The organism is Kitasatospora sp. NBC_00315, from assembly GCF_041435095.1.
Classification (GTDB): domain Bacteria; phylum Actinomycetota; class Actinomycetes; order Streptomycetales; family Streptomycetaceae; genus Kitasatospora.
Window position 1 is genome coordinate 1,834,259 of sequence record NZ_CP108025.1, and the last position, 115,343, is coordinate 1,949,601.

Consider the following 115,343-nt stretch of genomic DNA (forward strand, 5'->3'; position numbering starts at 1 on the left):
GCTGGTGGTGTACCTGTTCGGCACGCCGGGCCAGGAGCGCTTCTGGTTCATGTGGAACGACCTGGTCAACGGCGCGCTCGGCGGGATCGTCATCGTCGACACCCGCCGGGTGGAGAGCAGCTTCGCGTCCATCGACTTCTTCGAGAGCCGGGGCATCCCCTTCGTGGTCGCGATCAACTGCTTCCACGGCCGCAACACCCGTACGGCGGAGGAGATCAGGGGCGCGCTGGACCTCGACCCGCAGGTCCCGATGCTGCTCGGCGACGTCCGCGAGCGGGCGTTCGGCCGCGATCTGCTGCTCGCGCTGGTCGACCACCTGATGACCCTGCCCGCCCCGCTGGCCGCACCGGTCGGCTGACCCGCCCCGCGTCCTCCCCCCGGCCGACCCACCACCTTTTTGGAGACCTCCGTCATGTCCTCACCCCTGCGCGTCCTGATCCACGGCGGCGGCATCGGCGGCCTGACCCTGGCCACCGCGCTGGCCCGGCGCGGCCACCAGGTCGACGTCGCCGAGCTCCGCGAGGAGCTGGACGCCCTCGGCGTCGGCATCATCCAGCCCTCGAACGCGCTGCACGTGATGCGCGAGATCGGCGTACTGGCCGAGTGCCTGGAGGCGGGCTTCGAGTGGGAGGTGCTGACCATCTGCGACCCCGCCGGCGCCCCCCTCGCCAAGATCCCGCAGCCTCGGATGGCCGACGCCCCCTCGAACAACGGCATCCCCCGCCCGGCGCTGGCCAAGGTGCTCGGCCGGGCCGCCGCCGAGGCGGGCGCGAAGATCCGCTTCGGCACCACCGTCACCGCTCTCACCGACGACGGCGAGGGTGTCGACGTCACCCTCTCCGACGGCACCGAGGGCCGCTGGGACCTGGTGGTCGGCTTCGACGGCATCGGCTCCCCGCTGCGCCGGCGGCTGTACGGCGACCGCTTCGAGCCGCAGTACACCGGCTTCGCCAACTGGCGGGTGACGGTGCCGCGCCAGGCCGAGGTGCAGGGCGTGGTGATGAGCGCGGGCAACCGCAACGCCAAGGCGCTGCTGACCCCGATCACCGACGACCTGATGTACCTGGGAACGGTGTTCGCCGAGGCCGAGGACTTCCGCCCGGACCCGGCGCGCGCCCACGAGCAGCTCGCCGAGCGGCTCACCGCGTTCTCCGGCCCGGTCGCCGAGGCGCTCACCCACGTCACGGACCCGGCCGCGGTGGTCTACTCGCGGATCTCCCAGGTCACCGTCGAGGACGCCTGGCACGTCGGCCGGGTGGTGCTGGCCGGCGACGCCGCGCACGCCAGCACCCCGCACCTGGCCCAGGGCGCGGCGATGGCCGTGGAGGACGCCCTGGTGCTGGCCGAGAGCCTGGACGCGGCGCTGGCGGCCGGGGAGGGCGTGGACGCGGCCCTGGACGCCTGGGAGGCCCGCCGCCGTCCCCGGGCGATGTGGGTGCAGAGCCTGTCCCGGGCCATCCTGAAGCAGGAGACCGGCAGCCCGACCACCCCCGAGGAGGACGAGCTGCTGAAGGTCGGCATCCCGGGCGCGGCGCACTTCCTCGTACGCCCGTACTGATTCCGACCTGTTCGACCTGGTGGGGCCCCGTCGCCTGACGGGGCCCCATTTTTGTCTGCTGATATGACTGTTTCGGTTACCGGATACGCCGCCGGGACCCCGGGTAATGCTGAGCCGAACGGATGACACGGCATCAGAAACGGCACTCAATGAACCAGCCCGACACGGCACCCGAAGGCACCGGGGCCGCCAGGCCGCAGCCCTTCCAGCTCCCCGACTTCTACCTCCCGCACCCCGCCCGGCTGAACCCGCACGTCGAGTCCGCCCGCACCCACACCCGGGCCTGGGCACGCTCGATGGGCATGCTGGAGGGCTCCGGCGTCTGGGAGGAGGAGGACCTCGAGGCCCACGACTACGCCCTGTTGTGCGCCTACACCCACCCCGACTGCGACGCCGCCGAACTCGCCCTGGTGACGGACTGGTACGTGTGGGTGTTCTTCTTCGACGACCACTTCCTGGAGATCTTCAAACGGACCCAGGACCGGGCCGGCGGCAAGGCCTATCTGGACCGGCTGCCGGCCTTCATGCCGCTGGATCCCGGGGCCGTGGTCCCGGCGCCGACCAACCCGGTGGAGGCCGGCCTGGCGGATCTCTGGGCGCGTACCGTGCCCGGCATGTCCGAGGACTGGCGGGCCCGTTTCGCGGAGAGCACCGAGCACCTGCTCAACGAGTCGCTCTGGGAGCTCTCGAACATCAACGCCGGCCGGACGCCCAACCCGGTCGAGTACATCGAGATGCGCCGCAAGGTCGGCGGCGCGCCCTGGTCGGCGGGCCTGATCGAACACGCGGTGGGGGCCGAGGTGCCGGCCGTGATCGCGGCGTCGAGGCCGATGAGGGTGCTCAAGGACACCTTCTCGGACGGCGTCCACCTGCGCAACGACCTGTTCTCCTACCAGCGGGAGACCGAGGAGGAGGGCGAGCGCAGCAACGGCGTGCTGGTGCTGGAGACCTTCCTCGGCATCGGCACCCAGGAGGCCGCCGACGCCGTCAACGACCTGCTGACCTCACGCCTGCACCAGTTCGAGAACACCGTGCTGACCGAACTCGCGCCGCTGTTCGCCGAGTACCGCCTCGACCCGCACGCGTGCGCGCAGGTGCTGGCCTACGTCAAGGGCCTGCAGGACTGGCAGTCCGGCGGGCACGAGTGGCACATGCGCTCCAGCCGCTACATGAACGGCGGCGGCGAGGGTGCCTCGCCAGCCACCTGGTCGCCGTTCGGCGCCGGGGCGCTCGGCATGTCGGCGGCGGATCTCTCCCGGCTCGGCGCGCTGGTCGGCCCGGCCCGCGCGCGCAGCTTCAGCCACGTCCCCCACCGGCCGGTCGGGCCCTCGCTGCTGCCCGAGTTCGAGATGCCGTTCGCGCTGCGACTCAGTCCGCACCTGGACGCCTCGCGCCGCAACACCGTCGCCTGGTGCCGCGACATGGGCATGCTCGGGCCGCAGCCCGGCGTACCCGGCTCGCACGTCTGGGACGAGAAGCGGGCCGCCGACATCGACCTCCCGCTCTGCTCGGCCGGCATCCACCCGGACGCCTCGCTCGCGGAACTCGACCTGACCTCGGGCTGGCTGGCCTGGGGCACCTACGGCGACGACTACTACCCGGTGGTGTTCGGCCGCACCCGGGACCTGGCCGGGGCCAAGGCCTGCAACGAGCGGCTCTCGCTGTTCATGCCGCTGGACGGCGCCACCGCGCCCGTCCCCGTGAACGCGCTGGAACGCGGCCTGGCGGACCTCTGGACGCGGACGGCCGGCCCGATGGCGCACGACGCCCGGCGCGGCTTCCGCACCGCGGTGGACGACATGATCGAGAGCTGGCTCTGGGAGCTGGCCAACCAGGCGCAGAACCGGATCCCGGACCCGGTGGACTACCTGGAGATGCGCCGGATGACCTTCGGTTCGGACCTGACGATGAGTCTGTGCCGGATCGGCCACGGCCGGCAGGTCCCGCCGGAGGTCTACCGCAGCGGGCCGATGCGGTCGCTGGAGAACTCGGCGGCGGACTACGCCTGCCTGATCAACGACCTGTTCTCGTACCAGAAGGAGATCGAGTACGAGGGCGAGGTGCACAACGCCGTCCTGGTGGTGCAGAACTTCTTCGACTGCGACTACCCGACCGCCGTCGCCGTGGTCGACGACCTGATGAAGTCCAGGATGCGGCAGTTCCAGCATGTGGTCGCCCACGAACTGCCGGTCCTGTACGACGACTTCGACCTGAGCCCGGAGGCCAGGAGGGTACTCGACGGTTACGTGCAGGAACTGCGGGACTGGATGTCCGGCATTCTCAACTGGCACCGGAACTGCTTCCGCTACCAGGAAGAGGCACTGAGCCACGGGGGCCTGCCGCAGCACGGCGACCCGGGGGCGCTCGTGCCGACCGGGCCGAGCGGTCTGGGCACCTCAGCCGCCCGGTTCGCCGCGCTGGCGGGCCGGTTGGGGTAGCCGGCGGGGGGCCGCCGGGGTGGGCGGCGCGGGCCGCGGGCGGGCGGCGGGGCCGGTCGGATCGTCCGACCGGCCCCGCCGCACGCCCGGCAGCGGGAGGCCGGTCCGGTGAACGTGCCCCTACTGTTCACCACGTGACACCACATTGGTATGACAGATGGGTTATGTGTATACATCTCGCTATCCTGACCGCCCATTGACGGAGAATCACCGTGTCCTCTCCCCCCGCCGTCGCGCCTGCCGTCCCCACCGCGTCGGCCGCCCCCGCGGCCCCCCCTGCGTCCAGGTTCCAGGCTCCGGTGCTGATGGCCGGCAGCTGCCTGCCGATCCTCGGAGCGGTGCTGATCGCGCCGGTCCTGCCCAAGATGCAGGACCACTTCGCCTCGACCGCCGGCGCGGACGCGCTCGTCCCGATGGCCCTGACCATCCCGGCGCTCGCGCTGGCCCTGCTGGCCCCCTTCGCGGGCATGCTGGTCGACCGGCTCGGCCGCAAGCGGCTGCTGGTCGGCGCCTCCCTCGTGTACGCGCCGATCGGCACGGCGCCGCTGTGGCTCGACTCGCTGGGCTCGATCGTCGCCGCCCGCGCGCTGCTGGGTGTGGTCGAAGCGGTCATCATGACCTGCTGCACCACCCTGATCGGCGACTACTACGACGGCAAGCAGCGGGAGCGCTACCTCGCCCTGCAGGCCGTCTGCAGCGCCCTGTCCGCCACCGCCTTCTTCGCCGTCGGCGGGGCGATCGGCTCGGCCGGCTGGCGCGCGCCGTTCTGGGCCTACGCGGTCAGCCTGCTGCTGGCGCCGCTGATGGCCGCCGTCCTGGTCGTGCCCCGCCGTACCGAACCGCAGGGCGCCGAGGCGGCCGAGGCCGGCCGGCCATTCCCCTGGCGCCGGCTGGCCGCGCCCTGCGCGCTCACCTTCTTCGGCGCGGTCGTCTTCTACACCGTGCCCGTGGAGATGTCCTACCTGCTGGACGACATCGGGGTGAAGGCGACCGCCACGATCGGCATCGCGAGCGCGACGGCCAGCGTGGCCACCGTGATCGGCGCATTCACCTTCACCCGGCTGGCCGACCGGGCCGAGCGGCTGCTGCCCGCCGTGCTGACGCTGTGCGCGGCCGGCTTCACCGTGATGTGGCTCGCCGACGGCACCGTGCTCCTGGTGGTGGGCGCCGTGGTCAACTGCCTCGGCGGCGGCATGCTGCTGCCGACCCTGCTGACCCGGGCGATGGCCCTGCTGGACTTCGCCGACCGGGGCCGCGGCACCGGTCTCTGGAACGCCGCCTTCTTCTTCGGCGAGTTCGTCTGCCCCCTGATCCTGCTCGGCGTCTCGCACGCGGTGGGCGGCCTGGCGGGCGCGGTCGGCCTGCTCGGCGCGGCCACCCTGGTACTGGCCGCCGTACTGCGGTTCACCCGGCGCCCGGCGGCGGCGCTGCCGTCCGCCTGACCTCCCCCGAGGGCCGGCCGGGCTCCCGCACGGATCCCGGCCGGCCCGCGCCGCCCCCGGCACGCCCTCGGGCGATCGCGCCGCCCAGCACCGAGGATGGGGGGAGGCCATGAGGAGGCACCTGTGGAGCAGGGGAACAGCGGGCCGGCCGGCGGCCGGATCGACGTGCGCAGCGCGGTGGCCGCCACCGTCCTGCTGCTGGTCGCGGCCAACGTCCTCAACAACCGGATCGCGCCCTCGGCCTACCTGATCACGGCGCCGGTGACGGCCGCGCTGCTGCTGCTCCTGCTGCGCCTGGCCGGTGGTACCTGGGCCGACGCCGGGCTGGACCGGGCCGGCTGGGGGCGCGGCGCGCGGTGGGCCGCCGTCCTGATCGCCCTGGTGGCGGCGGTCTACCTGGCGGGAGCCCTGTTCCCGCCGACCCGGGGCCTGTTCGCCGACCGCCGGACGCAGGGCGACGGCGCGGGCACCGTCGCCTTCGAGGTGCTGGTGAGGCTGCCGCTCGGCACCGTGCTGCTGGAGGAGCTGGCCTTCCGGGGCGTGCTGTACGGGCTGCTGTGGAAGGGCTGGGGCGTCAAGGTCGCCACGATCGGCTCCTCGGTCCTCTTCGGGCTCTGGCACGTGCTGCCCTCGCTGCACCTGGGCGAGGACAAGCCCGCGCTGGGCTCACTGTTCGGGCACTCCGTCGTGGGGGTGGTCGTGGTGGAGGCCGGCACCGTCCTGTTCACCGGCCTGGCCGGAGTGCTCTTCTGCGAGCTGCGCCGGCGCAGCGGCAGCCTGCTGGCCCCGGCCGGACTGCACTGGGCGACCAACGCGCTGGGGATCGTGACGGCCTTCGCCCTGCGCTCGCTGACCTGAGCCCGGCGGGCGGGCGGGAGGTGCCGGCCGGGGCCCGGTCCGGGCGCCGGGGCGGGACCCGGGCCGGTCAGCGCGCCATCAGTTCCGCCAGCCGCGTGGTGTCGGCGGCCGTCCAGCCCGGCGGCGCGGCGATCGCGGCCCAGGCGTCGGTGGGCAGCGTCCCGTACCGGTGGCCGAAGCCGGCCGGCACGTCGTTGGCTCCGGCCAGGTCGCAGGCGACCTGCCAGAAGGTGACGACGGGGTACCAGCGCATCGCCGGGGAGACGTCCGCGGCGCGCGGGTCGTCGAGCCACTCCGGTCTGCTCAGGAGCATGCCGGGGCTCCACCAGACGATCGGGTCCGAGCCGTTCTGCAGGTAGACGACCCGGGTGCCGTCCCAGGGCTGCGCCGGGAGCTCCAGGTCGGCCGGCACCTGGGCGAAGCGCACCGAACGGCCATTCTCGAAGACCGGGCGCCAGACCGGGCTGCCCTGCTGCCGGTCGTCGGTGACCCGGCGCCAGATCGGGTTGTCGAAGGTCGGGCCGACCAGCAGGGCGCCTTCGGTCTCGGCCGCCAACCGGTCGAGCCGCCCGTCGAAGGCCTTCTCGGTGGCGAACGACCCCAGGCTCTCCCCGTAGACCACCAGGCGCGGGCGGTCTCCGGCGGGGAGCGTCGCCCACTTGGCGTGCACCGCGTCGAACAGGGCCCGGCCGGCGTCGGTGGCCTCGTCCTCGGTCAGCACCGAGACCCAGCTCGGCAGGTAGGAGTACTGGATGGCCACCATCGCGCTGTCCCCGGCGTACATGTACTCCAGCGGCGTGCTGGCCTGCGCGTTGATCCAGCCGCTGCCGGTGGTGGCCATCACGGCGAGGATGCTGCGGCGGAAGCCTCCGGTGCGCTCCAGCTCGGCGACGGCCAGGTCGGCCCGCCCCTGCAGGGTGTCGGCCGACCGCAGTCCGACGTAGACCCGGACCGGGTCCTGGGCCTGGCGGCCGGCGAACGCGGACAGTTCGGCCTCGGTCGCGGCGGTGCCGACGAAGTCCCGGCCCTTGGAGCCGAGGCTCTCCCAGGACTCCAGCGAGGCGGGGCTGCCCGAGAGCGTGGGCAGCTGCGGCCGGACGATCCCGGCGGTGGTGCCCTGGTCGGTGAGCGAGGCGGCGCGCTCGACCACGTCCAGCACCCCGGAGAGCAGGAAGCCCTGGACGAAGCCGACCACCAGGAAGGCCACCACCGCGACGCCCGCGCCGAGCGCGAGGCGCGCCGGGACCACCCGCCCCAGCGCGCGCCCGACCACCCGGGTGGCGAGCCGCAGCACCCGGGCCACCAGCACGATCAGCGCGCCGGTCAGCAGCGCGGCCAGGGGCACCAGCGACCACCGCCACCAGGAGATCTCCGGGGGCAGCGACACGGCCCGCCGGACCTCCCCCTGCCAGCGCACGCTCCAGGCGGTCACCGCCACCACGAGCACCGCGCCGACCACCGCGAGCACCGCCCAGGCCGTCCGGCGGACCCGGGGCCCCGGCCGGGCCCCGAGCCTGCGGGCGATCGCGGCGACCAGGGCCCCGGCCCCGTACCCGATCGCGGCCGTCACCCCCGCCTCGACACCCTGCAGCCACCAGGAGCGGGGCAGCATGGAGGGGGTGAGGGACAGGTAGTAGAAGAGGACCGCGCCGGCCACCGCACCCCACCCGGGCCGGCCCCTGACCACCGGGCGGTCGCCGGTGTGCTCGCCGAGCCGAGTGCCGAACCGTGACCACGCCCGCACGTCCCGCTCCTCTTCCGTCCGGCTGCCCCGCTCTTCGACAATCGACCTATGTTCCGCCTGACGCCCCGTTGATCCGGGTTCATCGGGTGTGCGGCGATTTCGTGTCCTGCGGCGGCACGGCCGTTCGTGTCCTGCGGCGGCACGGGCGGCGGCCACCGGATCGGCGGTCCGGGGCTCACGCCGAAGTCGAGGCCGTCGACAGCCGGTTCGTCGGGAGGGGTGATCCGGAGCAGGCGCTCCGATGCCCTACTCACAAGTAAGTTTACTACTCGGTAAGTTCGGGGCCGGGTTGGATACCCTTGCACGATGGATCCGCAGACCGGCCGCAAGCGGCTACCCCGCAAGGTCCGCGAACAGCAGATGCTCGACGCCGCCGTGCAGGTGTTCTCCCGGCGCGGCTTCCACGCCGCCTCGATGGACGAGGTCGCCGAGCACGCCCGGGTGTCCAAGCCCCTGCTGTACCTGTACCTGGGCTCCAAGGAGGAGATCTTCTCCGCGTGCATCGCCCGGGAGGCCGACCGCCTGGTCAACGCCATCGGCGCGGCCACGCCGGCCGACGGTGGTGACCCGGCCGAGCAGCTCTGGGACGGGTTGACCGCCTTCCTCACCCACGTCGCGGAGAACCGCGCCGGCTGGGTGGTCCTCTACCGGCAGGCCCGCAGCCGGAGCGACTCGCTCGCCGCCCAGGTCGCCCGGGCCAGGGCGGAGATCGTCGACACCGTCACCGGACTCGTCCGCCAGGCCATGGAGCCGTCCGGGCGCGGCATCGCCGGCGGCGACTACGCCGCGCTGCGCAGGGAGTCCGCGGCCGTCGCGCACGCGCTGGTCGGCGCCGCCGACGCGCTGGCCGAGTGGGCGCTCGCGGTGCCCGGCGAGCAGCCTCGGGCCACCGCCCGCCGACTGATGGACCTGGTCTGGATCGGCCTGGAGCGGCGGGCCAAGGGTGAGGGCTTCCACCCGCCCGGTGAGCCGGAGGGCGGCGAATCGGTCGCCGACCGGCTCCGGGCGAACCCCTGAGCGGACCGCGGAGCGCAGCAGCGGGCCGGCCGGGACCGGTCCCCACCTGGGTGGGGCCCGGTCCCGGCCGACGGACCGGAGCGGTCAGCGGTGGCTCTGGAACTGCACCACCTGCTGGTAGGTCGGCCGGTTCTGCCAGGTCGTCTTGGCGTCCGTGACCCCGCCCAGCGGACGCTGGATGATGGTGTCGGCGCACCACTGGTCACCCGCCGAGCAGTCCGCGTCGCCCGGGTAGACCTGGGCCGGGGTCTGCGCGGCGGCCTGGCCGAGGCTGGTCAGCACGGCCTGGCGGCAGGCGGCCGGGTCGCCGCCGCCGCAGAACGGACGAGCCAGCGGGCCGGCCACGTGCTCGCCGAGAACGGCCCGCAGATCCTTGTCGACATAGCTCCACCAGCCGTACTGGAACGCCGAGCCCTTGTGCGGCACGGACTCGTTGGCGGAGACCGCGCCACCGGCGACCGGCCCGGTCTGGCCGCCCGACGGGGATTCGTTGATCTGCAGCGCGCCGGTCAGCGCGGCGAACAGCCCGTCGCCCATGCCGGGTCGGAACTCGGCCTGGGCGAGCAGGGGCCACCAGGCGTCCAGGATCCGGATCGCGTCCGCGTCGGCGTAGGTGTGGCTGCCCGCCGAGGTCTCCCGGCGCCGGTCGCCCGCCGCCTGCCAGGACGTCAGCTTCTGGACGGCCGCGGCCTGCGCCGGATCGGTGACCGGCGCGCCCCCGATCACCCGGAGCAGCTCCGGCAGCACGTCCTCGGCCCGCAGGTCGGCCACCGCCGCGCCCTCCATCGCCTGCACCAGGGCGACCCGGCCGACCTTGGCGCCACTGCCGACCAGGGCCTTCACCCGGTCGTCCAGCAGATCGCCCCGGTGCACCGAGCCGTTCCCGAAGCCGGCCGGCGCGACACCGCCGGCCTGCTTGTTGTTCCAGGAGATGTAGTAGTCCTGGTCGACCGACTGCGGATGCTCGGCCGGCGGCGTGTAGCGGGCCGTGTTGGCCGCCGGGTCGAAGCCCTGCCACTCGTAGGCCGGCTGGGCGAGCACCGGCAGGCCCGGGTCGACCCCGTCGGCGCGTACGGGGTTGCTGCCGGAGTTGTAGTACGCGGTGTGGGCGGAGTCGGCGTAGAACCAGTTGAAGGTGTAGTTGATGTTCTGCGCGGCCTGCTGGAAGCTCGCCGGATCGTGCACCGCGCCGGGGTCGTTGAGCATCTGGAAGCCGACGATGGAGTCCGCCTCGTGCCGGTAGGTGGAGCGCAGCGAGGTGAACGCGACGGGCCTGCCGCCGACCGTGCCGCGGGCCGACACCAGCCCGTACGCGGTCCGGTTCATCACCAGGGTGTAGGAGCCGGCGGCGGTGGCGTCGGCGGTGGTCGGGGACCACGAGTTCTTCCGCTCCAGGCGCTCCATCGGCGTGCAGGCGCCGTGCAGCAGGTAGGCGTCGGCCGCGAGGGTGACGGGCGAGCCGTCGGGGGTGCACAGCGGTACGGCGTAGGTGTCGGTGATGTCCTGGCCGGCCGAGGTGGCGCTCCACGCGTAGTCCTGGCCGCGGCCGAGCTCGACGTAGAAGCTGAGCCCGGCGAAGGCGGCCCCCCGGGCACTGATGCCGGGGCCCTGGATCTCCTCCAGCATCAGCAGCTGGGGGGCGAAGTAGCCGGTCTGCGGTCCGAAGACGGCGACCGGGTGCCCGTCGTCGGTGTACCTGCCGGACACCACGAGGGCGTTGGACATACCGTGCCTGGCGGTCAGCAGGTTGCCCGGCAGGACGCCCGGGGACGCGGTGGGCGCCACCGAGGCGCCGGTGCCGGTGGCGTCCTCGATCATCGGCTCGGGGACGACCGAGCCGGCGTCCGGGATCGCGGCGCCCTGCGGGTTCGCGGGCGGCTGGGCGTACGGGAAGCGCTGTCCGTCGTGCAGGGTCTGCACCGCCTCGGGGTCGTCGGCCTCGCGCAGCGAGGACCACAGGGCGTCACCGGCGGCCGTGCCGTAGCGCGCCTCCGCGGCCGACCTGACCTGGGCGGAGGCGAGTTCACCGCCGCCGCCCGAACCGAACAGGGCGCCGATCACGGCGGCCAGCGCGACCAGGTCGGTGAGCTCGAAGTGGTCGATGCCGCCCGCGTTGGTGAACCAGTCGATGTGGCCGGTGAGATCGTACTCACCGGGGAACGTACGGGCCTGGTAGACCTTGTCGATGTAGGTGTTGATGCCGTCCAGGTAGGCCCCCGCGTCGGCCAGCGCCTGCTGCGCCCTGGGGCCGGTGCCGAAGGCGCCGTCGATCTGCTGCTGGAGCTCTGCCTCGGTGTACGGCGCGGCCTGCCAGAAACTCTGCTCCAGCTGACGGTTGGCGGCGGCTCCGCCCGCGAACCCGGAGAGTTGGCCCCGGCCGACGTGGCGGAACAGGTCCATCACCCAGAGCCGGTCCTGGGCGGCGGCGTACCCGGCGCCGTACTCGGTGCCGTAGCGGGTGGTGCCGGTGATGTGCGGGACGCCGGTGGCCTTGTCGCGGACGATGGTGACGTCCGGCCGGGGGCTGGTGCTGCTGGCCACCTGGGCGGCCGGCACGCCGAAGGAGGAGTCGTTGAAGAAGCTCCCCAGCTGGGCCGTGGTCAGGCCCGGGTAGGCCTGGGCGAGGGCGGCGTACGGGCCGAGCTGGTCGTCGGTGTGGGCGGGGCGGGTACCGAAGGCGCGGTTGCCGAGGATGTCCGCCAGGGTGGCGTTGCCGTTCTCGCCGGGCGGCAGGATGTCGTTGCAGCGGCCGCCGCAGTAGTCGGGCGCCGGGGCCGCGGCGGCGCCGGCCGTGGGGGCCGGGGCGGCGAGCGCGACGACCGTGGCGGCGACCGCCAGGAGGGCGGCGGCGCGCAGCCGCAGGCGGGCGGCCCGCGCGCGGGGCGGGGTCGGGCGGGGCGGGGTCGGGCGGGGCTCGGTCGGGTGGGTTGTCCTCGGCTGCATTCCTGCTCCTCGCGGCGCACTTCAGGACGGTTCGGCGGCGCCTTCGCGCTCGGGACGGGGCGTCCCGTGCGGGCGCCCGTCGGCGAGCCCCGGGCGGGCCTCCATGGGAGTGGGGCCCATGGAGGCCCGGGTGGGGGCGGGTGGGGGTCGGGTGAGTGCCGGGTGGGGTGGGTGAGGGTGGCCCGGGCCGGGAGCGGCCCGGACCCTGAGCGGTCAGCCGGTCAGGTTGGCCCAGCAGTCGGCCTCGCCGACGTGCGCCGGGTCCAGCGCGTGCCGGACCTCGTGCAGCACGACCGGGTCGACGGCCATCAGCACGTGGTCCGGGCTGTTCGCCGCACAGAGGTCCTGCACCAGCACGTTGTGCACGTCGGGACCGGTCAGTTCCTGGGTCCGATAGGGCGTCACCACCTCGTCGTAGCGGGTGATGATGTTCGTGTAGGAGACTCCGGGCATGGTGTCGCCGCCCGCGTCGAGCCGGGTCAGGACGTCCGAACCGACGACCTGGTCCGTGCAGGCGGGGCAGGCCGATCCGATGATGTCCAGCGCGCCGGGGATCGACCGGGCCAGCACGGCCAGACCGTCGAGGGTGGTGCCGTGGCTGCTCGGCGCGATGCCCACCAGGGTGTGCACCTTGGCCGCGCCGCCGTCGAACTTCAGGTAGTAGCGCGGCAGCAGACCACCGCCCTGGCTGTGGCCGACCAGGTCGGCCTTTCCCGCGGCGGTGGCGGCCAGCACCCCGTCCACGAAGGTGGCGAGCTGTCGGGCCGAGTCCGGAACGGGCCCGATCGCCCGCAGGATCGGAACGCCGGGCTGCTCACCGTACGTCAGGGCGAACACGCAGTACCCGTCGGCCTTCAGCGCGGGGGCGATGGTCAGCCAGTTGACCGAGCCGTCGGCGAAGGTCCCGTGCACCAGCACGACCGGCCGGGGGTGGGCCGGACTCGGCTTGCAGTTCCAGTCGTTGGCGCCGGGGACGAGAGGGGCGGCGAGCGCCTTGGCGGCGGTCACCGGATCGGTCCCGGCCGAGACGGCGGCGGCGGGGGCGACGGCGCCGTGGGCGGGGACGGCTCCGACCAGGGCGCCGGCGAGCAGGGTGCAGCCGGCGAGCAGCCGGGCGAGGGGGCGCCCGGAGCCGGATCCGACGGAGCCGGGTCTGCGGGAGGGGTGGCGTGCGGTTCTGGGCATGACTGTCCTTCGGGTGGGGGATCGAGGCATGCATGCACTCCGAGGCGGAAAAGCGCCTACGCATCGGTAAGTTACCCAGGAGTCAGAACCTTGGCCAGACTTCGCGCACGGCTTTTGCCGCGTCCATCTCAAGTCCGCGAGGGCCGGCCCGACCCGCCGGGCCGGACCCGCCCTTCCGCTCCGGCGTGCCCGGACGAAAGGATGAGCACCGGGTGGGAACGCTCCCATCCGGAGGTGGACCGCACCGGCAGCCCCTGCCCACCGAAGGAGAGAACCCGATGACCACGCACCTCACCAGCGCGATCACCACCGCGATCACCACCGAGGGCCCCGTCGCCGTCCGCGGCGCGCTCGACCTGGAGCGCACCCCGGACGGGTTGCAGCCGCACCGGCTGCCCCCCGCCGCCCGCGCGCAGTTCCCCGACGAGTACATCGGCATGGTCGAGGCCCAGCCCTGCGGCGTCCGGCTCGCGTTCCGCACCGCGTCGGCCACCGTGGAGCTGGAGGCCCGTCCGACCAGGATCGTCTGGTCGGACGGCTCGCGGGGCCCCGACGGCGTCTACGACCTGCTCGTCGACGGCCGGCCGGTGCGGCGCGCCGGCGTCGTCGGCGGCGGGGACGTCATGGCGGTGGACGCGGACGGCCGCACGCGGACCACCCCCGGGCCGGCCGGCCGGGCGCGCTTCACCGGCCTCGGCGAGGCGATGAAGGACGTCGAGATCTGGCTGCCGCACGCCGAGCGCACCGAGCTGATCGCCCTGCACACCGATGCGCCCGTGCACTCCCCCGCACCCGCCGCCGGCCCGGTCTGGCTGCACCACGGCAGCTCGATCAGCCACTGCACCGAGGCGGACGGCCCCACCGACACCTGGCCGGCCGTCGCCGCCGCCCGAACCGGCGTCCAGCTGGTCAATCTGGGACTGGGTGGCAACGCCCTGCTCGACCCGTTCACCGCCCGCGCCATCCGGGACACCCCGGCCGACCTGATCAGCCTCAAGCTGGGCATCAACCTGGTCAACACCGACGCGTTCCGGCTGCGGGCCTTCGGGCCGGCCGTGCACGGCTTCCTGGACACCGTCCGGGACGGCCACCCGGACACCCCGCTGCTGGTGGTCTCCCCCATCCTCTGCCCGGCCGTGGAGGACTCCCCCGGCCCCACCGTCGCCGACCCGGACTCCCCCACCCTGCGGTTCGTCACCCTCGGCACCCCCGCCGACCTCGCGACCGGCCGGCTCAGCCTCAACGTGATCCGCCGGGAGCTGTCCGCCATCGTGGCGAGCCGCGCGCGGCACGACCGCCACCTGCACTACCTGGACGGCCGCGAGCTCTACGGGCTCCGGGACTTCGCCGAGCTGCCGCTGCCGGACGGCCTGCACCCCGACACGGCGGGCTACCGCCTGATGGGCGAACGCTTCGCGAGCCTCGCCTTCGGCCCCGGTCGCGCGTTCGCGCGGACGCCCGCCCCGGCCCGCTGAGGTGCGGGGCCGCGCCCCCGGAGGGCTCGCCCCGCGGGCGGCGCGGCGTCCGGCAGCGGCCCGGTCAGTGCGGCCGCACCTCGGCGCCGCAGCGCGGGCACCGCGTGGGCGGCGCGGCGTCCAGCACCGCGTCGCAGTCCGGGCAGAGCCGGTTCAGCCAGCAGGGCGCCTCGCCGCCCCCGGTGTCCGGCGCTCGCCCGGTCGCGTCCTCGCCCTCGTCCGTCATGACGTCACCCTACGGTCGGGCGGTGGCCCGGCGCAGCCGCCCCGGCCGGCGGTGCCGGCCGGGCCCGGCCCGGCTCCGCTCGGGGCCCGCTGCGCTCCCGTCGCGACCCCGTCGCGACCCCGTTCCGGCCCGGGTGTCGCCGGGAGCGGTGGGCGCGCGCGGCCCGGAGTACCGTGGAACGAACCGAGGGTCACACGCACCGGCGGCCGGACCGGCGGGCGCCCTCGGCCGGTGGGCCGGTCGGCCGGGTCGCCGGTGGCGGATCTCCGGGAGCGGAGGCGGGCAGGCATGGTCATCGGTCGCGAGGCCCCCTACCGGCCGCGCCGCCCGCTCGACGACCGGCGGCCCCGGATCGGGCGGCGCAGGACGGACGGTCGCGATGCACGTGCGGGACGACGCGCAGGAGAGCCCGATCGGAGCGGTCGGGCGGGTCACCGTCTCCATCCCGCCGGACGGGCCCGGCGAGGTGCTGCTGCCGCTGCGCGGCGGGAGCGAGTCCTTCGCCGCGTGGTCCGAGCAGCCGATTCCCCGCCACGCGCAGGTCATGGTGGTCGAGCGCACGTCGGCGCGGTCCGTCGTCGTGGTGCCCTTCCCCTCCCCGTAGTCCCCGGTACCGAGGCCGCCGTCGACCGGCGTCCGTCGAGGAGGCCGTGATGTTGTTCTGGCACGTTCCGGCGCCGAACGAGGCGCTGTTGATCTCAGGGTCCAAGCGGCAGGCGCAGGACACCCAGTTCCGGATCGTCACCGGTCACGGCAGTTTCGTGATGCCGGTCAAGCAGAAGGCCCGGATGCTCTCGCTGGCGCTGCGCGAGGCCGAGATCACCGAGGACTGCGTGACCCAGCAGGGCATCCGTCTCAACGTCCGCGCCGTGACGGTGTTCAAGGTGGGCGACGACTCGGTGTCGATCGCCAACGCGGCCCGTCGCTTCCTGGCCGAGCAGGAGAAGATGGAGGAGCTGGTGGGCCGCATCTTCGCCGGACACCTGCGCTCCATCATCGGCGGCCTGACCGTCGAGCAGATCATCCGGGAGCGCGACCGGGTCGCCCAGGAGGTGAAGGAGGGCAGCCACAGCGAGATGGAGAAGCTCGGCATCGTGGTCGACGCCCTGCAGATCCAGGAGATCGGGGACACCACCGGCTACATCGACAACCTCGCGGCCCCGCACGCCGCCGCGGTGGCCAGCCGGGCCCGGATCGCGCAGGCGAAGGCCGACCAGGAGGCGACCGAGCGGGAGCAGGAGGCGGCCGCCCTCAAGGCCCAGTACGAGCGGGACACCGCGATCAAGCGGGCCGGGTTCGTCGCCGAGACCGAGCAGGCCAACGCCCGGTCCGCGCAGGCCGGGCCGCTCGCGGAGGCCCGGGCCTCCCAGGAGGTCGTCGAGCAGCAGACCTCCCTGGCGCAGCGGCACGCCGATCTGGCGGCGCGGCGGCTGGAGGCCGAGATCCGGCGGCCGGCCGACGCCGAGGCGTACCGTCAGCGCACCCTGGCGGAGGCGGCCCGGGACCGGGTGCGGTTCGAGGCGGACGCCGCCGCGTACGCGGAGCGGACGACCGCCGAGGCGTGGGCGGTCGCCGCGACCGCGCGGGCGGGGGCCCTGCGGGGCGGCAACCAGGAACTGATCGCGGCCAACCGGGTGATCGAGAACCTCCCGTCGCTGGTCGACGCGGCCGCCCGGGGCCTGTCCGGCTCGAACCTGACGGTGCTCAACGGCACCGAGGGCGTGAACCAGCTGGCGGCCGGCCTGGTCGGTCAGGGCATGGCCGTTCTCGACGCCGTCAGGAAGTCGACCGGTCAGCAGTCGACCGGTCAGCAGCGGAAGGCCACCGCGCCCAACGGCGACCACACGATCCGGCACACCTTCCGACCCGTCCACGGCGGCTGAGCGCCCCGGCGGGTCGGCGCGCGGCCGTCCCGCCCCGGCACGCGGCCGCCCTGCCCCGTCCCGCCCCGGCACGCGACCGCCCTGCCTCAGCGCACGGTCAGCGTGCCGTGCATGTAGGTGTGGATGCTGCAGATGTAGGGGTAGTCGCCCGGCTGCGTCGGTGCGGTGACCGTGGCCGTGCCGCCGGCCGCGATCACGCCGGTGTCGAAGGAGTTGTCCTCGGCGGTGAGGGTGTGCGAGCTGTTGTCGGTGTTGTTCACGGTGACCGTCGCCCCGGGGGCCACCGTGATCGCGACCGGCTTGAATGCGAAGTCCTTGATCGTCACGGTGAGGGAGTCGCCGGCCACGGGCGAGGACTCGGTGGCCGTGGCCGAGCCGGAGGGAGCGGCGGTGGAGGCGCTCGCCGAGGCCGAGGCGGATGCGGAGGCAGAGGCAGAGGCCGTCGCGGGCGCCGGCGTGCTGGGGCTGCTCGGGCTGCTGGAGCAACCCGCGAGGGCCAGCAGCAGGGAGCAGGCGGCGACCGCCGGGGCGATCCGCCGGTGGCGGTGGGTGGTACGCGGCATGGTGGTCGTCCGGCCTTTCCGGTCCCGCCCGCCGGTGGCCGGGCGCAGGCGCCCAGCCTCTCGCGCGGGTGCCGACCCGCCCGGGAGCCCACACCCGGCCGGGCCCCGGCTCACCCGTGCGGGCGAGCCGCTGCGCTCCCGTACGACCGTACGGCCCCGGCCGCCCGCCGACGGCGCCGTCAGGGGCCCGAGTGCTCCGGCAGCGGCTGCTCGGACCAGATGGTCTTGCCCTCCCGCTGGTAGCGGGTGCCCCAGTCGGTGCTGAGCTGCATGACGATGAACAGCCCCCGGCCGCCCTCGTCGGTGCTGCGGGCCTGCCGCAGGTGCGGCGCGGTGTTGGTGTGGTCGGAGACCTCGCAGATCAGTGTGCGGTCACGGATCATGCGCAGCTGGACGGTGCCCCTGCCGTAGCGGATCGCGTTGGTGACCAGTTCGCTGACGATGATCTGGGTGCTGTAGTCCAGGTCGTCCAGGCCCCAGGCGGCCAGCTGGCGTCCGGCCATCCGGCGCGCGTCGGCGACCACGGCGAGGTCGGCCGGGAAGGTCCAGACGGCGACGTTCTCCTCGGCCAGGTGGTGGGTTCGGGCGAGCAGCAGGACGGCGTCGTCCCCTGGGCGTTCCGGCACCAGGGCGTAGACGGCGGCGTCGCAGAGCTCCTGGAGACTGCGGCCCGGCTGCGCGAGCAGGTGGTGCAGGCGGTCGAGGTGGGCGTCGCTGTCCCGGCCCCGGCCGTTGACCAGGCCGTCGGTGTACAGCGCGAGAATGGTGCCCTCGGGCAGTTCGGCGGTCGCGCTCTGGTAGCCGGCGTCGCCGACCCCGAGGTGCGGCCCGGCCGGCACCTCGAACGGCAGGATCTCCCCGTCGGGGTCGATCATCAGGGGCTGCGGGTGGCCGGCCCGGGCGCTGGTCAGACGACGGGAGACCGGGTCGTAGACCAGGACCAGGCAGGAGGCCAGGAACTCCGAGGCGGAGACGGCCGCGCCGGGCGCGGAGGCCGCCAGCGCGTTGTCCACGGCGAGGCGCTTGGCGGTCTCGTCCAGGCGCTCCAGCAGTTCGTCGGGCGGCAGGTCGAGCGAGGCCAGGGTGCGGACCGAGGTCCGGAGCTGGCCCATGGTCGCGGCGGCCTCGACGCCGCGACCGGCGAGATCCCCGACGACCAGCGCCACCCGGGCCCCGGACAGCGGGATCACGTCGTACCAGTCGCTGCCGGCCCCGCCCGGTATGTACAGGTGGGCGGCGTCGACGGCGGAGACCGAGGGGGGCTGGCGGGGCAGCAGGTAGCGCTGCAGGGCGGTGGCCACCGTCCGCTCACGGGCGTAGCTGCGGGCCTTGTCGATACTCAGCGCGGTGCGGTCCGCGAGCCGCTCGGCGAGGTCGAGGTCGGCCTCGTCGAAGGGTTCGGCCCGCGCGTTGCGGTAGTGCACCGTCAGGCCGAGCACCGCGTCGTGCACCGCCATCGGGACGACCATCAGGGAGTGCACCCCGTAGCTGCGCAGCAGCGCGCCGAAGGCCGGGTTGGCGGCGAGCCAGGGTTCGTCCTCGCGCAGCGCGGTGATCAGGCGCGGGCGGATGTCGGCCAGGCTCTGGGAGAACGGGGTGGAGTAGCCGAAGGTGTTCAGCCGGCCGACGTAGACGGGCAGTTCCCCGCCGCTTCGGGTGCGGTACGCGGCGCGGCGCAGCGGGTGGTCCGGGGAGACGCCGCCGTGGTGCTCGGGGCCGGCCCGCCAGGTCTCGTCGAGGACGTCCACGGTGGAGGCGTCGGCGAAGCGCGGGACGGTGACGTCGACCAGCTCCTGGGCGGTGGCGGCGATGTCCAGGGTGGAGCCGATGGTCTGCTGCGCCGTGTGCAGGATGGCCAGCCGGTCGGCGGAGGCGGCCTGCTCGGTGATGTCCTCGACGGAGACGGCGACCGCCCGGGAACGGCCGGCCTGCGTGCCGGTGCCGGCCTCCAGCCGGTACAGCGTGAGGGTGAGCACGACGACCGGGCCGTCGTCCCGGCGTTCATCCGTACGGGGCCCGACGCCGCCCCGGATCATCCGGTTCGTCACCCGGGCGCCGGTGGCCAGGACCTCCGCGGCCAGCTCGGTGATCTCGTCGGCGGGGAACCCGGGCGCGACGTCGGCCAGCCGGCGGCCGAGGGCGTCCTGCCCCGGCAGGCAGTGCAGGGCCGCGGCCGACCGGTTCAGGGTGATCACCCGCATGTCGGCGTCGAGGACGTACCAGGCGCGCGGGGCCGCGCCGAACAGTTCCTGCAGGAGGGCGGTGTGGTCGGCGCCCGGATCCGAGTCCCGCACCGTGGTACCTCCGGGGTCGTCGTCCGTGATCCCTCCCCACGATCGCAGAGCGGGCCGCGACGGCAAGTCATGCGTCCCGGGCGTGTCGGCGTCCGAGGCGGGCCGGGCGGGTGCGGTGACGGGGCGGTGAGGATACCGGTGGCGGGCGGGCGCAGGGGCCGGGCGTGGGCGGGGACGGCCGGCAGCGGTCGGCGCGGCCCGCGGACGAGGGCCGGACGGGGCTCACTCGTTCGGCCCATCGGACGGCCGTCCCGCACGCGGTCGCGGCGGCGGTGTGAAAACCCCGAGACCTCCTTCTCCTGAGCGGCGGTCAGTTCGCGAGCGACTGCCCCGGGGAAGCGGAGCGGAGCCGGACCTGTGGCGGGTTCGTCCTCACCTCGGTGACCACCCCGCTCCGGGGCGGCCGACGACATCGCGCACCCGGTCGCCCGGGCGGCCGGCGGCGGTGGCGTGCTGCTGCTCGGCGCCCCCTGTCAGCGCGGTGCTCGGACGGTGCGTCAGCAGCACGGCCACCGCCATGACCGTGGCGCCGATCGCCGTCTCGGCGGCGCACGACGCCGGGATCTCCGGGCGGCCGGTGCCGATGTGCGTGGCGGCGGACCGTCCTCCGAGCGGCGGGCGGGCCCGGTCAGCCGTCCCGGACCGGGCGGCCCGGCGCACCCGTCACGGTGACCCGGTGGCCCGCCGCGGACAGCCGGCCCAGGGCGGAGCGCAGCATCGCCTCGGCGACGGGGTCGATCGCGGTGACCCGGGAGAGGTCGAGCAGCAGCGGGCCGGCCGGGCCGGCGGCTCGCCGCGCCAGCGCGAACAGCACGCGTTCGGCCGCCGTGAAGTCGAGCGCGCCCTGCGCCGCCACCACCGCGTCCTGTCCGGCGGCCAGGAGGGTCGGCGCTCCCCGGGCGGGGCGGCGCATCAGGTGCAGGCCGAAGCGCTCGGACAGCTCGCGCAGCGCCGCCGCGCCCCGGACCGGGTTGCCGGTGGCGTCCAGCGGCGGGCTCCAGCAGGCCACGCCGAACCGGGCCGGGCTGACCGCGATCAGCCCGCCGGACACCCCGCTCTTGGCGGGCAGTCCGACCCGCAGCAGCCACTCGCCGGAGGCGTCGTACATACCGCAGGTCGCCATCACCGACAGGACCTGCACGGCGACCGGCTCGTCCACCACCCGCTCACCGGTCACCGGGTTCACCCCGCCGTTGCCCAGCGTCGCCGCCATCACGGCGAGGTCGGCCGCCGTCGCCCGCACGGCGCACTGGCGGAAGTAGAGGTCGGTGACGGCGAGCGGGTCGCAGGCCAGGGAGCCGGCGCCGCGCATCAGGTAGGCCAGCGCCCGGTTGCGGTCGCCGGTGGCCGCCTCGGAGGCGTAGACGGCCTCGTCCACGTCCAGCCGGCGGCCGGCGAAGGCGCTGAGGCGGGCGAGGACGCGCTCGAAGCGCTCGGCGGGCGTCGCGCCCGGCAGCAGCGCGGTGGCCGCGATCGCCCCCGCGTTGACCATCGCGTTCGACGGCCTGCCGGTGCCCTCCTCCAGGCTGATCGCGTTGAAGGCCTCGCCGCTCGGCTCCGCGCCCACCCAGCGGCTGACCTCGTCCAGGCCCAGTTCGGCGAGGGCCAGGGCGTAGACGAACGGCTTGGAGACCGACTGCAGGGTGAACGGCTCGCTCGCCTCCCCCGCCTCGTAGCGGTGCCCGTCCATGCTGACCAGGGCCAGGCCGAAACCGGCCCGGTCGGCCCGGGCCAGTTCGGGGATGTACGCGGCGACCTCGCCCTCGTCCAGGGTGCGCAGCCGCCGGTACAGATCGGCCAGCGCGGCGGTCACCGCGTCGGGAGCGGGGTCGGCGGCGGGGTCGGGGCCACGGTCGGAGTCGGCGGCGGGGTCGGGGTCGGCGGCGGCCACCTGTCAGGGCGTCACGATCGGGAAGGGCACCGTCAGACACCGGAGCACCCGGCCGGCCAGGAGGACGACCCGCCGGGGGCGCCCGGCTGCCGGAGTCCTCGCAGCCGCTCCGGCAGGGGGTGGGCAGGTCGTCATCGCGCTCCTCGGCACGCCGGCGGGTCCGCGCGGCCGGCACGGATCACGGACCACGGACCACGGACCACGGACCACGGACCACGGACCACGGCAAACCTACCGAAGTACCAATGATTCGGCATGCGGAGCAGCCGGTGCCCCGGACGGTCGTCCCGGGCACCGGCTCCGCCCCGGCCGCCACGGCGGCGAGGCCCCCACTGCCCCCCGCCCCCGCTCCGGCGAGGCCGCGGCGCCCCGACGCCACGGCTCCTCCGCCCCGGCCGCTACAGCGGTGGCTCCTCGCGGACGACCGCCGAGCATCCCGCCGGGACGTCCAGGCCGCCGCCCGGCACCGGGCGCCCGGTCAGCAGATCGTGGCCGGACAGCGCGAGGTGCACGTCCCGGTCGGTGTTGTTGATGACGAACAGCCAGCTGCGGCCGTCCGCCGAGCGGCGTCGCACCGCCTCCACACCGGGCGGCAGGCCCGGCAGCTCCGGGCTCACGCCGCTCTCCTCCAGGATCCGGTCGATCAGGGCGCGGTACGCCGCGTCGTCCAGCTTCGTCGAGACGTACCAGCCGGTGCCCTCGCCGAAGGCGTGGCGGGTGACGGCGGGCCGGCCGGCCAGCGGGCCCTCGGCGTACGTGGTCACGGTCTCGGCGCCCTCGGTGCGCAGGTCCTCGCTCCAGAGCGTCCCGGTGGAGCCGTCGGACAGGGCGAGGGCGGCGCCGGCCGCGAGCGGGCGGTGCTCCTCGCCACGGATGCCCAGGACCTCCCTGAACGCGCCGGGGTGTCCGCCGAGGCGGACGTGGTGGTGCTGGTCGACCACACCGCTGAAGTACTGCACCAGCAGTGTGCCCCCTCCCTCGACGTACCGGCGCAGTGCGGCGGCGCCCTCGTCGGAGACCAGGTAGAGGCTGGGGGCCAGGACCAGCCGGTAGCGGGAGAGATCGGCCTCCGGGTGGGCGAAGTCGGTGGTGATCCCGGCGTCCCAGAGCGCGCGGTGGGCGCGCTTGAGGGTGCCCGGGTAGTCGAGCTCGGAGGACGGCAGACCGTCGGTGTCCAGCGCCCACCAGGCGTCGGCGTCGTGCAGGACGGCCGCCTCGGCGGTGACCGTGGAGCCGGCGATCTCGTCCAGCGCGGCGACGGCCTCGCCGGTGGCGACGGTCTCCCGGAAGATCCGGGTGTCGGGGCCGGCGTGCGGGACCATCGCGGAGTGCCAGAGCTCGGCCCCGGCCCGGGACTGGCGCCACTGGAAGAACAGCGCGCCGTCCGAGCCGCGCGCGATGTGGGCCAGCGAGCTGCGCAGGATCCGGCCGGGCTCCTTGGGGAGCACCCGGTCCCCGAGGTAGACGGTGTTGGTGCCCTGCTCGATCAGCAGCCAGGGCTTTCCGCCGCCGAAGGAGCGGGCGCGGTCGGCGCCGAACGCGGTGTCGGCGTCGCCGTCCAGGCCCGGGGCGTCCATGTAGTGGTCGATGCCGACGAAGTCGACCTCGCGTCCGAAGGCCCAGAGGTCGAGCGTCTGGTAGCCGGGCAGCATCAGGTTGGTGGTGACCGGCACCGCGGGCGGGATGTGGCGGCGCACGGCGTCGCGCTGCTCGCGGTAGGCCGCCAGCGCCTCGTCGGACCAGAACCGGCGGAAGTCCAGGGTGTGGCCGGGGTTGTGGTGCCACTGGGTGGCGCGCGGAGGCGTGATCTGCTCCCAGGCGCCGTAGCGCTGGCTCCAGAAGGCCGTGCCCCAGGCGTGGTTGAGCGCGTCAAGGGTGCCGTACCGGGCGCGCAGCCAGACCCGGAAGGCGGCCGCGGACTGTTCGCAGTGGCAGACGGTGGCGTACTCGTTGTGGATGTGCCACATCACGACGGCGGGGTGCTCGCCGTAGCGCTCGGCGAGCGCCTCGGCGATCCGGGCCGCCGCCCGGCGGTAGGCCGGGGCGGCGAGGCAGTAGGTGTCGCGGCTGCCGTGGGTGAGCCGGGTGCCGTCGGGGGTGACCGGCATGGCCTCGGGGTGGGCGAGGGTGAACCAGGGCGGCGGTGAGGCGGTCGGGGTCGCCAGGTCGACCCGGACGCCGTTGGAGTGCAGCCGCTCCAGGTGGGCATCGAGCCACCCGAACTCGTAGCGCCCCTCCTCGGGTTCGAGCAGCGCCCAGGAGAAGACGCCGACCGTGACGAGGTTGACGCCGGCCCGCCGCATCAGCTCGTCGTCCTCCTTCCAGGTCTGCTCGTCCCACTGCTCGGGGTTGTAGTCCCCGCCGAAGGCCATGCCGGTCAAGGGCATCTGTTCGTCCCTCAGTCTCGGATCGGGAGGTCGGCGCCGTCGCGCAGGAAGAGCGGGATCCGCTCCAGCGGGGCGTCCACCCGAACGCTCCGACCGCCGGGGTGGCGCTCCCCCGTCCAGGCGTCCGTCCACTCGGCGCCGGCCGGCAGGTGGACCGTGCGCTCGCGGGCACCGGCCTCGGTGACCGGGGCGACCAGCAGGTCCGGGCCGAGCAGGAAGGCGTCCTCCACCCGCCAGGCGGCCGGGTCGGCCGGGAACTCCACGAACAGCGGGCGCATCGGCGGCAGGCCCTGCTCGGCCGCCGCCTCCATCTGCCGCATGACGTACGGCCGCAGCCGCTCGCGCAGGTGCAGGTAGCCGGAGAGGATGCCGTACGCCTCCTCGCCGTAGGACCACACCTCGTTGGCCAGTCCGGTCATCGCCGGCTCCAACTTCTGGTCCGGGCCGCGGAATCCGTGCAGTCGGAACAGCGGGCAGAACGCGCCGTACTGGAACCAGCGGATCAGCACCTCGCGGTAGGCCGGGTCGTCCGGGTCGCCGCCGTGGAAGCCGCCGATGTCGGTGGTCCACCAGGGGATGCCGGAGACGGCGACGTTCAGGCCGGCCTTGATCTGGGCCCGCAGGCTGGCGAAGTCGGTGCCGATGTCGCCCGACCACAGCGCGGCGCCGTAGCGCTGGGCGCCCGCCCAGGACGAGCGGTTGAGTGTGACGATCTCGCTCTCGCCCGCGGCGACCATGCCGTCGTGGATCATCCGGGCGTTCTCGCGCGGGTAGAGGTTGCCGACCTCCAGACCCGGGCCGGCGTGGTAGCGCAGGTTCGCCGGGTAGCCGGGCTTGAGCTCGGGCTCGCAGGCGTCCAGCCAGAAGACCTTGATGCCGAGGTCGTGGTAGTTGCGCCTGATCCGCTCCCAGACGAACGAGCGGGCGTCCGCGTTGGTGGCGTCGTAGAAGGCGACCTGGGCGGAGTAGGCGTTCAGGCCCTTGTCCGGCCAGTCGGCGTGCGCGACCGGGCCGTACTCGGTGTTGATGAGGAGGCCCTCGTTGAGCAGCTCGTGGTAGTTCTCGCTGAGCGGGCTGACCGAGGGCCAGACCGAGACCATCAACTTGATCCCGAGCTCTTCGAGTTCGGCGTTCATCGCGGCCGGGTCGGGCCACTCGGCCGGATCGAACTTCCAGTCGCCGAGGTGCGTCCAGTGGAAGAAGTCGCTGACGATCACGGAGAGCGGCAGGCCGCGCCGGCGGTACTCCCGGGCCACCTCCAGCAGCTCGGCCTGGGTGCGGTAGCGCAGTTTGCACTGCCAGAACCCGGAGGCCCACCACGGCAGGACCGGGCTGTGGCCGGTGGCGTCGGCGTAGTTGCGCAGCACCGCGGCGGGCTCGCCGGCCGTCACCCAGTAGTCCAACTGCCGTGCGCTGTCCGCGACCCAGCGCGTGCCTGTCGCGGCGAGCTCGACCCGGCCGATGGCCGGGGAGTTCCACAGCAGACCGTAGCCGCGGTCGGAGAGCAGGAAGGGGATGGTCACCTCGCCGTTGCGCTGGACCAGGTCGATCACGGCGCCCTTCTGGTCGAGCATGCCGTGGGTGTGCTGGCCGAGGCCGTACATCCGCTCGCCGTCGTAGCTGCGGAAGCGCTGCTCCAGCCGGTGGTAGCCGTTCCCGGTGGCGGTGTACAGGCGCGGGCCGGGCCACCAGAAGTGGTGCGGCTCCTCGGCCAGCAGCTCGGCGCCGTCGGCGGTGCGCAGGAAGGCGATCCGCCCTGCGGCGGGGTGCAGTTGGGGGTCACTCGCATCGGGCGCGTTGCCGTCGATCCGGACCGTGATCGCGCCGTTGACCAGCGTGGCGGTGTTGCCCTCGATCTTGACGACGGCGCCGGAGGGGCCCGGTCGGTCCAGCAGGGCGCCGGGCAGATCCTCGATCAGCGGGCCACCGGGAGTGGCCCGGACCCGGACCGCGTCGCGGCCCCAGGGCTCCACCCGCAGGGTCTCGCCCCTGGCGCGCCACTCGAGGGCGCCGCCGAGGTCATGGATGTGGTTGGGCATGGCTGTTCTCCACGTCTGCGGGGGTCTGCGGGGAAGGGAAGTGGGGCGGGCGCGACGGCACCGGGCCGGAGCTCTCCCGTACGGTCAGCACCGGTGTGAGCAGGGTGACCTCGGGGGTGGAGCCGCCGTCGATGCGGCCCAGCACGAGTTCGACGGCCCGCCGGCCCAGGTCCTCGGCCGGGCCGGTGACGGCCGTCAGGCGCGGGGAGTTCTGTTCGGCGAGCTGCTCGGGGCAGAGCGCGACGACCGAGACGTCCTCGGGCACGATCCGCCCCGAGGTGCGCAGCAGGCTGAGCAGCGGGCCGATGGCGCCCTCGTTCTGGACCACGAAGCCGGTGGTGGCCGGGCGGTCGTCGAGGATCCGGCCGAGGACGCCCGCGGTGCTCTCGAAGGTGCCCTCGCACGGGCGGTGCAGGGTGCGCAGGCCGCGCTCGCGGGCCCGCTCCCGGAAGCCCGTGAGGGTGCGCTCGGCGTAGCCGGCGTGCCGCTGGTAGACCTGCGGCGCGTAGCCGATGAAGGCGACCTCGCGGTGGCCGAGGTCGGCGAGGTGGTCGGCGCACAGGGCGCCGGCGGCGGCGAAGTCGTGGTCGACGCAGGACAGCCCGGCGGTGTCGGCAGGCAGGCCGATCAGCGCGGCGTGGCTGCCGAGTTCGCGCAGCACGGGGATCCGCTCGTCGTCCAGCTCGACGTCCATCAGGATCACGCCGTCGGCGAGCCCGCTGGCGGCGACCCGGCGTACGCCGTCCGGCCCCTCGTCGTTGGTGATGAGCAGGACGTCGTACCCGTGGCTCCGGGCGGTCATCGTCACCGAGATCGCGATCTCCATCATGATGGGGACGTAGACGTCGGTGCGCAGCGGGACCACCAGCGCGATGATGTGCGAGCGCTTGCCCGCCAGCGCGCGGGCACCGGCGTTGGGGTGGTAGCCCAGGTCGCTGATGGCCCGCTCGACCCGGCGGCGGGTGGGCTCCGAGATGCTGCGCTTGCCACTGAGGACGTAACTCACCGTGCTCGGGGACACGCCTGCGTGCTGGGCCACTTCGGCGAGTGTCACCATTGGATCGGTATCCCCCTGCTGCGTTCTGCTGCGTTGTTCGGACGGGTGGTACGGGCGGCGGGTGGTACGGGCGGGCTGCCGGCGCGGCCCAGCCTAGGGCTTGGGTGTCAGCCCTTGACCGCGCCGGTGAGCACGCCCTTGGCGAAGTGCTTCTGGACGAACGGGAAGGCGATCACGACCGGCACGAGGGTCAGGACCACCACGGCCATCTGCAGGGAGAGCGGGGCCGTCGCGGTCGCGGCGTTGCCGAAGCCGGCGTTGACCTGGCCCGGCATGTTCGTCCCGAGGTTGACGTACTGGTAGAGCACGTACTGCAGGGGCCACTTCTGGCTGCTGGTCGGCATGTAGAGCATGACGTTGAAGAAGGAGTTCCAGTAGCCGACGGCGTAGAACAGGGTGATCACCGCGGTGACCGCCCGGGAGGTCGGCAGGACCACCGACCAGAGGATGCGCCACTCGCCCGCGCCGTCCATCCGGGCCGCGTCGATCAGTTCGGACGCGGTGCTGCCGTAGAACGAGCGCAGCACCAGGATGTTGAAGACGCTGACGGCACTGGGCAGGATCAGCGCCCAGTACTGGTCGAAGCCGCCGAGTCCGGTGACCACCAGGTAGGAGGGGATCAGGCCGCCGCTGACGAACATGGTGACCACCAGGATCATCAGCAGCGTGCGGTGGCCGAGCGAGCGGGGGCGGGAGAGGCCGTAGGCGCAGAGGATCGAGACGAGCATCGAGAAGGCGGTGCCCACGATCGTGATCGCCAGGCTGACGAACATCGCGCGGGCGACCGGGCCGTCGTCGAGCATGGCGCGGTAGGCGTTCAGGGTCAGCCCGTGCGGGACGATCACCAGGCCGCCGGCCCGGTTGATCGAGCCCTGGGTGGAGAAGCTGGTGATCACCACGCACCAGAGCGGCCCGAGGATCAGGAGCACGATGCCGCCCAGCGTCAGGCCCTTCACCCCCTGCCCGACGGCGGTGGGCTGCTCCTCCCAGACCGGGCGGGAGGAGGCGCGCCGGCGCCGGGTCGTCGTGATGGCGTCGCTCATTTGCGGTACAACCCGTCCTCGCCGAAGAAGTGCGCCAGCTTGTTCGCCCCGTAGATCAGGGCCAGCGAGATGACGCTCTTGAAGATGCCGGCCGCGGCGCCGTAACCGTAGTTGTTGGTACCGATGCCGTAGTAGTAGGAGAAGGTGTCCAGCACTTCGGACGCGTCGTGTCCCACCGCGTAGCGCTGGATGAGCAGTTGCTCGAACCCGACGTTCAGGATGTTGCCCAGGCGCAGCACCAGCATCAGGACGATCACGCCGCGCAGGCCCGGCATCGTGATGTGCCACATCCGCCGCCAGCGGCCGGCGCCGTCCATCGCGGCGGCCTCGTAGAGGTTCTCGTCGATGGCGGCGAGCGCCGCCAGGAAGACGATGATCCCCCAGCCGGCGTCCTTCCAGATCACCTGGGAGGTGACCAGCAGCTTGAACACCGAAGGGTCGGTCATGATGTTCCAGGGCGTCATGGCGTGCTGGCGCAGGAACTGGTTGAGCAGGCCGGCGCCGCCGATCATCTGCTGGAACAGCGTGATGACCAGGACCCAGGAGAAGAAGTGCGGGACCAGCGTCACCGACTGGACGAAGCTGCGCAGCCTTGGGCTGAGCACCGAGTTGAGCAGCAGCGCCAGCATGATGGGCACCGGGAAGAAGAGCACGAGCTGGACGCCCGCCAGCGACAGCGTGTTGCGCAGCGACTCCCAGAACAGCGGGTCGCCGAACAGCTGGTTGAAGTTGTCCAGCCCGATCCACTGGCTGTTGAACACACCGACGATGGGGTCGTAGTACTCGAAGGCGGTGATCGTGCCGAACAGCGGCAGGTAGTTGAAGACCAGCAACAGGACGACGACCGGGACGGTCATCAGGAGCAGCGAGCGGTCCCGGCGCAGCCGGATCCGCCAACTCAGCTTTCCTGGACGCGACTCGCTCGCATCCGGCGTCCGGTGCTTCTCCGGGACGTCGACGGGTGCCGCTTGCTCGCGGCCGGGCACATCGGCGCCGTTCGTGGTGACTGCCGCCACGACCACCGCACCTCCTAGGTTCGCTACGGGCTGGGAGTGGTGGGGCTACTGACCGGAGCCGTGCTTGTCGTAGACCTCGCTCTGGTACCAGGCGGTGAGCTCGTCGCCGCCGCTGTGCTTCCAGGAGGCCAGCGCGGTCTGGTAGTCGGAGACGCTCTTCAGGCCGTGGTAGACGTCCTTGATGGTGTCCTCGAGCGCCTGGGCGCCGGAGGCGGTGCTGAAGCGCTGCGGCACGGTGACGTTCATGTTCCAGAACACCGGCTTGTAGGCGAACTGGACGGCGGCGGTGTTCCAGGAGCAGATGTCCTTGGTCACCTGGTCGAAGCCGGGATTGCTGACCACGCCGGGGCTGGTGGCGAGGAACGGGTAGGTCTGCGGCTGGACGTTCTTCTGGCCGTCCGGCGTGAAGGTGGGGGTGCCGTTCACCCGGGTGTGGTCGGTGCCCTCGACGCCGTAGTTGATCAGCGTGTACTCGGCCGAACCCCACGGTGCGGCAAGGTAGTTGGCTATCGAGAGCAGCTCCTTGATCTGCTCCGGCCTGAGCCGGGAGTTCAGGTAGCTGACCATGCTGGTGGACGGGCCGAGGAAGATGCTCGGCTTGGAGGTGCCGTCCGCCGAGAAGAGCGGGAGCGCGCCGCGCCGGTAGCTCGGGTTCGCCGCCTGCCCGGCCTGGGCGTCGGCCAGGTTCCAGGCGCCGGTGCCGTCACCGGTGACCAGGACCTTGCCGGCGTAGAAGCGGGCCTTGGCGTCGTTGTTGTTGCCGGCCAGCGCGTCCGGGTGGATGTAGCCCGCCTTGGCGAGCTTCCAGGCCCAGTTGAGGGCCTCCAGGAACTCCGGCTGGTCGTACTTGTGGATCAGCTTGCCGTCCTTGGCGGTGAACAGCTGGGCGATGCCGAACGGCTGCGCCAGGTACGTCCAGAGGTCGTCGAAGGCCCAGACGCCGGCGCTCTCGCTGGTCAGCTCCTTGCCCAGGTTCATCAGGTCGTCGGCGGACTTGACGCTGTCCGCGGCGATGCCCTTGGCCTCGAAGACGTCCCGGCGGTGGTAGAACATGCCGGCGAAGGCGGTGCCGGAGGAGAAGGACGGGATGCCGTAGAGCTTGTCGCCCCAGACCCCGGCCTGCCAGGCGCCGGTGGGCAGTGCGGCCAGGTTCGGGTAGTCCTTCACCTTGTCGCCGGCCAGGTACGGCGTGAGGTCGGCCAGCTGCGTGCCGGCCAGCTCACCCACGTTGAAGAGCTGGTTCCACCAGGTGGGGAGCTGGATCCAGTCGGGGAGCTTCTTGGCGGCCGCCATGGTGGGGATCGAGGTGTTGTACGTGGTGCCGTTGGCCGGCTGCATGGTGAGCGTCGCGCCGAGGGCTGCGTTGACCGCCTTGTAGAAGGCGTTGTCGGCCGACGGGATGGTCCCCCACAGCGGCGTCACCGTGGTGTAGGTGCCACCGGAGCCGGGCGTCTTGCCGACGGTCCTGACCGGGCTCGCCGGGTAGGTGAGGAAGCCCGGGTCGCTGGTCCCGCCACCGGGGCCGGCGACCGAGGGGATGTCCGCCTTCACCGCCGTGTCGGCGACGAAGGTCGGCAGGGATCCGGCGAGGCCGGTCTTGCTGTTGGTGCCGCTCTTCGCGGCTCCGCCGCTGCCACAGGCGCTGAGCAGCGGCGCCATGGCGGCTGCGCCGGCGACGGTGACGGCGGTTCTGAGGAGGGTTCTGCGGCTCATCTGGGTGCTCATGTCGGTGCGGCCCTTCATCGTTGAGGATCCGGTTCGTCGAATCGCTTCGATGTTGCGGCGACACTAGCGGCGCCCCGGACGTTCGACAAGGGGATGAACAAATCATTTCCGGGAGATCACGAGCGGTCGGCGTGACCCTGCGGATTCTCACAAAGCCCCTGTTGACAGGGGGAGATGAGCCCGACGTACGCTCACCCGGTTGACACCCGCCACCCGCCGTGCCACTTTCGAAGCGTTTCAACACCGCGCCGCCCCGGGGACGCCGTCCGAGCGCCCGGCGGAACCCATCCGGCGCCACCCCCACACTCTCCGCACGCCACTCCCGAGGGGTTTCCCAGGTGACGACCACCGCTGTGCCCGCAGAGCCGTCCATCGAGCGGCTCCCGTTCCGCGACCCCACGCTGGCGCTGCGCGAGCGCGTCGCGGACCTGCTCGCCCGGCTCACCCCGGCCGAGCGGATCGCCATGCTGCACCAGTACTCCCCCGCGATCCCCCGCCTCGGCCTCGGGGCCTTCCGCACCGGTACCGAGGCCCTGCACGGCGTCGGCTGGCTGGGCGCGGCCACCGTCTTCCCGCAGGCCGTCGGGCTGGGCGCCACCTGGGACGAGGAACTGACGCACGAGATCGCCACCGCCACCGGAACCGAGCTGCGGGCCTTCCACCACCACCGCTCCCCCGCCGCCGGCGAGGGCCGGATCAGCCTGCAGGCCTGGGCCCCCGTGGTGAACCTGCTGCGCGACCCCCGCTGGGGCCGCAACGAGGAGGGCTACGCCGAGGACCCGCTGCTCACCGCCCGCCTCGCCGACAGCTTCTGCCGGGGCCTGGCGGGCGAGGACCCGGACCACCTGCGCACCGCGCCGATCCTCAAGCACTTCCTCGCCTACAACAACGAGGACGAACGCTGCGAGACCTCCTCCGGGCTGCGCCCGCGCGTGCTGCACGAGTACGACCTCGCGGCCTTCCGGACCGCCATCGCCTCCGGCTCGGCGACCGGCGTGATGCCGGCGTACAACCTGGTCAACGGCCGTCCCTGCCACGTCAGTCCGCTGATCGAGGCCGAACTGCGCCGCTGGGCCGCGCCGACCGGCCACGAGCTGTTCGTCTGCAGCGACGCCGAGGCGCCCTCCAACCTGGTCGACCCCGAGCACTACTTCGACGACCACGCCGAGTCGCACGCCGCCGCCCTGAAGGCCGGCGTCGACAGCTTCACCGACCACGCCGACGACCCGAGCACCACGGTCTCGCGGCTCACCGAGGCGCTGGAGCGCGGCCTGGTCGACCAGGCCGACGTCGACCGCGCGGTCGCCCGGCAGCTGTCGATCCGGCTGCGCCTGGGCGAGTTCGACCCGGCCGGCGACCCCTACGCCGGCACCGGCTGGGAGGTCGTCGACTCCGCCGCGCACCGCGCACTGGCGCTGCGGGCCGCCACCGAGTCGGTCGTCCTGCTGAAGAACGACCGCGGCGTGCTGCCGCTGGCCCCCGCCGAGGGCCGGCGGATCGCGGTCATCGGCCCGCTCGCCGACACCCTGTTCGAGGACTGGTACAGCGGCACCATGCCCTACCGGGTCACCGTGGCCGCCGGGCTCGGCGCCGCGCTGGGCGACCGCGGCGGGGAGGTGGTCTGCACCGAGGGCGTGGACCGGATCACGCTGCGGTCCGCCTCCACCGGCGGACTGCTCGCCGTTCCGGCCGGGGACCCGACCGGGCCGATCACGGTCCGCGCCGAGGACGGGCCCGGGGACGAGGCCCGCTTCGACCTGTTCGACTGGGGCAACGGCGTGCTGACCCTGCGCAGCGCCGCGTCCCGCCGCTACGTCACGCTCAAGGACGAGGGCCTCGGCCTGGCCGCCGACCAGGTGCAGCCCAACGGCTGGGACGTGCACGAGACCTTCCGGTTGGAGGTCGGGCCGGACGGCACCGAACTGCTGCGCAACGTGTACAACGGCCGCTACGCCGTGGTCGACCCCGCCACCGGCCTGGTCACCCTCTCCGCCGCCGAGCCGGACGGCGCCGAGCGCTGGACCAGAACCGTCGTCCGTGACGGCGCCGCCGAAGCGCTGGCCGCCGTAGGCGCGGCCGACACCGCCGTCGTCGTGCTCGGCAACGACCCGCACATCAACGGCCGCGAGACCCAGGACCGCACCGACCTGCACCTGCCGCCCGCCCAGGAGGCGCTGCTGCGCGCCGTCGCCGCCGCCTGCCCCGACACGGCCCTGGTGGTGATGAGCAGCTACCCGTACGCCGTCGACTGGGCGGACGAGCACCTCCCGGCCGTGCTGTGGACCTCGCACGGCGGCCAGGAGACCGGCCGGGCACTGGCCGCCGTCCTGCTCGGCGACGCGGATCCCTCGGGCCGGCTGCCGCAGACCTGGTACCGGGCGGACGACCCGCTGCCGGCGCGCCTGGACTACGACGTCATCCAGGCCGGCTGGACGTACCAGTACCACCGGGCCGCCCCGCTCTACCCGTTCGGGCACGGCCTGTCGTACACCTCGTTCGCGTACAGCGGCCTCACGGTCGCCGCGCGGGGCGACTCGATCGCCTGCTCCGTCGAGCTCCGCAACACCGGGGAGCGCGCCGGGACGGAGACCGTGCAGCTCTACACCCGTGCGCTGGACGCCCGCTACGAGGCCCCGCTGCTGAAGCTGGCGGCGTACCGCAAGGTGCGGCTCGCGGCCGGCGAGAGCAGGCGGGTGGACTTCACCGTGCCCCGCTCCGCGCTGGAGCACTGGGACGTCAACGAGGGCGGCTTCACCGTCGACCCCGGCGCGTACGAGATCCTGGTGGGCCGCTCGGCCGGGGCGGTCGAGCTGTCGGCGCCGTTCGTCGTCAAGGGGGACGCGCCGGGGCCGCGCCGGGTGGCCGGCGCCGCCGTCCGGGCCGTCGACTTCGACGACCACACCGGCGTCACGCTGGTCGACGTCACCCGCCAGGACGGCGACGCCGTCGCCGCCGTGCCGGGGGCACCGCTCAGCGCGGTGCTGTTCCGGGCGACCGAACTGCCCGCCGGGCCGCTGTCCCTGAGCGCCGAGGTCTCCCGTACGGAGGCCGGCGAGGCCGTCCTGGAGCTGCGTGCGGACGACCCGGCGGCGGGCCCGCTGCTGGCGAGCTTGTCCGTCCCCGCCACCGGCGGACGCTACGCCTGGACGACGGTGACCGGCCCGGTGACCGAGGCCGGCGCGGGCGTGCGGGACCTGCACCTGGTGCTCCGCGGCGAGCTGCGGCTCGCCTCGTTCACCCTGAGCCCCATCGAGGCCTGACCGTCGCGGTGGCGCCCCGGCCGGCAGCTCCGAACGCTGCCGGCCGGGGCTTCGTCATGCCGTCCGCCGCGCGATCAGGGCACGGTCCTCGGCCGGCAGCGCGTCGGCGACCGACAACCTGGGCAGCAGGTCCGGTTCGAGCGTCAGCGCCCGGAAGACCAGTGCGACCGAGACGTCGTGCGCGGGCCGCTGCACCACCGACACCGGGTCACCGGCCCGGATCTCCCCGGGTTCGACCACCCGCAGGTAGGCGCCGGGCCGGGCGTCCCGCGTGAACCGCCGGATCCAGCCGTCCCGCTCCAGCCAACCCTGGAAGGTGCCGCACGGGATCCGGGGACAGGACACCTCCAGGACGACGTCCGCGCCGATCCGCCAACGCTCGCCGATCAGCGCGCCGTTGACGTCCAGGCCGGCCGTCGTGAGGTTCTCACCGAACACGCCGTTGGGCAGCTCGCGGCCCAACTCCGGCTCCCAGTAGTCGAGATCCTCCCGGGCGTAGGCGTAGAGCGCCTGGTCGGGGCCGCCGTGGTGCTTGACGTCGTAGACGCGGTCACCGGCCAGGCCGACCGCGCCCGTCCCCTTGGGCCCGGGCGCCGAGACGGCTACCGGGCCGTCCACCGGGCGTTTGTCGATTCCGGTCGCCGCGAGGCCCTTCCAGGGGTTGGGCAGGGGCCTGCCGACGTTCACCGAGAGCAGCTGCATGCCGTCGACGCTACGACGGCACGCGGCGCCGGGCGACCGCTTTTCCGGCGCCCGGTCAGCGGGCGGCGCCGCCTGCCCCGAATCCGAGCACCAGGTCGAGCAGGCGGCCCGGCTGCTCGATCTGGGGCAGGTGGCCGCACTCGGCGACCGGTTCGAAGCGGCCGTCGGCGAAGGCCTCCGCGAAGGCCCGCCCGTACGCCGGACCGGCCACGCCGTCGCTGAGCCCCCAGACCACCAGGGCGGGAACGGCGACCCTGGCCAGGCGGCGCCGCAGCTTGGGATCCCGCATCCCCCGGTCGCGGCCGTAGACCGCCAGCGCCCGGAAGTTGGCCGCGATCGCGGCCCGCTGCTCCGGGCCGAGGGTGGTGGGGTCGACGGCGTGGGCGCCGGGGTCGTGGAAACTGAGCGCCGACAGCTCGGCGGGCGTCAGAGCGAAGACGTCGGCCACGCTCTCGCCGGGTACCTGGATGCCGATCGCGTTGACGAGGACCACTCCGCCGATCCGGCCGGTGTCGCGCACCGCCATCTCCGAGGCGATCCAGCCGCCCATGGAGGAGCCGATGACCAGGACGTCGTGCAGATCGAGGCGCTCCAGCAGTTCGAGGTAGGTCAGCGCGAGGTCGTCGACGCTGTCGAACCAGTCGGGCCGGGCCGTACCCCCGAAGCCGGGATGGGTCGGGGTGATGACGTCCGCGTACCGCGCGAGGGTCCCGGCGAAGGCCGCGACCGTGCGCGGGCCGCCGCCACCGTGCAGGAGGAGTACGGGGCGTCCGCTGCCGCGCCGCTCGAACGTCACGCTCAGCCCGTCGGCGAAGCTCGCCACGTCGGTGCCCGGACCGGCGGGCGGTGCGCCCGGCCCGGACCGGGCCGTGGCCGGTCGGATCGCGCCGGTGGTGCTGGTGGTGCTGGTGGTGCTGGTACTGGCACTGGTGCCGGACATGGGAGAACCGTTCCGTCGTCGGGTGACCGTCGCCGACAACCTATACAAGGATGTTTATATAAACAAGCGTGGATAGTGGCTATGATGATCCCCATGTCCGTCGACCTCGAACAACTCGGCCTGGCCGTCAAGCGCCTCCAGCACCGGCACCACCGGGCGCTGGAGACCCGCCTCGCGCAGATCGGCTCCACACTCGCGCAGTGGGACGCCCTGCGGGCGATCGAGCGGCAGCCGGACTCCTCCACCCACCGGCTCGCCCAGCTGACCTTCCAGAGTGACCAGTCCTTCGGCGCGCTGGCCAACCGCATGCTGTCGCGGGGGCTGATCGAGCGCCTGACCGGCCCGGGGCGCGCCGTACGCCACCGCCTGACCCCGGACGGCGAGGAGATGCTGCGCGCCGGCTACGTCGTGGTCGGCGAACTGCTCGACCAGGCCTTCGCGCCGCTCGGCCCGGCCGAACGGGACACCCTGCACGCGCTGTTGCTGCGCCTGCTGGACGGTCCGGACCTGCTGGCCGCCGACCGGCCGTGACGCCGCCGGCGGCCCGCCCGGCTCAGCCGAAGAGCACCTCCCGCGACTCCCCCGCCACCAGGTCGACGCTCCGCCCTTCACCCCGGCAGTGCACCTCGACGCGCTGGTCGACGGCGGAGCGCAGCAGCGCCCGGACGGTGCCCGGCCCGAGGTCCCAGACCAGCTCCTCGACGGTGATCCGGCCCTGGCAGGTGACCCCGCGCACGGCGCCCCGGCCGAGTTCGGCGGGGAGCGCGGGCAGCAGGTCGATCCGGCCGGGGCGGGCGTCGACCAGCAGTTCCAGGATCAGCCCGGGCAGCGTGATCGCGGCGTCCGCGTTGTAGATCTCCAGCGCCGGGTTGTGCGAGCTCATCAGCGAGCGGTGCAGCATGTCGGCGTCGAGGATCTTCAGCAGGTTGGCACGGACCAGATCCGGGTCGCGCAGCCGGGCCGCGGCCAGGGCGCGGTGCAGGCTGCCGTGCGCGGAGAGGTTCTCGTCCCCCCGGTCGGCCAGGGCCCGGTGGGCGGCCTCGGCCAGCTCGGGCGTGGCGTCGCGGGTGATCTCGTGCAGCGGCCAGACCGGGTAGAGGTGGCTGACGTGGCGGTGGTCGAGGTTGCCGTCCAGGCCGGGCCAGGCCCACTCGGTCAACCGGCCGGCCTCGTTGACCAGGTACGGCGGGAGGCGGAGCAGCAGGGCCCGCCACCGCGCGACCGCCTCGGGCTCGATGCCGAGGTGCTCGCAGACCTCGATCGCGCTCTCCAGGGCGTGCCGTCCGGCGGCGACGTCCATCACGGCGTTCACCGTGGCGGAGCCGGCCACGCCCTCGGGGGCGATCTCCGGCGAGTAGGAGGGCACGAAGACCACGTGCCCCCGGTCGTCCGTACGGGTCAGGAAGTCCTCGAAGAACTCGGCGGCGCCGATCAGCCAGCCGGCCAGCTCCTCGCGGAGGAAGACGTCGTCGCCGGTGGTGCGCCAGTACTCGTGCAGCGGCTGCAGCAGCCAGTCCGCGCCGGCCAGCCAGGCGGGCCAGGGCCAGTCGTCGTCCAGGTGGAAGAGGTGCCCGTGCTCGCCGTCGGTGCGCCCGGGCGCGAGCAGGCCACTGATCCCGTACAGGGCCCGGGCGTTGGCGCGCCAGTCGTCGATCTGCCCGCGCAGCAGGGCGGCGTGGGCGTGGACGGCCTCCGGCAGGGCGGCCAGGTTGGCGCCGGCGAGCTGCAGGTTGAGGTTCGCGTCGGTGGTGAAGTCGCCGCACCAGGCGGCGCCCCAGGCGGCGATCCAGAGGCCGGTCAGGCGGGGCGGCAGCACGCCGCTGGCACTGAGCAGCAGATAGCGGCCGCTGTGGAAGAGGCGCTCCAGGAGGGCCGGGTCCAAGGCCCCGTCCTCCTTGGCCTGACGTTCGAGCAGATCGGCGGCGAGCGCGGGCGCGGGCGCCCCGGTGAGATCCAGGCTCGCGCGGCGGTAGGCGGGGGTGTGCAGGGCGGTGTGGGCGCCGAGCAGCCGCTCGTAGTCGGCGGGCAGCCGGGCGAGGGCCCCCCGGATCGCCGCGGTGCCCCAGCCGGGGCGCTCGTGGCGGTCGAGCGCGGTCAGCAGCAGGACCTTCCGGGCTCCGCGCACGACCAGCACGTCCCCCTCGGCGTCCACCCGGGCGCCGGGCGCGTGCACCAGGGTGACGGCCTCGAAGCCGTACGCGCCCTGCCCCTGGGGGTACGTGGCGCGGGCGTTCAGCAGGCCGAGGCCGGGCGCCAACTCGGTGGCGGCGCAGCGGTGCAGGACGTCCTCGGGGCAGTCGGGCAGCTCGCCGGTCAGGCGTAGCCGAAGGTCGGCGCTCGGCCCGGTGAACTCCTGCACGACGACCGCGTCGGCCCGCGACACGAAGGACCGGCGCAACCAGTCACCGGCGTCGTCGCTCCAGCGCACGGTGATCTCGCCGGTGTCGAAGTCGGTGGCGCGCAGGTAGCCGCGGACCGGGCCGTGTTCGGCGGTGGCCGCCTCCAGCGCGTGGCCCGGGTGGAAGGACTGGGTCCAGCGGAGCTCCTCACCCTTCGCCCAGATCCGCTGCGCCTCGGGGGCGCGGCCGGCGAGGATGAGATCCCTGATCTCCTCCAGCCGGTCGGCGGTCTCGGCGGCCCGCAGGCCCCGGGTGCCGTTGGGCAGGACGTACCGGTGGTGGTTGAGGACGGTCCGCTCGCGGTGCGGCCCGCCGTGCACCATGATCCCGGACTCGCCGTTGCCGGCGAGGAAGGCGTCCTCCCAGCGGTCGGCGGGCGCGGTGTCGTGGATGGCGTGGGCGCTGTGAACGGCCTTGGTGTCCAGGGGATTCAAGGGTGGTGCTCCTTCTGCGGCTCTCCCGGCGAGGTTCGCGGCATCCTAGTTTGTTGCCCGCCCGTTCGAATAGGTGTCGAAGCGTATCGAAGACTGCTTCCGCCCTTGACGGGCTCCGTCGGCAGGTCAACCATGGGAGCGCTCCCACCTCCCCGATCCCATCGGCCCCACCCGACCGGCCCCCACCCGCCGGCCTGCCCCCGAGGAGTTCGCGACCCCATGTTCACCACCCGGTCCAGAGCCGCTCTCACCGCCACGGCGGTCAGTTGCGGCCTGGCACTCACCTCGCTGGTCGGCCTGGGCGGCTCGGCCGCGGCCACCACCGACGCGGCGACCGCCGACACCTACAGCTGGAGCAACGCCAGGATCGACGGCGGCGGCTTCGTCCCGGACATCATCTTCAACCAGACCGAGAAGAACCTGGTCTACGCCCGCACCGACATCGGCGGCGCCTACCGCCAGGATCCCACCACCAAGAAGTGGATCCCGCTGCTCGACTCGGTCGGCTGGGACGACTGGAACCTCGACGGCGTCGCAAGCCTCGCCACCGACCCGGTGCAGACCAACCGCGTGTACGTCGCCGCGGGCATGTACACCAACAGCTGGGACCCGAACAACGGCGCGATCCTGCGCTCCACCGACAAGGGCGCGACCTGGGCCCGCACCGCGCTGCCGTTCAAGGTCGGCGGCAACATGCCGGGCCGCGGCATGGGCGAGCGACTGGCCGTCGACCCCAACAACGACAAGGTGCTCTACTTCGGCGCGCCCAGCGGCAACGGCCTCTGGCGCAGCACCGACTACGGCGTCACCTGGGCACAGGTCAGCGCGTTCCCCAACGTCGGCCACTACGCGCCCGACCCGACCGACACCAACGGCTACCTGAGCGCCGAGCAGGGCGTCCTCTGGGTGACCTTCGACAAGAGCTCGGCGGCCGCGGGCGCGACCACGCAGACCATCTACGTGGGCGTCGCCGACAAGGACAACAGCATCTACAAGTCGGCCGACGGCGGCACGACCTGGACCCGCGTCGCCGGGCAGCCCACCGGCTTCCTGCCGCACAAGGGCGTGCTCGACTCCGTCAACGGCTACCTCTACATCGCCACCAGCGACACCGGCGGCCCGTACGACGGCGGCAAGGGCGACATCTGGCGCTACGCCACCGCCACCGGCGTCTGGACGCGGATCAGCCCGCTGCCCTCCACCGACTCCGGCGCGTACTTCGGCTACAGCGGCCTGACGATCGACCGCCAGCACCCCAACGTCCTGATGGCGACCGGCTACAGCTCCTGGTGGCCGGACACCCAGATCTACCGCAGCACCGACTTCGGCGCGACGTGGAAGCCGATCTGGGAGTACAGCTCCTACCCGACCCGGGTCGACCACTACACGATGGACGTCTCCAGCTCCCCCTGGCTAACCTGGGGCGCGAACCCCAGCCCGCCGGAGGAGACCCCCAAGCTCGGCTGGATGACCGAGGGGCTGGAGATCGACCCGTTCAACTCCGACCGGATGATGTACGGCACCGGCGCCACGCTGTACGGCACCGACAACCTCACCTCCTGGGACGCCGGCAGCAAGATCACCATCAAGCCCGTCGTCCAGGGCCTGGAGGAGACCGCCGTCAACGACCTGATCAGCCCGCCGACCGGCGCCAACCTGCTCAGCGCCCTCGGAGACATCGGCGGGTTCCGGCACACCTCGCTGACCACCACCCCGGCGATGATGTACACCTCGCCGAACTTCACCACCAGCACCAGCCTCGACTACGCCGAGTCGAACGGGAACATGGTGGTGCGCACCGGCAACCTGGCCAGCGGCAGCACCGACAAGCGAATCGCGTTCTCCAACGACAACGGCGCCGACTGGTACCAGGCGAACAGCGAGCCCGCCGGCACCACCGGCGGCGGCACCGTGGCCCTGGCCTCGGACGGCAGCCGGGTGCTCTGGGCCCCGGACGGCGGCGCGGTGTCCTCGTCCACCTTCGGCGGCAACTCCTGGACGGCGTCCACCGGCGTCCCGGCCGGGGCGCGGGTCGCCTCCGACCGGATCAACCCGAAGAAGTTCTACGCCTTCTCCGCCGGGAAGTTCTACACCTCCACCGACGGCGGCCTGACCTTCACGGCCAGTGCCGCGACCGGCCTGCCGGCCACCGGCAACGTCCGCTTCAAGGCGCTGACCACCACCGAGGGCGACGTCTGGCTCGCCGGTGGCGCCGCCACCGCCGGTGCGGCGTACGGCCTGTGGCACTCCACCGACTCCGGTGCGACCTTCACCCGGGTCGCGGCGGCCGACCAGGCCGACAGCATCGGCTTCGGCAAGCCGGCCCCGGGCCGGACGTACCCGGCGATCTACACCAGCGCCAAGATCGGCGGCGTGCGCGGCATCTTCCGCTCGGACGACGCCGGCGCCAGCTGGGTCCGGATCAACAACAACGCCCAGCAGTGGGGTTGGACCGGCGCGACCATCACCGGTGACCCCCGGGTCTACGGCCGGGTGTACATCGGCACCAACGGGCGCGGCATCATCGTCGGCGACACCAGCGCCACGCCGCCGAGCCCCTCGGCCAGCCCGTCCGCCAGCGCCAGTGCGACGCCGTCGCCGACCGCCTCGCCCAGCGCGACGGCCAGCCCGACCGCGAGCCCGACCGCGACGACCAGCCCGACGGCCACCACCAGCCCGACGTCGTCGGGTGGTTGCGAGATCACCTACGCGGTCTCCAGCCAGTGGGGCGGCGGCTTCGGCGCCAACGTGACGGTGAAGAACACCGGCACCGCCGCGATCAACGGCTGGACCCTCAAGTGGTCCTACGCCAACGGCCAGCAGATCACCTCGCTGTGGAACGGCACCTACACCCAGTCGGGTGCCAACGTCACGGTGAGCAGCCTGGGTTACAACGGCACGCTGGCGGCCGGCGCCGGCACGTCCTTCGGCTTCAACGGCAGCTGGACGGGCTCCAACACCAACCCGACGGCGGCCACCCTGAACGGCGCGGCCTGCACCGTCAAGTAACCGGCGGCACGTGAAGCACGAAGACGTCCGGCCCGGGTGCGGAACCTCGCACTCGGGCCGGACGTACGCCGCCGGGAACCGGACGCCGCCTACTCCCCGCGCGCCGCGCGCTCCGCCGCCTCGGCGACGCGCTTGATGCCGGCCAGCCGGCGGTCCCAGTCGCCCGCGAGCGCGGCCATCCACCGCGCCGTCGCGTCCAACGCCGCCGGCCGCACCTCGTACCGCACCTCACGGCCGACCCGGCCGCCGCGGACCAGCCCGGCGGCGTCCAGGATGGCGAGGTGCTTGACCACCGCCTGCCGGGAGACCGGCAGTTGCTCCGCCAGCGCGGTCGCCGTGAGCTCGCCCCGCGCCGCGAGCAGGTCGAGCAGCAGGCGGCGGGTCGGATCGGCCAGCGCGGCGAGCACGCCCTCGACCGCGTCGCCGGAGCCGCGCCGCTCCTCGGTCACACGGACGACTGTTCGGCGCGCGCCCGGACCGCGTCGAACACCTGGGGCCAGCCGGCGGTGTTGCTCTCCACCGCCCGGCGGCGCACCTCCTCGGACGCGGCCAGTGCCGCGAACCCGCTCTCGACGACCCGCAGCCGCGTCTTGTCGCCCTCCGCGACCAGCGTGAACTCCACGAGCGTGCTGTTGTCCTCGCGCAGCTCCTCCCCCGGGAACGCGCTGGCCCAGCGGTACGCCAGGTAGGTCGGCGGCTCGACCTTCTCCACCCGCACCGGGAACTCGCCGAACTTGGGGTTCGTGACCACCACCGACTCGCCCTCCTTCGCCACCGTGCCGGGCCGTGCCGCGTTCTCGGCCGCCCAGAAGCCGGGTTCGGCCACCAGCGACCAGACCCGCTCCACGGATGCCTCGATCAGGGTCTCGCACTCGATCCGTCGCTCACTCATCGGAATACTCCTTCGCCGTGCCAACGTGTGCAACTCCAGAGTTGCACGTCGGCCCGGAGACATGCAACCCGACGGTTGCACATGGGGCGGCCCGTGCCGATGGTCGCACCCCCACCGACCCGGCCCGGCCGCCGGCAGGCGCCCGACCGGGCGACGGCCTCAGTGGCCCGCCGCGAACTCGCCCGCCTTGACCCCGGCGACGAACGCGGCCCACGCGGCGCCCGGGAACACCAGGGCGGGGCCGTCGGGGTTCTTGGAGTCCCGGACGGGCATGAGGCCCGGAAAACCGCTGGCCACCTCGACGCAGTCGCCGCCCTGACCACTGAAACTGCTCCTTCGCCACACGGCGCCGCCAAGATCCGGTGCAAACATGCCTTACCCCTCCGCTGCCTAGCGCTACATCTCCTGCCGTACCCGAGCGATCATGTCGAGACTGTCCGCCGGACTCAAGGCGATTGAGCGGAGCGAGTCGAAGATCAAGGTGTACCCGTTCGTCTCGTCCGGCGTCTCCATGTAGAGCGTCCCCGTTCGATGTTCGACACAGACGACATCCGAGAACGCGGAGGTCGGAAAGCTGAACAGTACGAACGACCCCATGAGCCCGGCATGCGCACCGGCCCTGTCCGGCAGGATCTGCAGATCGATGTGCGGTTGCTCAGCCATCTCGGAGAGCCGGACGAGCTGCTGGCTCATGACCGCGGCACCACCGACCTGGATACGAAGGGCCGACTCTCCCTCAATCACACAGAGACGAGGCGGCACGTCCGTGCTGACCGAGCTGGTCAACAACGCCGTGCAGCACGCCCGTACCCCGCAGGGGCGTCTGGTGATGATCCGGTTCGAACTCCGGCCCGGGCGACTGCGCGTCGAGGTCCACGACGCCGGGGACACCCTGCCGACCGCACGGACGGCGCAGCCGGACGACGAGGACGGCCGGGGACTGTGGCTGGTCGAGCGGCTCTCCGCCGGGTGGGGCTGCCGCCCGCGTGAGGACGGGATCGGAAAGCTCGTCTGGGCCGCGCTCGCTCCCGAGGCCGGTGACGGCCGGTGACGGGCCGTCGGCCGGCGGCGCCACGGCTGCGGCTGGTCGCGGTGACCGGCCGGTGCGCGTACTGCCGGGGCTTCGTCAGCCGATCCACCGCGCGGGCCTTCCCGGGCAAGGGCGGCAGGGTCGTGGCGGTCCACGTGTGGCACGAGGTGCGGCCGGGCGAGGGTGCGGCGGCTGCCGACGCCGGGCTCGACCCGGCGGGAGCCCTCCGGTGACCGGCCCGGAGCGGGCCGGTCCACGCGCCTACGACGAGGGGCCGGTGGTGGTCGAGATCGAGGACGTCTGCGGCCCCGCTACCTTCCACCGGCTACCGGACGCACTGACAGCGCTCGGGCGGTCCCTGCGTCTGCTGCCGCTGGGTGCGCTGCAGGCCGACGCGTTCACGTACGTTCTCACGCACCCCGACGTGGAGCGGCTCGTCGCGGAGTCGATCCGGCGCGACGGCCGCCTGGCCCTGTCCTTCCGGCTGGACGGACGCCTGCACTCGGTGTGGATCAGTCCCGCCGGCGCGCCCCCGCCCCCGCGCTGACCGGGACGGCCAGGACTGCTCGGCCACGCCGCGCCGGCGGTCCGGCCGCCACGACGCGACCGGGCGGACGCACGGCGGCGGTCCGGCCCGGGCGCGGTGGTGCGCGCCCGGGCCGGACCGCCGCCGGCCGGCAGGTCAGCGGGCGCCGAGCAGGTGCTCCATGGCGAGCTGGTCGAGCTGCTCGAAGGCCATCCCGCGCTCGGCGGCCGCGTCCACGTCGAAGTCCTCGAACGCGGTGCGGTCGGCCAGCAGCGCGGCCGCGCTCTCGCCCTCGGCCAGGGTGGGCCGGGCCAGCTCGTCCAGCCGGGACGCCTTCAGGGCGCGCTGCACCTCGGGGTCGGCGCGGAACGCGGCGGCGCGCTCCTTGAGCATCAGGTAGTTGCTCATGCAGCCGGCCGCGGAGGCCCAGACACCGTCGAAGTCCTCGGTGCGCGGCGGCTTGAAGTCGAAGTGGCGCGGGCCGCTGTAGCCGGCCGTCTCCAGCAGGTCGACCAGCCAGAAGGCCTGGCGCAGGTCTCCGGCGCCGAAGCGCAGGTCCTGGTCGTACTTGATACCGGACTGGCCGTTGAGGTCGATGTGGAAGAGCTTGCCCGCCCACAGTGCCTGGGCGATGCCGTGGGCGAAGTTCAGGCCGGCCATCTGCTCGTGGCCGGTCTCCGGGTTCACGCCGACCAGCTCCGGGTGCTCCAGGCGCTCGATGAACGCCAGGGCGTGGCCGATGGTGGGGAGCAGGATGTCGCCACGGGGCTCGTTGGGCTTGGGCTCGATCGCGAAGCGCAGGTCGTAGCCCTGCTCCAGGACGTAGGAGCCGAGGAGGTCGAACGCCTCCTTCATCCGGTCCAGCGCGCAGCGGATGTCCTTGGCCGCGCCGGACTCCGCACCCTCGCGGCCGCCCCAGGCGACGTAGACCTCGGCGCCGAGCTCGGCCGCGAGGTCGATGTTGCGCAGCGTCTTGCGCAGCGCGTAACGGCGCACGTCGCGGTCGTTGGCGGTGAACGCGCCGTCCTTGAAGACCGGGTGCGTGAAGAGGTTGGTGGTGGCCATCGGCACCTTGAGGCCGTTCGCGTCCAGCGCGGCGCGGAAGCGCTTGATGTGCCCCTCGCGCTCGGCGTCGGTCGAGCCGAAGGGGATCAGGTCGTCGTCGTGGAAGGTCACGCCGTAGGCGCCGAGCCCGGCGAGCCGCTCCACGGTGGTGACCGGGTCGAGGGCCGGACGGGTGGCGTCGCCGAACGGGTCGCGGCCCTGCCAGCCCACGGTCCAGAGGCCGAAGGTGAACTTGTCGTCGGGGGTGGGGGTGAGGCTGTTCTCGGTCACGGCGGGCTCCTGGCGGCTCGGGCGGACGGGCGAATCGGGTGGGCGAGTTGCCCTCCGCCCTATTTGCAATGGCAGAAAACAAACTAGTATGCGGAAGCGGTTTCGCAAAGCCCCCCGTCCGACTCCGTCCGTACTCCACCCGTACGCCGGCCGCCGAGGTGGCACGGGCCGACCCGCGGGCACGGGCCCCGCGGCGAGCCGCACACCTGCCGCAGCAAGGGAAGGACCAGAGCACTCATGGCACAGACAGCACGCGTGGTGATCGGCGTGGACAGCTCCACCCAGGCCACCAAGGCCCTCGCCGTCGACATCGACAGCGGCGCCGTCCTCGGCGAGGGCCGCGCCCCGCACACCGTCACCGGCACCGGCGGCGCGCGGGAGAGCGACCCCGAGCAGTGGTGGGCGGCCCTGGGCACCGCGCTGGCCGGCACCGGGCACGCCGGCTCCGCCGAGGCGGTGTCGGTCGGCGGCCAGCAGCACGGCCTGGTCACCCTCGACCCCGCCGGCCGCCCGGTGCGCCCGGCCATGCTCTGGAACGACGTCCGCGCCGCCCCCCAGGCCCGGGCCCTGGTCGAGCGGCTCGGCGCCGAGGAGTGGGCCCGCCGGGTGGGCAGCGTCCCGACCGCCGCCTTCACCATCGCCAAGTGGGCCTGGCTGGCGGCCACCGAGCCCGAGGCCGCCGGCGCCACCGCCGCCGTACGGCTGCCGCACGACTACCTCACCGGCCGGCTCACCGGCGGCGCGACCACCGACCGGGGGGACGCCTCCGGCACCGGCTGGTGGAGCGGGGACGGCTACGACCGGGAGATCCTGGCCTCGGTCGGGCTCGACACGGCGAAGCTGCCGACCGTCCTGGCGGCCGGGCAGCGCGCGGGCACGGCGCTCCCCGGCGGGCCGCTGCGCGCGGGCACCCCCGTGGCGGCCGGCACCGGCGACAACATGGCGGCGGCCCTCGGGCTCGGCCTCGCCCCGGGCCGCCCCGTCCTGAGCCTCGGCACCTCGGGCACGGTCTACGCCGTCACCGAGGGCCGGCCCGCCGACCCCACCGGCACCGTGGCCGGCTTCGCGGACGCGCTCGGGGGCTGGCTGCCGCTGGCCTGCACGCTCAACTGCACCCAGGCCGTGGACCGGGTCGCCGCCCTGCTCGGCCGCGACCGCGCCGACGTCGAACCCGGCGGGAGCGTCGTCATGCTGCCCTTCCTGGACGGCGAGCGCACGCCCAACCTGCCCGACGCCTCGGGCCTGCTGCACGGACTGCGCCACGACACCACCCCCGGACAGATCCTGCAGGCCGCCTACGACGGCGCCGCCTACGCGCTGCTGGCCGCGCTGGACGACGTCCTGAAGGCCGGCGGCCAGGCGGCCGACCCGGACGTCCCGCTCCTGCTGATCGGCGGCGGGGCGCAGGGCGCGGCCTGGCGCGACACCGTGCGCCGGCTCTCCGGCCGGGCCGTCCAGGTGCCCGCCGCCAAGGAGCTGGTCGCGCTCGGCGCCGCCGCCCAGGCCGCCGCCCTGGTCACCGGCGAGCGCCCGGACGAGGTGGCCCGGCGCTGGCGGACGGCGGACGGCCCGCTGCACGAGCCGGTGCCGAGGGACGACGCGGCGCTGGCCAGGCTCGCGGACACCCTGGCGCGGGCCGAACCGCTGCTCGGGAGCGGGTGAGCGCGGCCCCGGACCCACCGGAGGTCAGGATCCGACGACCGGCCCCGACTCCACCGACGGCATCGGTGGGGCCGGGGGCGACGGGGGTGACGGGGGTGACGGCGGCGGCGGAGGTGACCCCGGCGTCGCGGACGGGGGTGTCGCGGCGGGCGGGGTCGCGGGCGGGGGCATCGGCGGGGGCATCGGCGGGGTCGCGGGCGGGGGCATGGCCTCCGGCGGGGTGCCGAGGTAGCGGGCCGCCAGCGGCTCCTGCGCGACGACGGCTCCGACGGTGAGACAGACGGTGATCGCCGCACACACCGCGATCAGCCAGGACAGCACCGTGAACACCGGGCCCAGCGAGCCGTAGTCGGCCAGGCTGCGGTTGAGCGCCCTGGGGATGTAGAGCCGCGCGGTGAACGACAGTGCGACCATCGCGCCCCCGGCCAGCAGTGCTCCGGGCAGGAGCGGCAGCCATGGCAGCCGGCCGCCCAGCAGCAGATGCTGCGTCCACCACCAGATCAGGACGCTGGAGGCCAGGGTGAGCGGCAGGCCCAGCACCTGGCCCACCCCGAACCCGTCCCGCAGCGGCCCCTGCAGAGCCAGGATGGCCAGCAGCGACGCCACCCAGACCACCCAGCGCCAGGCCACCACCCGGGCGCCGGCCTTGGGCATCTGCCAGGCCCGTTCGCAGACCCGCTGCATCGCGCGGCTGAACGCCGTCGCGGACAGCAGGACCATCACCGCGCCCACCGCGCCTACGGCCTGGCGCACCTCGGCGTCGTGGGGCTGGTACACCTGACGGAGCTGGTCGACCGATCCGCCGTGCAGCCCGAGGGCCGAACGGAGCGAGCTCACCACGCGGTCGGAGAAGCTCTGCGGCGCGATCGAGCCCACCACGAACAGCAGCGGGACGGCGGTGAGGAAGCACTGCGCCGCCAGCCGGGTCGCGGCCTCGAAGACGTTGACCTGCAGCAGCCGGGCGACCACCCGGGTGATCACCGGCAACCGGGTCTCGGCGGTGTGCCGCATCCGCTGGAGTCGCGCGACCGTGTCGGTGATCACCGGGCGGCCCCGCCCGCCGGGTCCGCGCTCCACGCGCCGCCCTCCACCCGGAGTGCCGGCGCCGGCCGGACCGCTCGCTCCACCCGCGTTCGTCGCGCCATCTGCCGCGCACGCTCCTCGTCTCGGGGCCGGCCCGGCACCGCCGCCGTCCGCCGCCGTCCGCGCACCCGCCGCGGCCGACCCACCTGTCACCGAATCGGACATACAGGATCATATGGGCAGGAGTTCACGTCCGCGCCGATATCCGCCCGCCGCCACGGCCCGGACGGGCGGGACGCGGGACGGGATCGGCGGGCGGGATCGGCGGCCGGGAGATGCGGCCGGGAGACGCGGGGTGGCCGGAGCGGCGAGGCCCCGGCGGGTCAGCGCCCGGGGAGCGGCTCCGGCTGGACGCCTGCCGGCAGGATCTCGCGCAGCAGCGGCCGCCGGACCGGCCGGGCCCGCCACTCGCGCGGGTAACCGAGCGAGACCTCCTCGAAGCGCACCCCGTCGTGCCAGGTGGTCCGGGGGATGTGCAGATGCCCGTAGACCATCACCGCGACCGGGAAGCGGGTGTGCCAGTCGGCGGTGGCCTCGGTGCCGCACCACTGCGCGAACTCCGGGTAGCGCAGGATGTCCAGCGGCTCGCGCACCAGCGGATAGTGGTTGACCAGCACCAGCGGCACCTCCGGCGGGCAGGCCGCCAGCCGCTGCTCGGTCGCCGCCACCCGGGCCCGGCTCCAGTCGTCCCGGGTCGGGTACGGGTCGGGATGCAGCAGGAACTCGTCGTTGCAGACCACCCCGGTGTTGTAGGCGTAGGCGAGCGCCTCCTCCTTCGTCCGGGTACCGGGCGGCCGGAAGGTGTAGTCGTACAGCAGGAAGAGCGGCGCCACCCGGACCGGACCGCCCTGACCGGTGAAGACCTCGTACGGATCCTCGGGAGTGAGGACACCGAGCCGCCGGCAGATCTCCACCAGGTGCAGATAGCGCGGCTCGCCGCGCAGGGTGACCGGGTCGCTGTCGTGCGTCCACAGCTCGTGGTTGCCGGGGACCCACACCACCTTGGCGAACCGCTCGGCGAGCAGGCCGAGCACCCACTCGATGTCGGCGCTCCGCTCCCCGATGTCGCCGGCCACCAGCAGCCAGTCGTCGGGGGTGGTGGGGTGGATGTCCTCGACGATCGCACGGTTCTCCTGGTAGGAGACGTGCAGGTCGCTCACCGCCAGCAGGCGGCCGCCGGTCCTGGGCCGGTCCGTCGGACCGCTTGCGGGGTCGGGCGTCATCGTCACCGTCAACTCCTCGGCAGGGGCGTCTGCGTGCCCCGCCGTCCGGGGCACGCCGAGCCTTTCACATGCCGCGCCGGCGGGAGGGCCCGGTTCGCGATCCGAACCGGCGGCCTCCGGCCTGTGGGCGGCGGGCGAAGGACTGCCCGGCGGGCCGGGACGGCGGCGGAGCGGCGCGATGCCGCGGTGCCCCGCCGCCGTCCCGGCCCGCCGCCGGAGCGGCGCGGCCGGAGTGGCGCGGCCGGCGCGGGTCAGCCGAAGGCCTGCTGGATCCGGCCCGCGTCGACGCGGTACGGCTCGGGCTCGGTCTGCACGCCGACACCGTGCAGCAGGGCGTCCTTGACGGCGGAGGTGTTGGTCTCGTCCGTCAGTCCCTCCTTCGCCGCACCCCAGGCCCCCGAGCCGGCCGCCTTGGCGAGGCCGCCGGCACTGAGGTCCTCGGACCGCTCCGTGTCACCCAGACCGAGCGCGTTGTTGAAGGCGTCCTCCGCCTTCCCCGTGACGTACCCGTCGGCCTTCTTGACCGCGGCCCGGGCCGCGGCGTCCTTGAGCGCGTCGTAGCCCCCGCCCTGCAAGGCGTCCTTGCCGGCCTTGAGGAGGCCGTCACCGCCCTCCTCGAACTCCCGGATCTCCGCGGCCGCGGCCTTGACGTCCTTGAACGCGGCCATCGCGTTCTTGGCGGTCTCCACGCTGCGGACCGCCTTGACCGCCTGGCCCAGCTTCTTGAGCTCCAGCAGGAGCTTCTCCAGCTTGGTGGCCAGTTCGGTGGAGACCCGGGCGACCCGAGCGACGTAGACGGCGATCTCGCCCTCGGTGAGCAGGGCGTCCGCGATCAGGCCGATGCCGGCCGTGAAGACGGCGATCACGGCCTCCGCCGCGAGCGAGGCGATCAGCACCTCGATCGCCTCGCTGATGATCTCGACCACCATGCCCTCGGCGAGCGCGCACTCCTTGGCGCACTTGTTGAGGATCGAGGCCGTCTGCTGCATCTCCTCGGCGGTGCCGTCGAGCGCCTCGACCACCTCGCCCATCCGCGTGCCGAACGCGTCCGAGGCGGCGCCCTCCCACTGCCCGGGCAGCGACCGGGCGCCGGAGCGCAGCCCCTCCGCCACGTTCTGCACGGCCTTCGCCTGGGCCTGCCAGTCGTCCGCGGCGGCGTTCAGCTCGGCGAGGTTGCCGGTGACCTTCTCCAGCATGTCCAGCAGACCGGACTTCTCCAGCGCGTAGACGACGGCCTCGTCCAGCATGCCGCCGAGCCCGTCCCGCTTGGCGTGCTGCGCCTCCTCCAGCGGGGTCATCGGCGCCGGGGGCTGCGCCGTGGTCCAGCGGTAGGCCGCGCTGGAGGGCAGCAGGGGGCCGACCGTCGGCCTGCTGCCGGGGTAGGTGCCCACGGTGCCGACCGGACCGTTGACCGGGTACGGGCCCACGGCACCGGCACCGGCACCGGCACCGGCGGCCGCGCCGGCCTCCGCGCCGACCGCACCACCGATGCCGCCGAGGCCACCGGCCGCACCACCGGGTTCCCCTGCCTCACCCTCGGCGCCCTCGCCCTCGGGAGAGCCGAACACCTTGCCGGAGACCCACTCGCCGGCCTTGTCGGCCGCCGAGTCACGGACCTTCTCGCCGGCCTGCTGGGCGAAGCCCGAGAACCAGCCCTGCCGGGGGTCGGCGGGGCCGTCCTCGCCGGGAGGCGTCGGATCGGGCTCCCGGTTCGGGTCCGGATCGGGGCCCGGGGTGGGCTCCGACCGTGGCGGGTGCGGGCCGGGCCGATCGGGGGCCGGGGTCGGCGGGTGCGGACCGGGCTGCGGGGCTGCCTGCGGCGGGTTGTGCGGCGGCTGGTGCGGCGCCGGCGGCGGGTCGTGCGGCCTCGGCGGGGCGTGCGTGGATCCGTGGCGCGAGTTGCCGCTCACTGGCCGCCCCCGAAGCCGCCACCGATCGACCGGTCCTGCGCCGCGTAGTTCTGCGCGGTCGCCCGGAGCCCGCTGACGACACCGGACAGTGCCTGCGCGAGCACCTGCACGTTCTGCCGGCTCGCGGCGGCGTGCTCCATGTAGGTGCTCGCCAGGTTCTGAGCGTTCGGCAGGTGCCCGAAGGCGTCCGCCGTCACGGTGATCCCCGAGACCGCCGACTGGACCTGCTGGAGCTGTCCGAGCTCCTCCGAGACCGTACCGCCGTACCTGTTGACCGCTTCGGGATCCACCCGAAACCCGTTGTCCCCCATGACAACTACCCTTCACATCAGCATCATTGAGCGGCTCATCCTACTGAGTTGCTGTCATGTGAGAACACCGGGGCGCAGAGTCCGTCCGACGAGCCCCGGACGTGCGGGAACGATCCGCTCCGCGCAAGGGCGGCACCGGCCTGCCGACCCCTCCTCCAGGGCCGCCCGAACCACCGCGTACGGGGCGCGCCGAGGCCGCTCCCGGTCACTCCCCGAGCAGGTACGGCGTGGTGGTGGCGAGGGCGGTGAAGCCGAGCCGCCGCAGGATCGGACGGCTCTCGTCGGAGGCGTCGACGTGCAGATAGCGATAGCCGCGGGCGGCGGCGATCCGGGCCCGGTACGCGATCAACGCCCGGTAGACGCCCCGGCCGCGCCATTCGGGCAGTGTGCCGCCGCCCCAGAGCCCGGCGAAATCCGTCCCGGGCGGCAGATCCAGGCGCGCCCCGCTCACCGGCTGGTCCCCCGCCATGGCGAGGACCGGTTCCAGCGTCTGCGGCTGCTCGGCCAGCTGCGCGGTCAACCGCTCCCGGAGGCGGTTTCGGCCCGTGCCGAAGACCTGCTCGTGGACGTCCGCCAGCAGGTCGATCCCGTCCCGGTCGGTCACCCGGACCAGCCGGACGCCCTCGGGCAGGACGATCTCGGCGGACACCTCGGCCACCTCGGCCACCACCAGCGTCTCGGCGGGCTCCGGCCGGAAGCCGGCCGCCAGCAGTCGCGCGGCCAGGTCCGGCGGGCCGTCGTGGGAGTACAGCTTCCATTCGAATCCGCGCCCGATCGAGGCGTAGTGACGGATCTGCTCCTCGATCCGGGCGTCCGCGGTGGCCGGATCGAGACCCGACCAGAGCACGCCGTTCCAGCCGTGCTCGGCGGCCACCTGGCGCACCAGGTCCGCAGAGCGCTCGACCCGGGCGCCAGGGCCGTCGGGGCACGCCTCTCGCCGCAGCTGCCGGTCGTACGCGGCCAGTACCTCGTCGTGATCCATCCCGCCACTCCAGCAGCGCGCAGCCGCGCACGCAATCGGATTCGGCCTCCCCCGGGCCCCCGGTGGTACGGGCACCGGCCGGTGGCGGCCGCACGGCCGCACGGCCGCGCCCCGGCGGCCCAGCGGCGTCGGGGCGGGGGAACGTGGCGGTCCGGCACCCGCGCGGGCCGATGACGACGGGGCCCGGGGGCACCCGCGCGGGCGCCACCCGGGCCGTCGGTGTCGGGGCGAGGCGGGTCAGGGCTGGGGCGGGTGGTCCTCGCCGGGCATCGGCCGGTTGCCGAGCTGGTCGTTGATCTTCTGCTGGGCGGAGTCGACCTGGCCGCCGTACTTGCCGCCGGTCTTGTCGTCGACCATGTCGCCGGCCTTGTCCACCCCCTTCTGGGCGGTGTCCTCGTGCCCCTTCATCATGCCTTTGATCTTGTCAAGCATGGACATGACCTGACCTCCACACATCGATGACAACTACGTCCATGGTCGGCACACGATCGGCAAACGGCATCCCGACACGGTCGGGAACCCACCGAGGCGACCACGACGTCCCTGATGCGGGGAGTCCGGACAGGCGAACGCCCGGACGGACGGGCGTCCGACCGTCCGGGCCGGGGCGGATCAGGCGGACTGCCGCACCACCAGCGACGGCTCGAAGATCACCGAGGTGGCGCCGCGCTCCGGTCGGGCGATGTGGTCGAGCAGGATCCGGGTCATCTCCGCGGCCATCTCCTCGACCGGCTGGCGCACGGTGGTCAGCAGCGGACGGCCCGCGGTGGCCGCGCTGCTGTCGTCGAAGCCGACCACCGCGACGTCCTCGGGGACCCGCCGGCCGTGGTCGCGCAGTACCGCCAGGGCCCCCTGGGCCATCAGGTCGTTGGCGGCGAACACCCCGTCCGTGTCCGGGTGTTCGATGAGCAGTCGGGTGATCGCACGCTCCCCGCCGGCCTGGGTGAAGTCGCCCTCCGCGTGCGGGAGGTAGGGCAGTCCGTGGCGGGCCATCGCGTCGTGGAAACCCCCCAGGCGGTCACGGGCGGCGCGCACGCCCGACGGGCCCGCGATGGTCACCACCTTGCGGCAGCCCCGGGCGTGCAGGTGCTCGGCCGCCAGGCGCCCGCCGTCCCGGTTGGCGAGGTCCACGCAGCTGATCGGCATCGGGGTGTCGGGGCGGCCGAAGAGCACCGCCGGTACGCCGGCCTCCAGCAGCAGCGCGGGCAGCGGGTCCTCGGCGTGGGTCGAGACCACCATGGCGCCGTCGGCGTTGCCCTGGCGGAGGTAGGAGAGGATCTGCTCGCGCGCCTCGGGGGCGTCGGCCAGCATGAGCACGGGGTGCAGGCCGCGGGGCCGCAGGGCGGTGAAGACCCCGCTGACCACCCGCCCGAAGAAGGGGTCGGTGAAGACCTCCGTCCTGGTCGGGCCCTCCTCGCCGCCGGGGTCGGCGCCCGGACCGGTGCCGGAGCCGGAGCCCGAGACGACCAGCGCGAGTGCCCCCGCGCGCCGGGTGACCAGTGAACGGGCGGCGCCGTTCGGGACGTACCCGGTGCTGGCGATGGCGAGCCGCACGCTCTCCTGGATGGCCGGGTCGACGTTGCGGATCCCGTTGATGACCCGGGAGACGGTGGCCCGGGACACGCCCGCGACCCGGGCCACGTCCTCCAGGGTGGTGGACCGGCCGGCGGCGGACCGGAGGGCTTCGCTCATGCTCACTTTTATAGCACGCACGGAGAGCGCTCTCTCACTAGAAGCCACAGCCCAGAGCACCTTCCATCAGCCCGTCGGCCCCCGGGGGGCCGCCTCCGGACGTCCTGCGGGGGGCCCAGCGGCGGCTCCGGAGCCCGCCGGCGACCGCCCGGGAAACGTTTCCCGTCACCCCACGTGCTCCTTCCAGCAGGTCATCACGGTCGTCGCGGCCATCACGGAGACGTTCGGCCTGGTCCGCGGCGGCTTGCCGAAGCTCTCCGGCAGGTGGCTGACGTCCACGGTCAACACCGTGTTGTCCTTGAGCACCACCGTCGAGCCGTCGGCCTCGGTGAAGGCCGCCTCCCCCAGGCCGTTGACGGTCGTCACCGGACCGGCACTGCCCCGCAGTCCGGTGAAGTGCGCCTGGGCGGTCGCACCGTCGGCCAGCTCCTTGACCGACAGCAGCATCGATCCCTCGGCGTAGGCGTAGGTGCAGGAGTACAGGTGCTGCGCCCAGGTCGCGGTGGGCGGCGCGGTGGGATCGGTGCCGAGGGCTCCGGCGAGCTGCTGGACCACGAAGCCCGTGCAGACCATCCGGGAGGCCGGGGAGGGCCCGAGGTCCACACCGCCGGCGACGGCCGGGGAGACGGCGGGCGGCGCGGCGGCGCCCGGCGGCGGGCCGCCGGTGGAGGCGCAGCCGGCGGCCGCGAGGGCGAGCAGGGCGGGCGCGACGGCCCGCAACAGCCGGTTCATGTCGTACTCCTCAGCAGATGGCGTCCCGCCCGCGGGACGGCGGCCCGGTCGGCGCGTGGCGGTCACGGCCCGTGCCCGTGACCGGCCCCGGGGAGGCGGGGACGGCCACGGGCACGGGGTGGAGCGGTGGACGTTCCGGGTCAGGACGTCACGGCGTCAGCGCGCCGCGGCGTCAGGACGCCGGAGCGTCACGGCAGCAGGTACTGCGCGTTGAGCGCGGCGCCCTTGCTCGGCTGGGTCTCGTCGTAACCCCGCGAGTCGCACTGGAGTCCACCGATGATGCAGTGGTTCACCATCGCGGCGAGGGTCGGAGCGTCCCAGGCGTTGAAGAAGTCGTAGTGGAACGAGAAGCCCCGTCCACTCGACAGGTGGAGCTGCGACATGTTCGCCGTGTTGGCCGGGAAGGCCATCTTGAACTCGATCATCGGCAGCGCGACCGGGTGGTCGGCCGGGCAGGAACCGTTGACCGGGTACGCCATGTGGCTCTTGTGGTCCGGGGTGTCCAGGTACAGACCGTTCCAGCAACTGGGGGCCTGGAACCGGACGTTGACCTGGCCGCCGCCGGGGCAGTCGATCGGCAGGTCGATGTTGTGGTAGCTGTTGCCGCACTCCCAGCCGGCCACGAAGCCGGGGTCGGTGGCGAACTGGGTGGAGGTGGCCGACGGGCTGCCGACCACGAACTTCAGGCCCGGCGGGAACGGCCGCACGCTGGTGTAGTCGTTCACCGAGCTCTTGTAGTAGATCGTCTGCAGACCGACCGGGTTGACGGCGGTGTCACCGTCGTACATGGTCGGCATCCAGTACCCCGACTTGTCACCGGGCGCGAGGCAGCTGGTGCTGCCCGCCTGGAGCGAGGCCAGCGTGGAGTTGGCCTCGGTCGTGGTGTTGCCCAGGAAGGTGTGCATGTGCGACTTGCCCGGCTGGCCGGCGAAGACGATCGGGTCGTCGGGCAGGTTGTGGTTCGCCGTGCAGTTCGCCTGGAACTCGTGGAAGTACGCGTGCGGCGGGTTGTAGGTCGACGGGGTGACCCCGGTGACCTGCGGGTTCGCCAGGACGTATCCGCTGGTTCCGGTGGTGACCTGACCGAAGACCTTGAACTCGTACAGCGAGTAGCCGTACTGGGTCGCCCGGTTGGTGGCGTACATCCGGATGTAGCGGCCACTGCCGTTGACGGCGAGGTTCTGCACCCCGCCGGTTCCGGTGGTGGTGGAGTAGATCGACGTCCAGGCGCTGGCGTCCGGGGACACCTGGAGCTGGAAGCCGCTGGCGTAGGCCGCCTCCCAGTCCAGTTCGACCTTGCTGATGGCGGCGGTGCCGCCGAGGTCGATCTGGATCCAGGACGGGTCGGTCCAGTTGCTGGCCCAGCGGCTGGCCGGGTCGCCGTCGACGACGGCGCCGGCCGGGAAGTTCGCGCTCTCGATGGACGAGGCGCTCACCGGGCGGGAAGCCGAGATCAGCGGGTCGGCCGCCGCGACGGCCTGCTGGGTGACGGTGCCGAGCCCGGTGAGGGCCAGCACGGCGGCGAAGGCCACCGCCAGGGCCGTGCGGCGGGGACGGCCGCGGGACAGGAAACGGGGTCGCATCGGACCTCCTGGTCGGACGGATGGGTGGGGCCTCCGGGGCCGGGCGGTGCCAGTGGGGTTGGCACCGCCTGCGGCCCCGGAGGGGTCGGGATCAGGCGTCGGTACCCGGCGGATGCCTAGGCGTAGACGCCGAACTCGTAGAGCGAGTCGCCGTAGGCGGTACCCCGCTGTGTGATGTTGATCCGGACGTACCGTCCGTTCCCGGTGACGTCGAAGTCGTCGACGCCGCCGGTTCCGGTGGTGGTGGAGTAGACGGACGTCCAGTTGGTGCCGTCGTTGGAGGTCTGGATCTGGTACGCCTTGCCGTAGGCGCCCTCCCAGCCGAGCTGGACGTGCTTGATGGTGGTCGCGGCGCCGAGGTCGACCTGGACCCACTGCGGGTCGGCCCACTCGCTGGCCCAACGGGTGTTCCAGTTGCCGTCGGTGGCGTTGGACGCCGGGTAGGGGGCGCCGTTGCCGACCGCCTGGAAGGTCGAGGCGGTGGTCGGCTTGTTCAGCGCCACGTTCGTGCCGTTGACGGTCGGGGCCACCACGCGGAACGACTTGGTCTCGATGCCGACGTTGCCGTGGCCGTCGTAGGCGTAGACGTAGACCTTGTACACGCCCAGGCCCTTCGGGGCGGTCGCGGTGAAGCGGCCGTCGGCGGTCTGGGTGAAGACGACCTGGTCCAGGCCGGAGCCGCCGCCCGCGTACTTGGCGTTGTAGTACAGCTGGTAGCGGATCAGGTCACCGTTGGGGTCGGTGGTGGTGGTACTGATGTTGAACGTGCCGCCGGCCGGGACGCTCGCCGTGTTGCTCAGCGTCATGTCGGAGATCACCGGCGGGGTGTTGGTGCCCGGGTTGCCGTTGTAGTCCTTGGCCACCGAGTAGAAGCTCAGCCGCTTCCAGCCGGCCGGCACGGTGTTGTACCAGACGCCGCCGAAGTCGTTCTCGGTGCCGTAGTGGAAGACCGTGGCGCCCAGCGCGACACCCTGGTGGCCGGTGATGCAGGCCCAGTTGGAGAGGTAGGCGTCACGCTTCTTGATGTCCGAGGGCTCGGTGGGCACGCCGTTGGCGTCGTTCGGGACCTCCCACTCGCCGTCCTCACCGGACTCGGTGACGATGTACGGCTTGTTGTAGCCGCCCGCGATCCAGTCGGCCTTGACGTTGCACACGGCGCCGTAGGAGTTGACCGCCAGCAGGTCCAGGCTGGGGGTGTTGTCCTTGTAGTACTTCCAGGCGCCGGTGTACGCGTCGGTGCTGGTCACCGGGTGGTTCGGGTCGATGGCGTGGATCGCCTGGGTGACCCGCTCCACGTACTTGGCGTACGCGACGCGCTCCTGCTCCACCGTGGAGCCGGTGTACGTGTGGTCCTGGGTGGTGAGGATGACCTCGTTGCCGACGTCCCACATCAGCACGCCGGGGTGGTCCTTGTAGGTGGTCACCCACTGCTTGATCTGGTCGAGCGTGCTGTTCATGTAGGCGGTGTCGTTGACGTAGTCCGCGCCCTGGTTGAGCCAGAACCCGTTGACCACCCGGATCCCGTTGGCGGCCGCGGTGTCCAGCAGCGGCTTGCTGCCGGCGTCGGTGCCCCAGGTGCGCAGGGTGTTGACGCCCATCGACTTCAGCTCGCGCACGTGCGCGTCGATGGTGGTGTTGGCCGGGCCCCAGGTGATGCCCTTGACCTGGTACGGCGCGCCGTTGACGGTCAGCGCCCAGTTGCCCTGGCCGCCGGTCACCTTGACGGTGGAGCCGCCGGTCGGCACGGGGGCGTCGGTCAGCGGGGCCGGGGCGGTGCCGGTGGTGGTGGAGACGGTCACCTTGTCGATGCTCAGCGCGCCGCCGGAGCTGGTGGCGGCGGTCGGCGAGGTGCAGTTGCAGTTCCCGTTCGGGAACCCGCCGCCGATGCCGAGGTTGAACACCAGGTAGAAGCCGTGGTGCACGGCCGCGTCCCAGGTGGAGACGCCGACCTGGGACTCACTGACCTGCCAGACCTGACGACCGTCGAGGTACCAGCGGATCTGCTCGTCCGAGGTGGTGCGGTCCAGGATCTGCGAGTACGTGTGGTAGTCGCTCTGGCAGCCGGTGCAGCTCGCCAGTCCGCTGGTCATGCCGTTGTACTCGTTGCAGTTGCCGCCGGGGGCGGTCCCGCAGTGCAGGGTGGTGGACAGCTGGCTGCGGCCGTTGACGTTCTCCAGGATGTCCGACTCGCCGGCGCCCGGCCAGACGGTGAAGTTGCCGCGGTTGGCGGCACCCATCGCACGGAAGGACGGCCAGTAGCCGATCGCGTTGGAAACGCTCGGCTGCTTGACCGTCGCGGAGATCTGCAGCTGGCCGCCGGCCGGGGCGGTGAAGTCGGAGCGCTGGCTCTCGACGCGCCCGGACGTCCAGGCGTCACCGTTCTTCACGGCGGTGAGGTTGAGCGCGCCGTTGCCGTTCAGCGAGACGTTGGCGGCCGCGTTGGTGTCGGTCTGCACCTCGCTGGTGCCCCAGTTGGCCGGGCCGCCGGCGTAGCCGGTGCCGGTCTGGGTGATCCAGTTGGCGGTCGACGGCGCGGTGCCGGCGCTGCCCGTGAAGTCCTCGTTGAAGACCGTGGTCCAGTTGCCGGGCGGCGGGGTGGTCGGGGGCGTCGTCGGCGGGGTGGTGGGCGGCGTGGTCGGCGGGGTGCTCGGGGAGGAGGCGCCGGTGTGGACCTGCATCTCCCAGAGCGAGTAGCCGTAGCCGGTGGCCCGGGCGGTGCCGTTCATCCGCACGTAGCGCGCGGTGCCGGAGACGCTCAGCGTCTCGGTGCCGCCCGCGCCGGTGGTGGTGGAGTAGGCGGTGGCCCAGTTCGTCCCGTCGTTGGAGAGCTGGATCTGGTACGCCTTGGCGTACGCCGACTCCCAGTTCAGCACGACCTGGCAGACCGACTGGGCCGAGCCGAGGTCGACCTGGATCCACTGCGGGTCGCTCGCGACCGAGGACCAGCGGGTGGCCGTGTTGCCGTCGACCGCGTTGGTGGCCGGGGTGCCGTAGTTCTCCTCCGAGGAGGCGGTGGCCGGCCGGCCCTGGGCGGCGTTCGCGGTGCCGCAGCCGGCGCTGGGCGCGGTGCCGAAGACCTGGAACTCCCAGAGCGAGTAGCCGTAGCCGGTGGCCCGGGCGGTGCCGTTCATCCGCACGTAGCGCGCGGTGCCGGAGACGCTCAGCGTCTCGGTGCCGCCCGCGCCGGTGGTGGTGGAGTAGGCGGTGGCCCAGTTCGTCCCGTCGTTGGAGAGCTGGATCTGGTAGCCCTTGGCGTACGCCGACTCCCAGTTCAGCACGACCTGGCCGACCGCCACCGGGCTGCCCAGGTCGACCTGGATCCACTGCGGGTCACTCGCGGCCGAGGACCAGCGGGTGGCCGTGTTGCCGTCGACCGCGTTGGTGGCCGGGGTGCCGTAGTTCTCCTCGGACGAGGCCGTCACCGGCTTGCCCTGGGACAGCAGCGTGGGCGCGGCCTGGGCGCTGCTGGTGGGGATGAGCAGCATCAGAGCCGCGACCAGGGACGCCGCGACAACTGCGGCGAGGGACCGCAGACCTGGTGACGAGCGCTCTCTGCCGACGGCTGACCGGACGGGGGGAGCGAGCATGAGGGGACTCTCCTGACGAGACGGTGGGGGGAGGACCGGAAACACCGACGGTCGGCGTCCGCCGCTCCGTGGGGTGGTCGGAAGACGGTGCCTGGTCGGGCTCCCATCGCTGGGAGAGCGCTCTCGCAGTGATTGAGATGGTTGCGCCCACGTTTCCGTCATGTCAAGCCCCCTGCGCGCATCGGTACCTGACGCCGCGCCTGCGGTAAAAGCGCTGCACTGCAACGTTCCTGGACGAGAACCCTTGACAACACCGGGGCGAGAAGCCAGGCTCCAGGGCCATGGGAGAGCGCTCTCCACCTGTTTCCACCCGTTTCCACCCGCGCTCCCCTGCCCTACCCGGAGATTTCCCGGCCTGTCGGGGAGATCTCCCTCCCTTCGCCCATCAGGCCCGGCGCCGCCCCCCGCAAGGAGTCCGCATGTCCCCCCTTCGTACCGGTCCGAGAACCCGGCTGCTCGGCACCGCCACCGCGCTGGCCGCCCTGCTGGCCGTGGCCGGCTGTTCCAGCAGCGGCAGCACCCAGGCGCAGGACGACCCCAACGAGAAGATCACGCTGAGCGTCAACCTGTTCTCCGACTTCGGCTACGCGGATCTCTACAAGGCGTACGAGCAGACCCACCCGAACATCACCATCAAGGAGAACCGCGCCGACATGGGCGCGCACCACCAGAACCTGCAGGCGCACCTGCTGGCCGGTTCCGGTACCGCCGACATCGAGGCGATCGAGATCGGCCAGGTCGCCGGCTTCCAGCCGCAGGCGTCCAAGTTCGTCAACTTCCTGGACAACGGCGTCGACGCGAACCAGTGGGTGCCGTCCAAGACCGCTCCCGCCTCCAGCGCCGACGGCAAGACCCTCTTCGGCCTGGGCACCGACATGGGCGGCATGGCGCTCTGCTACCGCAGCGACCTCTTCAAGGCCGCCGGTCTGCCCACCGACCGCGACCAGGTCTCGGCCCTGATGGGCGACTGGAAGTCCTACATCGCCACCGGCAAGCAGTTCCTGGCCAACAGCCCGAACAAGGACGTCCGCTGGTTCGACAGCGGCGGCAACCTGTTCAGCGCCGTCGAGGCGCAGGCGCCGACCGGGTACTACGACACCTCGGGCAAGCCGGTCGTCACCACCAACCCGGCCGTCAAGGACGCGTTCGACCTGGTGGCCGGCGCCATCAAGGACGGCGAGTCGGCCGGCATCCAGGCCTTCACCCCGGCCTGGGACACCGGTTTCCAGAAGAGCCAGTTCGCCACCGTGGCCTGCCCGGCCTGGATGAGCTACGAGTTCAAGGCCAACCCGCCCACCGACGGCGGCACCTGGGACATGGCCCGGATCCCGGGCGGCGGCGGCAACTGGGGCGGCTCGTACCTCTCGGTGCCCAAGTCCGGCAAGCACACCAAGGCCGCCGTCGAGCTGGCCAAGTGGCTGACCGCCCCCGAGCAGGAGGGCAAGCTCTTCAAGGAGAAGGGCTACTTCCCCTCCGACCAGGCGCTCTGGAGCCAGCCGGACATCGCGGACCACACCGAGCCGCTGTTCAACAACGCGCCCACCGGCAAGATCTTCTCGCAGTCCGCGAAGGACCTGAAGCCCCAGCCGCTCGGCGCCCACGGCGCGGAGATCGGCACCGCCCTCGGCAACGCGCTGACCTCGGTCGAGCAGGGCAAGGCGGACGGCGCCGGAGCCTGGACGAAGGCTCTCGCCGACATCGCCAACATCAACGGCTGACCCTCACAAGCCCGCGGTACCGGCGCGGCCCTGACACCGCGCCGGTACCGCGTCCACCCTCGCAAGGAGCTCATCAGCATGGCTGCGTCCGTCTCCGCCGAGCGGCCCGCGCGGGCCGCTCGCGCGCCCGTGGCGACCCGGCGTTGGCACCGGATCGACCGCACCGTCTCGCCGTACCTCTACATCACGCCGTTCTTCCTGGTCTTCGCGGTCTTCGGGCTCTTTCCGATGCTCTACACCGGGTACGTCTCGATGACCAACTGGCGGGCCGACGTCCCCGGCAGTGAGAGCCAGTGGGTCGGCCTGCAGAACTACGGCAAGCTCGTCGACGACCCGTTCTTCTGGAACGCCCTGAAGAACACCGTCGGCATCGGGGCGCTCTCGACCGTCCCGCAGCTGGTGATCGCGCTCGGCCTGGCGCACCTGCTGAACTACCGGATGCGCGGGCGGACCTTCTTCCGTCTCGGCGTGATGCTGCCGAACGTCACCTCGGTCGCCGCCGTGACCCTCATCTTCGTCCAACTGTTCGGCCGGGACTACGGGTTGATCAACTGGACGCTCGGACTGTTCGGCGTCGACCACATCGACTGGCAGGCCGGCACGCTCTCCTCCTGGTCGGCCATCTCCACCATCGTCACCTGGCGCTGGACGGGCTACAACGCGCTGATCTTCCTCGCCGCGATGCAGGCCGTGCCGTTCGAGCTGTACGAGGCGGCCGCCATCGACGGGGCCAGCCGCTGGCGGCAGTTCCGCTCGATCACCGTCCCGATGCTGCGTCCGACCATCCTGTTCGCGGTGATCGTCTCCACCATCGGCGCCCTCCAGCTGTTCGGCGAGCCGATGCTCTTCAGCCAGCAGCAGGACCCGACCACCGGGGGCTCCCAGCACCAGTTCCAGACCCTGGCGCTGTACTCGTACAACCAGTTCTGGGGCCGGTTCAAGTACGGCTACGGCGCGGCCGTGTCCTGGGCGATGTTCCTGCTGATCGTCGTGATCGTGGCCGCCAACCTGCTCGCCGCCCGCCGCATGAAGGGGCTGGACGCCTGATGAGCCGCAACCGCCAACTCTCCGCCGGCCGGGGCGTGTACGTCGTCCTCGCGGTCGCCGTCGTGGTCTCGGTGTTCCCGCTCTACTGGACACTGGTCGCCGCCTCGCGCACCAACACCGACATCCACAGCGTGCCGCCGATCCTGCTGCCGGGCGGCAACCTGCTCCACAACATCGGCCAGGCGTTCAGCCAGACCGACATGGGCCTGGCGATGCTCAACTCGCTGACCGTCTCCGGCATCGTCACCGCGAGCGTGGTGCTCACCTCGACCTTCGGCGGCTTCGCGTTCGCCAAGCTGCCGTTCCGGGGGCGCAAGCCGCTGCTCGCGACGGTGGTGGCCACCATGATGGTCCCGACCCAGCTGGGCATCATCCCGCTCTACATCATGATGGCGAACTGGCTGCACTGGGCCGACCACCTTCAGGCGCTGATCGTGCCGGCCGCAGCCAACGCCTTCGGGCTGTTCTTCATGCGCCAGTACCTGGTCGGCGCGCTGCCCGACGAACTGCTGGACGCCGGCCGGATGGACGGCTGCACCACGCGCGGGCTCGCCTGGCACATCGTGCTGCCGGCCGCCCGCCCCGCGATGGGCGTCCTCGGCATGCTGACCTTCATGGCCACCTGGAACGACTTCTACTGGCCCAAGATCGTGATGACCCAGCAGAACCCCACCATCCAGCTCACCCTCTCCGAGCTGGCCAGTGGCTACATCAAGGACTACTCGCTCGTGCTGACCGGCGCACTCGTCGCCAGCCTCCCCGTCATCGCGGTGTTCCTGCTGATGGGCCGCCAGATCATCGACGGAATCATGCAGGGAGCCACGAAGGGATGACCGACATCCAAGCAACGGATCGCGCCACCGACGGGTTCGAGAAGGCGCTCGCCGACCTCGACGTCGCGCGCAAGGCCCGGATGGTCTCCGGCGGCGGGACGTTCCGCACCAGTGCCGAGCCCGCCGTCGGTCTGCGCCCGGTGATCACCTCCGACGGGCCGGTCGGCGTGCGCGGCGAACGCTGGGACGAGGCCGACACCGCGCTGGCCCTGCCGTCCGTCACCGCGATGGCGGCCAGCTGGGACGAGCCGCTGGTCCGCGAACTCGGCGCGCTGCTGGCCGCCGAGGCGCGCCGCAAGGGCGTCCACATGCTGCTCGGCCCGACCCTCAACCTGCACCGGTCCCCGCTCGGCGGGCGGCACTTCGAGTGCTTCTCCGAGGATCCGCTGCTCACCGGCCGGATCGGCGCCGCCTACATCACGGGCGTGCAGAGCGGCGGGGTCGCGGCCACCGCCAAGCACTACGTCGCCAACGACTCCGAGACCGAACGCCTCACCCTGGACGCCCAGCTGGACGAGCGCACGCTGCGCGAGGTCTACCTGGCCCCCTTCGAGGCCGCCGTCCGGGCCGGGGTGTGGGCGGTGATGTCCGCCTACAACCGGGTCAACGGCGAGGCGATGAGCGAGAGTTCACTGCTGGCCGAGCCGCTCAAGGGCGAGTGGGGCTTCGACGGCCTGGTGGTCTCCGACTGGGGAGCCGTCCGCACCACCGAGTCCTCCGGCGCCGCCGCCGTCGACCTGGCCATGCCGGGGCCGAACGAGCACTGGGGCGCCGCGCTGGCCGCCGCCGTCCTGGACGGCCTGGTGGACGAGGCGGCACTGGACGACAAGGTGCTCCGGCTGCTGCGGCTGGCCGCCCGGGTCGGGGCCCTGGGCGAGCCGGGCGAACCCGCCCCCGCCACCGCGCCGCAGCTCCCCACTCCCGGCGACCCCGCCACCCGGGGCCTGCTGCGCCGGGCCGCCGCGGCGGGTTCCGTGCTGGTGAGCAACCGGAGCGGGCTGCTGCCGCTGGACGCCGGCGCGCTGCGCCGGGTGGCCGTGATCGGCCCGAACGCCGCGACCGCGCGGGTGCAGGGCGGCGGCAGCGCGGCGGTCTTCCCCGCGGCCGTCGTCTCCCCGCTGGACGGCATCCGGGCCGCGCTGGCGCCGGAGGTGTCCGTCGTGCACGCGGCGGGCGTGCGCACCGCGCTGCGGCCGACCCCGCTGGAGCGCACCGACTGCCACAGCCCGGCCAGTGGCGAGGCCGGCCTGCTGGCGCGCTATCTCACCGCCGACGGCAGGGAGCTGCACTCCGAGCACCGGCTGAGCGGGCGGATCCTGGAGCCGTCGGTGAGCACCGACCTCAGCGCCCTCGGGATGGTCGAGGTCAGTACGGTCTTCCGGGCGCCGGCCGCCGGGCGGTGGCGCTTCGGCGTGATCGGGCTGGGCCGGGTGCTGCTCCAGGCCGACGGGCGGACCCTGCTCGACGAGTACATCACGCCGGAGTCGGACGACCCGACCTACCTGCACGTCTCGCCCTCCTTCCGGCAGGTCGGGCTGGATCTCGCGGCCGGCCAGGAGGTGGCCCTGCTGGCCCGGCGCACGGTCGAGGCCGCGCACGGCCGGGTGCTCAGCCTGGCCGTCGACCCGCCGCTGGACGCGTTGGACGCGGAGCTCGCGGCGGCCGTCGAGCTGGCCCGGGGGGCGGACGCCGTGGTCGTGGTGGTGGGCACCACCGACGAGCACGAGAGCGAGGGCTTCGACCGGACCACCCTGCGGCTGCCCGGCGACCAGGACGCGTTGGTGTCGGCGGTGGCCGCCGCCAATCCGGCGACGGTGGTGGTCGTGAACACCGGCGGGCCCGTCCTGCTGCCGTGGCGTGAGGAGGTGGCGGCGGTGCTGCTCGGCTGGTTCCCCGGCCAGGAGGGCGGCGACGGGCTGGCGGACGTCCTGTTCGGCCTGGCCGAGCCGGGCGGACGGCTGCCGACCAGCTGGCCGGCCGAGGAGCGGGACGTCCCGGTGTTCGACACCACCCCGCTGGACGGCGTACTCGCGTACCGCGAGGGACTGCACGTCGGGTACCGGGGCTGGCTGCGCGCGGAGGCCGAGCCGGCGTACTGGTTCGGGCACGGCCTGGGCTACGGCGAGTGGGAGTACCTCTCGGTCGAGGCGCCCGCGCAGGCCGCGCTCGGCGCCGCGCTCACCGTGCGGGTCACCCTGCGCAACACCGGTACCCGCGGCTCGCGCGAGGTGGTGCAGCTGTACCTGGCCCGGGCCGACAGCTCGGTGGAGCGGCCGGTGCGCTGGCTGGCCGGGTTCGCGGCGGTCCGGGCGGAGCCGGGGCAGCGGGTGGTGGCCGAGATCACGGTGGCGGCGCGGGCGCTGGAGCACTGGTCGGCCGAGCGGCGCCGCTGGATCGGCGAGCCGGGCGGGTTCACCGTGCTGGTCGGCCCCTCCTGCGGTGAGCTGCCACTGAGCGCCGGGGTGCGGGTGCTCCCCTCGCGCTGACGCCCCGGGGCGGGGGGACGGGAGGCTGCCCGGGGACAGCGGGGAGCCTCCCCGGGCGGCGGCCCCGGTCACTCCACCGGGAAGTCGCCCAGCGTGAACGGCAGGCCGAGCCGCTCGACGATCCGGCGGCCGAGCGGCGCGGCCGCCTCGTGCAGGCGGCGGGCGTCGTCCGTCCCGATCGCCTGCCAGGGGGCCGCTGCGAGGCGGTCGGTGGCGTCCTCGACCTCCTCGCGGAGCGTTCGGCCCTCGGGGGTGAGGGTGCCGTCCGCGGCCAGCAGGCCGCGGGCGGCGAGGCGCTGCTCGGCGGCCTCCCAGTCGGTGTCGCTCCACTCCCGGCGGGCCTGGATGCTCGCCCGCCGCTCGCCGCCCGCGGCGGTGATGGTGACCAGCGCCTCGACCGGGTCCAGACCGAGGTGGAGCAGGGCCTCGTGGTGGCCGTCCCCCCGGTACTCACGCAGCGTGGTGGCCGCCTGCCAGAGCGCGAGATGCGGCTCGGCGGGCAGCGGCAGCGCGCTGTTGGCGGCGCCCAGCGGCCGGCCGTAGCCGGTGCAGGCGGCCGCCGCGCGGGCGGCCAGGGCCGCCGCGTCGGCGAGCGCGTCCGAGCCGATCAGCCGGTCGCCCAGCAGGTCCCGAAGGGCCCGGTCGGCGGCGACCAGCCGGGCGGCCAGGACTACCTCGGGCGTGGTCACCGCCCAGATCTGCGGGATCTCCCGGGCGGCCATCCGCGGGTTGAAGTGGTAGAAGACCGCGTCCACCACGGCCGGACGGACGGCGCCCAGCGGCGCGATGCGACCGGCGTAGTAGGGCGCCCAGGCGCTGGTCAGACCGATCTCCCGGAAGACCTCGGTGGCCTGCGGGGCGAGAATGATCACCGCGTGGTACGGCTCCAGGGCGTCACGCAGGGCGCGGGCGCGGCGCAGCGCGAGGGGGCGCGGGGACACGGCCTGGTCGGTGGTGACGGGCACGGTGGTTCTCCATAATTTAACAACCTAGACCATTGAGGTTGTCAACCATACCCCTGGTCGCCGCGACCGGCGGTCAGGCTCGCGCGTACGCCGCCGCCCGCTCCACCAGCTCCTGCGGCGGACGCACGCCGGTGTACAGCACGAACTGCTCCAGCCCCTGCCGCACCAGCACCTCGTGCCCGCTGATCACCTGCTTGCCGTGCTCGCGCGCGTACCGCACCAGCGGCGTCGCCTCCGGCAGGGCGACCACGTCGAAGACCGTCCGCGCGGCCTCGACGGTGGCGGTCTCGAAGGCGAGGTCGTCCGCCTCGCAGCCGCCCCGCATGCCGATCGGCGTCGCGTTGACGATCAGGTCCGCGCGCAGCCCGCCGGCCTCCGCCCGCCAGGCGTAGCCGTGCGCGTCGGCCAGCGCGCGGCCGGCGGCCTCGTTTCGCGCGACGACCGTGCCCGAGCGGAGGCCGGCGTCGCCGAGCGCGCCGAGCACGGCCTTGGCCATGCCGCCGCTCCCCCGTACCGCGACGCTCGCCCCGGCGGGCACCTGGTGGGTGTCGAGCAGTTGCCGGACGGCGAGGTAGTCGGTGTTGTGGGCGCGCAGCACACCGTCGTCGTTGACGATCGTGTTGACCGACCGGATGGCGGCGGCGGAGGCGTCGAGTTCGTCGACGAGGGCGATCACGTCCTCCTTGAACGGCATCGAGATCGCGCAGCCCCGGATGCCCAGGGCCCGCACGCCGCCGATCGCCGCCGGCAGGTCGGTGGTGGTGAACGCCTTGTAGAGGTAGTCCAGCCCCAGCTCTCCGAACAGGAAGTTGTGGAACCGGGTGCCGAAGTCACCCGGCCTGGCCGCCAGGGACATGCACAGCCGGGTGTCCTTGCTGATCCGCGTCGTCATGCTCCGCCGCCTCGCCCTTCGTCCCGCCGTGACGGACGCCCCGTCCGTGCTCGCGCACTCACCCTGCCCGATCGGGGCGATCGCGCCAAAGCGGCGCGGCCACGCGGGCGGGGTGTCCGGGCGGTCAGGAGCGGCGCAGCGCCCGGGGCAGCACGAACCAGAGGGCGGCGAACATGGCGACGGTGGCCGAGCCGACGGCGAGGGCCGCCCCGGTGCCGAGCACCACGTCGGTCACCAGCAGGACCGACCCGCTGAGGGCGAGTGCCAGGAAGAGCTGGCCGATCAGCGCGAATCGGGAGGAGATCGCGACGATCCGCCGCTTGGCGCCCTGGTGGAACAGGCCCCGGTGCAGGGCGACCGGGGTGGCGAGGACGGCCGAGGCGACCACCGAGAGCAGCAGGGTGGTGAGGTAGACGCCGGTCTCGAAGTCGCTGAGCTGCGGGAAGCGGCTGGTGAACGCCAGGCCGAGCAGGAACGCGAAGACGATCTGGACCCCGGTCTGCAGCACCCGCAGTTCCTGGAGCAGCTCGATCAGGTTCCGGTCGGCCCGCTCGTCCGGTGTCTCGCGGCGCTCCGCGGGCGGTGGGGAGGAGTCGGGCACGCCGTCCGCGGGGGTCGTCACCGACAGCAGCGTCGCGCACCGAGGGCGGGCACGCAAGCCCCGTGCCCCGGTCGGCGCAACGGCGCGAACGACCGGGGCCCGCGGAGCGCGGTGGCCGGGCTCTCAGAGCGCGGTGGCCCGGCCGAGGTAGGTGAGCGGGCCCGGGTCCGGCACCGGGACGACGTGGAACCCGAGGCGGTCGTAGAAGGCGCGTGCACCGGTGTTGACGCTCACCATGCCGAGGTGGACCCGGCCGGCTCCGGCCCGGTGCAGCGCCGCGAGGAAGGTCTCCATCAGCAGCCTGCCCCAGCCGCGGCCCTGGTGCTCCGGCAGCAGGTCGATGTGCAGATGGGCCGGGTAGTCGGCGAGCTCGGGCAGGATCATCCGCTCGGGGGTGTGCAGCAGCAGCGCCATCAGCTCGTCGCCGTCCGCGGGCTCGCCGGCCGGCGGCGGGTACAGGTGGCCGACCTGCGGCAGCCAGCGCTCGCGGAACCCGGCGACGAAGCGGACGGTGTCGCTGGTGCCGAGGACGTAGCCGACGGCGTTGCCCGAGCCGTCGTCCAGCACGAAGGCGAGGCCGGGTTCGAGTTCGAGGTAGGGCGCGGCGAAGTTGTGCGGGAGCACGTCCTCGTTGCGGTACAGCCCTCGGGCGTCGCCACCCGCCTCGGCGGTGCGGACGCAGATGTCGAAGACGGCGGCCCGGTCGGCCGGCTGCCAGGGGCGGACGAACGGATTCGGGCTCTCCATCGGACGGCCTCTCCTCGGCGCGCGTGCGGGGGTGTGCTCCGGACGTGGATGGGCCGGGCGCGGCAGACCCTCGACTGCCGTGCCCGGCCCGCCGGGGTGCGCGGGGGTGGTCCCCGACGCCCGTGCACCCCGGCCGCGGCCCGGTGTCAGGCGAGGCCCTCCACCGGGGGGATCGTGTTGCTGCGGACCGTCCGCGCGTACCAGCGTGCGCTGGCCTTGGGGATGCGCTCCAGGGTCCGGTAGTCGACGTAGACCGCGCCGAAGCGGCGGCTGTAGCCGTAGGACCACTCGAAGTTGTCCAGCAGCGACCAGAGGAAGTAGCCGCGCACGTCGGCGCCGTCGGCGATGGCCCGGTGCACGGCGGCCAGGTGGCGGTGGACGTAGTCGATCCGGCGCGGGTCGAGCACCTCGCCCTGCTCGTTGACGGTGTCCTCGAACGCGGCGCCGTTCTCGGTGATCATCAGCGGCAGCCGGGGGTAGCGCCGGGCGACGTCGGTGATCAGGTCGTAGAGGCCGCTCGGGTCGATCGCCCAGTTCATCGCGGTCAGCTCGCCCGGGGCCAGGTGGAAGACCACCTGCTCGGAGCCGGGCCACGGCGAGTGGTCGCTGGCGCCGTGGGCGTCGTTCTTCGCGGCCTCGCCGGGCGAGAGCTCCTGGCCCTCGACCGGGGCCGAGACCAGCGTCGGGCTGTAGTAGTTGATGCCGAGGACGTCGATCGGCGCCGCGATCACCGCTTCGTCGCCGGGCAGCACCAGGGCGTCCCAGTCGAGCAGGTGGGCGGTGTCGGCGCGCAGGTCGGCGGGGTAGGCGCCGTCCAGGATCGGCCCGGTGAAGACCCGGTTGCCCACCGCGTCGATCCGGCGGGCGGCGTCCTGGTCCTGCGGCGAGTCGGTCAGGGCCCGGACCTGGTGCAGGTTGAGGGTGATGGAGACCTTGGCGTCGGCGGGCAGCGCCGCGCGCAGGGCCGCCACCGCCCGGCCGTGGGCCAGGTTGAGGTGGTGGGCGGCGCGCAGGGCGTCCGCCGGGTCGGTGCGGCCGGGAGCGTGCACGCCGGAGCCGTAGCCGAGGAAGGACGAGCACCAGGGCTCGTTCAGGGTGGTCCAGAACTTGACCTTGTCGCCGAGCGCCTCGGCGGCGATCCGGGCGTACTCGGCGAAGCGGTCGGCGGTCTCGCGCACCGTCCAGCCGCCCAGGTCCTCCAGCTCCTGCGGGAGGTCCCAGTGGTAGAGCGTGGCGACCGGCTCGATGCCGGCCGCGAGCAGCTCGTCCACCAGGGCGCGGTAGAAGTCGAGGCCGCGCTCGACCGCCGGGCCGCGCCCGGTGGGCTGCACCCGGGACCAGGAGATCGAGAACCGGTAGGCCTTGATGCCCAGTTCGGCCATCAGTGCGACGTCCTCGCGGAACCGGTGGTAGTGGTCGGTGGCCACGTCGCCGGTGTCGCCCTCGTGCACCTTGCCGGGGGTGCGGCTGAAGGTGTCCCAGATCGAGGGGGTGCGGCCGTCCTCCGCGGCCGCGCCCTCGATCTGGTACGCGGCCGTCGCAGCGCCCCACAGGAAGGTTCTCGGGAAGGCCAACTGCCCTTCCTGGTCCACTGCGGCGGCCGGGCTGTGCGGGACGGGACGGGACGCGACTGTCATGGGAGGACACTCCATTGTTGTGCAGGGGGACAGCGGGGACTGCGGTCGTGCAGCGGACTGCGGGTGCGGCCGGCGGCGGGGAGGACCCGGGCGGCGCCTCGGGCTCAGCCCTTGACGGCGCCCTGGGCGATGCCGCCGACGATGTGCTTGCCGAACAGCAGGAACACCACCAGCAGGGGGACGGTGCCGATCAGCGCACCGGCCATGATCACCGACCAGTCGGTCGACCAGCCGGTGCCGAGACCGGCCAGGGCGACCTGGACGGTCGGGTTGCTGGAACCGTTCATCGCGATGATCGGCCAGAGGAAGTCGTTCCAGGACTGGACGAAGGTGAGCATACCGAGCACCGCCATCGCCGGCCGGGCAATCGGCACGACCACGTGCCAGACCACCCGCAGCGAGTTGGCACCGTCCATCCGGGCGGCCTCCAGCAGCTCGGTCGGCAGCGCCTGGACCAGGTACTGCCGCATGAAGAACACGCCGAACGCGGTCACCAGCGAGGGCAGGATCAGCGCGCTCAGGTGGTTTCCCTGGCCCAGGTTCTTCATCAGGATGAACAGCGGCACGACGCTGAGCTGGGCCGGCACCGCGAGGGTCGCCAGCACCAGGCCCATCATGACGCCGCGCCCGGGGAAGCGGAGCTTGGCGAAGGCGAACCCGGCCAGCAGCGAGAACGCGACGGTGCCGATCGTGACGGAGCTCGCCACCAGGGTGGAGTTGAGCAGGGCAACGCCCATGCCCCGCCCGCCCGCGTTGTGCCAGACGTAGTTCAGGTTCTTGAACAGGTTGCCGCCCGGCAGCAGCGGCGGCGGGGTGGACACCACGGCGTGGGTGTCGGTGGAGGCAGCGACCAGCGTCCAGTACAGCGGGAAGAGCGAGGCCAGCGCGACCACGATCAGCACGACGTAGGTCAGCGGGCCGGCGTGGTGCTGGCGGCCCGCGCCCTGCTTCCGCGAGCGGAGGCGGCGCCGGGCGGGCGGGGTGGCGTCGACCGGGGCGGACGGCGCCTTCGACGTCATCGGCCCGGATGCGGCCTGGTGTACGGCGGTCATGGTTCCTCCTCTCACTGCGACTTGCGCAGGCGGCGGGCGATCAGGGCGTTGACGAGGCCGATCAACAGCAGCAGGGCGAACATCGTCCAGGCGATGGCGGAGGCCCGGCCGAGCATGCTGTTGCGGAAGCCCTGGTCGTACATGAACACGCCGAGGGTTTCGTACTGGTTGGCGGTGCCGCCCTGATGGCCGCTCTGGCCGCCGAACAGGAAGGGCTCGCCGAAGAGCTGGGTGGCGCCGATGGTCGAGACGACGGCGGTGAACAGGATGGTGGGCCGCAGAGCCGGCACCGTCACGTTGAGGAACTGCTTCCACCGGTTGGCGCCGTCCAGCGCGGCGGCCTCGTAGAGGTCACCGGGGACCGCCTGCATGGCGGCCAGGTAGATCAGCGCGTTGTAGCCCGTCCAGCGCCAGGTCACGATCACCGAGATGGCGAACTGGGAGGTCCAGCTGCCGGCCTCCCAGGCGACCGGGTCCATCCCGAAGAGGCCGAGGAACCAGTTGGCCATCCCGCTCTCGGGGCTGAAGATCAGCGCGAACACCAGGGTGGCCGCGGCGACCGAGGTCGCGTACGGGGCCAGCAGCGCCGTGCGGAAGAACGAGCGGGCGCGCAGCTGGTAGTTGAGCAGGTGCGCCAGGCCGATCGCGATCATCAGCTGCGGCACCGTGGAGAGGATGCCCAGCGTGATCGTGTTCCACAGGGCGTTCCAGAAGAAGTGACTGGCCGGCCCGGTGAACAGGTCGGTGTAGTTCTTCAGCCCCACCCAGGTGGACTGGTCGACGTTGTAGAGGCTCACCTGGTGAAAGGAGAGCCAGCCGGTGTAGAGCAGCGGGAAGAGCCCGAACACCGCGAACACCAGGAAGAACGGCGCCACGAAGACGTAGGGCGAGCCCTTGGTGTCCCAGCGGTAGAGGCGACTGCGCCACGCCTGGCGCGGGGAGCTCCCGGGCGGTGTGCGGTCGGGTCGGTCGGGCGTCGCGGAGCCTGGATCGCTCCCGCGGGCACTGATGGAGGTGGCCACGTGTGGCTTCCTTCCGTGGTTTGCTGCCTTCGGCCCACTGGCGAGGGCCAGTGGGATGCCGCCGGGCTTCGGGTCGTTGGACCGCCGACCCGGAGCACGACGGCGGGGCCGGGTGCCGGACGGGAGTCCGAGGGACGTCGGAGTTGAGTCCGAGGAGGGTCGGCGCGGAGCCGCCGTACTGCCGGTACGGGACCGATGTGGAGCTTCCCGTACCGACGGGGCCGGTACGGGACCGACGGGGCCGGGCCGCCCGGTGCTCGACCGGGCGGCCCGCCGCACTGCTACTGGATGGTGCTGTCGATCTGCTTGACCGTCGCGGCCCAGGCGTCGCCGGCCGCCTTGCCGTTCTGCTCGACCAGCAGGATGCCGTTGCTGAAGGCGCTCTGCAGGTCACCGGCCTTGGGGCCGGTCTCGGCGGGCTTGATCGCCTTGGCCGCGGTGGAGAAGATCTGGCCGGTCGGCGCGTTCGGACCGATGTAGGGGTTCTTGAAGTCGGTGACCCCGGCCAGCGCGTAGGCCTTCTGGTTGGAGGGGATGTTGCCGACCTTCTGGAAGACCTTGGCCTGCTGCTCCGGCGCGGTCAGCCAGGCCACCAGGTCCTGCGCGGCGGCGACGTGCTTGCCCGAGCTCGGGACGGACAGGAACGAGCCGCCCCAGTTGCCGGCGGCCGGCGCCTGGGCGACGTTCCACTTGCCGGCGTTGGACGGGCCGGCGTACTTCTCGATGTTCGCCTGCTGCCAGGACGGGCAGATGGTGGTGGCGAAGGTGGACTGCGAGAACGCGGTCTGCCAGGTGGGGTCGAACTCCTTCAGGCCCTGCGAGGAGCCGGAGGCGTCGGCCGCCATCGCGAGGTCCCAGGCCGACTTGACGCTGGCCGAGTCCTTGTAGTTGAGCTTGCCGTCCTTGTAGTACTGCTGCGTGTCGCTGGAGACGACGGCGTTGAACAGCCCGGTGGCGGAGTCCATGAAGAAGGTGCCCTTGGGCGCCTTCGCCTGGAAGGTCTTGCCCGCCTCGACGTACTTCGACCAGTCGCCGGCCCAGAGCGCGCTCACCGCGGCCGGGTCGCTGGGCAGACCGGCGGCGGCGAACAGGTCCTGGCGGTAGCAGACGGCCATCGGGCCGACGTCGGTGCCCAGCGCGACGGTCTTGCCGCCGGCGCTGGTGGCCTGCTGCCACTTCCAGTCCAGGTAGTCCTCCTTCTTGACACCGGGGGCCTTGGAGAGGTCCGCGAAGGAGCCGCTCAGCGCGTCGGAGGTGGCCAGCGAGATGCGGCCCACCTCGAGCGCCTGCACGTCGTCGAGGCCGCTACCGGCAGCGAGGTGGGTCTGGACGGCGGTCCAGTAGTCCGCCTCCTGTGTGGTGGTGTTCTCCTTGACGGTGATGTTCGGGTGCAGGGCCGTGTACGCGTCGAAGAGGCCGGCCTCCTTGTAACCGAACGTCCCGAAGTCACCGACCGTGAGGGTGATCTTCTCATTCGAGTCGGCGGTGGCACTGCTGCTGCTCGAACCACTGCTGGAGCAACCGGTGGCCAGCAGCGCCGTGGCGCTCAGCACGGTCGTGACGAGCAGGGCGGCCCGACGGGAACGGGTGGTGCGGGCGGCACGGGACGTGCGCATGTCCATCTCCTTGGTCCGAGCAGCGGCGGTGCGGCTCGGGAATGGGGCGGAAGCGAGATCGGGAGGCCGGTGTCCGGCTGGGAAACAGCGACTCTGGGGAACTGCGACTTCGGGTGGTACGGACGCCGGGAGTACCGACCTGTGGTTCCGGAGTGTGGATCCACCTGCGATCCGGCTGCAGAAGTGGCCTGCAGGTCCGGCTGCAATGTGGGAGCGCTCCCATGCGTCTGCCGAGAAGGTTCCTTCCCGTCCGGCAGGCGTGTCAAGGGATGAAGTCCAAGACGTTACCGGAGCGTGTCCTGCGGGCGGCCTGCCGGAACGGCCCCCGACGGCCCCCCGGGCGACCGAGCGGGACGGCATCCGCGCAGGTGGACCCGGTTGGGGCGGACCCGCACCATCGGGCCGGGAGCACCTTCGGCGGCCGCCGGGCCCGCGTCGGCTCGAAGCGGCCTCCGGCGGCCGGCGCGGCCCCCGCCGACCGACCGGCCCGGGTGGGACGGCGGCCATGACGTGACCACACCAGGGCGTGGGATTCCCACTCCGCACCCACGGTGCACCCCCGACCCCGCCTCCGGGCGGACGGTCGCTGAACAGCGGCCGACCGCCGCGCGGGCCGCCGTGCCGGGGCGCCGGCCGCCCGCGCGGACGGACCGCGGCAGTGCTCCGGCACCCGCTCCGGGGCGGCCGCCCGGCCGCCCCGCCCGGGCCGCTCCACCGGCCAACACGCTCCGACCTGAGCCCCGTTGATGATCAAATTATCGAAGCGTCGAACACTCATTCAGAGATTTGAGGCAGCGGGCCCCCGCGAGCCGCGAGGAGCCACCGAGCCCGCCGGGCCGCTTCAAGAGTTGAAGCCTGCTGGATCACTTGACTCCCCCGCCGGGACTCTGACTTCATGTGTGGCGGTCCACCGCCCCCACGATGCCTCGCGGTGGCCCACTGCCCCGGTATCTGGGAGCGCTCCCAGATACCGGGAGCACCTGCCCACCGCACGGCTCCGCCCCCGGCCCGCTCCGGGCCCGCACCAGGCACCCTCCGGGGGCCGCTCCGCCTGGCCCCGCACCGGGGCCCGGCCCCGGGCGCCCCGGCCGCACGCCCACCGATCCGTGCCCGTCCGTCCGTGCCCCCGTCCAGCGCCCCCGTCCAGCGCCCCCGGCGCCCCAGCGACCGCACCGCTACCGCGCCCCTCCAACCGCACCCGGGAGTTTCCCCATGCGCATCGCCCGCACCGCCCGAGCGGCACTCGCCGTGACCGCGACCGTGGCCGCCGTGGCCGGCCTCGCCGCCGGCCCGGCCGCCGCCTCGGGCCCGGCAGGCCCGGCGGCCGCCCACTCCGCGCCCGCCCGCACCCTGCCCGCCGACACCCGCTTCCTCGTCGACCCGACCGGCAAGGCCGCCGCCCAGGCCGTCACCGACCTGAAGGCCGGGGATCCGGCGGGCGCCGCCGCGATGGCCCGGCTGGCGAGCCAGCCGGTCGCCCAGTGGTTCACCGGCACCGCCGACCCCGCCCAGACCACCCGCGACATGGCCGTACTGCAGGCCAAGGCGGCCCTGCTGCACCGCACGCCGGTGGCGGTCGCCTACAACGTCCCCGGCCGCGACTGCTCGCAGTACTCGGCCGGCGGCGCGGCCGACTCCACCCAGTACGCGACCTGGATCGACGCCCTGGCCAAGGGCATCGGCAACCACCGGACCGTGGTCGTGCTGGAGCCGGACGGCCTCGCACTGAGCCCGTCCTCCTGCGGCGGCACCGCCGCCCAGCAGGCCGAGCGACTCGCCGAGGTCAACGCCGCCGTCGACCGGCTGGAGCAGCAGAGCGGCGCGCTGGTCTACCTGGACGGCGGGCACAGCTCCTGGCAGAACGTGGGCACCATGGCGCAGCTGCTGAACGACGGCGGCATGGCGCGCGCCCAGGGATTCTTCCTCAACGTCTCGAACTACCAGACCGACCCCGACCTGATCCGCTACGGCACCCAGGTCGCCGAGTGCGCCTGGTACCTGGGCCACACCGCCGGCGCCACGGCCGGCGACTGCGCCAACCAGTACTGGCCGGCCGCCGACGCCGACGCCTGGTACGCCTCGCACGTCCCGGCCGACGCCGTACTGCCGCACTTCGTGATCGACACCAGCCGCAACGGTCAGGGGCCCTGGACGCCGACCGCCTCCTACCCGGACGCCCAGACCTGGTGCAACCCGCCCGGCCGGGGTCTCGGTGTGCGGCCGACCGCGAACACCGGGGTGCCGCTGCTGGACGCCTACCTGTGGATCAAGGTCCCGGGTGAGTCCGACGGCAGCTGCACGCGCGGCACCGCCGGGCCGGTGGACCCCGAGTACGGGGCGGTCGACCCGGCCGCCGGCGTCTGGTGGCCGCAGCAGGCGCTGAGCCTGGTCCGCAACGCCTCCCCGGCCCTGACCTTCGGGCCGCTCTCCTCCCTCGGCTGACGCCGGCGCCGGCCCCGGGTGCCACGGCGCCCGGGGCCGGCCACTCCACGCGTCCGCGCGGAGCCGTCCGCGCGGGTGTCGGCCGCTCCGCGCGCCTGGGCGGCTCCGGCGCGGTCCTCCGGCTCCGCGCGGGTCACGGGTGCCCCCTCACGGGGTCGCGCGCCCGACGCCCGGCCCGATCGCGTCGCTCGGCGCACCGGCCCGACCGGCCGATTCACGGGCGTGATACATCAAGTTCATGCCAATGACACGGTTTGACAACACGTCAATCGTCGATCTTGACCCTTTCCGGCGCTTGCCCGACCCTTCGATGGGAGCGCTCCCACCTCCTTGCTCGTCCGAGAGGCAGAACCACCATGCCGAGCAGCCACCCCCTCTCCGCCCCGCGGCCGCGACAGCCCCACGCCCGTCCGCCGGGCGCGGCACCCCGGCCCCGCAGCGGGCCCGTACGCCTGGCGGCCGCCCTGGCCACCGGGGTCCTGCTGCTCACCGGCTGCGCGTTCCAGCACGGACCGGCCGCCGCGGTGGCCACCGAGGGCCCCACCGCGCGGCCGACGAACGCCGGGACGATCACCCTGACGGTCGGCGAGTTCGGCACCTTCGGCTACCACGAGGCCGGGCTCTACGACGAGTACATGGCCGCCCACCCCGACATCAACATCCACGCCCAGGCCACCCAGGACGGCCAGACGTACTGGGACGCGCTGAGCCCCAAGCTGGCCTCGGGCACCGGGCTCGCCGACATCCAGGCCGTCGAGGTGGGCTACATCGCCCAGGCGACCAGCACCTACGCCGACGCCTTCACCGACCTCGGCAAGGCCTCCGGGGTCGACCCGAAGGCCTGGCTCCCGTGGAAGTCCCAGCAGGCCACCACCACCGACGGGGCGCTGATCGGTCTGGGCACCGATGTCGCGCCGATGGCGATCTGCTACCGCAAGGACCTCTTCAAGCAGGCCGGCCTGCCCACCGACCGCGACGCGGTGGCGGCCCTGTGGCAGGGCGACTGGAACAAGTTCCTCGATGTCGGCCGGCAGTACCAGGCCGTCGCACCCGCCGGGACCGCCTTCACCGACTCCGTCGGCGGCCTGTTCAACGCCGTGCTCTCCAGCGAGCCGCAGCAGTACTCGGACGCCTCCGGCAAGCTCGACTACCAGGACAGCCCCGGGGTGAAGAAGGCCTGGGACATCGCGGTGAAGGCCGCGCAGGACAAGCTGACCGCCGGGCTGACCCAGTTCCAGGGCGACTGGAACACCGGCTTCTTCCTCTCCAGGTTCGCCACCGTCGTCTGCCCGTCCTGGATGACCGGTGTCATCAGCAGCAACTCCGGCGACGCCGGCCAGGGCCAGTGGGACATCGCCCAGGCACCCGCCGCCGGCAACTGGGGCGGCGCCTTCCTCACCGTCCCGAAGGCGAGCGCGCACCCCAAGGAGGCCGCCGCACTCGCCGCCTGGCTCACCGCGCCCGCGCAGCAGGCCAAGGTCTTCGCCAAGGTCGGCAACCTGCCCTCGACCGTCGCGGGGCTCAAGGAGCCGGCCGTCCAGGGGGGCAAGCTCGCCTACTTCGGCGACACCCCCGTCGGCCAGATCTACGCGGCGGCCGCGCAGTACATCCGGCCCGCGCCGATCGGCAAGGACGACGGCACGGTGAAGACCGTCCTCACCGAGACCGCCCTCCCGTCGATCGAGAGGAGCGGCACCGACCCGAAGACCGCCTGGAACAACGCGGTCAAGCTGATCAAGCAGAAGACGGACGGCTGAGCCGGCGGCCCTCCCGGCGGGCGGCGGGCACCCCGCGCCCGCCGCTAGCCGCCCGCCGCTCCCCCGGCGGGCGGGCGCCGTCCCGGCCCCGCCCGCCGCCCGCTCAGGCCGACAGCCGGCGCATCAGCCGCACGCCCTGGGCCGCGGTCAGGTGCGGCAGGTAGGCCTTGCCGATCGCCCGGGTGATGCTGGGCAGCGCGGCCGGATCGGGGTAGACCATGTACATCGGCCGGTACTCGGGCTGGAACTTGGCCTTGAAGGCGATCAGCGACCGGAAGCCGTAGACCGGCTCCAGCACCTTGCCCATCCAGTCCAGCATCCGCTGCAGCGCGGTCGGCGGCTCCCCGTGGCCGGAGCGGGCCAGCGGAGCGCCCGACAGGGAGAGGAAGCGGGCGCCCTCCTCCTTGAAGCCCAGCGCGGCGGAGGCGATCAGGAACTCCATCACGCCCCGGAAGCCGTCCGAGGCGCGGCGCATGAAGTCCAGGGTCCAGCCGACCGGCCGGCCGTCCTCGTAGACCGGCATCCAGCTGGTGACCCCGTGCACCCGGCGCTGCGCGTCGACGGCGAGCAGGACCCGGACGGCCGGGTCCTCCAGCTCCTCCAGCCCACCGAGGGTGAAGCCCATCTCCGGCAGGCCCTTCTCCGAGACCCATTCCTCGGAGATCGAGCGGATCTGGTCCCGCAGGTCGGCCGGGGCGTCCCGGTAGGTCCACCACTCGGCGGCGATGCCCTGCTTCCCGGCCTTGTTCAGCGAGGTCCTGACGTCCTGCCACTTCTTGCCGGTGAAGGCCAGCTCGGGCAGCGACACCACGGTGTCCTCGGCGACCTGCAGCGAACGCCAGCCGAGTTCGGCCCCGGCCGCGCGGATCTCCGGGGTGACGCTGTAGAAGCACGGCGTCCAGCCCCGGGAGTCGCAGTGCCGGGCGAAGCCGGCCACCGCCCGCCGCCGCGCCGCCGGTTCGCCGAAGGGGTCCCCGGTGGTGAGCGCGACGGTGGACAGTACCCGGTACGGGACCGCCGCCAGGCCCTCCTCGTCGAACCAGTAGTGGTTGCCCTCCCAGGTGCTGAGGAAGGAGAGCGTGCCACCGCCGTGCGCGGTGAGCAGGGCCCGGGCCCGGGCCGCGTCCTCGGCGCCCACGTGCAGCACGGGCCTGCGCAGGGCCACCAGGAGCGCGGCCAGCAGGACGCTCCAGAACACCAGGCCGCAGTAGGTCACCAGGGCCCGCGCGACGCCGCCGACCGTGACCGGGTAGTCCGCGAGCAACTCGCCGTAGGCGGGCGGGAGGTACTCCGAGGGCAGCTCCGCCACCAGCCGCCAGGCGGTCGCCCCCGGCTCGTACCGGCCCCGGGCCAGGACGCCCGCACCGACGTACACGGCCGAGGTGAGCAGCAGCGCCGCGCCGACGACCGCGCCGAGCCGGCGCACCACCCGCCGGGCCATCCGCTGCTGGAAGCGGTGCCTGGTCCGCAGGAGCAGCGCGGTGGTCAGCACCGGCAGCAGCAGGGCCTCGACCAGGAACTCGACCACGGAGCGGGTGCCCGCCGGCTGCTCCAGGGCGGAGAGGTCGTCGGCGAGCAGCCGCAGGAGCAGGAACGCCCAGATCAGCTCGGTGACGACGGTGATCCGCCACGCCGCCCGCAGGCCGCGCCGCAGGCCCTCGGCGAGCACCAGCAGCAGGGCGGGCACGGCGGCGGCCATCAGCCGGCCCGGAGAGTGGAAGAAGTCCTGGACGGCGTGCACCCGGGCGCACTCCCGCACCGAGGAGGCGCAGAGGTCGGCGACCTCCGCGGAGGAGTAGGCGCGCGAAAGGTACAGGTCGGAGAGACTGTTGAAGGGGCCGATGGCGTCGTCGTAGAGCGAGGCGACCAGCGGCCCGACCGCCGCGGCGAGCAGGCACAGGGCCACCAGCACCCTGGTCTCGCCGTGCGAGGAGCCGTACCGCAGGCGCGGCTCGTGGCGGTGCAGCACCGCGCCGAGGGCCAGGCCGGTCAGCGCGCCGGCGAGTTCCTGGACCCCCCACAGGTGCCCGATGTAGAGCGTGGAGACCAGGGGGACGAGCACCACCAGCAGGTGCAGCCGGCGGCGCCAGAGCACGGTCAGGCGCCGCCCGAGCAAGGCCGCGAGCACGAACAGGCCGGCGCCGGGGCCGGCCACCACCTGGTCCCTGATGTCGAAGGTCCACCCTTCGCCCAGGGCGATGCCCAGGCGCACCAGCCCGGTGCCGAGCAGCGTGGCGAGGATCTGCCCGGCGAGCAGCACGAGGACGCTGCGGCGGCGCCCGAGGCGGCGTTCGGCGACCGGTCCGACCAGGAGCAGCAGCGCGCTGGTGGCGAGGTAGGCCCCGATGCCGGAGCACCACAGCAGTGAGGTGAGCGGCGTCCACCAGCGGCCGGCGTCCAGCGTCGGCAGGCCGATGCCGATCCGGTCGGCGAGCGCGCCCGGCGGGCCGGTGCGCAGGCTGCCGGTGGCCGCGCCGACGATCCACAGCGCGGCGAGCAGGGTGAGGGTGAGCGGCGCGGTCCGCAGTCGGCGGGCGTGCCGCGCCCAGCGGGCGTCGGCCCGCTCGGGCGCCGCCGCGAGCGGAAGCCCGGCGGGCGGGCCTTCACCGGGCGGGGCTTCACCGGGCGGGACGGCGCCGGGCGGGGCGTCGTCGGGGTGGACCCGGACCGCGCCGGGCGGGGCGTCGTCGGGGTGGACGGGCCCCGGGTGGCGGGCGCCGGCCGGGCGGGTGCCGGCGCCGGTGGTCGTCGGCGCGCTCATCCGAGCAGTCCGGTCCGCCTGGCGAGCCAGGGCAGGTTGTCACCGATACCGGCCCGGAACACGGTCCAGTCGTGCCAGCCGGACTTGACCTGCAGTTCCACCGCGGCACCGGCCCGGACGGCGGCCGCGTGCATCCTCTCCTGCTGCGGCCGGAACTCGCCGTCCCGGTCGCCGACCACGAAGATCCCGGCGGTGTCGGGGAAGTTCTTCCTGGCCATCACATGGGCCGGGTCCACGGCGTCGAAGGCGCTCTCGTCGCCGCCGAATGCCTCCCTGACGCTCTTTCCGTGACTGCCGAGGGTGGGCTCCTGCTGGCCCGAGATGTCGATGAAGGAGCCGTAGACGTCGGGAGCGTTGAGGGCCAGCTGGAGCGAGCAGGTGCCGCCGAAGGAGAGGCCGGCCACGGCCCAGGCCTGACGGCCGGTGGCGGTCTGGAGGGTGGCGTGGACCCAGGCGGGCACGTCCTGGGCGAGGTAGGTCTGCGCCTTCGCGAGCCGGGAGTCCATGCAGAGCTGGTTCACCCAGGGGGATCCGGTCGGGTCGGCGACGACCACGATCGGAGCCAGGCCCCGGTGCCCGGCGGCGAAGCCGTCCATCATCTCCTGCAGGGCGCCGGAGTGCACCCAGTCCTCCGGCGCGCCGGGCTGCCCGGGCAGCAGGACGAGAACCGGGAGCAGCGGGCGGGGGTTCGTCCGGTAGGCGGGCGGCAGGTAGACGTAGCCGGTGCGGGTCCGGAAGCCGGAGTGCCGCCCGGGTATCGAGACGGCCGAGAGGGTGCCCTTGGCCGGCATGTCGGCGGGCGGGCGCCAGACGTCGGCGAGCGGCCTGCCGGGCGGCGCGGCGAGCGTGCCGCCGGCCGGGGCGGCGACCAGTGCGCCGGGGCCGCCGAGCCACGGGGCCAGCAGCACTCGGGGCGTCGGGTACTGGTCGAACAGCCGGTTGACCTGGGAGGAGGCCATCAGCACGACCAGGCAGGCGGCGAGGGCCGCGAGCAGCCGGCCGCGCACGGCCGAGCCGGGCATCCGGAACCCGGCGAGGCACAGGCCGAGGACGGCCACGCCGATCCAGGCCGTCACCCGGCCGGGCAGCCCCTCGGGGAAGGGCTGCCACCAGTCGTCCACGGCGATGTCCAGCAGCAGGGTCAGCCCGGTGGCCAGCAGCACCGCCGCGGGCAGCCGCCGCAGCGCCCACCGGCGGCCGCGCGGGAGGCCGAGCAGGAGCAACGCGCCCGCGCCCGCCACGAGTACGGCGTACGGGACGGGCCCGTGCGTGAGTGGCCAGTCCAGCGGGTGGTGCCGGCCGGCGGCGAGCGCCCTGCTCATCCTGCTCCTTGCCTCGCGGTGCGGGACGCACCGCTGTCGCGGCCGCGACGGTGTGCCGTCGCGGCCGTTTCTCCACGCCGCGACCGCAGGCGGCGGCGAGGGCTCCCGGCCGACCGGCCGGGAGCCCTCGCCGCCGCTTCCCGTCGTGGATCTCCCGTGCCGGAGCACGACACCCCCTGTGGCGTCGCCCCCGCAGATGGTGGACGCCCGCCGACGCGGCGCGGTTCCCCTCCCCCGGGGTTGGTCGCGCCGGGCTCAGGCCGGGTCGGCCGGGCGGCCGAAGCCGGCGAGGATCCGTTCGGCGGCGAGTGTCGCCGTCAGCCGGCCCTCGCGGACCTGCTGTTCCAGCTCCGGGGTGATCCGGCGCACCTCGGGGTGCTCCCGGAGCCGGGCGAGCAGCTGGTCGTGGACCATCGCCCAGGTCCAGTCGACCTGCTGCTCACGGCGCCTGGCCTCCAGCGCACCGGTCGCGCCGAGGATCTCGCGGTGCTGCAGAAGCCGCTCCCAGAGCACGTCCAGGCCGGCGCCGTCGCGCCCGCTGCAGGTCAGCACCGGCGGTGCCCAGGCCGCGTCGGGCGCCTGGAGCAGCCGCAGCGCGCCGGCCAACTCCCTTGCCGCGGAGCGCGCGTCGAGCTCGTGCGGACCGTCCGCCTTGTTGACCGCGACGATGTCGGCGAGCTCCAGGACGCCCTTCTTGATGCCCTGCAGCTGATCCCCGGTACGGGCCAGGGTGAGCAGCAGGAAGGTGTCCACCATGCCCGCGACGGCGGTCTCCGACTGGCCGACGCCGACGGTCTCCACCAGGACCACGTCGTAGCCGGCGGCCTCCATCACGATCATGCTCTCGCGGGTGGCGCGGGCCACCCCGCCGAGGGTGCCCGAGGTCGGCGAGGGGCGGACGAAGGCGTTCGGGTCGACGGCCAGCTTCTCCATCCGGGTCTTGTCGCCCAGGATGGAGCCGCCGGTCCGGCTGGAGGAGGGGTCGACGGCGAGCACCGCGACCCGGTGCCCGGCCCCGGTGAGCATGGTGCCCAGGGCCTCGATGAAGGTGGACTTGCCGACGCCGGGGACCCCGGTGATGCCGACCCGGACGGCGTTGCCGGAGTGCGGCAGCAGCTGCACCAGCAGTTGCTGGGCGAGCGCCCGGTGGTCGGGTCGGGTGGACTCCACCAGGGTGATGGCCCGTGCGATGTACGCGCGGGAGCCGTCCCGGACGCCCTGGAGGTACTGCTGCAGATCGATCACCCTGGCCATCGTCGTCAGTGGCTCACAGCTCGTGGCCGAGGTCGGCGGCGAGGGTTCTGAGCAGGTCGTGGGCGGCGTCGGGGATGACGGTGCCGGGTGGGAAGACGGCGGCGGCGCCGGCCGCGTAGAGGGCGTCGAAGTCCTGTGGGGGGATGACGCCGCCGACGACGATGGTGATGTCGGCGCGGCCGGCGTCGGCGAGTGCGGTGCGCAGGGCGGGGACGAGGGTGAGGTGGCCGGCGGCGAGGGAGGAGACGCCGACGATGTGGACGTCGGCTTCGACGGCCTGGCGGGCGACTTCGTCGGGGGTCTGGAAGAGCGGGCCGACGTCGACGACGAAGCCGAGGTCGGCGAAGGCGGTGGCGATGACCTTCTGGCCGCGGTCGTGGCCGTCCTGGCCCATCTTGGCGACCAGGATGCGCGGGCGGCGGCCCTCGGCCTCCTCGAACGCTTCGACGAGTTCGCGGGTGCGCTGCACGGCGGTGGAGGGTCCTGCCTCGTCGCGGTACACACCGGAGATGGTACGGATCTGGCCGGAGTGGCGCCCGTAGACGGCCTCCAGGGCGTCGGAGATCTCCCCGACGGTGGCCTTGGCGCGGGCCGCGTCGACGGCCAGTGCCAGCAGGTTGCCCTCCAGGGTGGTGCCGGGCAGGGGGCCGGCCTCGGCGGAGGCGGTGAGCGCGCGCAGCGCGTCCTGGCAGGCCTGCTCGTCGCGTTCGGCGCGCAGCCGGCGCAGCTTGTCGATCTGCTGGGTGCGTACGGAGGAGTTGTCGACCTTGAGGACGTCGATGTGTTCGTCGGTGGCGACGCGGTACTTGTTGACGCCGATGACGGGTTGGCGGCCGGAGTCGATGCGGGCCTGGGTGCGGGCGGCGGCTTCTTCGACGCGCAGTTTGGGGATGCCCGCGTCGATGGCCTTGGCCATGCCGCCGGCCGCTTCGACCTCCTGGATGTGCTGCCAGGCGCGGCGGGCGAGGTCGTCGGTGAGCTTTTCGACGTAGGCGCTGCCGCCCCAGGGGTCGATGACGCGGCAGGTGCCGGATTCCTGTTGGAGGAGGAGTTGGGTGTTGCGGGCGATGCGGGCGGAGAAGTCGGTGGGCAGGGCGAGTGCCTCGTCGAGGGCGTTGGTGTGCAGGGACTGGGTGTGGCCCTGGGTGGCGGCCATCGCCTCCACGCAGGTGCGCGTCACGTTGTTGAAGACGTCCTGGGCGGTCAGCGACCAGCCGGAGGTCTGCGAGTGGGTGCGCAGCGACAGTGACTTGGGGTTCTTCGGTTCGAACTGCGCGACGAGTTTGGCCCAGAGCAGGCGGGCCGCGCGGAGCTTGGCGATCTCCATGAAGAAGTTCATGCCGATGGCCCAGAAGAACGACAGTCGGGGTGCGAAGGCGTCGACGTCCATGCCGGCCTCCAGGCCGGCGCGCAGGTACTCCACGCCGTCGGCGAGGGTGTACGCCAGTTCCAGGTCGGCCGTGGCGCCGGCCTCCTGGATGTGGTAGCCGGAGATGGAGATGGAGTTGTAGCGCGGCATCTTCTGCGAGGTGTACGCGAAGATGTCGGAGATGATCCGCATGGACGGCTGCGGCGGGTAGATGTAGGTGTTGCGGACCATGAACTCCTTGAGGATGTCGTTCTGGATGGTCCCCGCGAGCTGCTCGGGCGCGACCCCCTGCTCCTCGGCGGCGACGATGTACAGCGCCAGGACGGGCAGGACGGCGCCGTTCATGGTCATCGACACCGACATCTTGTCCAGCGGGATGCCGTCGAAGAGCTGGCGCATGTCGTAGATCGAGTCGATGGCGACGCCCGCCATGCCGACGTCGCCGGTCACCCGGGGGTGGTCGCTGTCGTAGCCGCGGTGGGTCGGCAGGTCGAAGGCGACCGACAGGCCCTTCTGGCCGGCCGCCAGGTTGCGGCGGTAGAACGCGTTGGACTCCTCCGCGGTGGAGAACCCGGCGTACTGACGCACCGTCCACGGCTGGTTGACGTACATCGTCGGGTACGGCCCCCGCAGGAACGGCGCGACACCCGGGTAGGTGCCCAGGAAGTCCAGGCCGGCCAGGTCCTCACCGGTGTACAGCGGCTTGACGCCGATGCCCTCGGGAGTGTCCCAGACCAGCTCCTCGACGTCCTTGCCCGTCGCCTGCCGCCAGGCCTGGCGCCACTGCCCGCCGGTGACGCCCGGGGCGCCCGGGGCGCCGGCCTCGTCCTCCAGGCCGATCTCACTGAAGTCGGGGATCACCGTGCCGCTCCGATCTCGTCGAGAACCGAGGTGAGGGCGGCGACGGCGTCGCAGCCCGCGAAGACGTACCCGTCCACCCCGGCCCGTTGATACGCCTCCCGCTGCCCGCCCGGCTTGCCCGCCAGCAGCACGCGCACCGCGCCCGCCGCCTTCAGCGCCGCCGCGACGGCCTCGCCCTGCTCGGCGTAGAGCCCGTCACTGGAGCACAGGCAGACGACCCGGGCGCCGCTCGCGGCGAACGCCGCCACCAACGCGGCCGGTTCACCCCCCTCACCGAGCCCGGTGGCGATGCCACCGGCCTGGAACAGGTTGGCGGCGAAGGCGGAGCGCCCGGCGTGCACGGCCGCCGGGCCGATGGCCGCCAGGAAGACCAACGGACGCGCGCCGGTAGCGGCCAACCACTCGTCGGAGCGGGTGCGCAGTGCCTCGAAGGCCCCCGAGCGCCGAACCCTCGGCAGGCCGCCACCACCTTGCGCCACCGCCCGCTCGCGAACCACCGGCTGCTCGCCCAGGTTGGGGAACTCACTCACACCGGTGACAGGTTCACGACGGTGCGCGATGTCCTCACAGCGCCGGGCCCAGGTCTCCGCGATCCGCTCGCCGACCAGACCCGAGCGCAGCGCGGCGTACTGGCCGCCGGCCCGCTCGATCTCCTGGAACCACGCCCAGGCCGCACCCGCCAACTCATCCGTCAGCCGCTCGACGTACCAGGACCCTCCGGCCGGGTCGATCACCCGCCCCAGGTGCGACTCCTCCAACAGCACGGCCTGGGTGTTGCGGGCGATCCGACGGGCGAACGCGTCCGGCAGCCCGAGCGCCTCGTCGAACGGAAGCACACTCACCGCCTCCGCACCACCGACCCCCGCCGCCAGGCAGGCGACGGTCGTGCGCAGCATGTTCACCCACGGATCACGCTCGGTCATCATCACCCGAGACGTGACGGCGTGCTGGCGCTGCGCCGAGGCGTCCGCAGCCGCACCGGCCACCTGCGCCACCCGGGCCCAGACCCGGCGCGCGGCACGGAACTTGGCGATGGTCAGGAACTGGTCGGCGGTGGCCGCGTAGCGGAACTCCAGCTGCCCGCAGGCCTCGTCGACACTCAGCCCGGCGGCGGTCAGCTCCCGCAGATACGCGACGCCGGTCGCCAGCGAGCAGCCGAGTTCCTGCGCGGCGGAGGCGCCCGCGTCGTGGTAGCCGAGGGCGTCCACGGTGAGGGCCCGCAGGTTCGGGTGCCGGCGGACGGCGGTGGCGGCCAGCGCCGCCGCGTCGGCCAGCTGCCGCGTGGTGTGCTCGCTCGACCCGGTACGGGCGAGCAGTGCGAGCGGGTCGGCTCCCAGGTTGCCGCAGGCCGCCTCGGCCGGCACCTCGCACTGCGCGTACACGGCGAGCAGCCGCTCGGCGGCGGCGACGAAGTCAGCGCCCGGGTCGAGGACCACGGACGCGAGATCCAGGTAGACGCCCTTCAGGACCTCCGCCAGGGCGTCCACCGGCACACCGCCCTCGCCCACCGTCAGCCAGAGGCTGGTGACGCCGTTCTCCAGGTCCGCCAGCACCGCCTCGTTGGTGTGCCGCGGGTCCGGGTGGGCGTGACACTGGCGCACGTCCCAGCCCGAGAGCACCGACCCGGCGGCCCTGCCCCCGCGCACGAACGGCGGGAAGCCCGGGTAGCCGGGGTCGGCCGCCGCGTCGGCGGCGGTGTACAGCGGGCGGGCGCGGAGCCCGTCCCCGATATCGGTGGAGAGGGCGTCCTCAGCCAGGACGCCCTCGACGTTCGAGGCGCCTGACTTGCGCAGGACGCCTTCGACAAGGAGCTGCCACTGCTCACGGGTTGCGTCCGGGAACTCGGCGGCCAGGGGGAGCCCTTCGGGCAGGACCGTCATGGAGGCAGGCTATGGGTGGAACGCCCCCCGCCGCAGGTTTAACCGATGTGAGCTTTACCTCGCTGCACTCTGCGCCATCGGGGGTGCCGCGCCGCCGAACCGGCCCCGCGGACACCGGCGGGGCGGGCGCTGCGCGGCCTGGTGATCCATCGTGAGCTGCGCCGACGCCCGCCGGCCCGCGGGCGGGCCGGTGGGCGGGGCGCCGGCCGTCGCGGCGGCTCCGGGCCCCCGGGCGGGTGTCCGGCTCCGGCGGGGTCGAGCCGCCCTCGACCCGGGCCCGAGGCGCCTCGACCCGGGCTCGAGGCCGGGCGGCCGCGCGGCCTCAGCGCAGCTCGGCGCGACGCGCCTTCGCGACGGTCTCCTCGGTGACCGTCACCGAGGTCACCACCAGTCCCGACCGGACCAGCCAGCGGCCCTCGAATCCCGGCAGCCGGACCCCTCCGACCACCGGTCCCGGCACCAGCAGCCGGGCCCGGAAGACGCCGGCCATCGGGTCGACGGTCAGCTCCGCCTCGTGGAAGTCCAGCCAGAGACCGGTGAGCGGGAACCAGGCCTTGTAGACGCTCTCCTTCGCGCTGAACAGCAGCTTCTCCCAGTGGATCTCCGGTCGGCGGGCCGCGAGCTCGCGCAGGTGCGGCCGCTCGGCCGGGACGGTGAGCAGCTCGATCATCCCGGGGTCGCGCAGCGGCTCGTGCGGTTCGGCGTCCACCCCGACCGCCAGGACGTCGGCGCGGTGCGCCACCGCGGCGGCCCGGTACCCGGCGCAGTGCGTCATGCTGCCCACCACGCCCTGCGGCCAGACCGGCGCCCCGCGCGCGCCGGAGAGGATCGGCCCGGGTTCGGCGCCCAGCGTCGCCAGCGCCTCGCGGGCGCAGGCCCGTACGGTCGTGTACTCCTGGCGCCGCTTGGGCACCGCGGCGGCCACCGCGCGCTCCTCCTCGGGGTAGAGGTACGCGTCGGCCGCGTCCCCGAAGCGCTCGACGCCGACCATCGTGGGCGGCAGCAGCTGCTCGATCATGCCTGGTACTCCCGGGGAGCGGTGCGCGGTGGCCGGGGCGGCGGACGCCGGGCCCGGGACGGCGGAGCGGTGGTCATCGGTCACACCCCGGACGCTAGGCGCTGGAGAGCCCCTGACGGAACCCCGGCCCGGCGACGGACTCCCCCGCCGCCGGACCCGCCGTGCTCAGCGGCTCCCCGGGCCCACCGCGTCCACGCGCTCGCGCCCGGCCGGGGCCAGGTCGGCGCGCAGCACCCGGGCGCCGCCGAGATAGACGTGGCGCACCAGGGAGCGGGCGAGCCCGCTCTCGGCGGTGACCAGCACCCGTACCGTCCGGGGCAGGGCGCCCTCGACGTCGATCTCCTGGGCGCACATCAGCGGCACCTCGGTGATGCCGAGCTCCCTGGCGGCCCGCGCCGGGAAGGCGCTGCGCAGGTCGGGGGTGGCGGTGAAGATGATGCTGATCAGGTCGTCCGGGCTCAGCCCGTTGACCGCCAACACCTCGGTGAGCAGTGCCTTCACCGCCGTCAGCAGCTCCTGCGGATCGTCCTGTTCGAGCTGGACGGCGCCACGGAACGCCCGTACCCCCTGCACTCAGCCCACCTCGCCGGCCGGCGCACCGGCGACGCCGCCCCGGCCCCGGTACATCTCGGCGACCAGGAAGGCGAGGTCCAGCGACTGGCTGCGGTTGAGCCTGGGGTCGCAGGCGGACTCGTAGCGCTGGTGCAGGTCCTCGGCGCGCAGGCCCTCGGCGCCGCCGACGCACTCGGTGACGTCGTCGCCGGTGATCTCCAGGTGGATGCCGCCCGGGTGGGTGCCGAGCGCCTGGTGGACCTCGAAGAAGCCCGCCATCTCGTCGAGCACCGCGTCGAAGCTGCGGGTCTTGTGGCCGGAGGCCGAGGTGAAGGTGTTGCCGTGCATGGGATCGCACACCCAGACCACCCGGGCGCCGTTCGCGGTGACCTTCTCGACCACCGGCGGCAGCAGGTCGCGGACGCGGTCGGCGCCCATCCGGGTGATGAAGGTCAGCCGGCCGGGCACCCGGTTCGGGTCCAGCCGGTCGATCAGCGCCAGCGCGTCGTCGGCGGTGGTGGTGGGGCCGAGCTTGACGCCGATCGGGTTGTTCACGCCCGCCGCGTACGCGATGTGGGCGCCGTCCAGCTGGCGGGTGCGCTCGCCGATCCAGAGCATGTGGCCGCTGAGGCCGTACAGCTCGCCGGTGACCTCGTCGGGCCGGGTGAGCGCGCTCTCGTAGTCGAGGATCAGGGCCTCGTGGCTGGTGTAGAACTCGGTGTTCCGCAGCTCCTGCGGGTCCACGCCGCAGGCCCGCATGAAGGCGAACGCCGAGTCGATCTCCGAGGCCAGCTGCTCGTAGCGGCGGCCGGCCGGCGAGGCCCGGACGAAGTCCTGGTTCCAGGCGTGCACGTCGTGCAGGTCCGCGTAGCCGCCGGTGACCAGGGCGCGGATCAGGTTGAGGGTGGCCGCCGAGGCGTGGTAGATCCGCTTCAGGCGCTGGGGATCCGGGGTGCGGGACTCGGGGGTGAAGGCGAGACCGTTGACCGCGTCACCCCGGTAGACCGGCAGCGTGACGCCGTCCACGGTCTCGGTCTTCGCGCTGCGCGGCTTGGAGTACTGACCGGCCACCCGGCCGATCTTCACCACCGGCACCTCGGCCGCGAAGGTCAGCACCGCGGCCATCTGCAGCAGCGTCTTCAGCTTGTTGCGGATCTGGTCGGCGGAGACGCCGTCGAAGGTCTCCGCGCAGTCCCCGCCCTGGAGCAGGAACGCCTCGCCGCGGGCGACCGCGGCGAGTCTGGCCCGCAGGGTGTCGCACTCACGGGCGAACACCAGCGGCGGAAAGGTCCGCAGGTCGTCGAGGACGGCGCCGAGCGCGTCCCGGTCGGGCCAGTCGGGCTGCTGGGCCGCCGGAAGCACGCGCCACGGCTGCGTCGGTGAAAGGGTGCGGGTCGGACTCTGAGGCATGGCTCTCTCCGGCTCGATCGATTTCGGGACATGCGTGGGGGACGTGCGGGGTGCGGGGGTCGCCCAGCGCCCGGGACGCTTCGGCCGGTGGGAGACCCGGGTGGTGGGGCCCGGCCGGTGGGAGAGTCGGGTGGTGAGGGAGTCGGATGGTGGGAGAGTCGGGTGGTGGGAGATCGGACCGGACCGGCCTCCGGCCGCTCAGCCGCTCGCGGCCAGGGCGGCGCCGATCCGGTCGAGGGCCTCGCCGATCACCTCACGGGAGGTCGCGAAGGACAGTCGCACATGGCCCTCCCCGCCCGGCCCGAAGGCGGTGCCGGGGGTGAGCGCCACCCCCGTCTCGGCGAGCACCCAGGCCGCGAACGCCTCCGCGTCCGGCAGCCGGGTGCCCCGGATGTCGGCGAAGGCGTAGAACGCGCCCTCGGGCGCCGAGCAGGTGACGCCCGGCAGGGCGTTGAGGCCGTCGACGACGAGCTTGCGGCGGGCTCCGTACTCCTGCACCATCTCCCGGACGGCGTCGGCGCCCCGGGTGAGCGCCGCCACCCCACCGGCCTGGACGAAGCCGGACGCGCAACTCACCGTGTGCTCCTGTGCCTTGAGCACCTCGCGGATGACGTCGGTCGGCCCGCTGACCCAGCCGAGACGCCAGCCCGTCATCGCGTACGCCTTGGAGAACCCGTTGACCGTCAGCGTCCGCTCGGCCGCTCCGGGCAGCGCGCCCAGGCTGATGTGCTCGGCGCCGTCGAAGAGGATCTTCTCGTAGATCTCGTCCGCCACGATGAACAGGTCGTGCTCGACCGCGAACGACAGGACCGTACGGGCCTCCTCCGCGCTCAGCACCCGGCCGGTGGGGTTGTTCGGCGTGTTGACCAGGATCGCCTTGGTGCGCGCGGTGACGGCCGCCTCCAGCGCCCTCCGGGTGATCCGGAAGCCGTCCGCCGCCTTGAGCGGCGCGGAGACCGGACGGGCGCCGACGAGGTGCGCCATCGAGGAGTAACTGACCCAGCTGGGCGTGGGGATGACCAGTTCGTCGCCCGGATCCAGGATCGTCATCAGCGCGATGAACAGGGCGTGCTTGGCCGACGGGGTGACCACCACGTCGGTCGCGGGGTTGAGCACGATGCCGTTCTCGGTGCGCAGCTTCTCGCCGATGGCCTCCAGCAGCGCGGGCACCCCGCGGCTCGGCGTGTAGTGGGTGGCGCCCTGCTCCAGCGCGCCGGTGGCCGCGGCGACGATGTGGTCGGCGGTGGCGAAGTCCGGCTCGCCGCCACCGAGGTCGAGGATGGGCCTGCCCTGCTTGCGCAGGGTCTGCACCATCTCGAAGAGGGCCACGGTGGCGGACCTCTCGATGCCGGCGAAGCGGCCGGCGACTGTGCGCTTCACTGCCCTGGTCCCCCGTAGGTGGGTTGTCGTCGGTGATGTGTGGCAGACCGGGCCCGGCGTGCCCTCGGGCCCCGGGCCGCCGGTTCAGGCCGGCAGGGCCTCGTCGACCGTGGTGACCTTCGCGGTACGGGCGATCAGCTTCAGCGCCGCCTGCTGAAGTTCGTCGTCGGCGGTCGCGGTGACGTCCTCCAGGACCTCCACGCGGTAGTCGCGGTCGTGGCCCTCGCGGGCGGTGGACAGCACGACCAGATCCGTGGTGACCCCGGTCAGCAGCAGGGTGTTGACGTCGAGGTTGCGCAGCAGCAGGTCCAGGTGGGTGCCGAGGAAGGGGTTGACCCGTCGCTTGGCGATGACCGGCTCGCCCTCGGCGGGCGCGAGCGAGCTGTGCACCTCGGTGGCCCAGGTGCCGAGTTCGAGCCGCTTGTCCTCGCGGACGCCCTCGAAAAGGTCCGAGCTGTCCGAAAGGTCCGCGTAGCCCGGGGAGAAGCCGACCACCACGTAGATGACCGGAATTCCCGCCGCGCGGGCCCGGGAAATCGCCGTCGCGGCGTTTTCGAGGACGTTGCGCTCGGTGGCCTGCTGGAAGTACCCGTCGCCGGCGTATTTTCCGTCCGGGTGAATGAGTTCGTTGATCAGGTCGAGAATGAGAAGTGCCGGCCGTCGACCCATGGGTGCTCCAAAAGATGGATGGAAACGGTTGCCGCCACGGCTCGGAGCTGCTCGCCCCTTCCTACGGCTCCATCCATCATGCACACCAACTCTCGCTGTTTCAACAGACTCTGTCAGGTTGTGAATACTTCCGAAAACACATGAGGAGAATTGATCCGGATCATGCGGGGAACGCCGTTGAACGGCTTCAGCACCCCGATTAAGGTCGTCAACGCCACACGTGTTGCATGCCGCACACGGTGTTGAGCGGCGGGTGACACGGCCCCGCACCTTCTCCGAACCGAACCTTCCCGCACCATTTCGCATTTCCCGGAAGTTCACCCACCGACAGCGGAGGCTGATGTGACGGACGTGGAAGACACCGAGGAGCGCCACCGGGACACGCCCCACCGGATAGCCGTCGTCGGCAGCGGCCCGCGCGGGCTCAGTGTGGCCGAGCGGCTCGGGGCCCGGCTCGCGGCCCGCCCCGGCGGCCGCCCGGTCGAGATCCATCTGATCGACTCGTTCGCCGTCGGCACCGGCCGGGTCTGGCGCACCGAGCAGCCCGACTGGTTCCTGATGAACACGGTCGCCGGCCAGATCTCGGCCTACTCCGGCCTCCCCGACGACGGCCCCGCCCGGCCCGGCGCGGGCCCCTCCCTGGCGGAGTGGTGGCGCACGGTCGACCCCGAGGCGGTCGACGCCGACGGCTACGCGCCGCGCGCCGTCTACGGCGGCTACATGCGCTTCATCCTCGACTCGGTGATCGCGGCGCTGCCCGCCGACTGCAAGCTCCACGAGGTCACCGCGACCGTACGGGATCTGGAGCCCGCCCCGGACGGCTACCGGCTCCGCTTCACCGACGGCGACGAACTGACCGTCGACCGGGTCGTGCTGACCACCGGGCACTCCCAGCCGGAGCTGACGGCGGGGCAGCGCGAACTCGCGACGTTCGCCGCGGGGCGCCCCGGCCTGCGCTACTTCCCCGGGGACTCGGCCGCGGACATGCCGTTGGACGACATCCCCGCCGGATCCTCGGTGGGCGTGCTCGGCCTCGGCCTCTCCTTCTACGACGTGATGGCCGCCCTCACCATCGGCCGGGGCGGTGCGTTCACCGAGCTGCCCGACGGCCGGCTGGCCTACCGCGCGAGCGGACGGGAGCCGAAGCTGATCGCGGGCTCGCGCAGCGGGATGCCGCTGCCGGCCCGCGGCCGCAACCAGAAGGCCACGACGCACTCCTACCGTCCGGTGCTGTTCACCGCCGAGCGGATCGCGCTCGCCCTCACCGGCCAGAAGATCGACTTCCGCTCCCAGGTGCTGCCGTGGCTGGTGGCCGAGGTGGACCTGGTCTACTACGCGACCGCGCTGCGCCGCCGGCACGGGGTCGCGGCTGCGGCCGACTTCACCGCCGAGGTCGCCCAGGCCGCCGAAGCCGGTCACCCCCCGATCCGGGCGATCGCCGCCCGGTACGGGGTCGCCGACCTGCCGCCGATCGACCTCGACCGTCTCGCCCGCCCGTTCGCCGGTCAGGACTTCCCCGACCCCGAGACCTTCCGATCTGCCCTCCAGGACGCCATCCGAGCGGACCTCGCCCACGCGGCCGAGGGCAATGTGGACTCCCCCCTGAAGGCCGCCCTCGACGTGCTGCGCGACACCCGCACGATCATCCGGACCTTCGTCGACTGGGCCGCGCTGGCCCCCGCCTCGCACCGGGACGACTTCCTGGGCTGGTACGTCCCGCGCAGCGCCTTCCTCGCCGCCGGCCCGCCGATGGCCCGGCTCGCCCAGGTCTCCGCGCTGATCGACTGCGGCCTGCTGCGGATCATCGGTCCCGAGATCCGCTTCTCGGCCGATCCGGCGCAGGGCCGCTTCCAGGTCGCCTCGCCGCGCGTCGGCGGCGCGGTCGAACCGGTGGAGACCGTGATCGACGCCCGCATCCCGGCGCCCGACCTGGACGCGGACATCTCGCCGCTCACCCGCCGGCTGCGCGAGCGCGGCATCTGGACCTGCTACGTCAACGCCGACGGGGTCGAGCAGTTCCGTACCGGCGGCGTCGCCGTCACCAAGTCGCCGTACCACCCGATCGGCGCCGACGGGCTGCCGGACACCGGGCTGTACGTCCTGGGCATCCCGACCGAGCACACCCGGTGGTTCATGCAGGCCGGCAGCAGCCGGCCGGGGATGTGGAGCGACTTCGTCTACGACGCGGACGACATCGCCGAGCACTCCCTCGCCCCCGCGCTCGCCGATCCCCGCAGTCCGGCGGCCGAGCTGGCCATGAGCTGAGGCCGCGGCGCGGGTGCCGGCGCCCTCGGTGCCGGCTACGGGTGACGCCCGGCGCCCGCGCCCTCGGAGCGGTCGGGCTGTCCGGGTGGCGCGGGCTCTGCGGGTGGCGCGACCCGGGCGCTCGGCCCGGCCCGCGCCACCCGCTCCTGCGGAGCGACCGGGCGTACCCACTCGCCGCGCCGGGCGAGGTCCAGGGCGAGCGAGATGAACGCCTCCACCGGCGGGGAGTTCCGGGCGCCCATCCGGACCCCGATCGCCAGATGCCGCATCGCCACCGGGGTCAGCGGCAGCACGCACAGCTCCGGCGTGTTCGGCGGCAGCGCCAGCGCCGGCACCACGGTGACCCCGTGGCCCTCGGCGACCATCGCCAGCAGCACGTTGAGGTCGCGGACCCGGTGGGAGACCGCCGGCTCCAACCCGGCGGTGCGGAACAGCTGGCTGACCACGCTCTCCACCCCGCCCATCGGCATGATGATCGGCTCCTCCGCCAACTGCCGGAGGCTGACGGCGGGTTCGTCCATCAGCCGGTGCGTGCGCGGGAGGACGGCGCAGAACTCGTCCTGGAGCAGGGGGACGGTCGTGAGCTCCTTCTTCGGCAGCGCGACGATACCGACGTCGATGGTGTGGCTGCGCAGCCAGTGGGCGATCTGCGAGTCGGCGCCCTCTTGCAGGGCGATGGTGAACTGCGGGTAGGCGGAGTGGAACTCGGTCATCAGCCGGGGCAGCAGCCGGGCCGCGAAGCTCTCGCTGGTGCCGATCCGCAGGGTGCCGCCCTGCCCCTGGCGCAGGCTGTCGGCCTCCTGGCGCATCTGCTCCACGTGCAGGACCACGACCCGGGCGTGCCCGAGGATGCGCAGCCCAGCGTCCGTGAACTCCACGCCCCCGCGGTCGCGTCTCATGAGCGCGACCCCCAGCTCGGTCTCCAGTCCCGCGATGGCATGGCTGACGGCCGACTGGCTCACGTTGAGCACGCGGGCGGCGGCGGTGAAGCTGCCGGTGTCGGCGATGGTGACCAGGGCGGCGAACTGGGAAAGCTTCATGGGCACTCACACTGTCGGACGGAGCGGGCCCCGCGCACAACCGGTGCGCGGGGCCCAGGGGTTGTCAACGGCCCGCGGGGACGGACCGAGGCGGCGGGTCGCGGTCAGCGGCTCGTGGAGGGCAGCGCCGGGCGCCGGCCGCGCTCGTACGCGGCGATCTCGTCCGCGAAGCGCAGGGTGTCCGCCACCGGGTCGAGCCCGGACAGGAAGCGCCGGCGGGCGTCCTCGTCCAGGGTAAACGGCTGGACCACGTCGTCGAAGCGCACCTCCAGCCGCTCCAGGTCGGCGGTGATCAGCAGGCCCGGGTCCTCCTCGATCCGCTGCCAGAGCGACTCCACGACCTCGGTCGGGACCTCCACGGTCAACAGGCCGCGCATCAGCGAGTTGCCGCGGAAGATGTCCCCGTAGCGGGGGGCGATCACGACCCGGAAGCCGAAGCGCTGGAGCGCCCAGACCGCGGACTCCCGGGAGGAGCCGGTGGCGAAGTCGGTGCCGGCCACCAGCACCGTCGCCCCCTGGTGCTCGGGGAGGTTGAGCACGAAGGCCGGGTCGTCGCGCCAGTCGGCGAAGAGGATGTTGGTGTGCCCGGTCCAGCTGAAGTACGGCACGAAGCGGGCCGGGGTGATCTGGTCGGTGTCGACGTTGCTCCGGCGCAGCGGGACCGCTGTGCCGGTGTGCACGGTGAACTTCTCCATGACGGTGGTCCTCGGCTGTCGGCTAGAGGTCGGCGGGGGAGGCGAGGCGGCCGAGCACGGCGCTGGCGGCGGCGACCGGCGGCGACACGAGGTGGGTGCGGGCGCCCTTGCCCTGCCGGCCCTCGAAGTTGCGGTTGCTGGTGGAGGCCGCGCGCTGGCCCGGCAGCAGCCGGTCCTCGTTGAGCGCGGCGCACATCGAGCAGCCGGCGGCCGGACGGAAGTCCGCGCCGGCCTGTTCGAAGATCCGGTCCAGCCCCTCGGCCACCGCCTGCCGGCGGACCGGCGCGGAGCCGGGGACGATCAGCAGGTGCAGGCCGTCCGCGACCCGGCGGCCCTTGAGGACCTCGGCCACCTCGCGCAGATCCTCGATCCGGCCGTTGGTGCAGGAGCCGACGAAGACCGTGTCCAGCGCGAGATCCCGCATGGCGGTGCCCGGCTTGAGACCCATGTACTCCAATGCCCGCTCGGCGGCGTGCCGTTGCTGGACGTCCTCGAAGTCGGCGGGGGCCGGCACCCGGCCGTCCAGCGGCAGGCTCTGTCCGGGGTTGTTGCCCCAGGAGACGTACGGGCTGAGCCCGTCGGCGTCGATCACGACCTCCTTGTCGAAGACCGCGTCGTCGTCGGTGCGCAGCGAGCGCCAGTAGGCCGACTCGGCCTCCCACTCGGCGCCCTGGAGCATCCCGGGACGGGTCCTGAGATACTCGACGGTGGTCTCGTCGGGCGCGACCAGCCCGGCCCGCGAGCCGGCCTCGACGGACATGTTGCACAGGGTCATCCGACCCTCCATCGACAGGGCGCTGACCGCCTCGCCGCGGTACTCGATCACATGGCCCTGTCCACCGGCCGTCCCGATCCGCGAGATCAGGGCCAGGCAGACGTCCTTGGCGGTGACGCCCGGCGGCAGGGCGCCGCGGATCGTCACGGCCATGTCCTTCAGCCTGCGCATCAGCAGGGTCTGGGTGGCCAGGACGTGCTCCACCTGGGCCGTCCCGATGCCGAAGGCGACCGCGCCGAAGGCCCCCAGCGTGGTGGTGTGCGAGTCGCAGCAGACGATCGTCATGCCCGGCCGGACGATCCCGAGTTCGGGCCCGATCACGTGCACGATGCCCTGGTCGTCGTCGCCGAGCCGGTGCAGCTTGATGCCGAACTCGTCGCAGTTCTGCCGCATCAGCGTGGTCTGCCGGCGGCCGGCCGGATCCTGGATCACCTTGTCGATCGCGACGGTCGGCGTGTTGTGGTCCTCGGTGCCGACCGTCAGGTCGGGCCGTCGGACCGTGCGCCCTGCCGCCCGCAGCGCGTCGAAGGCGAACGGGGTGTTCACCTCGTGCAGCAACTGCAGGTCGACGTAGAGCAGGTCGTCACCGGCCTCGCTCCGGCGGACCGTGTGTGCATCCCAGATCTTTTGCGCCAAGGTCGAACTCACGGGTCTCCCGCTCTCCTACCGGCACCCGGTGGACGCTGGCCTGACCAGCCAGATCCCCGCTGCCAACTGGTCCGCACAGCCCGCCAAGGCTGTGCTCGACTATACTGATGATGTTCATTCAGCAAGAGGGTTTGTCTCACATCGCGAACGCTGCGAAGGCGGAACGGCCGGGCTGGCGCCCAGGTGCCGTCTCGGGCGTTCGGGACAACGGGGGTAGCTGTGCTCACTCGTGTGGGTCCGGGCAACCGGATCGCCGACGCTCCACCGCCGGAGCGGGTCGTCCGGATCCTGCTCGCCGACCACGACCCCATCTCGCGGCACGTCCTCGGGAGCGCCCTGCGGACGACCGCCGGGGTGCAGGTCGCCATCGTGGACGTGAACGCCCCGCTCACCGACTGGCCGCTGGACCGCACCGACCTCGCGGTGCTGTCGGTCGGCTTCGAGCGTGAGTGCCAGATCGTCGAGCGGCTGACCGCGGCGAGAGTCCGGGTGCTGCTGGCCGGGGTCCGCTGGACCCGGCAGCGCCTGGACGCGGCGCTGGGCTCCGGAGTGGCGGGGTGCGTGGTGAAGAGCCACCGGGTCGACCAGCTGGTCACCGCGGTCCTCACCACGGCGGCCGGCCACACCGTCCTCAGCCCGGAGCTGCACCGCCTGGTCTCACCGCCGGGCCCGGGCGCGCCGGCCTCGGCGGCTCTTCCCGTCCAGGGCCAGTTGCTGAAACTGCTGACCGACCGGGAGCTGGAGGTGGTCCACCTCTTCATCAAGGGGCTCTCCACCACCGAGGTCGCCACCGCCCTGCATGTCGCGCCCGCCACCGTCAAGAGCCATGTCTCGCACATGCTCGGCAAGTTGGGTGCGCGCAACCGGCTCGAGGCGGTGCTGCTGGTGCAGCAGGCGCTGGAGGCGGCCTAGGCCGTGGCGGCCGGGTACGGGCGGCGGACGCCGCTCGGCGCGCGCCACCCGTGCCCCACGGCGGGGATCAGACCGGCTGGACCGGACGCTCCCAGACGGCCAGGCCGATGCAACCGTGCGGGCTGCGCGGCGCGTGCACGCTGCCGGGGCGCATCATGAGCAGGCTGTTCGGCCCGTACACGCCGTCGTCCGTCTCCAGCTCGCCGCTGATCACGTAGATCAGCTCGTAGCCGGGGTGCAGGTGCGGCTTGGCGGTCCCGCCGGGCAGGTAGCGGACGATCGCCGCGGCGGGGCCGTCCGCGCCGGTCTCGGCGGTGCTGTAGAGGCGGTGGATCTCGACGCTCGCCCGGCCGTCGGTCACCAGCGGCTCGAAGACGATCTCCTGCTCGGTGAACGGCTCGCCCACGAGGCCGGTGAAGAGGGACGGGATCAACCCGGAGAGCTGCTCGGCAGTGGTCATGCGCTGTCTCCTCGATCAGTGATGTGCGGGACGGGATGGGGCTCGTGCGGTGGCCGGGGCGGTGCCGCGGCCCCGGCCGGGGTGGGGTCGGGCCTCAGACGGCGGGGCTCCACCAGGTGTCCCCGGTCGCACCCGTGTCGCGCTCGGCGGCGCACCTGGCCACCGTGACACCGGCCGCGACGTCCTGGACGGCCAGGCCGAGCGAGAGGTAGACGGTGATCTCGTCCGCGCTGCGCCGGCCCTCGGCCGTGCCGCGCAGGACCGCGCCCAGCTCGGCACGGGGGTGGTCCACCGGGATCAGGCCCTCGCCGACCGGGACGAGCAGCTCGGACGCCTCACCGGCGGCGGCGTCCCGGCTGTCCAGGAACACCGCCGCGCCCGCGACCAGCGCGGAGGACAGCTCCCGGGCACCCGGCTGACAGGCGCCAACCGCGTTGACGTGCGCGCCCGGCGCGAGATCGGCGAGGTCGAGCACCGGCTCCCGCGCGGAGGTCGTGGTGCACACCAGGGCGGCCGACGCGGTCGCCTCCCGCACCGAGTCGCAGACCGTCACGGGCAGGCCGTGCACCTCGGTGATCCAGGCGGCGAACTCCCGCGCCCGGTCGGCGTTGCGGGCCCAGACGGAGACCTGGCGGACCGGCCGCACCGCGAGCATCGCGCCGACGTGGGCGCGGGCCTGGGCGCCGGCGCCGATCACCGCGAGGGTGTCGGCGTCCGGCCGGGCCAGCGCCGCCGTCGCGACCGCGGAGACCGCGGCGGTCCGCAGCTCGGTGATGACGCTCGCGGGCATCACCGCGACCGGCAGCCCGGTGTCGGGGGCGAACACGGTGACCGTCCCGACATGGGTGTCGAGCCCGCGCGCCGGATTGTCCGCCCGTACCACCACGCTCTTGATGCCGAACCAGTAGCGGCCCTCCACCGGCACGTGGGCCGGCATCGAGCCGAACAGGCCCGGGTCCGCACCGTCCCGCGCGGGCGGCCGCAGCACGGTCCTGACCGGCTGGGTCACCTCGCCGGCCGAGAAGGCCGCCATCACCTCGCGCAGCACCGGAAGCGCGACGGAGACCGGGAACAGCTCCCGGACCTCCTGCTCCGGGACGAACCGCGGCGCGTGCTCGGCGCCGCTGTGCGTGCGGGCCGGGGCCGGCGCGCTCACGCCGTGCTCCGCAGGACGGCGCCGACCGGCACCGGGCCCGCCTGCTGCTCGTCCGAGCGCTGCTGGCCGATGCGCTGCTGGCCCAGGCGCTGCTCGCCCACCAGGTCGGCGCGGGTGAAGGCGGACCAGACCATCCGGATCGGGCGGGTCCGGGAGATGAACTCCAGGCCGTTCAGGCGGGCGGCGGGCGCGGTGGTCAGCGCGAGGTCGACCTCACCGGCGCGGACCGCGGCGGCGGCGGCGCTGGTCGAGTTGACCAGCACCAGCGAGTCCAGCTCGTACTCGGCCGGGAGCAGCTGCGCGACGATCGGCTTGGGCGCCGGGTGGGTCGCCACCCGCACCAGGCGAGGGACCTCGACGCCCGGGGCCGCCACCAGACCGTAGTGCGGGGTGTCCTTGATGAAGACCGCGGCGAGCCGCAGGTCGGGGTTCATGTAGAAGGCCGCGATGTCGGCGTAGGCGTTGGCGACCAGGAGAAGGTCGGCCTCGCCCTCCGCGAGGGTGGCGGCCGCCTCCTCGTACCGGTCGTGGAGCCGGAGCCGGGTGTCGTGGCCCCTGGCCCGCAGGTGCCCCCGGAAGAAGCGGGAGGCCTCCTCGCTGCTGGTGCCCGCCGGGCCCAGGGTGGCGATGGTGAGGTCTCTGCCGGCCGGGATCTGGGACAGCGCGCTGTCCGTTATCTGATAGCTCTGGGCCGTGTCGTGTCGTGCCACCTCGAACACTGTTCTCTCATTTCGTGTCAACTGGCGCGGAATGTGCGGACAGGTGGGGTCTGGCGAACGCGAGTGGGAGGAGGGTGCGACCGCCGGTCAGCGGCCGGACGCCTCGACGAGGAGCTCCTCGGGGGCCGCCTCGGGTGCGACGTGCACGGGCGTGAGCCAGTGGCCGTACGCGGGCAGCGCACCCCGGACCGCCTGCTCGTAGACCTCCCGGACCCTGGCGGTGACCGGACCGACCGACCCGTCACCGATCGGGCGGCCGTCGAGTTCGACCACGGGCACGACCTCGCAGCCGGTTCCGGTGAGGAAGATCTCGTCCGCCGCGTAGAGCTCGGAGCGCGTCACCGCCCTCTCCTCGGTGGCGAGTTCCAGCTCGCGGCCGAGGATCTCGCAGACCGCCGCGCGGGTGATCCCGAGCAGGATGTCGGCGTCCGCCGACGGCGTCGCCACCCGGCCGTCGCGCACCACGAAGATGTTGGCGGTGCTGGCCTCGGCGACCTGGCCCTGCTGGTTGAGGAAGATCGCGTCGTCGTAGCCGGCGGCGGTCACCTGGTCGACGGCCAGGGCGCTGTTGGCGTACGCCCCGGTGATCTTGGCCCGGGCCGGCAGCGAACTGTCCGGCACCCGGCGCCAGGAGGTGATCCCGGCGCGGATCCCGCTCTGCCGGGTGTAGGCGCCCATCGGCAGGGCCAGGATGCTCAGCGCCGTGGAGACGCCGCGCAGCCGCACCCCGAACGGGGTGCCCGGCTCCAGTGCCAGCTTGTAGGCGAGCGGACGGATGTAGACGTCGGTCCGCAGCTCGTTGCGGCGGATCAGCTCCTCGGTGATCGCGACCAGCTCGTCCACCGACTCGGTGACGTCCAGGCGCAGCAGCCGGGCCGAGTCGTGCAGCCGGCGGTAGTGCTCGGCGCCCTTGAGCAGGTGCGCCACCCCGGCATCCGCGTCCCAGTAGGCCCGGATGCCCTCGAAGACGCCGGTTCCGTAGTGCAGCGCCTGGACGGAGGCGGACAGCCGGAGCTCCCCGGCCCGGACGAACTCGCCCTGGTGGTAGACCCAGCGGCGCTCGGCCTCGGTGCTCATCGGTCCCCCCGGGCGGCCACGATCGCCAGTGCCGCCTGCCGCTCCGGGTCGACCACGCTCTGGCGCAGGTCGTGCACCCGTGCGGCCTTCCAACTGACCATCGCCCCGGTGGCGGTGACTCCGCCGGGCCGGCCGTACGACACCTCCAGCGGGCAGCCCCAGGCCAGCTGCGCGGCCTCGGCGAGCGCGGCGGCGCGGGCCTCCTGGCCGTCCGGCGCGCCGGCGGGGATCTCCAGCTTCACCGCGAGCGTGTCCACGGAGGCGACCCGGTCGATGGTGATCTGGTAGTCCAGCACGCCCGCGGTGTGCGAGAGCACGGTGTGCTCCAGCTCGTAGGCGCTGACCCGGTGCCCGTTGAGGTCGATCAGGTCCCGCACCCGGCCGAGCGGCAGCATGACCTCGGAGGGGTAGGCGTCCTGCTCCCCCGCGGCGCTGAGCCGCACCATGTCGCCGGTCCGGTAGCGCACCAGGGGCTTGCTGCCCTGGTAGAGGTGGGTGAGCACGAGTTCGCCCTCGCGCACCCCCTCGTGCGTCGGCGCGGCCTCACCGGTCTCGGGGTCGACGACCTCGTAGAGCACGTTGAGCGGCAGGGTGCGCAGCCGGCCGTCGGCGTGCACGGCGCCGAGCACCGAGGCCTCCTGGGAGGCGTACAGGCAGTTGTACGCCGTCGCACCCCAGATGCTGCCGATGTTGGCGAGCAGGCCGGGGGTGGCGAGTTCGCCGGTGAACATGAAGGCCCGGACGCCGAAGTCCTTGCGCGGGTCGAGTCCGGCCTCGATCGCCTCCCGGGCGAGCGAGATGGCGACGTTGGGCGCGCAGAACACCACACTGATCGACAGCTCGCGCATCACCTCCAGGGCCCGCTTGGTCCCGATGACGGGCGAGCGCGGCCACATCTTGGCCACCGCGTGACCCAGGTTGCGGCAGACGTCGCCGAAGGTGTCACCGGTGGAGTGCAGTTCGCTCGGGCCCATCACGCCGACCACGTGGTCCTCGCCGTGCTGGCGGAACACCTCGTCGTAGCAGATGGTGAGGGCGGTGTTGTTGACCAGGCTGTCGACGTTGTCCCGGGGGCAGGGCGTGGCCCGCCCGGTGGTGCCGGTGGTCTCGTAGAAGATCCAGGCGTCGGAGACCGGCTTGGAGAGCATGTTGTGCAGCTCCCGGCGCAGGTCGTCCTTGGTGGTGAAGGGTATCCGGGCCAGCGACTCGGGGGTCAGCGCCTCGATGTCGGCGTCGTCCAGGGCGCTCAGGTGCTCCCGGTAGAAGGGTGAGCCCTCCTTGACGTATCTGAGGGTCTCGCGCAGGAGGGCGAACTGACGCTCGTGGAGCTCCTGCGCGCCCCAGCCGCCGCCGTCGAACCGCCGGTGGTCGGCGAGCGTCTGCCGGGCGAACGCGTCCAGCTTGTCGTCGAAGAGAGTAAACACTGATCCCCGCTCAATGGTGAGTGTGACAGTGGTGGAACGCGGTGCCGTGGTCGGGACCACGGCACCGCGTGGTGCCGCACCGCGCCTAGCGCACCAGCGGAAGGCTGCCGGTCAGGCGGTTGAGCTGCTTCTTCGGGCCGAAGATCCCCACCGAGGTGTAGGTGAGGTCGGCCGAGGGGGTGGCCCCCATCCGCTCGATGTACTCGTCGTAGGTGCGGCAGGACTGGGCGAGGTCGCTGAAGCCGACCACCGTCAGTTCCGCGTCACGGCCGGCCTCGGCGACGATCTCGGCGATCCGCTCGGCGGGAGCCTTGAGGATCGGCACCGGGATCAGGACGATCCCGGCGTGCACCGTGCCGTCGGCGTCCTTGACGTCCGGGCCCACGAGCTCGGGCACCCGCTGGCCGAGCGTCAGCGTCGCGACGGCGGCGGCGTTGACGGTCAGTCCGGTCGGGAGGTCTTCGCGGACCACGACTACGCACTTGCTGCCGGTGAGGTCAATCGTCATGTTCGGTCTCTCACTTGCTGTATCGGTGATGGTCGGCCGTCATCCCCGGGCGGGGATCACGGCTGCCGGATGGGGAAAGTCCACGACGTTCCACTCGGCGAGTTCCCGCCAGAGCGCCACCCCGCGCTGGTGGTCGGGGTGTTCGAGATAGCGGGTGACGGCGGCCGGGTCGGCGAATCCGCCGATGAGCGCGAAGTCGTAGGCGACCGGTCGGTCGACCTCGTTCCTGCCGCACTCCCAGCTCAGTATCTCGGGAATGAACTCCGGATGCCGCCGGGTCGCCTCCTCCGCCACCTGGGCGCGCGGGTCGCTCCAGGTCACACCCTCACGGAACTTGAAGAGCACGACATGGCGGATCACGGCCGACCCCCTCGACGAACGCTGTTCGAACGGTGGGCCATCAGCCGACCAACGCCGGTGTCTGGCTGCGCAGTTGGTCGGCGAGGCGGTCACGGACCACGTCGAGCTCCTCGCAGTCGCCGCCGGCACGCTCCGCGATGTGGACCCGGTACAGCTCGCCGAGCTGCTCGTCGTCGACCTCGATGCCGAGCTGGTCCAGCAGGTGGCGCAGCACGGTGCGGCCGGAGTGACGGCCGATCAGCAGCGTGCGCTCGCGGCCGAACCGGGCCGGCTCGACGTACTCGTAGGTGGCCGGGTTGTTCAGCATGCCGGCCTGGTGGATGCCCGCCGCGGTGCTGAACGCGTAGGTGCCGAAGATCGGCTTGTTGCGCGGCTCCTCCAGCCCGATCACCGCGCGCAGGGCGGTGTACGCGTCGTACATGGCCGCCGTGTCGATGTCGGTGTAGAGGCCGAGCGCGTCCTGCTTGTAGAGCAGCAGCGCGGCGAGCTCCTCCAGTGCCGTGTTCCCGGCCCGCTCGCCGATGCCGCCGAGGGTCGCCTGCACCTGGTCGGCGCCGGCCTGCAGCCCGGCCACGGCGTTGACCAGCGAGAGGCCGAAGTCGTCGTGGCAGTGGGTGGAGATCGGGATCTCGGCCGGTGCCCAGCCGCGGATCTTGGCGATCAGCGCGCCGTACTCGTCGGGCGTGGTGCAGCCCGAGGTGTCGGCGATGATGATCCGGCTGGCGCCGGCGTCGACCGCGCTCTCGGTGATGGCGCGCAGCAGTTCGTCGTCGCTGCGGCTGGCGTCCTCGATGCCGACCGACACCCGGTCCACGCCGAGCGACAGGGCGTACCTGGTGGTGTCGACGACCTCCTCGACGCACTGCTTCCTGGTGATCCCCCGCTTGTACTCCAGGTGCAGGTTGCTGCCGGTGGCCATCAGCTGCACCTCGTGGTTCGCGGTGCCGCCGGCGCGGACCGCGACCTCCACGTCCCGCCGCACGGAGCGGCAGAACGTGGCGAACCGGGAGGTGGTCAGGGCCTCGGAGATCAGCCGGGTGGCCTCGAACTCGCTGGGCGAGGAGGCGGGGAAACCGGCCTCCACGCAGTCGACGCCGAGGGCCTCGATCCGCAGGGCCAGGTCGAGCTTCTGGTGCGGGAGCATCCCGTTGGCGGGGGCCTGCTCACCGTCGCGGAGGGTCGTGTCGAAGATCGTGACGCGACGAGCTGCTGGCTTGCTGTCCATGGCGTTCCCTACTGTTCCGGCCGCACGCATGTGTCGGCTACCGATTCCAGGGGTTTTGCTGAGACGTGCGGGTGAGGGTTGTGCGCTGCTGAGGGTCGTCCTGACGGGGCGGGGGCGGCTCAGCTCCTGGCGGTGCGGACCGCTCCGGGCGAGAGCAGCACGGCGGCGAGCGGGATGACCGCGATGATCGCCCAGACCACCGTCCAGGAGAAGGCGTGCTCGACCACCGGGACGAGCATCGGGGTGAGGAAGGCGCCGGTGAACACGGTGGTGTTCTCCAGTCCGAGCGCGGTGCCGGCCCGGTTGGCACCGGCCATCGAGGCGATCTCGGTGTAGGCGACGCCGTGCCAGGCGTTGGCCAGCAGGCCGGCGAGGGCGAGCGCCGCGGCGACGACCAGCGTCGGCGCGCTCGTGAGGATCGCGGCGGCGGCCATCACCACGCCGGTCAGCAGACCGATGATCCGGATGACGCGGCGCCGGTTCCCGTGCTTGTCGGTGTAGCGGCCGCTCCAGATGCGGGCCGCCGCGCCACCGACCTGGGCGACCAGGACGGTGGGGACGATCACACCGAGGCCGGCGTGCTTGGCGTCGTGCAGGTACACGCCGGCCGCCGCGAGCACCGCGATCTGCGGGACGGTCAGCATGCCGCCGGACAGTGCCATCCGCCAGATGTCCCAGCGCCGCAGCGGGGAGGGGCCGGCGACCGGTGCCGGGGCCCCGGCCGCGCCGCCCGCGGGAGCGTGGTCCTGCGGCTGGTGGAGCCAGATCGCGGTCGCTCCGGCGGCGAGGAAGCAGAGCAGCGCCAGCACGATGAAGACCACGCGGAAGCCGTACGTCACCGCCAGCCACGGCAGGACCGCGGTGCCGATGGCGCCACCGGCCGGGACGGCGGTCTGCCGGATGCTCATCGCGAAACCGCGCTGTCCCTCACGGAACCACGCCATCACCGCGCGCCCCGAGGAGCCGTTGACGCTGCCGCCGAACGCTCCGACCAGCAGCAGTCCGATCACCAGCAGCGCCGGATGCGGCACCGAGCCGCCGCTCGGCACCACCGCGACGCCCATCAGTGCGAGCACCACGCCGGTGGCGATCAGCCCGGTGAGCAGGACACGGCGCTCACCGAAGCGGTCCGTCCAGATGCCCCAGAGGATCTCGGAGGCGGCGATGCCCAGCGAGATGCTGCCGAGGACGATGCCCAGCGTGCCGTTGGTCAGGTGGTAGTCGGCGCGCATCGTCGTCCCGGTGACCGGGATGCCCGAGAAGGAGGCCGAGAAGCTCGCCTGGGCGGCACAGCCGATACCGAGCACCGTCCAGCGGTGGTTGGGGCCGAAGCGGGACCGGGCGGGCTTCGCCGGGGCCGACTCGTCCTGGGACGTGGCGGGTGAGACGGACATGCTGAGAACTCCTTGGTGGATCACCGCCGCGCCGGTGTTCCACGGCGCGGGGAGGGCGGGCGGCTTGAGGGACGAGGGTTGCCCGCGGGATGTTCGTGAAGGCGCCGCGTCACGGGCCGGCCGGGCCGGATCTGCTCCGGCCGCGGGACGGTGGCCGGCCCGTGACGCCCGGTCAGTCGCCGACCCGGCCGGGAATGCCGTCGACCCAGCGGTGCTCGTGCCGGTCGGCGGCGGCCTGGTCGCGGAACGCGTAGGTCTTGAGCAGCCAGCGGGTCCGGGCCACGGCCGGGTCGTTGATCTCCATCTTGTCGCGGCTGTGCATGCCGTCCTGGTTGGCGAAGGTGAACAGGTCGCCGTCGTGGAGGCGGTGACGGACCTTGTCCGACCAGATGATCGCGTTGCGCAGCGCCAGGATCGCGTCCTTGGCCTCGACGGGGCTGCCGGGCGCGTCCTTGGTGTGGGTGTCGAGGTAGCGGAAGCTGTGGTGGTTCTCCAGGATGGCGTGCCGGTCCGAGTCGGTCAGCGCGTCGTTGTTGTCCTTGGAGAACACGTCGTAGGGGGTGATGAAGTACGGTCGGCGGAGAATCTCCTGCTGCTCCTCGGTGAGGTGCTCCAGCAGGGTGCGGCCGTCCACGAAGCTGGTGTAGACGTACTCGTTCTCCGGGCAGCGCATGCCGAGGAGCGTGATGAAGTCCGCCCGGACCGGGTGCGCGGTGCGCTCGTTGTGGTAGACGAGCTCGCCGTCGCTGAAGCCGGTCTGCTTGCCGCTGTAGCGGTTGATCGCGATCACGTCGGTGAAGAAGTCGCCCCGGAAGCGGGTGCTGTAGGCGAGCAGCGGGGTCTGCACCAGCTGCCCGAACAGCTCCAGCAGCGCCTCGCTGACGAAGGTCTTCTTCTTCTTGTACTTGTCCAGCGTCGGGTCCTCCTGGTCGAGGACCGGGATCACCGCGTCGATGGGGCAGTTGCGCAGGGCGTGGGCGTCGGAGAAACCGCTCTCGCGCTCCTTGCGGATGCTGGTGCAGACGTCCGTGAAGAAGGCCGGCACGTCGCCGCGGTCCACCAGGTCGGTGACCGCGAGGGCGAAGGCCGGGTAGTCCTCGTAGGGGTCCTTCCCCACGGAATCCAGGACGGTGTAGAGCAAATCCCGCTCGCTGTCGGTGAGCACGAAGAACGGTTTCATGATCTACCTCTCCAGGAATGGTGGGCCGCGGGTCCGGACTCAGCATGATCGAACCCCTCAACCCGGTCATCACCCGATGGTGGATGTTGTGTCCACCCCTCGTCCCAGGGTGGAGTCCCACCTACTCCAAAGGAGGGCCAGACCTTCGAAACGCTCATACTCGGCATGAATTCTGCTCATGCAACGGATAAGCGTTGATTCTGTACCTAGTGATATGTAGGGTCCTGCCATGAGTAGTCGCGAGGTGCTGATTTCCGCCACCACCGAGCTGTTGTGGGACAACGGCTGCGCGGCCACCAGCCCGGCAATGATCCAGAAAAGGGCGGGAGTCGGCCAAGGCAGCATGTACCACCACTTCTCGGGCAAGCCGGCCCTGGTCAGTGCGGCCATCAGCCGCCGGGCCGACCAGCTGAGACAGGAGGCGGAGTCCGCTCTGCACGGCGAAGGGTCCGCGATGGAGCGCATCCACGCCTACCTGGACCTCCAGCGCGATCCGCTGCGAGGTTGCATGCTGGGCAAGCTCGGCCAGGAAAGCGACGTACTCGCGGACGAGGTGAACGCCCGGGTAATTTCCGGATACTTCACCTGGATCGAACATGAACTCACGGATCTGTTGAAATCCGCTGCGAGCGGTGGACGAATCCGCCCCGGCACTGATGTCGCGGGAGCGGCTAGTCTTCTGGTCTGCGGCATACAGGGCGCTTATGTCCTGGCACGTTCCCAGCAGGACCCGGCGGTTTTCCACCGCGCTATCGCCGGAATCAAGCAGGCCGTCGGAGCACTCCTGATCGACACTCCGAAAGCCGACCCTCGCTCCGTATGACCGAAGCAGTCGGAAACACATCCCCACCATCACCGGTGACGAGCCGGACGAATTCAGCGGGCGGCTTCGAGGACGAAGAGGCCCCTGGTCCGCGCACGCAGCCGGAGCAATCCCACAGCGAGAGAGACTCGATCATGACGATCAAGGTTGGTATCAACGGGTTCGGCCGCATCGGCCGCAGCTTCTTCCGGGCCGCCCTGGAGCGCGGCAGTGACCTGGAGATCGTGGCGGTCAACGACCTCACGAACGCGGCGACCCTCGCTCACCTGCTGAAGTACGACAGCACGGTGGGCATCCTCAACCGCGAGGTCAAGGTGGTCGACGGCGCGATCGTCGTCGACGGCCGCAGCGTCCGGGTCACCGCCGAGCGCGACCCGGCCAAGCTCGACTGGGAGGCGGTCGGCGTCGACGTCGTCATCGAGGCGACCGGCATCTTCACCGACGGCGAGAAGGCCAAGGCGCACCTCACCGCCGGTGCCCGCAAGGTCATCATCTCCGCGCCGGCCTCCAACGAGGACCTCACCCTCGCCATCGGCGTCAACGACGACCTGTACGACCCGGCCGTGCACAACATCGTGTCCAACGCCTCGTGCACCACGAACTGCCTCGCGCCGCTCGCCAAGGTGCTGGACGAGACCATCGGCATCGAGCACGGCCTGATGACCACCATCCACGCGTACACCCAGGACCAGAACCTCCTGGACGCCCCGCACTCGGACCTGCGCCGGGCGCGCAGCGCCGCGGTCAACATCATCCCGACCAGCACCGGTGCGGCCAAGGCGATCGGCCTGGTGCTGCCGAACCTGGACGGCAAGCTGGCCGGCTACTCGCTGCGCATCCCGGTCCCGACCGGCTCGCTGGCCGACCTGACCGTGACGGTCAGCCGGGAGACCACCGTCGAGGAGGTCAACCGGATCTTCGCCGAGGCCGCGCAGGGCCCGCTGGGCCGCGTCATGCGCTACACCGAGGACCCGATCGTCTCCAGCGACATCGTCACCGACCCGTCGTCCTGCATCTTCGACGCGGGCCTGACCAAGGTCGTCGCGGGCACCCAGGTGACCATCGTCGGCTGGTACGACAACGAGTGGGGCTTCTCCAACCGCCTGGTGGACACCGCCACCCTGGTCGGCAGCTGACCCCTCCCGAGGCCGCCGGCTCCTCGGGCGCTCCGGCGCCCGGGGGCCGGTGACCCGGTACCGGACGGTCCTCGGCCCGTCCGGTGGACGGGCTCAGCCCGGGCAGTCCCGCTGGGACTGCGGGGGCGAGGCGCCCAGCGCACGCTGCACGGCCAGCACCGCCTCCAACCGGTTGCGGACTCCCAGCTTGGTCAGGACATGCGAGACATGACTCTTCACCGTCGCCGGCGAGACGTGCAGCAACTCCGCGGTCTCCGCGGTGGACAGGCCGTGCGCGAGCGCGGTCAGCACCTCCCGCTCGCGATCGGTGATCCGGCTCAGGACCTCGTCCGGGGAGAGTTCGTCGATCGTCGCCGCGGAGGCCGCGCCGGGCTGACGGCTCGTCCGCGTCAGGGACAGGGCGGCCAGTTCCGGGGAGAGCACCCGGTAGCCGGCGCCCACTCCGTGCACCGCGGCGGAGAGGTCCCGGGTGTCGAGGTTCTTGACCAGGCAGCCGCCGGCACCGGCCGCGAAGGCGGCGTCCAGCCGCTCGGCGGTCCAGCCGACCGCGATCAGCAGCACCTGGACGCCCCGGGCGACCACCTCCCGGACGGTTCGGCCCGGGTCCTGCTGGAACGAGGTGGAGAGGATCACCACGCCCACGCCGGACAACGGCCATTCCGACGGAGGCCGGTGACTGTCCACACCGCCGACGATGCTTAATCTGCTGTCCTGCCCCAGGACCCCGACCAGGAAATGTCGGGCGATCGGGTCATGGTCGGCGACCAGCACCGATCTGAAGTATTGCGTGATATCGCCGGAGGGCCGGTTGCCGTCGATTGCCTGAGTGCTCACTACTACTCCGTGGGGTGCGAAACCGACGAGTATCACTGTGCGACAGAGGCAGGCGACCCTGGCTGGCCTTCCCGATCATCCGGACAGAAAGCAGTGCCCTCGGGAGCACTTGCGGTCACTGCTGGCAGGGAGTAAACGCTTCGTCACTATAACCCACAGCTCCGCCCGGCAACCCTCGCGACCGGCTGGTCCTCGACCCGCCGTTCAGTGGCATGCGCGCTTTCGGTCCGACCGGTACCACAATCCGGTACAGGTCGGTCGAGTCCTCGCATAAGCGACAGAACACCGAATCGCGAGGACGTCATAGTAAATATTCCGGCGAATTCACCTCCGCTTCCGGGCGGCGGGGCCCGGAAAACTCACGAACTGTCACCGTTTGCCCCCGCCGCACCTCGGCCGCAGCGGCTCCGCCCGTCCCGACGGAGCCCGCCGGGAGAGCGCAGGCCACCGGCGTACGTTCGTGATCCGATTCCCTCGGGCTCCGAGGGCAAAGCCTCGTCAAAACGTAGGACTGGGGAAAGAATATGGGTGCAGAGGGAACTGGCATGAATGCTCGGATCGGCGATTCCGATCCCGCTCCGGTGCAATTGCTGACACCCGAGGGGGAGCGTGTGACGCACCCTGAGTACTCCCTCTCCGTCACGCCGGACGAGCTGCGCGGGCTGTACCGCGACATGCAGCTGACCCGGCGCTTCGACGCCGAGGCGGTCGCGCTCCAGCGACAGGGCGAACTCGGCCTCTGGGCGCCGCTGCTCGGCCAGGAGGCGGCGCAGATCGGATCGGCCTGGGCGACCCGGGACGACGACTACATCTTCCCCACCTACCGCGAGCACGGCGTGGCCTGGTGCCGCGGGGTGGACCCGCTCGCGCTGATGAGCCTCTACCGCGGGGTCGACCAGGGCGGCTGGGACCCGAACGAGCACAACTTCCACCTCTACACGCTGGTGATCGGCGCACCGACGCTGCACGCGACCGGCTACGCGATGGGCGTGGCACTGGACCAGGCCGAGAGCGCGGTCATCTCCTACTTCGGGGACGGCGCCTCCAGCCAGGGCGACGTGGCCGAGGCCTTCACCTTCGCCGCCGTCAACCAGGCGCCGGTGGTCTTCTTCTGCCAGAACAACCAGTGGGCCATCTCCACCCCGGTCGAGAAGCAGAGCAAGGTGCCGCTGTACCGGCGCGCGGCCGGCTACGGCTTCCCGGGGGTGCGGGTGGACGGCAACGACGTGCTGGCCGTGCTGGCCGTCACCCGGGCCGCGCTGGAGCACGCCCGCAGCGGCGCCGGCCCCACGCTGATCGAGGCGCTGACGTACCGGATGGGCGCCCACGCGACCTCCGACGACCCGAGCCGCTACCGGCCGGCGCGGGAGGAGGCGGAGTGGGCCGGGCGCGACCCGATCGCCCGGCTGCGGGCCCTGCTGGTGCGCGAGGAGCTGGCGGACGAGACGTTCTTCGCCGAGGTCGAGGCCGAGGCGGCCGCGCTGGCCACCCGGGTCCGCGAGGGCGTCCGCGGCATGCCGGACCCGGACCCGCTGTCGATCCTCGCGCACGTCTACAGCGAGCCGCACACCCTGGTCGAGGAGGAGCGCGCCGAGCTGTCGGCGTATCTCGCGGGCTTCACGGCCGAGCGCTGATGAGAGCCGTCCCCGGCACCACCACCATGGCCCGAGCCCTGAACGCCGCCCTTCGCGCGGCCCTGGCGGGCGACCCCCGGGTGCTGGTGGCGGGCCGGCACCCGGGGCGGTCCGGCAGTGCCTGCCAGGTCACCGACGGCCTGCGCGAGGAGTTCGGACCGCGCCGGATCGTCGAGGGGCCGCTCGCCGAGTCCGCGGTCGTCGGCACGGCCGTCGGGCTGGCCCTGCGGGGGTACCGGCCGGTGGTGGAGATCCGGTTCGACGGGTTCGTCCACCCCGCCTTCGACCAGATGGTGGGTCAGCTGGCCCGGCTGCACGCCCGCTCGGCGGGGCGGCTCACCGTCCCGCTGGTGATCCGGGTCCCGTACGCGGGTGGCACCGGCGCGAGCGAACACCACAGCGAGTCACCGGAGGCGTACTTCGCCCACACCCCCGGGCTTCGGGTGGTCACCCCCTCGACCCCGCACGACGCCTACTGGATGCTGCGCAAGGCGATCGCCTGCGACGACCCGGTGGTGCTGCTGGAGCCCCGGCGCCGCTACTGGGACAACGGCCCGATAGACCCCGACACCGAGCCGCTCCCGCTGCACGGCGCCCGGGTGGTGCGCACCGGGCGGGACGCCACCCTGGCCGCGTACGGACCGGCGGTGCGGGTCTGCCTGGAGGCCGCCGCCGTGGCGGCCAGCGAGGGCCACGAGCTGGAGGTGGTGGACCTTCGCTCGCTCTCCCCGCTGGACTTCACGGCGCTGCGCACCTCCGTCCGCAAGACCGGCCGGCTGGTCCTGGTCCACGAGGCACCGGTCTTCATGGGCCTCGGCGCGGAGATCGCGGCGCGGCTCACCGAGGACTGCTTCCCCTACCTGGAGGCCCCCGTCCTGCGGGTCGGCGGCCGGACCTCCTCGCACCCGTCGGCCCGGGCCGAGGAGGACTGCCTGCCCAGCCCGGACCGGGTGCTGGAGGCGCTGGACCGCGCGCTGGCCTACTGAGCGCCGGCCTACCGAGCGGGCCCTTCGGCGCCTTCGCCCCCCATCCCTTCGACGCCGATCCCTTCGCCCGCGATCCCCTCGCCCGCGACCCCTTCGACGCCGGGGCCTCCGACGCCGGGGCCTCCGACGCCGAGCCTTCGACGCCGGGGCCCGGGACCGGCGCCTCCGGCGAACGGGGGTGCCAGCACGACCCGTCGCGGGACCGGCCTCGGCAGGACGGCCGCCCGCGGGATCCACACCGGCAGTACCGACACCAGCGAGAGGAACACGACCGTGAGCGACACCGCAGTGCCCGGCCCCCGGCTCCGCCCCGCCCTGGACGGCATACCGACCTACAAGCCGGGGCGCGCGCCGACCGCCCCGGACGGCGCGAGCGCCTACAAGCTGTCCTCGAACGAGAACCCCTACCCGCCGCTCCCCGGCGTCCTGGACGCCACCCTGGCGGCCGCCGCCGACCTCAACCGCTACCCGGACCTGGCCTGCTCCGAGCTGACCGAGGAGCTGGCCCGGCGCTTCGAGGTGCCGCCCGGGCACATCGCCACCGGCACCGGCTCGGTGGGCGTCGCCCAGTCGCTGCTGCAGGCCACCGCCGGTCCCGGCGACGAGGTGGTGTACGCCTGGCGCTCCTTCGAGGCGTACCCGATCATCACCCGGATCAGCGGCGCCACCGCCGTCCAGGTCCCGCTGACCGCCGGGGAGGAGCACGACCTGGACGCCATGGCGGA

The 115,343-nt window shown here is 72.9% G+C and carries 93 protein-coding genes (2 of these 93 running past the window's edge); 29 read left to right on the forward strand and 64 right to left on the reverse strand.

Annotation, left to right across the window (positions count from 1 at the left end; genetic code table 11):
• The 5 genes from OG823_RS07660 to OG823_RS07680 all read left to right on the forward strand — a co-directional run.
• Window positions 1-358, forward strand: the 3' portion of a protein-coding gene (locus OG823_RS07660; RefSeq protein WP_371484347.1) for an ATP/GTP-binding protein. It extends 233 nt beyond the left edge of the window; only the last 358 of its 591 coding nucleotides appear in the window; its start codon lies off the left edge, out of view; its stop codon occupies window positions 356-358.
• Window positions 359-412: 54 nt separating this feature from the next.
• On the forward strand, window positions 413-1,558 hold the full coding sequence (locus OG823_RS07665; RefSeq protein ID WP_371478600.1) for an FAD-dependent monooxygenase: 1,146 nt from the start codon (window positions 413-415) through the stop codon (window positions 1,556-1,558).
• 149 nt (window positions 1,559-1,707) lie between these two features.
• A complete protein-coding gene (locus OG823_RS07670) occupies window positions 1,708-3,996 on the forward strand; it encodes a family 2 encapsulin nanocompartment cargo protein terpene cyclase (protein ID WP_371478602.1) in 2,289 nt (762 codons plus the stop codon).
• Between the two features lie 206 nt (window positions 3,997-4,202).
• Complete coding sequence (locus tag OG823_RS07675) at window positions 4,203-5,438, forward strand: MFS transporter (protein WP_371484348.1); 1,236 nt, start codon at window positions 4,203-4,205, stop codon at window positions 5,436-5,438.
• Window positions 5,439-5,561: 123 nt separating this feature from the next.
• Window positions 5,562-6,296 (forward strand): lysostaphin resistance A-like protein, encoded by a 735-nt coding sequence (locus OG823_RS07680; protein ID WP_371478604.1) that lies wholly within the window; start codon window positions 5,562-5,564, stop codon window positions 6,294-6,296.
• A gap of 67 nt (window positions 6,297-6,363) precedes the next feature.
• Here the strand turns inward: OG823_RS07680 and OG823_RS07685 are convergent, their stop codons facing one another.
• The gene (locus OG823_RS07685; RefSeq protein WP_371478605.1) at window positions 6,364-8,040 is read right to left on the reverse strand and encodes an alpha/beta hydrolase; all 1,677 of its coding nucleotides are present in this window, start codon (window positions 8,038-8,040) and stop codon (window positions 6,364-6,366) included.
• Between the two features lie 306 nt (window positions 8,041-8,346).
• Between OG823_RS07685 and OG823_RS07690 the strand changes: the two genes are divergently transcribed.
• Window positions 8,347-9,057 (forward strand): TetR/AcrR family transcriptional regulator, encoded by a 711-nt coding sequence (locus OG823_RS07690; protein ID WP_371478607.1) that lies wholly within the window; start codon window positions 8,347-8,349, stop codon window positions 9,055-9,057.
• An 84-nt stretch (window positions 9,058-9,141) separates the two neighbouring features.
• Here the strand turns inward: OG823_RS07690 and OG823_RS07695 are convergent, their stop codons facing one another.
• Both OG823_RS07695 and OG823_RS07700 read right to left on the reverse strand, forming a co-directional pair.
• Window positions 9,142-12,000 carry a penicillin acylase family protein gene (locus OG823_RS07695; protein WP_371478609.1) on the reverse strand — a complete coding sequence of 953 codons (2,859 nt, stop codon included), beginning with the start codon at window positions 11,998-12,000 and terminating at the stop codon, window positions 9,142-9,144.
• 213 nt (window positions 12,001-12,213) lie between these two features.
• On the reverse strand, window positions 12,214-13,185 hold the full coding sequence (locus OG823_RS07700; RefSeq protein ID WP_371478611.1) for an esterase/lipase family protein: 972 nt from the start codon (window positions 13,183-13,185) through the stop codon (window positions 12,214-12,216).
• A gap of 278 nt (window positions 13,186-13,463) precedes the next feature.
• Between OG823_RS07700 and OG823_RS07705 the strand changes: the two genes are divergently transcribed.
• On the forward strand, window positions 13,464-14,660 hold the full coding sequence (locus OG823_RS07705) for a GDSL-type esterase/lipase family protein (RefSeq protein WP_371478613.1): 1,197 nt from the start codon (window positions 13,464-13,466) through the stop codon (window positions 14,658-14,660).
• A gap of 64 nt (window positions 14,661-14,724) precedes the next feature.
• Here OG823_RS07705 and OG823_RS07710 read toward each other — a convergent pair whose 3' ends face one another.
• Window positions 14,725-14,886, reverse strand: coding sequence for a hypothetical protein (locus tag OG823_RS07710; protein ID WP_371478615.1), 162 nt, complete (start codon window positions 14,884-14,886; stop codon window positions 14,725-14,727).
• A gap of 379 nt (window positions 14,887-15,265) precedes the next feature.
• Between OG823_RS07710 and OG823_RS07715 the strand changes: the two genes are divergently transcribed.
• Window positions 15,266-15,490: a hypothetical protein gene (locus OG823_RS07715; protein WP_371478617.1), complete on the forward strand. Its 225-nt coding sequence runs from the start codon at window positions 15,266-15,268 to the stop codon at window positions 15,488-15,490.
• Window positions 15,491-15,539: 49 nt separating this feature from the next.
• Window positions 15,540-16,769, forward strand: a complete 1,230-nt coding sequence (locus OG823_RS07720; RefSeq protein WP_371478619.1) for an SPFH domain-containing protein — start codon at window positions 15,540-15,542, stop codon at window positions 16,767-16,769.
• A gap of 86 nt (window positions 16,770-16,855) precedes the next feature.
• On the opposite strand, the gene OG823_RS07725 is transcribed toward OG823_RS07720, so the two are convergent.
• The 10 genes from OG823_RS07725 to OG823_RS07770 all read right to left on the reverse strand — a co-directional run bounded on the left by OG823_RS07725 (window position 16,856) and on the right by OG823_RS07770 (window position 30,772).
• Window positions 16,856-17,332 (reverse strand): cupredoxin domain-containing protein, encoded by a 477-nt coding sequence (locus OG823_RS07725; RefSeq protein ID WP_371478621.1) that lies wholly within the window; start codon window positions 17,330-17,332, stop codon window positions 16,856-16,858.
• A 179-nt stretch (window positions 17,333-17,511) separates the two neighbouring features.
• The gene (locus OG823_RS07730) at window positions 17,512-19,626 is read right to left on the reverse strand and encodes a SpoIIE family protein phosphatase (RefSeq protein ID WP_371478623.1); all 2,115 of its coding nucleotides are present in this window, start codon (window positions 19,624-19,626) and stop codon (window positions 17,512-17,514) included.
• Between the two features lie 372 nt (window positions 19,627-19,998).
• Window positions 19,999-20,139, reverse strand: coding sequence for a hypothetical protein (locus OG823_RS07735; protein ID WP_371478625.1), 141 nt, complete (start codon window positions 20,137-20,139; stop codon window positions 19,999-20,001).
• 115 nt (window positions 20,140-20,254) lie between these two features.
• A complete protein-coding gene (gene glsA / locus OG823_RS07740) occupies window positions 20,255-21,517 on the reverse strand; it encodes a glutaminase A (protein WP_371478627.1) in 1,263 nt (420 codons plus the stop codon).
• Window positions 21,518-21,915: 398 nt separating this feature from the next.
• Window positions 21,916-23,904 carry a beta-galactosidase gene (locus OG823_RS07745; protein ID WP_371478629.1) on the reverse strand — a complete coding sequence of 663 codons (1,989 nt, stop codon included), beginning with the start codon at window positions 23,902-23,904 and terminating at the stop codon, window positions 21,916-21,918.
• A gap of 11 nt (window positions 23,905-23,915) precedes the next feature.
• The gene (locus tag OG823_RS07750; protein WP_371478631.1) at window positions 23,916-25,943 is read right to left on the reverse strand and encodes a TIM-barrel domain-containing protein; all 2,028 of its coding nucleotides are present in this window, start codon (window positions 25,941-25,943) and stop codon (window positions 23,916-23,918) included.
• Window positions 25,924-27,000 (reverse strand): LacI family DNA-binding transcriptional regulator, encoded by a 1,077-nt coding sequence (locus tag OG823_RS07755; RefSeq protein ID WP_371478633.1) that lies wholly within the window; start codon window positions 26,998-27,000, stop codon window positions 25,924-25,926. Before OG823_RS07755 ends, OG823_RS07750 begins: the two co-directional genes overlap by 20 nt.
• Window positions 27,001-27,107: 107 nt before the next feature.
• The gene (locus tag OG823_RS07760) at window positions 27,108-28,043 is read right to left on the reverse strand and encodes a carbohydrate ABC transporter permease (RefSeq protein ID WP_371478635.1); all 936 of its coding nucleotides are present in this window, start codon (window positions 28,041-28,043) and stop codon (window positions 27,108-27,110) included.
• Complete coding sequence (locus OG823_RS07765) at window positions 28,040-29,059, reverse strand: ABC transporter permease (protein ID WP_371478637.1); 1,020 nt, start codon at window positions 29,057-29,059, stop codon at window positions 28,040-28,042. Before OG823_RS07765 ends, OG823_RS07760 begins: the two co-directional genes overlap by 4 nt.
• Window positions 29,060-29,104: 45 nt before the next feature.
• Window positions 29,105-30,772 carry an ABC transporter substrate-binding protein gene (locus OG823_RS07770; protein WP_371478638.1) on the reverse strand — a complete coding sequence of 556 codons (1,668 nt, stop codon included), beginning with the start codon at window positions 30,770-30,772 and terminating at the stop codon, window positions 29,105-29,107.
• Window positions 30,773-31,122: 350 nt separating this feature from the next.
• On the opposite strand from OG823_RS07770, the gene OG823_RS07775 reads away from it, so the two are divergent.
• Complete coding sequence (locus OG823_RS07775) at window positions 31,123-34,044, forward strand: glycoside hydrolase family 3 C-terminal domain-containing protein (RefSeq protein ID WP_371478639.1); 2,922 nt, start codon at window positions 31,123-31,125, stop codon at window positions 34,042-34,044.
• A 54-nt stretch (window positions 34,045-34,098) separates the two neighbouring features.
• Here OG823_RS07775 and OG823_RS07780 read toward each other — a convergent pair whose 3' ends face one another.
• Window positions 34,099-34,746: an MOSC domain-containing protein gene (locus OG823_RS07780; RefSeq protein WP_371478641.1), complete on the reverse strand. Its 648-nt coding sequence runs from the start codon at window positions 34,744-34,746 to the stop codon at window positions 34,099-34,101.
• Between the two features lie 55 nt (window positions 34,747-34,801).
• Window positions 34,802-35,686, reverse strand: coding sequence for an alpha/beta fold hydrolase (locus tag OG823_RS07785; protein WP_371478642.1), 885 nt, complete (start codon window positions 35,684-35,686; stop codon window positions 34,802-34,804).
• Between the two features lie 93 nt (window positions 35,687-35,779).
• On the opposite strand from OG823_RS07785, the gene OG823_RS07790 reads away from it, so the two are divergent.
• On the forward strand, window positions 35,780-36,217 hold the full coding sequence (locus OG823_RS07790; protein WP_371478644.1) for a MarR family winged helix-turn-helix transcriptional regulator: 438 nt from the start codon (window positions 35,780-35,782) through the stop codon (window positions 36,215-36,217).
• Window positions 36,218-36,239: 22 nt separating this feature from the next.
• Here OG823_RS07790 and OG823_RS07795 read toward each other — a convergent pair whose 3' ends face one another.
• Window positions 36,240-38,519, reverse strand: coding sequence for a glycoside hydrolase N-terminal domain-containing protein (locus OG823_RS07795; protein WP_371478646.1), 2,280 nt, complete (start codon window positions 38,517-38,519; stop codon window positions 36,240-36,242).
• 219 nt (window positions 38,520-38,738) lie between these two features.
• Between OG823_RS07795 and OG823_RS07800 the strand changes: the two genes are divergently transcribed.
• Entirely contained in the window at window positions 38,739-41,528 is a 2,790-nt protein-coding gene (locus OG823_RS07800; RefSeq protein ID WP_371478647.1) for a cellulose binding domain-containing protein, read from the forward strand.
• An 89-nt stretch (window positions 41,529-41,617) separates the two neighbouring features.
• Here OG823_RS07800 and OG823_RS07805 read toward each other — a convergent pair whose 3' ends face one another.
• From OG823_RS07805 to OG823_RS07820, 4 genes are all read right to left on the reverse strand, one after another.
• A complete protein-coding gene (locus tag OG823_RS07805; RefSeq protein WP_371478648.1) occupies window positions 41,618-41,977 on the reverse strand; it encodes an ArsR/SmtB family transcription factor in 360 nt (119 codons plus the stop codon).
• A complete protein-coding gene (locus OG823_RS07810; RefSeq protein WP_371478650.1) occupies window positions 41,974-42,420 on the reverse strand; it encodes an SRPBCC domain-containing protein in 447 nt (148 codons plus the stop codon). Before OG823_RS07810 ends, OG823_RS07805 begins: the two co-directional genes overlap by 4 nt.
• 159 nt (window positions 42,421-42,579) lie before the next feature.
• Window positions 42,580-42,792 carry a DUF397 domain-containing protein gene (locus tag OG823_RS07815; protein WP_371478651.1) on the reverse strand — a complete coding sequence of 71 codons (213 nt, stop codon included), beginning with the start codon at window positions 42,790-42,792 and terminating at the stop codon, window positions 42,580-42,582.
• A gap of 24 nt (window positions 42,793-42,816) precedes the next feature.
• Window positions 42,817-43,182: a DUF5753 domain-containing protein gene (locus OG823_RS07820; RefSeq protein ID WP_371484350.1), complete on the reverse strand. Its 366-nt coding sequence runs from the start codon at window positions 43,180-43,182 to the stop codon at window positions 42,817-42,819.
• Window positions 43,183-43,186: 4 nt separating this feature from the next.
• Between OG823_RS07820 and OG823_RS07825 the strand changes: the two genes are divergently transcribed.
• Genes OG823_RS07825 through OG823_RS07835 form a run of 3 tightly spaced genes read left to right on the forward strand, consistent with a single transcriptional unit; the run spans window position 43,187 to window position 43,997 of the window.
• Window positions 43,187-43,471, forward strand: a complete 285-nt coding sequence (locus tag OG823_RS07825) for an ATP-binding protein (protein ID WP_371478652.1) — start codon at window positions 43,187-43,189, stop codon at window positions 43,469-43,471.
• On the forward strand, window positions 43,468-43,683 hold the full coding sequence (locus OG823_RS07830; RefSeq protein WP_371478653.1) for a hypothetical protein: 216 nt from the start codon (window positions 43,468-43,470) through the stop codon (window positions 43,681-43,683). The genes OG823_RS07825 and OG823_RS07830 overlap by 4 nt, the downstream gene beginning before the upstream one ends.
• Window positions 43,680-43,997 (forward strand): hypothetical protein, encoded by a 318-nt coding sequence (locus tag OG823_RS07835; protein ID WP_371478654.1) that lies wholly within the window; start codon window positions 43,680-43,682, stop codon window positions 43,995-43,997. Before OG823_RS07830 ends, OG823_RS07835 begins: the two co-directional genes overlap by 4 nt.
• 135 nt (window positions 43,998-44,132) lie before the next feature.
• Here OG823_RS07835 and xylA read toward each other — a convergent pair whose 3' ends face one another.
• Entirely contained in the window at window positions 44,133-45,311 is a 1,179-nt protein-coding gene (gene xylA / locus OG823_RS07840; protein ID WP_371478655.1) for a xylose isomerase, read from the reverse strand.
• Between the two features lie 237 nt (window positions 45,312-45,548).
• Here xylA and xylB point away from each other — a divergent pair, with 237 nt between their 5' ends.
• The gene (xylB, locus tag OG823_RS07845) at window positions 45,549-46,973 is read left to right on the forward strand and encodes a xylulokinase (RefSeq protein WP_371478657.1); all 1,425 of its coding nucleotides are present in this window, start codon (window positions 45,549-45,551) and stop codon (window positions 46,971-46,973) included.
• A gap of 24 nt (window positions 46,974-46,997) precedes the next feature.
• Here the strand turns inward: xylB and OG823_RS07850 are convergent, their stop codons facing one another.
• The 10 genes from OG823_RS07850 to OG823_RS07895 form a co-directional block, all read right to left on the reverse strand.
• Entirely contained in the window at window positions 46,998-48,050 is a 1,053-nt protein-coding gene (locus tag OG823_RS07850) for a YhjD/YihY/BrkB family envelope integrity protein (protein WP_371478658.1), read from the reverse strand.
• A gap of 329 nt (window positions 48,051-48,379) precedes the next feature.
• Entirely contained in the window at window positions 48,380-49,279 is a 900-nt protein-coding gene (locus OG823_RS07855) for a metallophosphoesterase (protein WP_371484352.1), read from the reverse strand.
• Between the two features lie 251 nt (window positions 49,280-49,530).
• Complete coding sequence (locus tag OG823_RS07860) at window positions 49,531-51,189, reverse strand: WXG100 family type VII secretion target (protein ID WP_371478660.1); 1,659 nt, start codon at window positions 51,187-51,189, stop codon at window positions 49,531-49,533.
• Window positions 51,186-51,479 (reverse strand): type VII secretion target, encoded by a 294-nt coding sequence (locus tag OG823_RS07865; RefSeq protein WP_371478661.1) that lies wholly within the window; start codon window positions 51,477-51,479, stop codon window positions 51,186-51,188. Before OG823_RS07865 ends, OG823_RS07860 begins: the two co-directional genes overlap by 4 nt.
• A gap of 226 nt (window positions 51,480-51,705) precedes the next feature.
• Window positions 51,706-52,482, reverse strand: coding sequence for a GNAT family N-acetyltransferase (locus OG823_RS07870; protein WP_371478663.1), 777 nt, complete (start codon window positions 52,480-52,482; stop codon window positions 51,706-51,708).
• A 237-nt stretch (window positions 52,483-52,719) separates the two neighbouring features.
• Complete coding sequence (locus tag OG823_RS07875; RefSeq protein WP_371478665.1) at window positions 52,720-52,920, reverse strand: antitoxin; 201 nt, start codon at window positions 52,918-52,920, stop codon at window positions 52,720-52,722.
• A gap of 174 nt (window positions 52,921-53,094) precedes the next feature.
• Window positions 53,095-54,174, reverse strand: coding sequence for a LacI family DNA-binding transcriptional regulator (locus OG823_RS07880; RefSeq protein WP_371478667.1), 1,080 nt, complete (start codon window positions 54,172-54,174; stop codon window positions 53,095-53,097).
• Between the two features lie 165 nt (window positions 54,175-54,339).
• Window positions 54,340-54,906 (reverse strand): hypothetical protein, encoded by a 567-nt coding sequence (locus OG823_RS07885; protein WP_371478668.1) that lies wholly within the window; start codon window positions 54,904-54,906, stop codon window positions 54,340-54,342.
• A gap of 188 nt (window positions 54,907-55,094) precedes the next feature.
• Window positions 55,095-56,489: a DUF1996 domain-containing protein gene (locus OG823_RS07890; protein ID WP_371478670.1), complete on the reverse strand. Its 1,395-nt coding sequence runs from the start codon at window positions 56,487-56,489 to the stop codon at window positions 55,095-55,097.
• A gap of 116 nt (window positions 56,490-56,605) precedes the next feature.
• Window positions 56,606-60,076, reverse strand: coding sequence for a discoidin domain-containing protein (locus OG823_RS07895; protein WP_371478672.1), 3,471 nt, complete (start codon window positions 60,074-60,076; stop codon window positions 56,606-56,608).
• Window positions 60,077-60,495: 419 nt separating this feature from the next.
• Here OG823_RS07895 and OG823_RS07900 point away from each other — a divergent pair, with 419 nt between their 5' ends.
• From OG823_RS07900 to OG823_RS07915, 4 genes are all read left to right on the forward strand, one after another.
• Window positions 60,496-61,794: an extracellular solute-binding protein gene (locus tag OG823_RS07900; protein ID WP_371478673.1), complete on the forward strand. Its 1,299-nt coding sequence runs from the start codon at window positions 60,496-60,498 to the stop codon at window positions 61,792-61,794.
• A gap of 78 nt (window positions 61,795-61,872) precedes the next feature.
• Entirely contained in the window at window positions 61,873-62,841 is a 969-nt protein-coding gene (locus OG823_RS07905; protein WP_371478675.1) for a carbohydrate ABC transporter permease, read from the forward strand.
• Complete coding sequence (locus tag OG823_RS07910) at window positions 62,841-63,674, forward strand: carbohydrate ABC transporter permease (protein WP_371478676.1); 834 nt, start codon at window positions 62,841-62,843, stop codon at window positions 63,672-63,674. Before OG823_RS07905 ends, OG823_RS07910 begins: the two co-directional genes overlap by 1 nt.
• Window positions 63,671-66,160, forward strand: a complete 2,490-nt coding sequence (locus OG823_RS07915) for a glycoside hydrolase family 3 C-terminal domain-containing protein (protein ID WP_371478678.1) — start codon at window positions 63,671-63,673, stop codon at window positions 66,158-66,160. Before OG823_RS07910 ends, OG823_RS07915 begins: the two co-directional genes overlap by 4 nt.
• A gap of 68 nt (window positions 66,161-66,228) precedes the next feature.
• Here OG823_RS07915 and OG823_RS07920 read toward each other — a convergent pair whose 3' ends face one another.
• The 8 genes from OG823_RS07920 to OG823_RS07955 all read right to left on the reverse strand — a co-directional run bounded on the left by OG823_RS07920 (window position 66,229) and on the right by OG823_RS07955 (window position 74,692).
• On the reverse strand, window positions 66,229-67,125 hold the full coding sequence (locus tag OG823_RS07920) for a hypothetical protein (RefSeq protein WP_371478679.1): 897 nt from the start codon (window positions 67,123-67,125) through the stop codon (window positions 66,229-66,231).
• Window positions 67,126-67,198: 73 nt separating this feature from the next.
• Window positions 67,199-68,017: a shikimate 5-dehydrogenase gene (locus tag OG823_RS07925; protein ID WP_371478681.1), complete on the reverse strand. Its 819-nt coding sequence runs from the start codon at window positions 68,015-68,017 to the stop codon at window positions 67,199-67,201.
• A 124-nt stretch (window positions 68,018-68,141) separates the two neighbouring features.
• Window positions 68,142-68,639 carry a DUF6328 family protein gene (locus tag OG823_RS07930; protein WP_371478683.1) on the reverse strand — a complete coding sequence of 166 codons (498 nt, stop codon included), beginning with the start codon at window positions 68,637-68,639 and terminating at the stop codon, window positions 68,142-68,144.
• Between the two features lie 102 nt (window positions 68,640-68,741).
• A complete protein-coding gene (locus tag OG823_RS07935) occupies window positions 68,742-69,365 on the reverse strand; it encodes a GNAT family N-acetyltransferase (protein WP_371478685.1) in 624 nt (207 codons plus the stop codon).
• A 146-nt stretch (window positions 69,366-69,511) separates the two neighbouring features.
• Entirely contained in the window at window positions 69,512-71,002 is a 1,491-nt protein-coding gene (locus OG823_RS07940) for a GH1 family beta-glucosidase (RefSeq protein ID WP_371478686.1), read from the reverse strand.
• A gap of 104 nt (window positions 71,003-71,106) precedes the next feature.
• On the reverse strand, window positions 71,107-72,021 hold the full coding sequence (locus OG823_RS07945; RefSeq protein WP_371484353.1) for a carbohydrate ABC transporter permease: 915 nt from the start codon (window positions 72,019-72,021) through the stop codon (window positions 71,107-71,109).
• Window positions 72,022-72,065: 44 nt separating this feature from the next.
• Window positions 72,066-73,076, reverse strand: a complete 1,011-nt coding sequence (locus OG823_RS07950) for a carbohydrate ABC transporter permease (protein WP_371478687.1) — start codon at window positions 73,074-73,076, stop codon at window positions 72,066-72,068.
• A 281-nt stretch (window positions 73,077-73,357) separates the two neighbouring features.
• Window positions 73,358-74,692 (reverse strand): extracellular solute-binding protein, encoded by a 1,335-nt coding sequence (locus OG823_RS07955; protein WP_371478688.1) that lies wholly within the window; start codon window positions 74,690-74,692, stop codon window positions 73,358-73,360.
• 1,212 nt (window positions 74,693-75,904) lie between these two features.
• On the opposite strand from OG823_RS07955, the gene OG823_RS07960 reads away from it, so the two are divergent.
• The gene (locus OG823_RS07960; RefSeq protein WP_371478689.1) at window positions 75,905-77,134 is read left to right on the forward strand and encodes a glycoside hydrolase family 6 protein; all 1,230 of its coding nucleotides are present in this window, start codon (window positions 75,905-75,907) and stop codon (window positions 77,132-77,134) included.
• Window positions 77,135-77,490: 356 nt separating this feature from the next.
• A complete protein-coding gene (locus OG823_RS07965) occupies window positions 77,491-78,891 on the forward strand; it encodes an ABC transporter substrate-binding protein (RefSeq protein WP_371478691.1) in 1,401 nt (466 codons plus the stop codon).
• A gap of 103 nt (window positions 78,892-78,994) precedes the next feature.
• On the opposite strand, the gene OG823_RS07970 is transcribed toward OG823_RS07965, so the two are convergent.
• The 10 genes from OG823_RS07970 to OG823_RS08015 all read right to left on the reverse strand — a co-directional run bounded on the left by OG823_RS07970 (window position 78,995) and on the right by OG823_RS08015 (window position 93,367).
• Window positions 78,995-81,652 carry a phosphatidylglycerol lysyltransferase domain-containing protein gene (locus OG823_RS07970; RefSeq protein WP_371478693.1) on the reverse strand — a complete coding sequence of 886 codons (2,658 nt, stop codon included), beginning with the start codon at window positions 81,650-81,652 and terminating at the stop codon, window positions 78,995-78,997.
• Window positions 81,649-82,974, reverse strand: a complete 1,326-nt coding sequence (locus OG823_RS07975) for an alpha/beta hydrolase (RefSeq protein ID WP_371478694.1) — start codon at window positions 82,972-82,974, stop codon at window positions 81,649-81,651. The genes OG823_RS07970 and OG823_RS07975 overlap by 4 nt, the downstream gene beginning before the upstream one ends.
• Before the next feature lie 255 nt (window positions 82,975-83,229).
• Window positions 83,230-84,228 (reverse strand): methylmalonyl Co-A mutase-associated GTPase MeaB, encoded by a 999-nt coding sequence (gene meaB, locus OG823_RS07980; RefSeq protein WP_371478695.1) that lies wholly within the window; start codon window positions 84,226-84,228, stop codon window positions 83,230-83,232.
• A gap of 13 nt (window positions 84,229-84,241) precedes the next feature.
• On the reverse strand, window positions 84,242-86,458 hold the full coding sequence (gene scpA, locus OG823_RS07985) for a methylmalonyl-CoA mutase (protein WP_371478697.1): 2,217 nt from the start codon (window positions 86,456-86,458) through the stop codon (window positions 84,242-84,244).
• Window positions 86,455-88,338: a methylmalonyl-CoA mutase small subunit gene (gene mutA / locus OG823_RS07990; protein WP_371478698.1), complete on the reverse strand. Its 1,884-nt coding sequence runs from the start codon at window positions 88,336-88,338 to the stop codon at window positions 86,455-86,457. Before mutA ends, scpA begins: the two co-directional genes overlap by 4 nt.
• Before the next feature lie 322 nt (window positions 88,339-88,660).
• Window positions 88,661-89,356, reverse strand: coding sequence for a 4'-phosphopantetheinyl transferase (locus OG823_RS07995; protein ID WP_371478699.1), 696 nt, complete (start codon window positions 89,354-89,356; stop codon window positions 88,661-88,663).
• A 165-nt stretch (window positions 89,357-89,521) separates the two neighbouring features.
• Window positions 89,522-89,929 (reverse strand): chorismate mutase, encoded by a 408-nt coding sequence (gene aroH / locus OG823_RS08000; RefSeq protein WP_371478700.1) that lies wholly within the window; start codon window positions 89,927-89,929, stop codon window positions 89,522-89,524.
• Window positions 89,930-91,318 (reverse strand): class II 3-deoxy-7-phosphoheptulonate synthase, encoded by a 1,389-nt coding sequence (locus OG823_RS08005; protein WP_371478701.1) that lies wholly within the window; start codon window positions 91,316-91,318, stop codon window positions 89,930-89,932.
• A 198-nt stretch (window positions 91,319-91,516) separates the two neighbouring features.
• A complete protein-coding gene (locus tag OG823_RS08010) occupies window positions 91,517-92,698 on the reverse strand; it encodes a pyridoxal phosphate-dependent aminotransferase (RefSeq protein WP_371478703.1) in 1,182 nt (393 codons plus the stop codon).
• A gap of 84 nt (window positions 92,699-92,782) precedes the next feature.
• Window positions 92,783-93,367, reverse strand: coding sequence for a cysteine hydrolase family protein (locus OG823_RS08015; RefSeq protein ID WP_371478704.1), 585 nt, complete (start codon window positions 93,365-93,367; stop codon window positions 92,783-92,785).
• 342 nt (window positions 93,368-93,709) lie between these two features.
• Here OG823_RS08015 and OG823_RS08020 point away from each other — a divergent pair, with 342 nt between their 5' ends.
• A complete protein-coding gene (locus tag OG823_RS08020) occupies window positions 93,710-95,632 on the forward strand; it encodes an FAD/NAD(P)-binding protein (protein WP_371478705.1) in 1,923 nt (640 codons plus the stop codon).
• A 35-nt stretch (window positions 95,633-95,667) separates the two neighbouring features.
• On the opposite strand, the gene OG823_RS08025 is transcribed toward OG823_RS08020, so the two are convergent.
• From OG823_RS08025 to leuC, 3 genes are all read right to left on the reverse strand, one after another.
• Window positions 95,668-96,672 (reverse strand): LysR family transcriptional regulator, encoded by a 1,005-nt coding sequence (locus OG823_RS08025; protein ID WP_371478707.1) that lies wholly within the window; start codon window positions 96,670-96,672, stop codon window positions 95,668-95,670.
• A gap of 104 nt (window positions 96,673-96,776) precedes the next feature.
• A complete protein-coding gene (gene leuD, locus OG823_RS08030) occupies window positions 96,777-97,367 on the reverse strand; it encodes a 3-isopropylmalate dehydratase small subunit (protein ID WP_371478708.1) in 591 nt (196 codons plus the stop codon).
• Window positions 97,368-97,389: 22 nt separating this feature from the next.
• Window positions 97,390-98,790, reverse strand: coding sequence for a 3-isopropylmalate dehydratase large subunit (gene leuC, locus OG823_RS08035; protein WP_371478709.1), 1,401 nt, complete (start codon window positions 98,788-98,790; stop codon window positions 97,390-97,392).
• Between the two features lie 219 nt (window positions 98,791-99,009).
• Here leuC and OG823_RS08040 point away from each other — a divergent pair, with 219 nt between their 5' ends.
• Entirely contained in the window at window positions 99,010-99,702 is a 693-nt protein-coding gene (locus OG823_RS08040; protein WP_371478711.1) for a response regulator transcription factor, read from the forward strand.
• 67 nt (window positions 99,703-99,769) lie between these two features.
• Here OG823_RS08040 and OG823_RS08045 read toward each other — a convergent pair whose 3' ends face one another.
• From OG823_RS08045 to OG823_RS08090, 10 genes are all read right to left on the reverse strand, one after another.
• Window positions 99,770-100,162 carry a cupin domain-containing protein gene (locus OG823_RS08045; RefSeq protein WP_371478712.1) on the reverse strand — a complete coding sequence of 131 codons (393 nt, stop codon included), beginning with the start codon at window positions 100,160-100,162 and terminating at the stop codon, window positions 99,770-99,772.
• A 94-nt stretch (window positions 100,163-100,256) separates the two neighbouring features.
• Window positions 100,257-101,318 carry an ornithine cyclodeaminase family protein gene (locus OG823_RS08050; protein ID WP_371478714.1) on the reverse strand — a complete coding sequence of 354 codons (1,062 nt, stop codon included), beginning with the start codon at window positions 101,316-101,318 and terminating at the stop codon, window positions 100,257-100,259.
• Window positions 101,315-102,028 (reverse strand): hypothetical protein, encoded by a 714-nt coding sequence (locus OG823_RS08055; RefSeq protein WP_371478715.1) that lies wholly within the window; start codon window positions 102,026-102,028, stop codon window positions 101,315-101,317. Before OG823_RS08055 ends, OG823_RS08050 begins: the two co-directional genes overlap by 4 nt.
• A 96-nt stretch (window positions 102,029-102,124) precedes the next feature.
• On the reverse strand, window positions 102,125-103,114 hold the full coding sequence (locus OG823_RS08060) for a branched-chain amino acid transaminase (protein WP_371478716.1): 990 nt from the start codon (window positions 103,112-103,114) through the stop codon (window positions 102,125-102,127).
• Window positions 103,111-104,538, reverse strand: a complete 1,428-nt coding sequence (locus OG823_RS08065) for a phenylacetate--CoA ligase family protein (protein WP_371478718.1) — start codon at window positions 104,536-104,538, stop codon at window positions 103,111-103,113. The genes OG823_RS08060 and OG823_RS08065 overlap by 4 nt, the downstream gene beginning before the upstream one ends.
• Window positions 104,539-104,623: 85 nt before the next feature.
• Entirely contained in the window at window positions 104,624-105,046 is a 423-nt protein-coding gene (locus OG823_RS08070; protein WP_371478719.1) for a DUF2000 domain-containing protein, read from the reverse strand.
• A gap of 39 nt (window positions 105,047-105,085) precedes the next feature.
• Window positions 105,086-105,406, reverse strand: a complete 321-nt coding sequence (locus tag OG823_RS08075) for a Dabb family protein (RefSeq protein WP_371478721.1) — start codon at window positions 105,404-105,406, stop codon at window positions 105,086-105,088.
• A 40-nt stretch (window positions 105,407-105,446) separates the two neighbouring features.
• The gene (locus tag OG823_RS08080; protein ID WP_371478722.1) at window positions 105,447-106,631 is read right to left on the reverse strand and encodes a LeuA family protein; all 1,185 of its coding nucleotides are present in this window, start codon (window positions 106,629-106,631) and stop codon (window positions 105,447-105,449) included.
• A gap of 119 nt (window positions 106,632-106,750) precedes the next feature.
• Window positions 106,751-108,025, reverse strand: coding sequence for an MFS transporter (locus OG823_RS08085; protein ID WP_371478724.1), 1,275 nt, complete (start codon window positions 108,023-108,025; stop codon window positions 106,751-106,753).
• A gap of 172 nt (window positions 108,026-108,197) precedes the next feature.
• Window positions 108,198-109,205, reverse strand: coding sequence for a TauD/TfdA family dioxygenase (locus OG823_RS08090; RefSeq protein WP_371478725.1), 1,008 nt, complete (start codon window positions 109,203-109,205; stop codon window positions 108,198-108,200).
• 229 nt (window positions 109,206-109,434) lie between these two features.
• Here OG823_RS08090 and OG823_RS08095 point away from each other — a divergent pair, with 229 nt between their 5' ends.
• Both OG823_RS08095 and gap read left to right on the forward strand, forming a co-directional pair.
• On the forward strand, window positions 109,435-110,028 hold the full coding sequence (locus OG823_RS08095; protein ID WP_371478726.1) for a TetR/AcrR family transcriptional regulator: 594 nt from the start codon (window positions 109,435-109,437) through the stop codon (window positions 110,026-110,028).
• 134 nt (window positions 110,029-110,162) lie between these two features.
• Window positions 110,163-111,164 (forward strand): type I glyceraldehyde-3-phosphate dehydrogenase, encoded by a 1,002-nt coding sequence (gap, locus tag OG823_RS08100; RefSeq protein ID WP_371478728.1) that lies wholly within the window; start codon window positions 110,163-110,165, stop codon window positions 111,162-111,164.
• A gap of 93 nt (window positions 111,165-111,257) precedes the next feature.
• On the opposite strand, the gene OG823_RS08105 is transcribed toward gap, so the two are convergent.
• Complete coding sequence (locus OG823_RS08105) at window positions 111,258-111,998, reverse strand: response regulator transcription factor (RefSeq protein WP_371478730.1); 741 nt, start codon at window positions 111,996-111,998, stop codon at window positions 111,258-111,260.
• Window positions 111,999-112,522: 524 nt separating this feature from the next.
• Between OG823_RS08105 and pdhA the strand changes: the two genes are divergently transcribed.
• The 3 genes from pdhA to hisC all read left to right on the forward strand — a co-directional run.
• The gene (gene pdhA / locus OG823_RS08110) at window positions 112,523-113,632 is read left to right on the forward strand and encodes a pyruvate dehydrogenase (acetyl-transferring) E1 component subunit alpha (protein ID WP_371478732.1); all 1,110 of its coding nucleotides are present in this window, start codon (window positions 112,523-112,525) and stop codon (window positions 113,630-113,632) included.
• On the forward strand, window positions 113,632-114,618 hold the full coding sequence (locus tag OG823_RS08115) for an alpha-ketoacid dehydrogenase subunit beta (protein WP_371478734.1): 987 nt from the start codon (window positions 113,632-113,634) through the stop codon (window positions 114,616-114,618). The genes pdhA and OG823_RS08115 overlap by 1 nt, the downstream gene beginning before the upstream one ends.
• A gap of 288 nt (window positions 114,619-114,906) precedes the next feature.
• A protein-coding gene (hisC, locus tag OG823_RS08120; protein ID WP_371484354.1) for a histidinol-phosphate transaminase crosses the window boundary here: on the forward strand, window positions 114,907-115,343 show its 5' end (the start). It continues 640 nt past the right edge of the window; only the first 437 of its 1,077 coding nucleotides appear in the window; its start codon is at window positions 114,907-114,909; the stop codon falls past the right edge of the window.

Bases quoted from the DNA above. Each gene is read 5' to 3' on its own strand.
- OG823_RS07690 (WP_371478607.1), top strand. From the start codon at position 8,347: ATGGATCCGCAGACCGGCCGCAAGCGGCTACCCCGCAAGGTCCGCGAA.
- OG823_RS08025 (WP_371478707.1), bottom strand. From the start codon at position 96,672: ATGAAGCTTTCCCAGTTCGCCGCCCTGGTCACCATCGCCGACACCGGC.
- OG823_RS07940 (WP_371478686.1), bottom strand. From the start codon at position 71,002: ATGACAGTCGCGTCCCGTCCCGTCCCGCACAGCCCGGCCGCCGCAGTG.
- OG823_RS07665 (WP_371478600.1), top strand. From the start codon at position 413: ATGTCCTCACCCCTGCGCGTCCTGATCCACGGCGGCGGCATCGGCGGC.
- OG823_RS07955 (WP_371478688.1), bottom strand. From the start codon at position 74,692: ATGCGCACGTCCCGTGCCGCCCGCACCACCCGTTCCCGTCGGGCCGCC.
- OG823_RS07780 (WP_371478641.1), bottom strand. From the start codon at position 34,746: ATGCAGCTGCTCTCGGTGAACGTCGGCAGGCCCCTGCCCAACCCCTGG.
- OG823_RS07705 (WP_371478613.1), top strand. From the start codon at position 13,464: ATGACCACGCACCTCACCAGCGCGATCACCACCGCGATCACCACCGAG.
- OG823_RS07745 (WP_371478629.1), bottom strand. From the start codon at position 23,904: ATGCCCTTGACCGGCATGGCCTTCGGCGGGGACTACAACCCCGAGCAG.
- OG823_RS07670 (WP_371478602.1), top strand. From the start codon at position 1,708: ATGAACCAGCCCGACACGGCACCCGAAGGCACCGGGGCCGCCAGGCCG.
- OG823_RS08015 (WP_371478704.1), bottom strand. From the start codon at position 93,367: ATGGGTCGACGGCCGGCACTTCTCATTCTCGACCTGATCAACGAACTC.
- OG823_RS07885 (WP_371478668.1), bottom strand. From the start codon at position 54,906: ATGAACCGGCTGTTGCGGGCCGTCGCGCCCGCCCTGCTCGCCCTCGCG.
- OG823_RS07880 (WP_371478667.1), bottom strand. From the start codon at position 54,174: ATGAGCGAAGCCCTCCGGTCCGCCGCCGGCCGGTCCACCACCCTGGAG.
- OG823_RS07965 (WP_371478691.1), top strand. From the start codon at position 77,491: ATGCCGAGCAGCCACCCCCTCTCCGCCCCGCGGCCGCGACAGCCCCAC.
- OG823_RS07710 (WP_371478615.1), bottom strand. From the start codon at position 14,886: ATGACGGACGAGGGCGAGGACGCGACCGGGCGAGCGCCGGACACCGGG.
- OG823_RS07935 (WP_371478685.1), bottom strand. From the start codon at position 69,365: ATGGAGAGCCCGAATCCGTTCGTCCGCCCCTGGCAGCCGGCCGACCGG.
- OG823_RS07725 (WP_371478621.1), bottom strand. From the start codon at position 17,332: ATGCCGCGTACCACCCACCGCCACCGGCGGATCGCCCCGGCGGTCGCC.
- OG823_RS07900 (WP_371478673.1), top strand. From the start codon at position 60,496: ATGTCCCCCCTTCGTACCGGTCCGAGAACCCGGCTGCTCGGCACCGCC.
- OG823_RS08005 (WP_371478701.1), bottom strand. From the start codon at position 91,318: ATGCCTCAGAGTCCGACCCGCACCCTTTCACCGACGCAGCCGTGGCGC.
- OG823_RS07800 (WP_371478647.1), top strand. From the start codon at position 38,739: ATGTTCACCACCCGGTCCAGAGCCGCTCTCACCGCCACGGCGGTCAGT.
- OG823_RS08095 (WP_371478726.1), top strand. From the start codon at position 109,435: ATGAGTAGTCGCGAGGTGCTGATTTCCGCCACCACCGAGCTGTTGTGG.
- OG823_RS07790 (WP_371478644.1), top strand. From the start codon at position 35,780: ATGTCCGTCGACCTCGAACAACTCGGCCTGGCCGTCAAGCGCCTCCAG.
- OG823_RS07910 (WP_371478676.1), top strand. From the start codon at position 62,841: ATGAGCCGCAACCGCCAACTCTCCGCCGGCCGGGGCGTGTACGTCGTC.
- OG823_RS07960 (WP_371478689.1), top strand. From the start codon at position 75,905: ATGCGCATCGCCCGCACCGCCCGAGCGGCACTCGCCGTGACCGCGACC.
- mutA (WP_371478698.1), bottom strand. From the start codon at position 88,338: ATGACGGTCCTGCCCGAAGGGCTCCCCCTGGCCGCCGAGTTCCCGGAC.
- OG823_RS07810 (WP_371478650.1), bottom strand. From the start codon at position 42,420: ATGAGTGAGCGACGGATCGAGTGCGAGACCCTGATCGAGGCATCCGTG.
- OG823_RS07875 (WP_371478665.1), bottom strand. From the start codon at position 52,920: ATGTCCATGCTTGACAAGATCAAAGGCATGATGAAGGGGCACGAGGAC.
- OG823_RS07915 (WP_371478678.1), top strand. From the start codon at position 63,671: ATGACCGACATCCAAGCAACGGATCGCGCCACCGACGGGTTCGAGAAG.
- OG823_RS07890 (WP_371478670.1), bottom strand. From the start codon at position 56,489: ATGCGACCCCGTTTCCTGTCCCGCGGCCGTCCCCGCCGCACGGCCCTG.
- OG823_RS07970 (WP_371478693.1), bottom strand. From the start codon at position 81,652: ATGAGCGCGCCGACGACCACCGGCGCCGGCACCCGCCCGGCCGGCGCC.
- OG823_RS08070 (WP_371478719.1), bottom strand. From the start codon at position 105,046: ATGACGATTGACCTCACCGGCAGCAAGTGCGTAGTCGTGGTCCGCGAA.
- OG823_RS07755 (WP_371478633.1), bottom strand. From the start codon at position 27,000: ATGGTGACACTCGCCGAAGTGGCCCAGCACGCAGGCGTGTCCCCGAGC.
- OG823_RS08045 (WP_371478712.1), bottom strand. From the start codon at position 100,162: ATGACCACTGCCGAGCAGCTCTCCGGGTTGATCCCGTCCCTCTTCACC.
- leuD (WP_371478708.1), bottom strand. From the start codon at position 97,367: ATGGAGAAGTTCACCGTGCACACCGGCACAGCGGTCCCGCTGCGCCGG.
- OG823_RS07720 (WP_371478619.1), top strand. From the start codon at position 15,540: ATGTTGTTCTGGCACGTTCCGGCGCCGAACGAGGCGCTGTTGATCTCA.
- OG823_RS07815 (WP_371478651.1), bottom strand. From the start codon at position 42,792: ATGTTTGCACCGGATCTTGGCGGCGCCGTGTGGCGAAGGAGCAGTTTC.
- OG823_RS07760 (WP_371478635.1), bottom strand. From the start codon at position 28,043: ATGAGCGACGCCATCACGACGACCCGGCGCCGGCGCGCCTCCTCCCGC.
- OG823_RS07945 (WP_371484353.1), bottom strand. From the start codon at position 72,021: ATGACGTCGAAGGCGCCGTCCGCCCCGGTCGACGCCACCCCGCCCGCC.
- OG823_RS07895 (WP_371478672.1), bottom strand. From the start codon at position 60,076: ATGCTCGCTCCCCCCGTCCGGTCAGCCGTCGGCAGAGAGCGCTCGTCA.
- OG823_RS08085 (WP_371478724.1), bottom strand. From the start codon at position 108,025: ATGTCCGTCTCACCCGCCACGTCCCAGGACGAGTCGGCCCCGGCGAAG.
- meaB (WP_371478695.1), bottom strand. From the start codon at position 84,228: ATGGCCAGGGTGATCGATCTGCAGCAGTACCTCCAGGGCGTCCGGGAC.
- OG823_RS07770 (WP_371478638.1), bottom strand. From the start codon at position 30,772: ATGAGCCGCAGAACCCTCCTCAGAACCGCCGTCACCGTCGCCGGCGCA.
- OG823_RS08060 (WP_371478716.1), bottom strand. From the start codon at position 103,114: ATGAGCACCGAGGCCGAGCGCCGCTGGGTCTACCACCAGGGCGAGTTC.
- OG823_RS07855 (WP_371484352.1), bottom strand. From the start codon at position 49,279: ATGACGCCCGACCCCGCAAGCGGTCCGACGGACCGGCCCAGGACCGGC.
- OG823_RS07785 (WP_371478642.1), bottom strand. From the start codon at position 35,686: ATGTCCGGCACCAGTGCCAGTACCAGCACCACCAGCACCACCAGCACC.
- OG823_RS07750 (WP_371478631.1), bottom strand. From the start codon at position 25,943: ATGCCCAACCACATCCATGACCTCGGCGGCGCCCTCGAGTGGCGCGCC.
- gap (WP_371478728.1), top strand. From the start codon at position 110,163: ATGACGATCAAGGTTGGTATCAACGGGTTCGGCCGCATCGGCCGCAGC.
- OG823_RS07715 (WP_371478617.1), top strand. From the start codon at position 15,266: ATGCACGTGCGGGACGACGCGCAGGAGAGCCCGATCGGAGCGGTCGGG.
- OG823_RS07870 (WP_371478663.1), bottom strand. From the start codon at position 52,482: ATGGATCACGACGAGGTACTGGCCGCGTACGACCGGCAGCTGCGGCGA.
- OG823_RS07975 (WP_371478694.1), bottom strand. From the start codon at position 82,974: ATGAGCAGGGCGCTCGCCGCCGGCCGGCACCACCCGCTGGACTGGCCA.
- OG823_RS07905 (WP_371478675.1), top strand. From the start codon at position 61,873: ATGGCTGCGTCCGTCTCCGCCGAGCGGCCCGCGCGGGCCGCTCGCGCG.
- OG823_RS07695 (WP_371478609.1), bottom strand. From the start codon at position 12,000: ATGCAGCCGAGGACAACCCACCCGACCGAGCCCCGCCCGACCCCGCCC.
- OG823_RS08090 (WP_371478725.1), bottom strand. From the start codon at position 109,205: ATGAAACCGTTCTTCGTGCTCACCGACAGCGAGCGGGATTTGCTCTAC.
- xylB (WP_371478657.1), top strand. From the start codon at position 45,549: ATGGCACAGACAGCACGCGTGGTGATCGGCGTGGACAGCTCCACCCAG.
- OG823_RS08115 (WP_371478734.1), top strand. From the start codon at position 113,632: ATGAGAGCCGTCCCCGGCACCACCACCATGGCCCGAGCCCTGAACGCC.
- OG823_RS07925 (WP_371478681.1), bottom strand. From the start codon at position 68,017: ATGACGACGCGGATCAGCAAGGACACCCGGCTGTGCATGTCCCTGGCG.
- pdhA (WP_371478732.1), top strand. From the start codon at position 112,523: ATGGGTGCAGAGGGAACTGGCATGAATGCTCGGATCGGCGATTCCGAT.
- OG823_RS07995 (WP_371478699.1), bottom strand. From the start codon at position 89,356: ATGATCGAGCAGCTGCTGCCGCCCACGATGGTCGGCGTCGAGCGCTTC.
- OG823_RS08080 (WP_371478722.1), bottom strand. From the start codon at position 106,631: ATGGACAGCAAGCCAGCAGCTCGTCGCGTCACGATCTTCGACACGACC.
- OG823_RS07700 (WP_371478611.1), bottom strand. From the start codon at position 13,185: ATGCCCAGAACCGCACGCCACCCCTCCCGCAGACCCGGCTCCGTCGGA.